The 115,343-nt window shown below is 43.3% G+C and carries 92 protein-coding genes and 6 pseudogenes (1 of these 98 running past the window's edge); 49 read left to right on the top strand and 49 right to left on the bottom strand.

Annotation, left to right across the window (positions count from 1 at the left end; genetic code table 11):
* From F6K57_RS02810 to F6K57_RS02770, 9 genes and pseudogenes are all read left to right on the top strand, one after another.
* On the top strand, positions 1–264 hold the end of the coding sequence (locus F6K57_RS02810; RefSeq protein WP_293064655.1) for a transposase. It extends 885 nt beyond the left edge of the window; the window shows 264 of its 1,149 coding nt (coding positions 886–1,149); the start codon falls outside the window, past its left edge; it ends in the stop codon at positions 262–264.
* Between the two features lie 402 nt (positions 265–666).
* Entirely contained in the window at positions 667–1,422 is a 756-nt protein-coding gene (locus tag F6K57_RS02805) for a phosphoadenylyl-sulfate reductase (protein ID WP_364301176.1), read from the top strand.
* A gap of 178 nt (positions 1,423–1,600) precedes the next feature.
* On the top strand, positions 1,601–1,936 hold the full coding sequence (locus tag F6K57_RS02800; RefSeq protein ID WP_287248102.1) for a hypothetical protein: 336 nt from the start codon (positions 1,601–1,603) through the stop codon (positions 1,934–1,936).
* Between the two features lie 187 nt (positions 1,937–2,123).
* Complete coding sequence (locus tag F6K57_RS02795) at positions 2,124–3,374, top strand: NAD-dependent epimerase/dehydratase family protein (protein WP_293018840.1); 1,251 nt, start codon at positions 2,124–2,126, stop codon at positions 3,372–3,374.
* A gap of 224 nt (positions 3,375–3,598) precedes the next feature.
* On the top strand, positions 3,599–4,438 hold the full coding sequence (locus F6K57_RS02790) for a Uma2 family endonuclease (protein ID WP_293064648.1): 840 nt from the start codon (positions 3,599–3,601) through the stop codon (positions 4,436–4,438).
* Positions 4,439–4,869: 431 nt separating this feature from the next.
* Positions 4,870–6,018, top strand: a complete 1,149-nt coding sequence (locus F6K57_RS02785) for an NAD(P)/FAD-dependent oxidoreductase (protein WP_293064645.1) — start codon at positions 4,870–4,872, stop codon at positions 6,016–6,018.
* A 50-nt stretch (positions 6,019–6,068) separates the two neighbouring features.
* Complete coding sequence (locus F6K57_RS02780) at positions 6,069–7,676, top strand: nucleoside recognition domain-containing protein (protein WP_293064642.1); 1,608 nt, start codon at positions 6,069–6,071, stop codon at positions 7,674–7,676.
* 259 nt (positions 7,677–7,935) lie between these two features.
* Positions 7,936–8,028: pseudogene (locus F6K57_RS02775) on the top strand (IS630 family transposase); the annotation flags it as partial.
* 111 nt (positions 8,029–8,139) lie between these two features.
* A pseudogene (locus F6K57_RS02770) lies at positions 8,140–8,486 on the top strand (DUF6444 domain-containing protein); the annotation flags it as partial.
* A 279-nt stretch (positions 8,487–8,765) separates the two neighbouring features.
* On the opposite strand, the gene F6K57_RS02765 reads toward F6K57_RS02770, so the two are convergent.
* The 5 genes from F6K57_RS02765 to F6K57_RS02745 form a co-directional block, all read right to left on the bottom strand.
* Entirely contained in the window at positions 8,766–9,872 is a 1,107-nt protein-coding gene (locus F6K57_RS02765) for an AI-2E family transporter (RefSeq protein ID WP_293018836.1), read from the bottom strand.
* A gap of 415 nt (positions 9,873–10,287) precedes the next feature.
* On the bottom strand, positions 10,288–11,979 hold the full coding sequence (locus F6K57_RS02760) for a sodium:solute symporter family protein (RefSeq protein ID WP_293064639.1): 1,692 nt from the start codon (positions 11,977–11,979) through the stop codon (positions 10,288–10,290).
* A gap of 442 nt (positions 11,980–12,421) precedes the next feature.
* Positions 12,422–12,670 carry a DUF4212 domain-containing protein gene (locus F6K57_RS02755; protein WP_293018832.1) on the bottom strand — a complete coding sequence of 83 codons (249 nt, stop codon included), beginning with the start codon at positions 12,668–12,670 and terminating at the stop codon, positions 12,422–12,424.
* A gap of 741 nt (positions 12,671–13,411) precedes the next feature.
* A complete protein-coding gene (locus F6K57_RS02750) occupies positions 13,412–14,233 on the bottom strand; it encodes a pentapeptide repeat-containing protein (RefSeq protein ID WP_293064636.1) in 822 nt (273 codons plus the stop codon).
* Positions 14,223–14,360, bottom strand: a complete 138-nt coding sequence (locus F6K57_RS02745) for a hypothetical protein (protein WP_293018830.1) — start codon at positions 14,358–14,360, stop codon at positions 14,223–14,225. The genes F6K57_RS02750 and F6K57_RS02745 overlap by 11 nt, the downstream gene beginning before the upstream one ends.
* A 234-nt stretch (positions 14,361–14,594) precedes the next feature.
* On the opposite strand from F6K57_RS02745, the gene F6K57_RS02740 reads away from it, so the two are divergent.
* The 6 genes from F6K57_RS02740 (at position 14,595) to F6K57_RS02715 (ending at position 24,297) form a co-directional block, all read left to right on the top strand.
* Positions 14,595–15,479: a sulfotransferase domain-containing protein gene (locus tag F6K57_RS02740; protein WP_293064632.1), complete on the top strand. Its 885-nt coding sequence runs from the start codon at positions 14,595–14,597 to the stop codon at positions 15,477–15,479.
* Positions 15,480–15,596: 117 nt separating this feature from the next.
* Positions 15,597–15,878, top strand: a complete 282-nt coding sequence (locus F6K57_RS02735) for a hypothetical protein (protein WP_293064629.1) — start codon at positions 15,597–15,599, stop codon at positions 15,876–15,878.
* A gap of 371 nt (positions 15,879–16,249) precedes the next feature.
* Positions 16,250–17,443: a transposase gene (locus F6K57_RS02730; protein ID WP_293064626.1), complete on the top strand. Its 1,194-nt coding sequence runs from the start codon at positions 16,250–16,252 to the stop codon at positions 17,441–17,443.
* A gap of 581 nt (positions 17,444–18,024) precedes the next feature.
* On the top strand, positions 18,025–19,728 hold the full coding sequence (gene ltrA, locus F6K57_RS02725) for a group II intron reverse transcriptase/maturase (protein WP_364300965.1): 1,704 nt from the start codon (positions 18,025–18,027) through the stop codon (positions 19,726–19,728).
* A gap of 466 nt (positions 19,729–20,194) precedes the next feature.
* Positions 20,195–22,036, top strand: a complete 1,842-nt coding sequence (locus F6K57_RS02720) for a carotenoid oxygenase family protein (RefSeq protein WP_293064624.1) — start codon at positions 20,195–20,197, stop codon at positions 22,034–22,036.
* A gap of 764 nt (positions 22,037–22,800) precedes the next feature.
* The gene (locus F6K57_RS02715) at positions 22,801–24,297 is read left to right on the top strand and encodes a TldD/PmbA family protein (RefSeq protein WP_293064621.1); all 1,497 of its coding nucleotides are present in this window, start codon (positions 22,801–22,803) and stop codon (positions 24,295–24,297) included.
* 174 nt (positions 24,298–24,471) lie between these two features.
* Here the strand turns inward: F6K57_RS02715 and F6K57_RS02710 are convergent, their stop codons facing one another.
* Positions 24,472–24,813 carry a XisI protein gene (locus tag F6K57_RS02710; protein ID WP_293018790.1) on the bottom strand — a complete coding sequence of 114 codons (342 nt, stop codon included), beginning with the start codon at positions 24,811–24,813 and terminating at the stop codon, positions 24,472–24,474.
* Complete coding sequence (locus tag F6K57_RS02705; protein ID WP_293018789.1) at positions 24,801–25,217, bottom strand: XisH family protein; 417 nt, start codon at positions 25,215–25,217, stop codon at positions 24,801–24,803. Before F6K57_RS02705 ends, F6K57_RS02710 begins: the two co-directional genes overlap by 13 nt.
* Positions 25,218–25,550: 333 nt before the next feature.
* Between F6K57_RS02705 and F6K57_RS02700 the strand changes: the two genes are divergently transcribed.
* The gene (locus tag F6K57_RS02700) at positions 25,551–27,296 is read left to right on the top strand and encodes a hypothetical protein (protein WP_293064618.1); all 1,746 of its coding nucleotides are present in this window, start codon (positions 25,551–25,553) and stop codon (positions 27,294–27,296) included.
* A 143-nt stretch (positions 27,297–27,439) separates the two neighbouring features.
* Complete coding sequence (locus tag F6K57_RS02695) at positions 27,440–27,808, top strand: translation initiation factor (RefSeq protein WP_293064616.1); 369 nt, start codon at positions 27,440–27,442, stop codon at positions 27,806–27,808.
* 94 nt (positions 27,809–27,902) lie between these two features.
* Here F6K57_RS02695 and F6K57_RS02690 read toward each other — a convergent pair whose 3' ends face one another.
* The 3 genes from F6K57_RS02690 to F6K57_RS02680 all read right to left on the bottom strand — a co-directional run bounded on the left by F6K57_RS02690 (position 27,903) and on the right by F6K57_RS02680 (position 30,446).
* The gene (locus F6K57_RS02690) at positions 27,903–28,409 is read right to left on the bottom strand and encodes a hypothetical protein (protein WP_075897741.1); all 507 of its coding nucleotides are present in this window, start codon (positions 28,407–28,409) and stop codon (positions 27,903–27,905) included.
* 185 nt (positions 28,410–28,594) lie between these two features.
* Positions 28,595–29,248, bottom strand: a complete 654-nt coding sequence (locus tag F6K57_RS02685; RefSeq protein ID WP_293064613.1) for a nucleotidyltransferase family protein — start codon at positions 29,246–29,248, stop codon at positions 28,595–28,597.
* 40 nt (positions 29,249–29,288) lie between these two features.
* The gene (locus F6K57_RS02680) at positions 29,289–30,446 is read right to left on the bottom strand and encodes an XdhC/CoxI family protein (protein WP_293064610.1); all 1,158 of its coding nucleotides are present in this window, start codon (positions 30,444–30,446) and stop codon (positions 29,289–29,291) included.
* Positions 30,447–30,797: 351 nt separating this feature from the next.
* On the opposite strand from F6K57_RS02680, the gene F6K57_RS02675 reads away from it, so the two are divergent.
* Both F6K57_RS02675 and F6K57_RS02670 read left to right on the top strand, forming a co-directional pair.
* Complete coding sequence (locus F6K57_RS02675) at positions 30,798–31,562, top strand: hypothetical protein (RefSeq protein WP_293064608.1); 765 nt, start codon at positions 30,798–30,800, stop codon at positions 31,560–31,562.
* Between the two features lie 279 nt (positions 31,563–31,841).
* Positions 31,842–32,489: an NAD(P)/FAD-dependent oxidoreductase gene (locus F6K57_RS02670; protein WP_293064605.1), complete on the top strand. Its 648-nt coding sequence runs from the start codon at positions 31,842–31,844 to the stop codon at positions 32,487–32,489.
* A 408-nt stretch (positions 32,490–32,897) separates the two neighbouring features.
* Here F6K57_RS02670 and F6K57_RS02665 read toward each other — a convergent pair.
* From F6K57_RS02665 to F6K57_RS02630, 8 genes and pseudogenes are all read right to left on the bottom strand, one after another.
* Positions 32,898–33,572: pseudogene (locus F6K57_RS02665) on the bottom strand (transaldolase family protein).
* A 284-nt stretch (positions 33,573–33,856) separates the two neighbouring features.
* Positions 33,857–35,041 (bottom strand): nuclear transport factor 2 family protein, encoded by a 1,185-nt coding sequence (locus tag F6K57_RS02660; RefSeq protein WP_293064602.1) that lies wholly within the window; start codon positions 35,039–35,041, stop codon positions 33,857–33,859.
* Between the two features lie 455 nt (positions 35,042–35,496).
* Positions 35,497–37,626 (bottom strand): xanthine dehydrogenase family protein molybdopterin-binding subunit, encoded by a 2,130-nt coding sequence (locus F6K57_RS02655; RefSeq protein ID WP_293018774.1) that lies wholly within the window; start codon positions 37,624–37,626, stop codon positions 35,497–35,499.
* Positions 37,623–38,618, bottom strand: a complete 996-nt coding sequence (locus tag F6K57_RS02650; protein ID WP_293064598.1) for a xanthine dehydrogenase family protein subunit M — start codon at positions 38,616–38,618, stop codon at positions 37,623–37,625. Before F6K57_RS02650 ends, F6K57_RS02655 begins: the two co-directional genes overlap by 4 nt.
* Positions 38,615–39,184 carry a 2Fe-2S iron-sulfur cluster-binding protein gene (locus F6K57_RS02645; RefSeq protein WP_075898750.1) on the bottom strand — a complete coding sequence of 190 codons (570 nt, stop codon included), beginning with the start codon at positions 39,182–39,184 and terminating at the stop codon, positions 38,615–38,617. The genes F6K57_RS02650 and F6K57_RS02645 overlap by 4 nt, the downstream gene beginning before the upstream one ends.
* A 416-nt stretch (positions 39,185–39,600) precedes the next feature.
* Positions 39,601–41,214 carry an NAD(P)H-quinone oxidoreductase subunit 4 gene (locus F6K57_RS02640; protein ID WP_293064595.1) on the bottom strand — a complete coding sequence of 538 codons (1,614 nt, stop codon included), beginning with the start codon at positions 41,212–41,214 and terminating at the stop codon, positions 39,601–39,603.
* Positions 41,215–41,469: 255 nt separating this feature from the next.
* A complete protein-coding gene (gene thrB / locus F6K57_RS02635) occupies positions 41,470–42,456 on the bottom strand; it encodes a homoserine kinase (protein WP_293064593.1) in 987 nt (328 codons plus the stop codon).
* A gap of 761 nt (positions 42,457–43,217) precedes the next feature.
* The gene (locus F6K57_RS02630; protein ID WP_293018759.1) at positions 43,218–45,014 is read right to left on the bottom strand and encodes a serine/threonine-protein kinase; all 1,797 of its coding nucleotides are present in this window, start codon (positions 45,012–45,014) and stop codon (positions 43,218–43,220) included.
* Between the two features lie 192 nt (positions 45,015–45,206).
* On the opposite strand from F6K57_RS02630, the gene F6K57_RS02625 reads away from it, so the two are divergent.
* Positions 45,207–48,389, top strand: coding sequence for a WGR domain-containing protein (locus F6K57_RS02625; RefSeq protein WP_293064588.1), 3,183 nt, complete (start codon positions 45,207–45,209; stop codon positions 48,387–48,389).
* 7 nt (positions 48,390–48,396) lie between these two features.
* On the opposite strand, the gene F6K57_RS02620 is transcribed toward F6K57_RS02625, so the two are convergent.
* Entirely contained in the window at positions 48,397–48,576 is a 180-nt protein-coding gene (locus F6K57_RS02620; protein ID WP_293064585.1) for a hypothetical protein, read from the bottom strand.
* 178 nt (positions 48,577–48,754) lie between these two features.
* Between F6K57_RS02620 and F6K57_RS02615 the strand changes: the two genes are divergently transcribed.
* Together F6K57_RS02615 and F6K57_RS02610 are read left to right on the top strand one after the other, a co-directional pair.
* Positions 48,755–50,395, top strand: coding sequence for an SWIM zinc finger family protein (locus tag F6K57_RS02615; RefSeq protein ID WP_293018755.1), 1,641 nt, complete (start codon positions 48,755–48,757; stop codon positions 50,393–50,395).
* A gap of 443 nt (positions 50,396–50,838) precedes the next feature.
* The gene (locus F6K57_RS02610) at positions 50,839–52,251 is read left to right on the top strand and encodes a reverse transcriptase domain-containing protein (protein ID WP_293064582.1); all 1,413 of its coding nucleotides are present in this window, start codon (positions 50,839–50,841) and stop codon (positions 52,249–52,251) included.
* Between the two features lie 208 nt (positions 52,252–52,459).
* Here the strand turns inward: F6K57_RS02610 and F6K57_RS02605 are convergent, their stop codons facing one another.
* The 4 genes from F6K57_RS02605 to F6K57_RS02590 form a co-directional block, all read right to left on the bottom strand.
* Positions 52,460–53,176: a hypothetical protein gene (locus F6K57_RS02605; protein ID WP_293064579.1), complete on the bottom strand. Its 717-nt coding sequence runs from the start codon at positions 53,174–53,176 to the stop codon at positions 52,460–52,462.
* A 91-nt stretch (positions 53,177–53,267) separates the two neighbouring features.
* Complete coding sequence (locus tag F6K57_RS02600) at positions 53,268–53,597, bottom strand: hypothetical protein (protein WP_293018749.1); 330 nt, start codon at positions 53,595–53,597, stop codon at positions 53,268–53,270.
* Positions 53,598–53,606: 9 nt separating this feature from the next.
* Entirely contained in the window at positions 53,607–54,287 is a 681-nt protein-coding gene (locus F6K57_RS02595; RefSeq protein ID WP_075897757.1) for an actin-binding WH2 domain-containing protein, read from the bottom strand.
* 328 nt (positions 54,288–54,615) lie between these two features.
* Positions 54,616–55,479 carry a methyltransferase domain-containing protein gene (locus F6K57_RS02590; RefSeq protein ID WP_293065028.1) on the bottom strand — a complete coding sequence of 288 codons (864 nt, stop codon included), beginning with the start codon at positions 55,477–55,479 and terminating at the stop codon, positions 54,616–54,618.
* Between the two features lie 180 nt (positions 55,480–55,659).
* On the opposite strand from F6K57_RS02590, the gene F6K57_RS02585 reads away from it, so the two are divergent.
* Both F6K57_RS02585 and F6K57_RS02580 read left to right on the top strand, forming a co-directional pair.
* Entirely contained in the window at positions 55,660–56,994 is a 1,335-nt protein-coding gene (locus F6K57_RS02585) for a TrkH family potassium uptake protein (RefSeq protein ID WP_293064574.1), read from the top strand.
* A 119-nt stretch (positions 56,995–57,113) separates the two neighbouring features.
* The gene (locus F6K57_RS02580) at positions 57,114–57,809 is read left to right on the top strand and encodes a TrkA family potassium uptake protein (RefSeq protein ID WP_293025826.1); all 696 of its coding nucleotides are present in this window, start codon (positions 57,114–57,116) and stop codon (positions 57,807–57,809) included.
* On the opposite strand, the gene F6K57_RS02575 is transcribed toward F6K57_RS02580, so the two are convergent.
* Positions 57,806–59,197: a tetratricopeptide repeat protein gene (locus tag F6K57_RS02575; RefSeq protein WP_293064571.1), complete on the bottom strand. Its 1,392-nt coding sequence runs from the start codon at positions 59,195–59,197 to the stop codon at positions 57,806–57,808. The two genes, F6K57_RS02580 and F6K57_RS02575, sit on opposite strands and share 4 nt — an antisense overlap.
* A 99-nt stretch (positions 59,198–59,296) precedes the next feature.
* Between F6K57_RS02575 and F6K57_RS02570 the strand changes: the two genes are divergently transcribed.
* On the top strand, positions 59,297–60,649 hold the full coding sequence (locus tag F6K57_RS02570) for a TldD/PmbA family protein (RefSeq protein WP_293064568.1): 1,353 nt from the start codon (positions 59,297–59,299) through the stop codon (positions 60,647–60,649).
* 148 nt (positions 60,650–60,797) lie between these two features.
* On the opposite strand, the gene F6K57_RS02565 is transcribed toward F6K57_RS02570, so the two are convergent.
* The 3 genes from F6K57_RS02565 to F6K57_RS02555 all read right to left on the bottom strand — a co-directional run bounded on the left by F6K57_RS02565 (position 60,798) and on the right by F6K57_RS02555 (position 64,248).
* Entirely contained in the window at positions 60,798–62,753 is a 1,956-nt protein-coding gene (locus tag F6K57_RS02565) for an ATP-binding protein (RefSeq protein WP_293064565.1), read from the bottom strand.
* A 53-nt stretch (positions 62,754–62,806) separates the two neighbouring features.
* Positions 62,807–63,745: a phosphate/phosphite/phosphonate ABC transporter substrate-binding protein gene (locus tag F6K57_RS02560; RefSeq protein WP_293025818.1), complete on the bottom strand. Its 939-nt coding sequence runs from the start codon at positions 63,743–63,745 to the stop codon at positions 62,807–62,809.
* A 290-nt stretch (positions 63,746–64,035) separates the two neighbouring features.
* A complete protein-coding gene (locus tag F6K57_RS02555) occupies positions 64,036–64,248 on the bottom strand; it encodes a hypothetical protein (RefSeq protein WP_293025816.1) in 213 nt (70 codons plus the stop codon).
* 978 nt (positions 64,249–65,226) lie between these two features.
* On the opposite strand from F6K57_RS02555, the gene F6K57_RS02550 reads away from it, so the two are divergent.
* Positions 65,227–66,987 (top strand): choice-of-anchor I family protein, encoded by a 1,761-nt coding sequence (locus tag F6K57_RS02550; protein ID WP_293064561.1) that lies wholly within the window; start codon positions 65,227–65,229, stop codon positions 66,985–66,987.
* 449 nt (positions 66,988–67,436) lie between these two features.
* Here the strand turns inward: F6K57_RS02550 and F6K57_RS02545 are convergent, their stop codons facing one another.
* Both F6K57_RS02545 and F6K57_RS02540 read right to left on the bottom strand, forming a co-directional pair.
* Entirely contained in the window at positions 67,437–68,885 is a 1,449-nt protein-coding gene (locus F6K57_RS02545) for a hypothetical protein (RefSeq protein WP_293064558.1), read from the bottom strand.
* Between the two features lie 247 nt (positions 68,886–69,132).
* Entirely contained in the window at positions 69,133–69,573 is a 441-nt protein-coding gene (locus tag F6K57_RS02540) for a secondary thiamine-phosphate synthase enzyme YjbQ (RefSeq protein WP_293064555.1), read from the bottom strand.
* Between the two features lie 61 nt (positions 69,574–69,634).
* On the opposite strand from F6K57_RS02540, the gene F6K57_RS02535 reads away from it, so the two are divergent.
* Positions 69,635–69,877, top strand: a complete 243-nt coding sequence (locus tag F6K57_RS02535) for a hypothetical protein (protein ID WP_071103904.1) — start codon at positions 69,635–69,637, stop codon at positions 69,875–69,877.
* Between the two features lie 103 nt (positions 69,878–69,980).
* Here F6K57_RS02535 and F6K57_RS02530 read toward each other — a convergent pair whose 3' ends face one another.
* Entirely contained in the window at positions 69,981–70,169 is a 189-nt protein-coding gene (locus tag F6K57_RS02530) for a hypothetical protein (RefSeq protein WP_143727507.1), read from the bottom strand.
* A gap of 53 nt (positions 70,170–70,222) precedes the next feature.
* On the opposite strand from F6K57_RS02530, the gene F6K57_RS02525 reads away from it, so the two are divergent.
* From F6K57_RS02525 to F6K57_RS02515, 3 genes are all read left to right on the top strand, one after another.
* The gene (locus F6K57_RS02525) at positions 70,223–71,056 is read left to right on the top strand and encodes a cyclase family protein (protein WP_075897776.1); all 834 of its coding nucleotides are present in this window, start codon (positions 70,223–70,225) and stop codon (positions 71,054–71,056) included.
* Positions 71,057–71,585: 529 nt separating this feature from the next.
* The gene (locus F6K57_RS02520; protein WP_149030860.1) at positions 71,586–72,062 is read left to right on the top strand and encodes a hypothetical protein; all 477 of its coding nucleotides are present in this window, start codon (positions 71,586–71,588) and stop codon (positions 72,060–72,062) included.
* A gap of 272 nt (positions 72,063–72,334) precedes the next feature.
* Positions 72,335–72,727 (top strand): hypothetical protein, encoded by a 393-nt coding sequence (locus tag F6K57_RS02515; RefSeq protein WP_293064550.1) that lies wholly within the window; start codon positions 72,335–72,337, stop codon positions 72,725–72,727.
* Positions 72,728–72,791: 64 nt separating this feature from the next.
* On the opposite strand, the gene F6K57_RS02510 is transcribed toward F6K57_RS02515, so the two are convergent.
* The 4 genes from F6K57_RS02510 to F6K57_RS02495 form a co-directional block, all read right to left on the bottom strand.
* Positions 72,792–76,562, bottom strand: coding sequence for a hydantoinase B/oxoprolinase family protein (locus F6K57_RS02510; protein WP_293064547.1), 3,771 nt, complete (start codon positions 76,560–76,562; stop codon positions 72,792–72,794).
* 392 nt (positions 76,563–76,954) lie between these two features.
* Entirely contained in the window at positions 76,955–77,275 is a 321-nt protein-coding gene (locus F6K57_RS02505; protein WP_293064544.1) for a hypothetical protein, read from the bottom strand.
* A gap of 77 nt (positions 77,276–77,352) precedes the next feature.
* Positions 77,353–77,775, bottom strand: a complete 423-nt coding sequence (locus F6K57_RS02500) for a helix-turn-helix domain-containing protein (protein WP_070391888.1) — start codon at positions 77,773–77,775, stop codon at positions 77,353–77,355.
* On the bottom strand, positions 77,756–78,154 hold the full coding sequence (locus tag F6K57_RS02495) for a type II toxin-antitoxin system HigB family toxin (RefSeq protein ID WP_293064539.1): 399 nt from the start codon (positions 78,152–78,154) through the stop codon (positions 77,756–77,758). The genes F6K57_RS02500 and F6K57_RS02495 overlap by 20 nt, the downstream gene beginning before the upstream one ends.
* A gap of 1,007 nt (positions 78,155–79,161) precedes the next feature.
* On the opposite strand from F6K57_RS02495, the gene F6K57_RS02490 reads away from it, so the two are divergent.
* On the top strand, positions 79,162–80,037 hold the full coding sequence (locus F6K57_RS02490) for an alpha/beta hydrolase (protein ID WP_293025795.1): 876 nt from the start codon (positions 79,162–79,164) through the stop codon (positions 80,035–80,037).
* Positions 80,038–80,279: 242 nt separating this feature from the next.
* The gene (locus tag F6K57_RS02485; RefSeq protein WP_293025791.1) at positions 80,280–80,912 is read left to right on the top strand and encodes a hypothetical protein; all 633 of its coding nucleotides are present in this window, start codon (positions 80,280–80,282) and stop codon (positions 80,910–80,912) included.
* A gap of 56 nt (positions 80,913–80,968) precedes the next feature.
* On the opposite strand, the pseudogene tnpA reads toward F6K57_RS02485, so the two are convergent.
* A pseudogene (gene tnpA, locus F6K57_RS02480) lies at positions 80,969–81,377 on the bottom strand (IS200/IS605 family transposase).
* Positions 81,378–81,435: 58 nt separating this feature from the next.
* Here tnpA and F6K57_RS02475 point away from each other — a divergent pair.
* The 3 genes from F6K57_RS02475 (at position 81,436) to F6K57_RS41840 (ending at position 83,745) form a co-directional block, all read left to right on the top strand.
* Positions 81,436–82,770 (top strand): transposase, encoded by a 1,335-nt coding sequence (locus tag F6K57_RS02475; protein ID WP_293064536.1) that lies wholly within the window; start codon positions 81,436–81,438, stop codon positions 82,768–82,770.
* Between the two features lie 66 nt (positions 82,771–82,836).
* Positions 82,837–83,175 (top strand): hypothetical protein, encoded by a 339-nt coding sequence (locus F6K57_RS41845; protein WP_364300928.1) that lies wholly within the window; start codon positions 82,837–82,839, stop codon positions 83,173–83,175.
* A gap of 36 nt (positions 83,176–83,211) precedes the next feature.
* Complete coding sequence (locus F6K57_RS41840; RefSeq protein ID WP_364300925.1) at positions 83,212–83,745, top strand: transporter substrate-binding domain-containing protein; 534 nt, start codon at positions 83,212–83,214, stop codon at positions 83,743–83,745.
* Between the two features lie 161 nt (positions 83,746–83,906).
* On the opposite strand, the gene F6K57_RS02465 is transcribed toward F6K57_RS41840, so the two are convergent.
* Together F6K57_RS02465 and F6K57_RS02460 are read right to left on the bottom strand one after the other, a co-directional pair.
* Positions 83,907–84,638 (bottom strand): pentapeptide repeat-containing protein, encoded by a 732-nt coding sequence (locus F6K57_RS02465; RefSeq protein ID WP_293028174.1) that lies wholly within the window; start codon positions 84,636–84,638, stop codon positions 83,907–83,909.
* Between the two features lie 91 nt (positions 84,639–84,729).
* Complete coding sequence (locus F6K57_RS02460) at positions 84,730–84,963, bottom strand: hypothetical protein (RefSeq protein WP_293028172.1); 234 nt, start codon at positions 84,961–84,963, stop codon at positions 84,730–84,732.
* Positions 84,964–84,975: 12 nt separating this feature from the next.
* Between F6K57_RS02460 and F6K57_RS02455 the strand changes: the two genes are divergently transcribed.
* The 3 genes from F6K57_RS02455 (at position 84,976) to F6K57_RS02445 (ending at position 88,221) form a co-directional block, all read left to right on the top strand.
* Positions 84,976–85,575: a thermonuclease family protein gene (locus tag F6K57_RS02455; RefSeq protein ID WP_293028170.1), complete on the top strand. Its 600-nt coding sequence runs from the start codon at positions 84,976–84,978 to the stop codon at positions 85,573–85,575.
* Between the two features lie 163 nt (positions 85,576–85,738).
* Positions 85,739–86,386, top strand: a complete 648-nt coding sequence (gene msrA, locus F6K57_RS02450) for a peptide-methionine (S)-S-oxide reductase MsrA (protein ID WP_293028168.1) — start codon at positions 85,739–85,741, stop codon at positions 86,384–86,386.
* 158 nt (positions 86,387–86,544) lie between these two features.
* A complete protein-coding gene (locus tag F6K57_RS02445) occupies positions 86,545–88,221 on the top strand; it encodes a hypothetical protein (protein ID WP_293028166.1) in 1,677 nt (558 codons plus the stop codon).
* 27 nt (positions 88,222–88,248) lie between these two features.
* Here the strand turns inward: F6K57_RS02445 and F6K57_RS02440 are convergent, their stop codons facing one another.
* Positions 88,249–88,740 carry a thioesterase family protein gene (locus F6K57_RS02440; protein WP_293028164.1) on the bottom strand — a complete coding sequence of 164 codons (492 nt, stop codon included), beginning with the start codon at positions 88,738–88,740 and terminating at the stop codon, positions 88,249–88,251.
* 51 nt (positions 88,741–88,791) lie between these two features.
* Here F6K57_RS02440 and F6K57_RS41835 point away from each other — a divergent pair, with 51 nt between their 5' ends.
* Positions 88,792–89,037 carry a ferredoxin-thioredoxin reductase variable chain gene (locus tag F6K57_RS41835; RefSeq protein ID WP_364301172.1) on the top strand — a complete coding sequence of 82 codons (246 nt, stop codon included), beginning with the start codon at positions 88,792–88,794 and terminating at the stop codon, positions 89,035–89,037.
* 413 nt (positions 89,038–89,450) lie between these two features.
* Positions 89,451–89,624, top strand: a pseudogene (locus F6K57_RS02435) (FxLYD domain-containing protein); the annotation flags it as partial.
* Between the two features lie 583 nt (positions 89,625–90,207).
* On the opposite strand, the gene F6K57_RS02430 reads toward F6K57_RS02435, so the two are convergent.
* Positions 90,208–91,527 (bottom strand): FG-GAP-like repeat-containing protein, encoded by a 1,320-nt coding sequence (locus tag F6K57_RS02430; protein WP_293028162.1) that lies wholly within the window; start codon positions 91,525–91,527, stop codon positions 90,208–90,210.
* A gap of 111 nt (positions 91,528–91,638) precedes the next feature.
* On the opposite strand from F6K57_RS02430, the gene F6K57_RS02425 reads away from it, so the two are divergent.
* A complete protein-coding gene (locus F6K57_RS02425) occupies positions 91,639–91,839 on the top strand; it encodes a hypothetical protein (RefSeq protein ID WP_293028160.1) in 201 nt (66 codons plus the stop codon).
* 1,193 nt (positions 91,840–93,032) lie between these two features.
* Here F6K57_RS02425 and F6K57_RS02420 read toward each other — a convergent pair.
* The 3 genes from F6K57_RS02420 to lysS form a co-directional block, all read right to left on the bottom strand.
* Complete coding sequence (locus F6K57_RS02420) at positions 93,033–94,382, bottom strand: hypothetical protein (protein WP_293064529.1); 1,350 nt, start codon at positions 94,380–94,382, stop codon at positions 93,033–93,035.
* Between the two features lie 1,151 nt (positions 94,383–95,533).
* Entirely contained in the window at positions 95,534–97,168 is a 1,635-nt protein-coding gene (locus F6K57_RS02415; protein WP_293064526.1) for an alpha-D-glucose phosphate-specific phosphoglucomutase, read from the bottom strand.
* Between the two features lie 339 nt (positions 97,169–97,507).
* Positions 97,508–99,220, bottom strand: coding sequence for a lysine--tRNA ligase (gene lysS, locus F6K57_RS02410; RefSeq protein ID WP_293064523.1), 1,713 nt, complete (start codon positions 99,218–99,220; stop codon positions 97,508–97,510).
* A 518-nt stretch (positions 99,221–99,738) separates the two neighbouring features.
* Here lysS and F6K57_RS02405 point away from each other — a divergent pair.
* The 5 genes from F6K57_RS02405 (at position 99,739) to atpD (ending at position 105,010) form a co-directional block, all read left to right on the top strand.
* A complete protein-coding gene (locus F6K57_RS02405) occupies positions 99,739–101,061 on the top strand; it encodes a four-carbon acid sugar kinase family protein (protein WP_293064520.1) in 1,323 nt (440 codons plus the stop codon).
* Between the two features lie 64 nt (positions 101,062–101,125).
* Positions 101,126–102,046, top strand: a complete 921-nt coding sequence (gene minC / locus F6K57_RS02400) for a septum site-determining protein MinC (RefSeq protein WP_293023253.1) — start codon at positions 101,126–101,128, stop codon at positions 102,044–102,046.
* Positions 102,043–102,837 carry a septum site-determining protein MinD gene (gene minD / locus F6K57_RS02395; RefSeq protein WP_293043306.1) on the top strand — a complete coding sequence of 265 codons (795 nt, stop codon included), beginning with the start codon at positions 102,043–102,045 and terminating at the stop codon, positions 102,835–102,837. The genes minC and minD overlap by 4 nt, the downstream gene beginning before the upstream one ends.
* Positions 102,838–102,928: 91 nt before the next feature.
* Positions 102,929–103,243, top strand: coding sequence for a cell division topological specificity factor MinE (minE, locus tag F6K57_RS02390; RefSeq protein ID WP_293023248.1), 315 nt, complete (start codon positions 102,929–102,931; stop codon positions 103,241–103,243).
* A gap of 318 nt (positions 103,244–103,561) precedes the next feature.
* Positions 103,562–105,010: a F0F1 ATP synthase subunit beta gene (gene atpD, locus F6K57_RS02385; RefSeq protein WP_293023246.1), complete on the top strand. Its 1,449-nt coding sequence runs from the start codon at positions 103,562–103,564 to the stop codon at positions 105,008–105,010.
* 94 nt (positions 105,011–105,104) lie between these two features.
* Here atpD and F6K57_RS02380 read toward each other — a convergent pair whose 3' ends face one another.
* A complete protein-coding gene (locus F6K57_RS02380; RefSeq protein WP_293023243.1) occupies positions 105,105–105,311 on the bottom strand; it encodes a hypothetical protein in 207 nt (68 codons plus the stop codon).
* Between the two features lie 137 nt (positions 105,312–105,448).
* On the opposite strand from F6K57_RS02380, the gene atpC reads away from it, so the two are divergent.
* Positions 105,449–105,859 (top strand): ATP synthase F1 subunit epsilon, encoded by a 411-nt coding sequence (gene atpC / locus F6K57_RS02375; protein WP_070391911.1) that lies wholly within the window; start codon positions 105,449–105,451, stop codon positions 105,857–105,859.
* A gap of 280 nt (positions 105,860–106,139) precedes the next feature.
* Here the strand turns inward: atpC and F6K57_RS02370 are convergent, their stop codons facing one another.
* Positions 106,140–106,439 (bottom strand): 30S ribosomal protein PSRP-3, encoded by a 300-nt coding sequence (locus F6K57_RS02370; protein ID WP_075897825.1) that lies wholly within the window; start codon positions 106,437–106,439, stop codon positions 106,140–106,142.
* Between the two features lie 174 nt (positions 106,440–106,613).
* On the opposite strand from F6K57_RS02370, the gene F6K57_RS02365 reads away from it, so the two are divergent.
* Positions 106,614–107,432, top strand: a complete 819-nt coding sequence (locus tag F6K57_RS02365; RefSeq protein ID WP_293065025.1) for a TIGR01548 family HAD-type hydrolase — start codon at positions 106,614–106,616, stop codon at positions 107,430–107,432.
* Between the two features lie 241 nt (positions 107,433–107,673).
* Here F6K57_RS02365 and F6K57_RS02360 read toward each other — a convergent pair whose 3' ends face one another.
* From F6K57_RS02360 to F6K57_RS02350, 3 genes are read right to left on the bottom strand one after another with little or no spacing between them, the layout of a single operon-like run.
* Positions 107,674–108,501, bottom strand: coding sequence for a carbohydrate ABC transporter permease (locus F6K57_RS02360; RefSeq protein ID WP_293023236.1), 828 nt, complete (start codon positions 108,499–108,501; stop codon positions 107,674–107,676).
* A 14-nt stretch (positions 108,502–108,515) separates the two neighbouring features.
* Positions 108,516–109,472, bottom strand: a complete 957-nt coding sequence (locus F6K57_RS02355; RefSeq protein WP_293043309.1) for a sugar ABC transporter permease — start codon at positions 109,470–109,472, stop codon at positions 108,516–108,518.
* Between the two features lie 3 nt (positions 109,473–109,475).
* Entirely contained in the window at positions 109,476–110,738 is a 1,263-nt protein-coding gene (locus tag F6K57_RS02350; protein ID WP_293064514.1) for an ABC transporter substrate-binding protein, read from the bottom strand.
* Positions 110,739–112,022: 1,284 nt separating this feature from the next.
* On the opposite strand from F6K57_RS02350, the gene F6K57_RS02345 reads away from it, so the two are divergent.
* Positions 112,023–113,468, top strand: coding sequence for an MFS transporter (locus F6K57_RS02345; protein WP_293023230.1), 1,446 nt, complete (start codon positions 112,023–112,025; stop codon positions 113,466–113,468).
* 333 nt (positions 113,469–113,801) lie between these two features.
* On the opposite strand, the gene F6K57_RS02340 is transcribed toward F6K57_RS02345, so the two are convergent.
* Together F6K57_RS02340 and F6K57_RS02335 are read right to left on the bottom strand one after the other, a co-directional pair.
* Positions 113,802–114,623 carry a tetratricopeptide repeat protein gene (locus F6K57_RS02340; protein ID WP_293023228.1) on the bottom strand — a complete coding sequence of 274 codons (822 nt, stop codon included), beginning with the start codon at positions 114,621–114,623 and terminating at the stop codon, positions 113,802–113,804.
* Between the two features lie 235 nt (positions 114,624–114,858).
* A pseudogene (locus F6K57_RS02335) lies at positions 114,859–115,218 on the bottom strand (transposase); the annotation flags it as partial.
* Positions 115,219–115,343: the final 125 nt, after the last annotated feature.

Below are 115,343 nucleotides of genomic sequence, written 5' to 3'. Positions count from 1 at the left end.
ATTCTACTTCCCACCTTTGAAACATCTCAAATGTCGAAGAAAGGAAACAGAAAAATCCGATATAAAACCGTTCGGAATCTGCTCACCTTTGCTCATTACCGCTTCAAGGAATTCCTGAAGCATAAAGCTCAGGAAACTGGGAAGGTAGTGGTAGATGTCTGCGAGGCTTACACCAGTAAAACTGTTAGTTGGACAGGTGAACTGGTAAGTATAAATGGAAGTAAGACTATTAAGTCAAAGGTTGATGGGCTTTGTCATGGATAGAGACATCAACGGCGCTCGTGGTATATTTCTGCGGGCTTTGGGAGATACCCCCTGGCTGCGAAAGCAGCTTGCATTAGTGAGCCAGAATCCGCCTTTGGTAGATTATGGTAGCTAAAAAGTATCGGCAAGGGGTAAAGGAAGATATTTATTACCCTTTAAGATTTACTGAAACTCTTCCTATTGGCAGCAAACATTTATAGAGGTTTCTAATTAGCGCGGGTTACAAAGCGCGATAAGTTTCTTCACAAGGGATGTACTTCAGCCGTTGAAGTGCTATATACAATTTCTGAACTATGGTCGATTACACGAGCTTAAAACTGAAGGCTGAGGATGGATAAAGGTATCGATACGTCGTATAATCAGCAAGTCCAACCACTTTTGTCATATAGTAAGGAGATGTTCATGTTTGAACTGGATGTTGTTTATTTGGAATCCGAATACGCCCACAAGAGTCCTCAGGAAATCCTGAAACTGGCTCTTGACAAATTTGACAACATCGCGATCTCTTTCAGTGGTGCGGAGGATGTAGTTCTTGTGGATATGGCATCCAAGATTAAGCCAGATGTGAACGTGTTCTCCCTCGACACGGGTCGCTTGCACTCCGAGACTTACCAACTACTTGAGAAGGTAAGACAGCACTATGGAATTCCACTGGAGGTGATTTTCCCGGAAACGGATGCAGTGGAAGCACTGGTTAAACAAAAGGGGTTGTTCAGTTTCTACCAGGATGGTCACAAAGAGTGCTGTGGTATTCGCAAAGTGGCTCCCTTGCGTCGCCAACTGGCTAAGCTAGATGCTTGGATTACGGGTCAGCGAAAGGATCAGAGTCCTAGTACTCGCGCTAATATCCCTGTTGTCCAGGTAGACAAGGCGTTCTCGACCCAAGAACGAACCCTGATTAAATTTAACCCCCTAGCTAACTGGAGTTCTGAACAGGTGTGGAAATACATCCGCACTAATGATGTGCCTTACAATCAATTGCACGCTAAAGGTTTCGTTAGCATTGGCTGCGAACCCTGTACTCGCCCAACTCTCCCCAATCAGCATGAACGGGAAGGTCGCTGGTGGTGGGAAGGGCAGAAAGAAAAAGAGTGTGGCTTACACAACACTACAGAACAGGGAATGACGAAGAAGGAACACCAAACAGTAAGGGTTTGAGCAACCCTCACTGAAATAAACAGACTAGGTAAAAAAATTCAGTTCAGGTACTTAAGCGTTGCGGCACAATCAAGCTTGTTGCGGTTGAAATCCTAATTTTTAGGTAGAAGTGGGGAGTGGGTTGTGATAATTTCTTTATTACGCTTTTGAAAAATAACTCAGTATTAAATAATACAGAATGAAAATCACGTTAGTTAAAAAAATCAACAAGGACGGTAATTTCTGTCGCAAGTGCGTCAATGTGGTAGAAAAACTTGAAAAAAAAGGACTGATGGGTCGAATAGACCAGATTGTGGTTGCTGATGAGCGTCAGCCATCTAGCGAAGGACTAAATTTAGCTGTAAAGCACGGGGTAGAAGCAGCCCCTTTCTTCATTGTTGATCATGAGGACGGATCGACCCAAGTCTATAGCACTTATGTTCGTTTCTTCAAGGAAATCCTGAATCAGAAGACTTCTGAAAGGGAAGAGGTATCGGAGATCATGGATCGATACCCTGAACTAGATTTCATCTAAAAAACTGATTGCTGTAATTGTGACACTGGGGTGATCAGGTGATGTTAGCGTAGCTCGACGAAGTCCGGTGATGGAAATATATCGGTTCTCGATTGGTTCTCGGTTAATTCCCAAAGCGGGATACTATAGTCGCAGCTCGCTGACAATTCAACCAAAAAAGACCATTTAAACAAACAACTAGGAGTTGATGATGAAAAAAGTTGTAGTTTTAGGCGGTGACGGATTTTGTGGTTGGCCCACAGCTCTCCATCTATCTGATAGTGGTCATGACATTGTAATTGTTGATAACTTGTCACGACGCAACATTGATAATGAGTTGGAAGTGAGTTCCTTAACACCTTACCAGCCGATGTCCACTCGTCTGAAGACATGGCGTGAGGTTTCTGGCAAACAAATCCAGTTCTATAACTTCAATGTAGCGAAAGACTATGATCGCTTACTGAATCTATTCCTAACCTATCAACCGGATGTGGTGATTCATTTTGCGGAACAGCGGGCTGCACCTTATTCGATGAAGTCATCTAGCCATAAGCGCTACACGGTAGATAATAACTTGAATGCGACTAATAATCTGCTAGCTGCGATTGTGGAATCGGGTTTGGATATACATGTGGTTCATTTAGGAACCATGGGAGTCTATGGTTATGGTACTGCTGGGATGAAGATTCCGGAAGGGTATTTAGATATCCAGGTGACTACGGATGAGGGGAAAATGGTACAGCAGCAAATCTTGTACCCAGCCAATCCGGGCAGTATCTATCACATGACCAAAACTCAGGATCAGCTGTTTTTCTATTACTACAACAAGAATGATCGGGTGCGGATCACTGACCTGCATCAGGGGATTGTTTGGGGAACTCAGACCAAGCAGACAAAGCTGGATGAACGGTTAATTAATCGCTTTGATTATGATGGAGACTATGGTACAGTTCTAAATCGGTTCCTGATGCAGTCAGCAATTGGTCATCCGTTGACGGTACATGGCACAGGGGGTCAAACCAGGGCATTTATCCATATTCAAGATACGGTGCGGTGTATAGAGTTAGCGATCGCAAATCCTCCGGCTTCTGGGGACAGGGTGAAAATCTTGAATCAGATGACCGAAACCCATCGGGTGCGGGATTTGGCCCAGATTGTGTCTGATATCACTGGAGCGGAAATTGCCTATCTAGAGAACCCTAGAAACGAATCAGCAGAAAATGAACTGGCTGTGGAGAATAAATGTTTCTTGGAAATGGGTCTGAAACCAACCACCTTGGTTAAAGGTCTGATGCAAGAGGTAATCGAGATTGCTGCTAAATATGTCGATCGTTGCGATCGCTCGAAGATTATCTGTACATCACTGTGGCGGCAGAAGGGCAATGGGGTGAGTATGGCTGACGAAACTTCTGCTCAAACCACATCCGACAAAACGGCGGTGGGTGTAGGTGCCAGTTAAAAATTAGGTAGCGCGCAGGTGGGAGCATATTTTACCTTGAGCGGTCAGCTTTTTATGGTCAGTCTGGTTCTGTTGGCCTTGCAACTAATAGCTGATCACAAGGACAGCATGGGCGTAGCACCATTACTGACTGCTCAAAGTATCTGAAACTCTGGCAATCTTAATAAGTTCATCAGTAGTGAAACTTCTTGCTACCCTAAAACTAGTTGATCCGATTGTCTGTTATGTATCAAACTGACCCCCCTCGTCCGGCCAAGGAAACCCTACCGACGATGTATGATCTCCCTAGTGAAGATCCAGAGGAACCAGGTTTGCCAGACGAGTTTCATGATTTTCAACCTCAGCTATTACGGGAGACATTCTCTCCACCGAGTTACCCAAGGGATCAGATCTTTGTGGGGACTGACTTGAATCTGTACTATGATGTTCGTCATCCTCAATGGTACAAACGACCGGACTGGTTTGGGGTAGTTGGGGTGTCTCGGTTTTATGAACAGCGAGACTTACGATTGAGTTATGTGATGTGGCAGGAAGGGGTCAGTCCATTTATCGTAGTGGAGTTGCTCTCTCCAACGACGGAATCAGAAGATTTAGGGCAAACCCTACGGGATATCGATCAACCGCCGACTAAGTGGGAGGTTTATGAACGTATCCTTCGTATTCCTTATTATCTGGTGTTTAGCCGATATACCAATGAGTTAAGAATTTTTGAGTTGAAAGGGTTAAACTATCAACAGGTAAGCTTGGACACCGACAGATTCTGGCTGCCAGAATTAGGGCTGGGCCTAGGAGTATGGTCTGGGTCATACCAAGAGGTGAATGGAGGATGGTTACGCTGGTATGATGAATTAGGGAACTGGATTCCCACAGGCTCTGAACAGGCTCAACAGACTCAGCACCAGTTGCGGCAGACTCAGCACCAGTTGCAGCAGACTCAGCAGCAATTGCAGGAGGCTGAACAAGAAGCTCAACTCGAACGCCAGGAAAAGGAATTGGCTCAACAGCAGGCAGCGAGATTAGCAGAACGTCTGCGACAGCTGGGGATTGACCCAGGAGAGGTGTAAAAGGTGCCGTTGGCAGCAGAATAGAAAAGGCGATGCTCGGTACGATCCGCTACGCGAACGCATATAGCAATACCCGTCTCATACCAAATCCTGTTCCCAAACCCCCCTTATCTGCATAGCCATAGATTCGTGGCATACAAAGATTTGGTCGATTTTTATAAAAGGGTTTTGACAAACGGATTTGATATAAGTCCACTTATACGCTTAGTTCAGTTCTGGAGTATTTAGTTTGATTATTCTAATTATACGTCCAGGGTTGTTTTTTATCCATTTGCTCTCGCAACGCCCTATAGCGACGTAAGGAGTTTAGCGGTGGGAGGATGTCAATCATGGTTTACCACTGCCTCACCAATATTGTTTGTTAGAAAGCTAGCTTTTTTTTATAGAATGATTATAATTGTCATAAAGTATCTATTCGAGATTGTCTGCTGGTGAACAAAACTAACGATCGTTTTGAAGTTGTAATTGTGGGGGCTGGGGCTGCTGGAATTGGCTGTGGAGTAGTCTTAAAAGATTTAGGAATTGAAAACTTTGTCATTTTAGAACGACATCAAGTAGGGGCTTCTTTTAGGCGTTGGCCTGAAGAAATGCGATTCATTACGCCGTCGTTTCCCAGTCATGGTTTTGGATTGCTGGATCTCAACGCAGTAGTTTTAAATACTTCTCCTGCCCTCAGTTTCAGAAAGGAACATCTTTCGGGGAAAGAATATGCCCTATATTTGGAGACTGTAGCAGAGCATTTTCAACTACCTATAAAAACCGAGACAAATGTGAAAACTATTGCAGCTTTACCTCAAGGCAAAGGCTTTGTCTTGGAAACTTCTAAAGGCGAGTTGCGTTCACGCAGTGCCTCAGCTTCGCTGAGATCGCAGTTTGTGATTTGGGCAGCAGGAGAGTTTCAATATCCCAATCTTAATCCGTTTCCAGGAGCAGAATTCTGCATTCATAATTCCCAAATACGTTCTTGGACAGAGCTTAAGGGGAAAGAATTTGTAGTTGTGGGAGGCTATGAAAGCGGTGTAGATGCAGCGTCAAATTTGGCAGCATTAGGGAAAAAAGTAAAGTTAATCGATCGCCAGAGTAGCTGGTCAAACTTAGACTCAGATCCTAGTGTTTCTCTGTCTCCTTATAGTCTAAAACGTTTAGAAAGAGCTTATTCTATGGGTCGGGTCGAACTAATTGGAGAACAGAACATTGAAGCAGTCAAAGCAGTAAAAAAAGGATATGTGGTGGAGAGCGAGTACGAACAGTGGTTTAGTTCCACACCGCCAATTCTCTGTACGGGATTTAACAGCAGTTTAAAACAAATCGCACCTCTATTTGACTGGTCAAATGGCTATGCAGCCCTGACTGAAGAAGATGAGTCTACCCTAACTCCAGGATTATTTGTCGTCGGTCCTTCAGTGCGTCACGGCAATCTAATTTTTTGTTTCATTTATAAATTTCGGCAGCGATTTGCTGTAGTCGGTAATGCGATCGCTCAACGTCTGGGAATCGATACAACGACCTTGGAAGCCTATCGCCGAGAAGGTTTGTTTCTAGATGACCTTTCTTGCTGTAATAACGATTGTGTTTGTTGAAAAGTAAAGTGAATATTTTTACGCCGTCAAAATTAGAGCGCGATTGTATCGTGGTTATTGGTAAAGAGAGTACGGGCAAGTCCCAACTAATTGCGGCTCTTACAGGACAGACTCCCTATAGTGCCAATTTTCGGGGTTCTACAGTGACTTGTGACACTTATCAATCTGAAGCCTATACCTTTATCGATACTCCAGGAATTCTCTATCGTTCCGACAGCGTAACTACTAAGAAAGCTTTAAGAAAGCTAGAAGAAAATGACACCGTGCTACTGATAGTCAAGGCGACCGACGTAGATCGAGATTTAGCCGATATACTGCCTTTAGTAGCAGATAAACGGGGCATTGTGGTGATTACTTTCTGGGATAAGGTATTATCGACGGTTCATACTCAACAAGTGGTTCGGGAATGGAGAGAAACTTCTAACTTGAGCATTGTCACTGTAGATGCTCGCCACCTGACAATAGAACAAAAAGACTATATTTTGGCTTCTCTGCAAGAACCTCATCCTTTTCCCGCGCAATGGATTCCTACAAGGGCTGGCTGGTATATTCAACCCCAACCAACGCTTTTAGAACATCCTCGACTAGGCTGGTTATTGGCGATCGCCCTATTACTTATTCCTGCGATTATTGCTGTCTGGGGTGCTAACTCCTTTGCGACTTTAGCAGATCCTATAGTACAAAGTGCGATCGCTCCTGTTATTAAACCTTTATCCCAACTCCCAATCTGGTTAAGAGAAATACTGATAGGTCAGTATGGACTGATAACTATGAGTCCGTTGCTGTTTATTTGGGCGATGCCCACAGTAATTCTCTATGCCCTATTCTTGGGCGCATATAAAGCTAGTGGGTTAATAGAACGAATTACCATTGCTCTCAATCCTTTACTCCGTCCGTTTGGGTTATCGGGACGGGATTTAGTGCGAGTAATTATGGGTATGGGGTGTAATGTTCCTGCGGTGATTAGCACCCGTGCCTGTTCTAGTTGTTCTAGGGGAACTTGTATTTCCGCGATCGCTTTTGGTTCGGCTTGTTCTTATCAGTTTGGCGCAACTTTAGGGGTCTTTAGTGCTGCTAAGTTACCTTACTTGATAATTCCTTACCTGCTGTATCTAACCGCAACCACCTTGATATATACCTACATCATTTCTTCCCCTACAGCTAAATCGAATCAGAATCCCCTAGTAATCGAAGGAAGAGCATTTTTAGAATTTCCTCATTCGTCAGTAATTTGGCGCGAAGCTAAGTCAACCATTAATCAATTTTTGTTCAATGCAATTCCCATCTTTTTAGTTATTACCGTTATTGCTTCTGTGTTTAATTGGTTAGGAACGATCGCAGCTTTAGCCAATATTATTAACCCTTTGATGGGATGGTTTAATTTACCCCCTGAAGCCTCATTGCCTATTGTTTTAGCTTCTATTCGCAAAGATGGACTGCTATTATTTGCCGAACCAGAAACCTTGGCTATGTTAACTCCATTGCAGGTTTTGACTGGGGTGTATCTAGCAGGAGTATTGCTACCTTGTTTAGTTACTCTGTTAACTATTACGCGAGAACAGTCTCTTCGATTTGCCTTATTGCTGTTAAGTAGACAGGCGATCGCTGCGATCTTTTTTTCTCTATTACTTGCTTGGGGAGGATTATTAATCAAGTAATAAGTAATGGGCGATCGGTAGTTTCGGTACGAAAACGTACGGTAAGACCACTTGAGCTGCTGTAAGAATCCTTTAAACCCTGATTAATACCAAATCCGGATAATATACTCAATACAAAATCAGAATGTCAAATGCCCAAAAAAGCTTATTTAGCTGACCATCTGAGTAATGGTGAACTGAAAAAAAGATACCGATAACAGTCCAACAATTACGAGCACAATTTTCCGATCGCGTAGCGTGGCCTACGGCCTTTGCTCAGATAGAGGTCTGGTTTTTTGATGAACACAGAGTCGGATTAAAGCCAATTATCAGAAAAATCTGGGTTCCTATAGGAGAAAGACCTACAGCAGTAGTACACCATAGTTATGAGTGGAGAGGATGTTTATGGATTTGTTGAACCAAAGTAAGGATTCAGGTAGGGGATTGACTTTGCTTGGGGTGGGGTCGCAAAATTACTAAAAGAATGTGTAGCTTCGGACTTTCCCATAAAATGGCTCAATACGACCAGTTATCATAAGAAGAACTGGTAGAGATTATATTGGAACTTTGGAAGCAGCATCAGCAACAGCAGGCTAAGCGTCAAGAAGCTCACCCTCGAAATCGAACGACTCGTGATCAGCCGAGACCTCGATAGTCAGACTTCATCCAAACCGCCATCAAGTGACTTGCTCAAAAAGTCCGAAAAGAAACCTTCACTCGTCTGCTGAATCCAACACTTCAGCTAAAAGAAAACCTGGAGGACAGCCCGGACACAAAGGAAAGACTCGTAAAGGTTTTGGACGAGTAGACCGCTGTGAAATGCTGCGTCCTTTACAATGCTCTATCTGCGGTGTGGTAAGCATTCAGCCGTCAGCCGTCAGCCGTCAGCCGTCAGCTTATTTTATTCAAAAGCACCTCAAGTAGCGTGGCCATAGGCCAATGGCTGATAGCTCAAAGCTGATAGCTCAAAGCTGATAGCTCAAAGCTGATAGCTCAAAGCTGATAGCTCAAAGCTGATAGCTCAAAGCTAATTGCTGAAAGCTGATTGCTGAAAGCTAATTGCTGAAAGCTAATTGCTAATTGCTGATCTCTCAATGTATAGTGACCATACTATCCGTTGAAAGAAAGAGCATTTGAGGCATCTGGCTCAGAAGCTGCCGAGATAGTAGCAGCATTTTGTTCCGCCTCCAGTTTCGGCTTCAAGTACAAATTTTCTAGTACCAGAGCTGCACCAGCTACCCAAGGCGGAACAATCAAAGCACCAAGAATCCCCAAAACCTTTGCACCACCTAGCACTGCCAACAACTGATATAAAGGGTGAACTCTCACAGAAGACCCCACCAGTAGGGGGTCAAGAATGTAGGTTTCCAGATTCTGAATAATCACAAATAGCAGCAATACCCACAAGAAAGTCCATCCCCCTTGAGCAATTGCCACAATCAATGCTGGAATTGCTCCCAAGACCGGACCAAAGAAGGGAATCAAATTGGTCACCCCAGCAATCACACCCAAACCCAAGGCAAACTCTGATAGTCCCAAAAATTTTAAACCAACAGTAATCGCCATGCCTAAAATTCCTGAAACCACCACTCGCCCCTGAATGTAACCCCCCATCCGTTGGCTGACTGGCTTGACCTGGGCTGCCAATTTTTCATCCCAGGGTTTAGGAAACAAACTTACCCCCCCTTTAATCAATTGTTCAGACCCAGCTAACATATAACCAGACAGCAGTGTTGCCAGAATTACGGTAAACACTCCAGCAATAAGATTCCGTGTCAATCCATAGGACTGCACTAGCAACTGCTGAGAGGAACGAATCACCCAAGAGGTAACGGTGCCAGCATCAAACATTTTACTCAGAGCTAGTTCAGTCATCCCTAGGCGAATCGCTAAAGCATCTAACAAAGAGGTTAAAACCTCCAAATACGTTGGCAGTTTCCGAAATAAACGCTGAATTTGCTGAGCTACTGTTGGTCCAATCACTAAGCCGATCCCTGTCAAACCAGCGATTAAGCCTAAATAAACCAGAATAACCGCTAGCCAGCGGGGAATCCTTAACTTTTCAGCACTATCAATTATTGGTGCTAGAGTAGATGCGAGCACTACTGCAATCATCAGTACTACTAGCAAAGCTCTCAGTTGCCATAGCAGGACGATTGTCAAGCCAGTAGCAACAATAAGCAGTAAGTTAGCTAAGGAGATTTTAAGGCGTAGCATAGACTTCCATTTGCATGTTGAGTGCCTGCAAATAGTCTACAGAGAAAACAGCTGAATTAGTTGAAGGTTGCAGGTACGGTTGAGGGTTAGATGGTTTAAGGTTAGACGGTTGAAGGTTAGACGGTTGAAGGTTAGACGGTTGAGGGTTAGATGGTTGAAGGTTAGACGGTTGAGGGTTAGATGGTTAGATGGTATTGAGTAAGGGCTAGTTTAGTTTCAACTATCGTCCTAAAATCGAGCTATGGAAGACCACCAATAACCAATAACTAACCCTAAACCGGACGCCAAAGGCGAACAACCTTGGCCAATAGGCCACCCTACGCGAACAACCCCATAACCTTCAACCCCATAACCTTCAACCCCATAACCTTCAACCTTCAACCTTCAACCTTCAACCTTCAACCTTCAACCTTGATCAATCCAACTCTTCTTCACCCACATCATCAAGGGCTGGAGGAGCATCACCGGGTGTTCGCAACATTTCCACCATCTCCTGAATTTCTGCTGGAGGTGGGGGTGTCAGGCGAGAAACCACTACAGTCACGATGAAATTAAGCACCATCCCTACGGTACCAATCCCCTCAGGGGAAATACCGAAAAACCAGGGTGTCATACTATAGAACTTCACCCCAATGATGTAAACGGTGGTAAAAATTAACCCTACCACCATGCCAGCAATTGCCCCTTCTCGGTTGGTTCGCTTATCAAATACCCCTAACAGAATCACTGGGAAAAAGCTGGCAGCGGCTAAACCAAAGGCAAAGGCTACTACTTGGGCTACAAATCCAGGGGGATTGATACCAAAGTAACCGGCAATGGCAATGGCAGCAATTACCATAATTCGACCTACCATCAATCGTTGAGACTCTGACGCCCTAGGATTAATGATGCGGTAGTAGACATCGTGGGCGATTGAGCTAGAAATCACTAGCAGTAATCCTGATGCAGTGGATAGAGCGGCGGCTAGTCCTCCTGCTGCTACTAGGGCAATCACCCAGGGAGCAAGTTTGGCTACCTCTGGTGTGGAGAGTACGATGATATCTCGGTCAATCTTTATTTCATTGGTGTCTTTGTCCGGTTTGAGCTCAATCTTGCCATTGCCGTTTTTATCGTCAAACGCCAATAAACCAGTATTTTCCCATTTCGTTGCCCAGTCGAGCTGACGCACTTCCTCAATGGTATGGTTATGGAGGCTATCAATTAGGTTATAGCGGGCAAAGGCAGCAACGGCGGGAGCTGTGGTGTAGAGTATGGCAATGAATAATAGCGCCCAGCCAGCGGAATAACGAGCAGCTCTAGCATTGCGTACGGTGTAAAAGCGTACAATCACATGGGGAAGTCCAGCAGTACCGACCATCAAGGCGATGGTGATAAATAAGACATCCACCATGGACTTGTTGGCAAAGGGTTTAGTGTATTCCTGGAAACCCAGATCTACCTGAATTTGATTGAGTTTGGGGATAATGTCACTGAAGGTGAATCCTAGCTGGGGAATCGGGTTGTCGGTCAGTAGAGTTGCGATCGCAATCGCTGGAATCAGGTAAGCCACAATCAACACGCCATACTGGGTGACTTGAGTCCAGGTAATTCCTTTCATCCCCCCCAGGACGGCAAAAAATGCCACAATTACCATGCCAATCACTACACCCTGAACGATATCCACTTGCAGAAAGCGACTAAATACAATACCTACCCCTCGCATCTGTCCTGCGACATAGGTTAAGGAGACAAAAATAGCAGCAACTACTGCTACCAACCGAGCAATATTCGAGTAATAGCGGTCTCCCACAAAGTCGGGTACTGTGTATTTTCCAAACTTCCGCAGGTAAGGGGCTAACAATAGCGCTAGTAGCACATATCCCCCTGTCCAACCCATTAGGTAAATTGAGCCATCATATCCTAAGAAAGAGATTAGCCCTGCCATAGAGATAAAGGAAGCAGCAGACATCCAATCCGCCGCTGTAGCAGCACCATTAGCAACAGCGGGAACACCTTGATCTGCTACGAAAAACCCTTTACTATCGCGCACCCGAGAGCGCCAACCAATGTAAAGGTAGAGAATAAACGAAATAATGACCAATACACTGGTCCAAGCTTCAACTGTCATAGATATTTCTTTGTCTAAATAATTGCTATAGCGCTGCGCGCAGGGAATCGGGAATCGGGAATCGGGAATCGGGAATCGGGAAAAAATCCTATGTACATCATTACTATGAGAAACCCCATATAGGGATTGTTAGTAATTAAAAAACGGTATTTTTTTTTTATACTATAGAATTACCCTATGACAATTACTGAATTTTCAGTGCTAATTGCTAACTATAAACAACTATAATTGATCTTATACCTTAGAGGATATCTGAAAAGTTTTTTATACTGAATTTTGCCCCCCTAACCCCCCAACTTTGGGGGAAGAGTCAATTTGCTTGTAAAAGTCCCCCAGAATTGGGGGACCCACGGGGGCTTGGATGTAGCAAATGAGACTTCTCAGACAACCTCTTAGTTAAGCAAAGCCATTTATTTCCCAATTTAGTTGCCAATAGTAAACATTACTTTTTGTATTTACGGTCAATTTTATCCATCTGTATAGCGTAGATAAAAATTAGGACGACAAAGGTAAAAATACTACCTTGTTGTGCCATCCAGAAGCCTAGGGGAATATTCCCTACACTGACATTGTTTAGTAATGTTACTAGCAGAATGCTGCATAAAACGGATACGAATGCCCAAACAATTAGGAGATTCCGAATTAATGCAATGTTGGCACGCCAGTATGCCTGACGCTTGTTCTGGTTCATAGTTTTATTAGTAATGCACTAAATGTACGATTTGCGTTTGACTAGTTTCTGGATATAGAGCAACCACCAATAATTGCCCGTCAGCTATCAGCTATCAGCTATCAGCTATCAGCTATCAGCTATCAGCTATCAACTTACACGTTAGTTCCCTCGCCTGAGCGAGGAATTCATAGTCTTTGGCTTTGAGTCCGTTGAAGTCGTCAGCTAGATAGTTTGTTTTAAGCTGACGGCTGACGGCTGACGGCTGTTAGCGCAGCGTGCGCGTAGCCCATATGCTTACAATTGCCTTAACATGGCGTATCGGTATTTCAAAATGTGCTAATATATACAGAAAATTTGCGAGAGCTTAGGGATAGGCTACACCAAAGGTGAACAAAAACCGTCTTTTCGGGGTTTTCTTAATAAAACTAAACAATTATGGGGATTTACTGGTGTCTTTAGGGCATGGCATTGGGCGATAGGCACCAGCATAGGCTAATCACATCTGTGCAATTTGCCACTGCCCCAGACCGCTTTTCCCGTTGTTTAAAGAAATATTAAATGAATTGTGAATATTATTTCGTCAAGAAATGTAAAGCTTAGAGCCAGATTATGTTAAGTTTCGATAAAATAAATCGTAAGTTGATCAGCAAAAGCGATCGCTAAAATTCAACCTCCCCATCTCCCCATCTCCCCATCTCCCCATCTCCCCACCCTCCCTGTAATTATAGGTATTCAACCTGAATTGATATAAGAGTATCCCTATTGATGGATACTACCATCGGGCATGATGGTATTGCTTAAGTTCGCCCCCTTGAGGTTGGCACGGTAAACTTTGTTGGGAGAACCCCAATCAGTAAGCTCCAAGGTATAGTCTAGTTGTGCTCCCTTGAGGCTAGCGTCGGAGAGGTTGGCATCGGAGAGGTCAATTCCCCTCAAGTCAGCCTGTTCAAGATTCGCTCCCATCAAGTTAGCCCCCCTGAGATTGGCACTTATTAAATAGTGATCGATTGGCAATGAAGCACTTGTATTCAGATAAGCCAGATTTGCTTCTTGGAGATTCGCTTTCTCTAGGTTAACTCCACTAAGATTAATCCCGACTAGATTGGCTTTTGATAAATTAGCTTCCCTGAGGTTAGCTCTTTCGAGCTTAATTGTTTTGGCGGAAAGATGTGATAAGTTTGCTTCTTGCAGATTAGCTTGTTCTAAGTTAGCTTCTGTTAGGTTGCTCCAAAAAAGGTCAGCTTTTTTCAGGTTAGCTCTACGGAGATTAGCCCCACTGAGATTAGCTTTTTTCAGGTTAGCATTTTCTAGGTTAGCCCCTTCTAAGTTGACCCCTACCAAATTCGCTTTTTCTAGATTAGCTCCCGCTAAGTTAGCCCCTTCTAAATTAGCCTTTTCCAGATTCGCTCCTTTTAAATCCTCTCTGGAAAGTTCTAGCCCTGCTAAATTACAGTTTTGACAATTTTTTGTTTCCCGTAACTGGTCGAGAGGATTGTCTCGATTCATAATCAGCCAAGTAATTCCCAAAAGGGCAACCAATCCCAAGGAAATTCCCAAGATAAACGATTGTCTAAGTTTCATTGATGTGAGCTATGGTAGTTTTGGCGTTGCTGAATAATGGAATGATTTTAAGGGTTTTGTAGAATGGGCATCTTGCCCGTTCGAGATCTGGTCGGGCGGGCAGGATGCCCACTCTACTCCGATTCATTCAAAAATTCAGCAACGCCGTAGTTTTTGCTATCTCTGTTTTATCAAACTTGCTTTAAACCTTGATTTTTGCTGCTGAAAAGGCCGACTATTGACTATAGTTTAGGACTTACGAAGTTGAGTTAGTTTTGCCCCCCTAACCCCCCCAAAATTGGGGGTAATGATGTCAAAGTACCCCAGAAGTGGGTGATTTAGGGGGCTTTGCGTCAGTCCTGTTGTTGTTTTTGTATAATCCATGGCAGACTATAAGCAAGCACTGGTTAAAGACGGTAAGAATCCAGAAGGTCTAATTGTCTTTCCAGCTTTCATTACCCAGAAGGAAATGGATGCCCTTAAAGACTTTAGAGTGGGGGATCGGGATACCTTTGTTGTCGCCTATCCTAAATCTGGGACAACGTGGATGGAGCAGATTGTTCACTTGCTTGCTAACAATGGAGAGCAAGGGGACAAAGTATTGAGTGAAGCAGTGCCTTGGTTAGAAGGTGCAGCAACTCGTTATGGAGGTTTAGAGAATCTGATTAAAACTCCTAGCGATCGCCGTTACTTTCACACTCATTTACCCTTGTCTTTGATGCCAATGTTTGGGGAAACTAAAGCAAAGTATATTTATGTTGCTCGCAATCCTAAGGATAATGCTGTATCCTATTATTATCATGCATTGAGCAAAATGGGATACGAGGGGAGTTGGAGCGAATTTATTCAGTTATATACTGAAGGCAAGGTCGCCTATGGCTCAATATTTGATCATGTATTCGACTGGTGGAAAGCGAGCCAACATTCAGATAATGTCATGTTTGTTAAGTACGAAGACATGAAAAAGAATTTAGCTCAAGTCGTTACGGATGTTGCTAGCTTTATCGATATTCCTTTAACCTCAGATTTACTCGATACTGTGGTTGCTGCTAGTGACTTTTCGGCAATGGCAATCAATCCCAAAGCTAATCTGGATTGGGTGCCTCAGCGAGAAGGTATCCCCAAACATATGCGAAAAGGAATTGTAGGAGATTGGAAAAACCACTTTTCTTCAGAAGAGAGTAGTATTTTTGATACTCTATATCAATCCAGAATGGCACATTTTGGTCTGGAATTTGAATTTGAATTTGAAGGGAGTAGGGAGTAGGGAGTAGGGAGTAGGGAATATGGCATCAAAAATTGTCACCATTGATTTAGGATTCCTATAGTAGTTTGCCAGCTTAGCTTTGTTAACATCTCCATCAATTGTGAGTGCTGAGTTTGAGTGCTAAGTCTGGTTGACAGTCAACCTTCAACTTTCAACCTTAAACTTTCAACCTTGGCCTTTGGCCACGCTACGCGAACAACCTTGGCCTATTGGCCACGCTACGCGAACAACCTTGGCCTTTGGCCACGCTACGCGAACAACCTTGGCCTTTGGCCACGCTACGCGAACAACCTTGGCCTTTGGCCACGCTACGCGAACAACCTTCCCTACACCAAGCACCAAGGGCGAACAAGTTGTTACTTTCACAATTCAGCTGCCGTCTTCACAATTCAGCTTTAACTGTCCGGCAAAAGAAGTCCCACATCTCTATGCGCAGGATGAGTGCTTAAAGTTACCGTAAGATAGTGGAGCTTTTATGGTTAGTCGGTTATGGGCAAAAGGGTTAAATCTTTTGTAATAAAGCTCCACTATCTAAGGTTTCGTCTCCAGGGATGAATTTTGCACAGGGTCTCTAGGATCAGGGAAGCGAGCTATCAAACTTCTCAGTAATTCGGATGGAGTCATCCCCCTCCTGTCAGCTTCTTGTTTTAGTTGCTGTTTTTCAAAGCTGGTTAACCTGATCACAAATCTTTGATCTTTCATTTTAGTGTTGACACTTGTTACAACATATGCTATCCTAATAATAGGTCGAAAAACATGATATGGCAACAATGATATCAGCTTATCAGTACCGACTAAGATTAACTAAAAAACAGGAAGCAGAAATCGAAAGGTGGTTAGATATGTTGCGCCACCAGTACAACTATTTACTTGCTGAGAGATTTAGTTGGTACGAGCAGAATCGTTGTTCCATTAACTCTTGTCCTTTGGTATGTCATCTACCAGAATTAAAAAATAATCCCGATTACTTTTCACAGCAAAATTCTCTGCCTCAGTTAAAGAAAGACAGACCCTGGTACAAGGTAGTTCAGTCTCAAGTTTTGCAGAACTGTGTCAAGAGAGTCGATCTAGCTTTTAAGCGTTTCCTGAAGGGCGATAGTAACGGTAAAAAAAGCGGGAGACCTAGATTTAAAGGGAAGAACAGATACAAATCTTTTACGTTTCCCTCTCTTGGCAAAAATCCTATAAGTGGCAATATACTGACTCTTCCAAAATTTGGGAAAGTCAAAATGATTTTCCATAGACCTATCCCAAAAGGTTTTCAAATTAAGACAGCCACCATAACTCGAAAGGCTGACGGGTACTATGTTACGTTATCCATTCAAGATGATTCTGTGCCGGATATTATCCCAGTAGATAGCGTCTCTAGTCCTGTTGGGATAGACATGGGTCTCAAGTCTTTCCTGGTCAAGTCTGATGGTTCAGAGGTACCAATCCCTCAATACTATCGGAAAGCTCAAAAGCGACTAAAAAAGATCCAAAAAGCTGTCAGTAGATCCAAAAAAGGAAGCAACAATCGGAAAAAAGCTGTAAACAAACTAGGTAAAGCTCATAAAAAGGTTGCTGACACTCGAAAAGATTTTCATTTTAAAACTGCTAAAAGCTTACTAGACAACCATGACTTAGTTGCTCATGAAAAGTTGAATATAAAAGGTTTGGCTAAAACTAAAATAGCCAAATCTATTCTTGATGCTGGGTGGGGTCAATTTTTGTCTATCTTGTCAAACAAAGCCGTTCGCGTAGCGTGGCCTACGGCCATAAATGCTGGTTTGATTACAGTTGCAGTGAATCCCCGTAATACTAGTCAAAACTGTTCTAATTGCGGAACGAAAGTACCCAAAAAGTTGAAAGATCGCATTCATTATTGTCCTCACTGTGGGTACACGGAAGACCGAGATGTAAATGCGGCGATCAATATATTGAAATTGGCGGTGGGGCATCCCGTCAGAAGTAAAGCTGTGTGATTCGTTGGCTATAAACCTTATCCACAAAGGATTGGGGAGACTAGCCACAAGGGTTAAAACCTTGATAACTTGATAACCATGTTGGTGAAATACCAACCCTCGTGAAATCCGAGTGACAGCCTTACCCCTATCCACTGAGAAATAACAAGCTCTAGGATAAAGCGGGGTCGAACAGCGAAGCACTGTCAGCCTAAAGACGGTGTTAGTAGCAGGCAAAGAGCTCATGAGTACCAAAAGGAAGATATGCCAAACCATCGTAATTCCGACGTAGCGAAATAAAAGGCTGATACGCTACAGACAAATAGTCAACGGAATAAAACAGGATTATAAGGTTAGCTTTCCTTATAATGATTTCCCTAAATTCCCGGTGGAAAGTATCACTCTAAAAGCTCAACAGAATGGTTGTCAGGAACGAAGTAACCCCCATAGGCACTCTTGAAGAGGTCGGTCTTCAAGTAGGTAGTTAGCCGCAAGTCCTATGAGGGAGAGATTGAGTCAGAAGCCAAAGCCTAGAGTAATGTCTAGGATAAGCCAACAGACTCACGTGATAGGAAAAGGTATAGCTATGAGTAGCAATCAATATGTCTAAAGCTAGGGGGTTCGCCCCACAGTCGGAATGGAATCAGGTCAATTGGCGAAAGCTAGAACGAACTGTGTTTAAGTTGCAAAAACGGATATACCAAGCCTCTCAACGTGGTGATGTTCGAGTGGTAAGAAAGCTGCAAAAGACTCTGATGAAGTCCTGGTCAGGAAAAATGCTAGCGGTAAGGAAGGTAACCCAACAAAACAAAGGCAAAAAGACTGCCGGAATAGATGGGAGAAAAGCTTTGAAAAATAAGCAGCGCCTAATCTTAGTAGCCAGCCTTAAAATTTACAAAAAACCTCAACCAACCCGCCGAGTTTGGATTGACAAGCCCGGTCGAAATGAAAAACGTCCGTTGGGAATACCAACTATATACGACCGAGCACTACAAGCCTTAACCAAACAGGTATTAGAGCCTGAATGGGAAGCACGCTTTGAACCAAACTCATACGGATTCAGGCCAGGAAGGTCATGTCATGATGCCATCGAAGCAATATTCACGGGAATCGCACAGAAACCCAAATGGGTATTAGATGCCGATATCTCCAAATGCTTCGACAAAATCAACCATGAAAAACTTCTCACAAAATTAAATACTTATCCTTCCATGAGGCGATTAATCAAAGGATGGTTGAAAGCCGGAGTAATGGATGAGGGAACATTCTCTCCTACTATAGAGGGTACCCCACAAGGTGGAATAATATCTCCACTTTTGGCGAATATAGCCCTTCACGGAATGGAAGAACGAATTAATAAATACGCCGAAATGTTACCCGGTAGAAAAGCGAGAAACAAACAAGCGTTAAACTTCGTCAGATATGCAGATGATTTCATCATTATGCATAAATCCAAAGAAGTGGTAGAAGAATGCCAGAGAATTATAGAAATATGGTTAAATGACATTGGCCTAGAACTAAAACCAAGTAAAACGAAACTGGTTCACACCACAGAAGGATATGACTTCCTTGGTTTCAATATCAGGCAGTATCCGGTAGGTAAGAACCACTCAAAACAAGGTTTTAAGACCCTCATCAAACCATCCAAGAAGAGAGTAAAGGAGCATTGGGAGCAGCTATCAAAAGTCATAGACAAATACAGAGCCGCTCCCCAAGAAGCCCTCATCAGGCGACTCAGACCCATTAGAAAAGGATGGTGTAATTACAACCGCTCTGTGGTCAGTAAAGAAACCTTCAAAGGGTTAGATAACAAGCTCTGGAACAAACTCCAAAGATGGGGATACAGAAGACATCCAAACAAATCAAGAACCTGGGTAAATAAAAAGTACTGGGGGACTAAGGTTGAAAAACCAAAGAATCCATGGGACGCACCAAAGAAAGATAATTGGGTATTCATGACAAAGGAGGATAATTACCTACCTAAATACGCAAAGACAAAAATCGTCCGACACGTAAAAGTCAAAGAAACCCGAAGTCCCTTCGATGGTGACCTAACGTACTGGAACAACCGAATGGCAAAACACCCTGAAATGACTAGCCAGAAGGGAAAACTTCTGAAAAGACAGAAAGGGAAATGCTCACATTGCGGTCTTACCTTCAAGGAAGGAGATTTAATGGAAACGCATCATATAATACCACGCGCACAAGGTGGAAACGACCAACTCAGAAATCTTGAGCTACTCCACCTACATTGCCACGACGAAAAACATAGAATGAAGGTCAATTTAGATGACAACCCATTCTAATGTAGAGGTACCACTGACAAGAGATTCCGTCGCGAGGAGCCGGATGAGGGGAAACTGCGCGACCTGAACTGGTCAAGTAAAGCGGGGAGCCGACTCCCCAGGGTAATTTACACCACCTACCCTCACGTAAAACAACCTTTTAGGTTGGACTCAATACCTTTTGGTAACAAAAGGGAAATATGCTGTCAGCTGGGGGTCTCTTGGTAAATGTTTGAGAACTTGTAGCTCTACATCCATTGCTGTGTCTACCTTGTACAGTTTGATTTTTTTCTTTCTCTATTCATTATACTCGGAAAGTGACAGAAGAGGAATATTTTAGTTTAAAGAGAACTTCGGATTGACCGTAGGTCACGCTACGCGATCGTAAAATTTAATATCACAGAATAGAAATATGTCTTAACATTTACTTCGAATGGTATAATATAGCAAGATATATGCGTATTGGTTATAGACCAAAAAAGTAACCATGACAGCAAAACCGAAAGCAACACCTTCAACTGACTTACCCAATAACCTCCGCGAACACAATACAGCATCCATCGACCTAGAGATGAATGTAATTGAAGGAGAAATTCCTTCTGATTGTGAGGGACATGCTTTTTGGTTAGTTCCAACACCTCAAAATGGAGCTACTCCTTGGTTTAATGGCTATGGACAGTTGTATCGTTTAGATTTTGAAAGCGGAAGAATCCATCTCAAAAGCGAACAATTTCGCACGCCTTCTGTCATCTGTGATCAAAAAATTAATGAACAGCCCTGGTGGACATACTTCACAAATTTGCGAAAATTACTGTTTGGGAGATTATTTAGATTTCGTAATCTGGGAGGTTTGGCTCGTCTAAGCCCCAGATTAGGCGTACAAAACCAATGTAATACAGCGATTCAAGCTTTCCAAGATCCTGAGAATAACTCTTGGCGTATGTTTGCCACCATTGATTCAGGTCGTCCTTTCGAGTTTGACTTAACCACCCTAAAACCAGTTACACCTGTAGGCGATCGCTCCGAATGGATTCCTTTAGAAATAAATGGCATACCAAGTCTTGGGGATATTAAAATACCCTGGATTTTTCCTATGCATATGACTGCAGCCCATACCGCTTACGATCAGAATACGGGAGAAATATTTATTATTAATTGCCTGTTTGAGAATCCAATCAGTATGGGAGCAATTGATCCAGATACTTATATACATATTTGGAATGGTCAAGGTAAGTTCCAGACAACCCAAATAATTGATGAGCGCACCAATAAGCCAGTTGAAATTAAGCAGTCTACGCACCAGATAGCGATTACCAAAAACTACGTGGTAATTATTGACACGGCTTTTCTCATAGAATATTTAAGAATGTTACTTCCTGAAGTAAAAGCTAAAGCTCAATCAGCTTACAATCAAGTCTGGTTAGTGCCGCGAGCAGAACTTCAGGGCGAGAAAGCTATTGCTAAACACATCACAATCCCTCGCGAATGTGTTCATTTTTATGCTGATTATGAAGATAATGATGGAGAAAAGTTGACCTTGCATCTGGTGTTAGCTTCTGGTCATGATGTTAGCGAGTGGCTACAGAAATCGGATAAAAGATGGCCAACTTTATTTGAGTTTGTTCCATCTGCTTTTTATGGCTATCCTCCTGGTGTATATGATCAGCAGGGTTTTGGTAAATGTGTTGTTAATGCGAAGACAGGCGAACTAAAGAGTGAACAACCTTGCTTATTCGAGGATTTTTGGGGAGTTGCACTCCCTACATATCAAGGAATTCAAGGTACGTCTCCCCCACAGTTTCAGAATATTTGGGTAAACTACGCTGGGTATATTAGTGAAATTACCCCTCGCAGATTGGTTGAGTTATACGCTAATCATCCTTTCCGTAAAGTACCAGTAAACGATTTACCTAATTGGAAACCATCAGGTATTTTGCGATGGTCTCCAGTGGATATGGAAGTTAAAGATTCATGGACTATTGAACGAGGGTATGTAGTTAATACCCCTATTTATGTTCCTAAGCAAGGGCAAACTGACGAACTTGAAGGGTATATCGTGGCGACAGTAACTACTCCTAGTGGGTCTGAATTTTGGATTTGGCAAGCAGGAAATCTTGCGGCAGGACCAATTACCAAATTGGGTCACGAGGACGTTAAATTTGCTTTGTCTCTCCATTCAGCTTGGGTTCCTTCCATCGCCCCACGGGATGCCAAGTATAAAGTGGATCTCCGCCAGGATATGGATATCAACAAGCCTGAGTATTTCTTACCTGACTGGATTAAGGAAATTTTTGAAAACGATATTTATCCCGAATTTGAAGATCACTGACATGCTTCCCCGGTAAATTTAATACTATAGCACTACGCATTCAGATGTTTGACATTCCTAAACTCCGAAAGGTAAGTAATAGCTTACTTTTGACTTCTGACTTCTAACTTCTCACGCTAAGCGTAGCGCTATACCGGGGGCTTCCAATTGATAAAAATAAACCTGATGTCCCCTGCCTTGGAGCAGGGCTTTTTCATTGTCGTTTGAGAATGATGAGGAGCTAGGGAAATAGGGAGATGGGGACAATTAGTCGATCAGCTCACTAGATGTAGAATTACTGAAGCTATTTCAGATTAGCCGATAGTTTTGAATAAATATTTTGATATCAACTAAAACCAGAGCAAATGTATTTTAATAAGGTGCATCTTATTAAAGCTGTTTTACTCGGTGGTGCGTTACGGGGCAGACTGTCGCAACCGTGGCTACCGATAAAATCCTCGGCCCCCCCTAACGCACCCTACGCAAACTTTTCTACTAATTGAAAAGCGCTATAGTTTTGATATCAATAATCAAGGAAAACTTAGGGATTTGACCTAGGGGTGCGAGTAGATGATTGATTGTGGACAACCAGAAAGATGCTGATTTATGATTGGTTCTTATTGCTTTTAGCATTAGGCTGAATGCTTACAACCAGGGACCTTGATTTTACTGACGTTTATTAAAATGAGGAGAGGGCTAGGTTAATCATAATCTAGCCAGTGCGATTATAGCAACTTTAATCCATATTAGGCATTGTTCTTAAAAATTATTTACATACTTTACATATGATAAAAGCCTTAGCACCAATTACGACTACTGACTTGGCGAGAGACTTGGCGACACTAGGGATTGATTTAATTCGTAAAGCTGGGTGTGAGTATGGGGATATCCGTATTTGTACCTACCGTAATCAGAACTTAACCGCACGCGATCGCTCCCTTAGCCAACTCTGTGATAATGTTAGTTCTGGCTTTGGGGTAAGAGTGTTACTAAAGGGTGCTTGGGGCTTTGCGGCTAGTCCCTATAAAACTCCAGAGGAAGTGGAACGAATGGTGGCTTTAGCTGTAGAGATTGCTAAAGGTAGCCGCCTTTCTCAGCAAACACAGGTAAGATTAGCCCCAGTAGAAGCCTATCGCGATACCTATATTACTCCAATCGAAATTGACCCGTTTACTATACCGATTACTGAGAAAGCCGATTTACTATTGCGTATCAATGATCAATTGCTTAGCTATAGCGATCGCGGAATTAAGAAGGCTTACTCTTTCCTGCGTTTTACTCGTGAAGACAAGATTTTTGCGTCTACTGTTGATTCCCTAATTGAACAGACTATATACCGTAGCTATCCAGGTCTGGGTTGTACAGCAGTTGCTAATGGGGATGCTCAAAACCGTAGCTATGAACGTCCACCTTTAAATATCGGTTACGAGCATATTCAACCCCCAGACCTTTTGAATCAGGTAGAACGGGTAGCAGAAGAAGCAATAGAGAAGGTTCATGCTCCCAAGGGACCTTCTGGTATTCGCAGCACTCTGATTCTGAAGCCTAGTCATCTCCACCTAACGATTCATGAATCGGTGGGACACCCTACGGAACTGGATCGGGTGTACGGCTATGAGTCGAATTTTGCTGGTACTAGCTTTGCGACTACTGATAAATTGGGCAAGCTGCAATATGCTGCTCCTTGGGTGAATTTTAAATGCGATCGCACTCAATCGGGGGGACGTAGTACTTTAGGCTATGACGATGAGGGGGTACCAGCACAAGATTGGTATGTTGTCAAGGATGGCATTTTAGTAGACTACCTCACTGACCGGGAAACGGCTTATCGACTAGGTAATGCCAGTAGTAACGGTTGCGCTTACGCCGATAGTTGGTCAAGTGTTCCGATGGTGCGGATTCCTAATTTAGGGTTAGAACCGGGAGCAGAGGGAGGAAGTCACTCTGCCACACTATCAGAAATGATTGCTGAGACTGAGGAAGGGATTTTAATTGATGGTAGAGGTAGTTTCTCCATTGACCAGCAGCGACGTAATTTTCAGTTTGGTGGAGATGCTTTCTGGAAGGTGGAGAAAGGTAAAGTAGTGGGCATGCTGAAGGATGTTACCTATCATTCTATGAGTACTGATTTCTGGAATAGTGTTGATGCCATTGGAGTGGCTTCGGAACAGGAGCAGTTTGGTACCCATATGTGTGGTAAAGGGGAACCGATACAAATTGCTCAAATGACCCATGCTTGTGTGCCGGTGCGGGTGCGCAATATTCAGATTGGGGGAGCATGAATCGTTAATGGTTAAGGCTCTCCCGGCTTTGGGGTGATAAGGCAAGCTTATATCACGTAATTCCGCCAGTTCCAGCCACGTTGATTGTCGATTTTGTGCCTTTTGATACGTTTTCAACCACAGATCCGGGAGAGCCTAATAAAGTCGCAAACCTCTAAATAGGGTATCATAGTTTTAACCAACTGCATAACGGGTAAATTGGCGCTTAAAAGCGGAATGAAAACCTAAAACGATATCAGAAGTGGGTACACCCATTTCCACCAACCTCTCAGCAACCGAGTCTTCAGTCCCGTTATATTGAATCCAAATTTTGCCATCAATAATATCAAAGTGCATCACAGGACCAAATATCCGCTTATCTCCTTGCCAACCCACATAAGCCAATTGATAATGGTCGTGTTCCCTATCAAATATTAGCTCGGCTTTGACCGTATCCCTATCAGTAGGGGTTGCTATTTGGGAGTGTTCAGTTAAAATCTGCTTGACAAATTGCCGATATTGCTCTATTTTATCCATTGCCTAATCTCCTCCAATTTCGGATCGTAAATCATCAACTTGACTTGGTAACGTCTCAGAGCGCGTTGGATGAAAGAAAGCTGAAAAAAATCTTGATAAGTTTCATAAGGAATAGCTAAATAAACAATTCGCTCTGGTTCAAGTTCTTCAAGAGCCTGACAATAGTTAAGATATTGCCCTAACGCCGTATGAAATGTGCTGATATCTGAGTCGCCAATAAAGCTTTTAATTTCTACAGCAATTTTTTCGGCATCTCGTTCAGCTGCGATTGCGATTTCTGCCGCTAAATCAATTTGTAATTTGACTGCCTCGCCAATCCGAATCGTGAGAGGATCGTGAGTGATATTCCATCCGTCTTTGATCAAAGCATTTTTAACCTGTTGATGGAAAACGTCTTTTGCCATTTTGGATGTTTTTCATCCCTTATCTAATTTATTTAATTCTATCATCTACGGCCTTGTCATAAGCTGTTGCGCATTTAAATTGGATATTATTCAGTTTCTTGATGCAAAGCGTGAGTGGTTTTGGGCTGGTTGACTGACTTTAGTTGAGGGCCATTTCACGAACCCCTCCAAACATGGGCATGAATATGGCAATTGAAGCTCCTCAATTGCCGGATAGTTGGTCAGGTAATTTTAAATTAAAAATTTATAATTGACAAACAAAACTGATGGTCTAGAGATGAATCAGCAGCTAAGATCGATGAATTAACATTTCAGATGTGATAGGAGATGACAATGTCTGTACCTACCCGTACTCCTTTACCAATTATCCTAATTCGTGGGTTTGGTGGTCTCAATATTCAAGAGGAACAGCGCTTAACCTATCAGGGGTTTAACCAAGGCACTGTCTATGAACACAAAAAGGGAACAAACGAGATTTATGAAGGATTAATCCTGAGTTTCCTCAAGTCAGACTGGCAATACCATGATGCTACTAACGTCGTGACTTTTGGTAGTCGGGAGATTGAAGATGAAGCAACCCTGCCTCGGAAACTAAAGTCTTTGCAGCAAATGCTCCAGGATGGCAAACCCCTGCCATCATCACTGGAGTGGTTAAAGGATAATGGTATTTTCGATAAATTTAAGCGCCTCAAAGAAGAAACCTATACTCTAAACTATCCAGACAAAACAGAAGAAAAAAGATATTTTTCCGGGGATAAAGTGGTCATAAACCCAGAGAGGGCAGAATCCTTTTTGGAGTCTACCAAAGATCCCTGGCGCTCCATTTGGGTATTTCGCTACTATGACCTGAAAGAGCGTAAATTTGAAACCTATGGTAATGCCTTGGTGCGTCTAATCTACTTAATTCGTGAACTAACGGCGAATCAAGCAGCTGTTAAACCTAAGGTTAACATCATTGCCCATTCTATGGGTGGATTAATCGCTCGTGAAGCAGTTCAAGTCACCTATCCCAGCCTTGGTCTTAAGGCTGAAGACTACATCAATAAAATTATCACTTTGGGAACTCCTCACCAAGGCATTACCTTCCAAATCTTAGAAGATTGGCTGGGGTTTGGGGGAGAGCTAGGAGCTCAAGAAGAATTAGAGCGCTTTAATCTCAAAAATCAAAGTAAGCTCAACAACCCCTATTCGTTCCAAAATTTTGAGAAACACTTTCCATTAGAACGACTTTTAACTATTGTTGGTACCAACTATAAGTCTTACAATTTGCGACAAGCCTCCTTTCTCAACCGCGTTTTCTCCCCGAGATATGAGTTTGGTTCTAACTATAACCGTAGTGATGGCTTAGTTAAGCAATTCTCTGCCCAAATTCCTGGGGCACCCCGTACCTTTATCCACAAATCCCACGGTGGTTTCGACTCCGTGATTACTTCCCGGGAAGCATTTGAAGTAGCAACGCGCTTTTTCTTTGGGGATGTGCGATCGCGTTTACGTTTTGTCAACGCCCAAATCACTCGGGGTAAGGATTGGTTTGGCAAAAGTGAGTTCTTTCTGGGAGTATCCATTAAACCCCGTCTGCTGGATTTTGAACTGTTCCACCAGAGTGAGGCTGCGGAAAACTGCTATGGTCCGTTTATTCAAGAGGATTTGACCGACGAAAACCCAGCATTTCCTTGGGCAGATGGCAAAAATCTGATCTGGGAAGGCTACCTGAATACCATATCAATTCTAGAGGATGAGAGTATCCCAGCACAAGAGAAAGACATGGTCTTACGACTGGACTTTTACGTCGGTGAACGGGATTTGTTAGGTCTTGGTTTCTCTGACAATGTCATCTTCCGCAAACAATACTATATTCAGGTTCTGATTGCCAAGACACCTATAGAACTCTACCTCCATACCGATGAAAAATTTGCTCAGCCAGATTTTACCCCCAATCCCGCTGATAAGATGAAAGAAGTGGATGGTGCCTGGGAATTTCAAGTGCAAGACACTGGATTTGAAGGGACCTTCCAGATCGAAATCGATTGTGTTCCTGAACAGGGACATCCAGAACCGTTTCTTTCCGGGATAGGATAATGGGTAATGGGTAATAGGTAATGGGTAATGGGTAATTGGTAGTTGATGATTACCGATTACCCATTATCCTGACCCAAAAATCGAACTACTATTTGGTAAGTGATTAACCGGACTTGTAAATAGATTGATACTAGATTGAACCAATGGCTTCATCAAAATCAAAACGTAATGCTTCTGACGCCAAAACCTCTGGCAATCGAATTGCCTACCAGGAATTTGGCACTAGCAATGACGCTGCAGTTGAACGAGGGATTCAGGAACTTCCCCCAAATCAACAAGATTTGCGGATACAGGCATCACGGAAAGGACGTAAGGGAAAAACCGTTACAGTAATTAGTGGATTTCAATCATCACCAGAAACCTTAACCAAGTTACTTAAACAGCTGAAAGGCCAATGTGGTAGTGGTGGTACAGTTAAAGATAATACTATTGAAATTCAAGGGAATCATACTGATAAACTAGTGCAAATAATGATTAAACTGGGCTACAAAGCTAAAGTTAGTGGGGGGTAATGGTAAACTAGATAAACCTGGATGTTTAAACACGGATAAACGGATAACCTAAGATTAGTTTATCCGTTTTAATTACTAATTTAAATTACTAGATTTAAATGACTAGTTTGGTAATCCTCAAAACATCGTGATCGGAACGAAGGTAGGGAACTGAGGTACTTCTGAATCCAGTAACAAAGGGTCGATGATACAACTTCCAATAAATGGGACTCAGGTCATGAGCGATCGCTTTTAGGGCTTTGAGTTCTTCTGCTAGTTCCGCTGCCAGTTCATTAATCCGTTCAGCGTGGTCATAAGCTTGTTGTGTGGCTTGTTCTATTTGGTCTTCTAGGGTTAGGGGTTGACTGATAGTAAGTGCTGGCTGTAACTGCTGCTGTTTTTGTTGCAACTGGGCTTCTAAGGCTGCGATCGCATTATCGATTCCTAGTATCTCTACCGATCGTTGGGCGTTTTCACTGGCTTGACGACGGTAGGCTTGAGCGATCGCTTCTGGGGACTGGTCTTCTAGGATGATTTCCTGGCGGGTTAGGGTATCACGTTCAGCACGTAGTGCGGCAATGCTCTGGCGAATTGCGTCAATTTCTGAGTGTATTTGCTCCATTTTTGCCTTTAGCTATGAGTTTTATACTCTTTTTATATTGAACAGTCAACAGCCTCATCCACAAGGGGATCGGGCTTGTAACTAACAGGACTTACGCCATAACTATACCAGTAAGGTGCGTTATTAACGCACTCTACTATAGGGTTTGTATTTGAGATGTAAACCTAGGAGGTCTTGTTTTTTTGTCAAATAAAACTCCGGAGCTCTTGCCCCTCTTGGTTTTTCTCTAACTTCTGGTAATCTCTTGGTGTATCAATGTCAATTACACCTAATGGAAAAGAAATACTAAATACTTCGTTGTAGTATTTGTTAATTATTTTTTTTGCCCCCACGGTCTCATCTAAGGTTGCTAGTTCAGAGAAAAATCTATGTTTAAACAAAACAGGTACACCTAATGTATCTGCATATTGGCAAGCAACGATGGGTTTTCCCGTAGCATGATAGGCTGCAACTAGATGATTAATAATTTCAGGAGAAATAAACGGCTGGTCACAAACAGTAATTACTGCTGCGTCTATGGTTTCATAACAACTTCCAAGGGATAGAATTCCGCTACGAATTGAGGAACCCATTCCCAAATTCCAATCTGGGTTTTCAACTACCGTTACAGAAGGTTGGTTAACTTCAGAATATATCTGTTGGGCATTTGCTCCTAAAACCACCACTACAGGCTTGCAGACTGAAGCCATTGCCTTCTCTATGGTATGGCGAAGTAAGCTGCATCCCTGATAGGGTAAGAGTTGTTTAGGTTTACCCATGCGGGTTGATGCACCTGCTGCTAGGATAATAATAGCAATATTTGATTCAGTTGGTTTTAGCTGTGAATGGGTTATTTTCATTTCATAATTCAAAGAATCAAGAGTCAAACTTCCACAAATTTTATAGTTTATCAATTGGGATTTCCTTGACTTGAGTTCGTTCGTGAATTGGTTCCATGCGGTGTTTTAAAAAGCCACCACCACGGTTTGCTAACACGGCTTGAATCTCAGCAATGATGGATAATGCGATCGCTTCTGGTGAATCTGCACCAATATCAATACCAACAGGAGTATATAACTTTTCTAGCTGTATGGGTGTACATGCTACTCCTGCTGCACGTAAATCTTGCAGTAACTTGGCAGTGCGTTGCTTTGAACCCAAACAACCCAGATAGCTGATTGCAGCAGGGATTAGCACTTTCAAAATTTCTAAATCATCGAGGTAGTTATGAGTCATTACCACAGCAATGGTGTCATCATCAATAGATATTTGCTTGTCTAAAATTTCCCTGCGGGTGAGAATCACCTGATCAGCCATGACAAAACGCTCTTGAGTTACCTCACTCCCTCGACAATCAACAATAGTGACTCGCCAACCTAAGGCTTTAGCAAACTCTGCTACAGGTAGACTATCACGACCTGCACCAAAAATTATTAGGTGTGGCGGGGGTTTAATAAACTCGATAAAAATATCTACTTTACCGACTGCTAATTGGTATTGATGGAAACTTGAATGTTGATTTTCCAGAGCAGCTTGAGCATCTTTGAGCAAAGCAGCAGTCAAATATTCGTCTTTAATATCAGTATTTACACGATTATTTGATTGCAGGATTAAACGCGCCCCAACCTGAACATTAACCTTACCTTCTACAGCAATAACAGTGGCAATAATACCTGGTTGCTGGTTGTGGAAACATTGATTAATAAAAGCTAAGGGATTAAGGGGATTACTTTGATTTAGAAGCTCAATCAAGACGTTTACCACACCGTTACAACCCAGGCCAAATCCCCAGATAATGTCTTCATCAGCAGTGGTATCATAAGTGACGACTATGGGTTTTCCGTCTGGCATTGAGACGCGAGTATGCTCAAATACATCATTTTCCAAGCAACCACCGCTAATGGTTCCTACCATTTTACCAGTTGATGTGATCAGCATCCGCGCACCAGGTTGGCGATAGGTAGAGCCTTGAACATTGACAACAGTAGCAAGAAATACTTGTTGATCGTTGTGTTGACTGTCTCCGAATGCTGCTAGAATAGAATTTAGATCTTTCATCTTGGCTGCTGGACACTCCTGTTATAGCCAAGCTTAACAATTTGGGCTCAATGATGTAAAGTAAAAATTTTTGTGGCTTTTGTGGAGATATTTGATGACGAGAATATTGTATTATCACCAGCAATCCAACTTTTCTATGAAAATTCGCATATTGTTAGCTGAAAAAAAATGTTATTCCGTACTTGTTATGCTAAATAAACACTTTGGCAAAGGGAGCAGGGAGCAGAGAGCAGGGGAAAGAATTCGTCTTCAGAAAATTTTGCTAGTTAAATAGCCTAATTTACCTTGTACCGTAAGCTTTATGAGTTTTTTAACTGTCGGTTTAGTATAAAATGTACTGAAGAACCATTAGTGACTGAAAAACCATTAGTGATAATTATGAGTATCAACGAATCAGTAAATAATTTAATTCCAGTTGTTAAATCGGCAATTACTATTAAAAATTTTATTGAGGGAGGAGAAGTAAAAAAAATGCTAAAGGTCTTTGGTGATATTCATACCGATGCAGCTTTGTATCAATTACAAAACATTAGTAAAATGAAACCTGAAGATAGAACCATTGTTGTGAAAATGGCTTTAAATGATTTAACTAAAGCACATTTAGCATATTATAGAGGACGATTCAAAATAAACGAACCTCTTAGCTGGTTCCAATATATTGTCTTTTTTAATTGTATTAATGATCAATACAAAGATTTTAGGGTTTGCTGTTTGATAGCAATTTTTCATGCTTACTTAAATGATGATATTACAATAGTACACCGAGCATTAGTTTGGGCGGCTTGTGCTATGAAAGATATTACTATTGAAGAAAATGGTCTTGGTAATTCGTATCTTATAGCTTCAAGATTACAACGAATTAGTTCAGTATTTGCCGGGTTAATTGGTAGACTATTTGGTTTTGTTATTATGATAAACCCTTTCTTTTATAGATATCTATTATTTGAGGCAAAAGAATTGGAAAAATCTGGAATAGTAGTGATGAGTGAAAATGATTTTTTAGAATTTAGTGAAAATTTAGGGTTTTCTAAGTCTTCTATGGAAGAACTGTTATTAAATTTAAAAAAAGAAATTTCCAGGGTTGCAGCTCTATTCCCCTGGGATTATACAGAATAAGCTAAAACCAAGACTCTCTCAGCGATCTAGCCATTATATCTCGTTGATAATACTTTCGTTTATTATGATTTAGTCTCATTAAGTCAAATACTAATTTATCCTTGATCGCTTCATTTATGTAAAAATATAATCAATTTTTATATTTTAAATTAAAATAAAAATTTAGAGCTGAGGGGGTGACAATGAACCTGAAAACGCTTTATTGTAAGCTATTAATCTATAAATTCTGCCATTAGAGAAGCTTTAATTGGAGACGGCAAACCCCGCTATTTAGTAAGTATGTCTTGGCGTACTGTTATCAAATGTAACCAAGAATTACTGAATCCCGGTGAACTCGGGTTTGTGAAAGGTAATCAAGAATTTATGTACCTCCTAAATGTCGGTGATGGGCATATTTCCTGGCTATATCGTCAGTTATCACCGGATTATACCCTTTCCCAAGATGCGGCTGAGGTCAAATCTCGGCTTCTCAATCAATTAGCAGACTGGGGAGAATCATTGCGATCGCTTGTGGAAGCAACACCAGCAGAGCGAATTTTGGACGGACCAATTTGCGATCGCTTACCCCTCAAATCTTGGAGTCAAGGTAGAGTTACTTTGTTGGGTGATGCCGCTCACCCTATGGCTCCTGCTTTGGCACAGGGAGCAAATAGTACGTTTGAAGACGCATATGAACTAGCGTTGTGCTGTTCCCAAGCATCCAGCATTGAAGAAGCTCTGGCTCGCTACGAACAGCGTCGTATACCCCGTAGCCAACTGATGCAAACCCGTAGTGCTTTGGGTGAAATGCGTTACTACACAACGGACAGGGAGGCTGCTAATCAGCAAATGCAGGAGCAGTCACAGATGACTAGCGAAGAATATCAAAATTGGGTTTTTAACTATAAGCCTGAGGTTAAATTCGATTATAATTATTCTAGTCTCTAAAAACAGGAACTTTTATGATTATCAAAAATCCATTAAAACAAACACAATATAACTCCAGACTAGGATTGGAAGTCCTTCCAGGATGTAACTTGCTTAATCTGACAGATTCACAAAGACATCAATTAAAACAATCTCTATGGGAACATGGTGTTATTGTTGTCAAAAATTTTAAAATAATCTGAGTTTTGGTTAAGCCGATTAAAGTAAAAACCAGTCCAGATGAAGACTGGGCTTCTTTGATGGGTGACAATATGTAATCAATAAACATAATATATTTACAGCGGTTTGCAATTGGAACAGGTACAAATTATTTTGTTTTAGGTACTTCATAACTGCGATCAACTCTATATGTATGTTTATGTATGGTCTCTATATCTGCCTATTTTATTATCCAAAACTCAGGTCACATTAAGTTTCAAAAGCTAATTTATCACCAAAGACTTGTTGCCAATCAGTATTAAATTGTTCAACGGCCAAAGGTATAGCCGGATGTAAAACCATTTGTCCCACTATACCTACAGGCAAAGTAATCGCACCAACCCCTGCTTGTAATACCTCTAAAACTTGACGCGGATTTTTAAAACTAGCAGGTAATAAACAACAACTTAGCTGTTGTTGTTGGATAAGTTGTTGAAGTTGCTCCACAACTGTGACACCATTTCCCCCAAAAACATCAATTCGATTTACATAAGGAGCTAAATAATCTGCACCTGCTAATGCAGCTAAAAAACCTTGTTGAACTGTATAAATTGCCGTAGCTAATAGAGGTATCTGCTTCTGATGTAACTGTTTTATTGCCACCAGACCTATTTCCGTGGCGGGAATTTTAACCACAATATCATAGGGTAAAGCTGTTATTTTATCAGCTTCAACGATAATTTAATCTACAGATTGACTAATAACTTGAATGTGGAAACGTGCCTCATTCCCTAGTATAGTATTTACTTCTTTAAGTAGTTGATTAACACCTATGTTGGCTTGAGCCAGAATACTGGGGTTAGTTGTTATTCCTTTAATTGGTAAGCAAGAGTGAAAACGTGCTATTTGTTCAACATCGGCACTGTCTAAATATAGTTCTAACATTATTAATTCCTCTTTACTGAATAAAAATGCTCCGCAGCACAGTCATCTGAGCGTTAGGGTAAACTTTTTGATATTTAACACCAGATGATGCCAAAACTACATATAGCGTTTATTGCATTTATGAGGTACACTTTTCAACCTCAAAGTCCCCCTTTTTAAGGGGGATTTAGGGGGATCCCTTTGTACCTCATGGGAAAGAGAATTGCTATAGTTATGATTTGATAATAAAAGTGATTTGGGGCAGCAAATTGCGTCCGCTCTTGCTGAGCCAACCTCCAAGCAAATCATATAATTAGCCATAGCGCAAGTCCCCAGAAAGGAATAAATCGAAACCAGCCAATTCTGCTGTTAACTGCACCCAAAAGTAAAGCCTGAAAAAGGGAAAAAAGTACTAAATCTACACAGAAAGCTAATGTAAGTCGGTTCGTCATCAATTGCTCGCCAAAATAGTTCATTCTCTCGACCAAATCTCCAAACTCTGGTCGTCCCATCACCCCCCAAACTAAGGCAATTATCCCCACTATCATTCCTGTCCAACCAAATACACGAGCTAATATTCCCTTGTTCGTTTCCTCCTTTACTGGAGGAATTGGTGTATTATAGCGCAGTGCCATATAAGGGGTAAGAACAGCATTGGTTCCGAACATCGCCAGACTCCAAATCAGAATCTTGGGGAGATGAGTTGTCCTTCTATCGACGAGGAGTAGAGGTAAAAACATGAAAATCCAAGCTTCGGCAAAGTTGAAGAGTGCTTCTAAGGTAGGATGAACCACTGGTGCTTCTAAATAATTAATGCCTACTCGGTTAAAAAGGGGTAAAATAAAGAAAAAATTCAGAGATTCATTTACTATTTCCTCTATAGTTTCTGGTTGAATAGCCCAAGCGGGTTCCCCTGGAATAAGTTGCCCTGGTGGAGATAGCAACAGAATGTAAATATAGGCGATCGCTATTAACCCAAATACTAGAGGAAGAAAGCGTTGACTTTTTGGAATCCCTTGGCCTAAGGGAGAGATTTCCATGGTACTTTTATCTTGCCGATCTTTCAGCAGTATCCGTATCAGCGGAGATACTAGTCGGATGATAAAGAATGCCGCCTTCCCTGGTTTTATGGGGGGTTCAACCAGATCACGGGCTAAAACTAACTTGCCAGTTACCTCAGAACAACGATAAAAGCTAACACCTCGTCCGTTGGGAAAGGGAATGCCGTCTAACTCAACGTGCCATAGTATTCCTACTGCCAGGGGATCGCCTGTGGTGATATCATCAATTACGAATTTTAACTCATCCGGGATACCTTGACAGGATTCTTCCAGAAGTTGTCTGACAGCTTCCTTTCCTTTGAATGGTTGGGAAAAGTTGAGATCCTCGTAAATACACTGGTCGTCTATCCACTCCATCGCAGCGTTAACATCCCTACGATTGATGGCTTCATAGATGGACTGGATGACATTATGGGCAGGTGTGGTCATGAGATTTGAAATTTTAGATTTTAGGTAAGGATTTAGTGGAAAACCTGCATGGCAGGGATTAACATAAGCACCTTTCCAATAATTAAGTGATCAGCAATTCTATGATCGCTCTCCGAAGACATACAAAGCATTGCCCTAGTTGTCGGCAATCTCTAGTGTTGATAGATAAATTCTAAAGATTATTGTCTAAATTTTACCGCAGTCTTGGCAATATTAGTCTTGTTACTAATACTAATTAATCTGAATATAAGACTAGTTTTGGTACCAGCTATGTTGGGAATATTGAGTTTAATTTTCTCCTATAAACTAGGCTGAATTCGGTAAAGATTTATCAGCAGCATTCCCAAAAAAGGTTTACCCGTGGTTGACTTATATGAAAATTAACATCATCACAACATAAACATCATCACATAACAGAAGAGGCGTTGAATGGAACGCCTCTTCTGTTATGTGTGTCACAACAACTTATCCGGTGTAATTGGTAAATCACGGATACGTTTACCTGTAGCATGGTAAATAGCATTAGCGATCGCAGCCGATACTCCTGTAATCCCAATTTCACCCAAACCCCGCACCCCTGCGGGATTAAAGTTATAGTCGGGTTCCCCTACAAATGTCACCTGAATCCGGGGAATATCTGCATGACTGGGATAATGATAGGTGGCCAGGTCGTAAACCACAGGATAGCCAATATTGGGGTCAAAATCACAGGCTTCCATCAAGGCGTGCCCAATACCCATAATTACACCACCCCGTATCTGAGACGCTGCAGTTTTGGCATTCATTACTCGCCCAATATTCATCACAGACACCCAACGGTTGACGCGCAAGCGGGCAATGTCTTCATCTACGCTGACTTCACAAAAATGTGCCCCCCAGGATTGGAATGCCCATTTCTTCCCCTCTTCACCGGCTGCAGAAGAGGCTGTCGCTTCAAACGCAGCTTGTCCCGACTGATGCAGGGTGGCAAAGGCTTCTTGGGCTGTTGCGGCATGAGCCGTCTTGAGAACTGCCTCACAAGCCGCCATCACTGCTGGTACAAGGGTTGCTGTCATTTGGGAACCACCCGCCATCCCACCATTTGGCAGTAAGGAGTCTCCCATCTCCACCCGTACCTGTTCGACGGCTAGCCCCAATACCTCGGCTGCTGTACCTGCAACAATGGTATATGCACCAGTACCCATGTCATTAGCACTAGTGAGGATATGGGCAGTACCATCGGCTAACAACCGTACTGTGACTGTGGCTGAACTCCGTAAAGCGGGGAAGGTTGATGCCGCCATGCCCCAACCAATTAGCTTACCATCACGGGTGAGGGAGCGCACCTGTTTTGGTCGATCTTGCCACCCAAATTGTTGCGCACCCAGCCGCAAACATTCTGCGAAATCCTTGGCAGAGAACGGTAAACCCTGGCGCTGGTGTTCCTTAGTTTCATTTTTTAACCGCAGTTCCACTGGGTCGATTTTTAACTCCCACGCCAATTCATCCATTGCTGATTCTAGTGCCCATAACCCCGGATTTTCCCCTGGGGCACGCATGAATGCGGGTGTCCCAACGTTCATGACCGCCAATTCCTGACGGGTTCGCAGATTGGGTGCAGCGTACATAACTGGTGTGATGCCTGTACAAGGTTCAGTAAAAATCTCAACTGGTGAGGTACAGGATTTAACCCCATGGTCTATGGCCATCAAGCTACCATCAGCATTTGCCCCTAAACGAATCGTTTGTTCCGTTTCAGACCGGTGTCCGGTGTTGGCGGTCATTTGCCGACGGCTGAGAACAACTTTCAGGGGACGTTGCAGTTGACGGGCTGCTGCTGCACCAAGAATGGCATGGGGCCAAGGGAAGGCTTTAGAACCAAAGGCTCCACCAATAAAAGGTGTGATAATACGGACTTTTTCTGGGGCAAGTCCAAACAGGTCTGCATAAGTACGCTGACTACCGATTACCCACTGGGATGGTTCGTAGACAGTCAGGGTGTCTGCATCTTGCCAGTGAGCAATGATAGCATGGGGTTCCATCGCTGCGTGTAGTTCAGTGGAAGTTGTGTATGTTGCTGTAATCTCGGCTCCTACACCTGCCATGGCACTGGCAAAGTACCCAGCAGCAACATTCCCCTTCTCAAAGGTCATCTGTTGCCCAAGCATGGGTGGAGCTTCGTTAAAGGTAGCTTTGCTGGTTTCTACAATTGGTTCTTGGGTGACGTATTCTACCTTAACTAAATGGGCAGCGTGACGTGCCCGTTCAAAGGTATCTGCGACTACCAAACCAATAATTTGCCCTGCGTAGTAAATTTGGTCATCTGATAAGGGTAGTCGTGCCTCGTAGATTTTCGAGGTTAAAAAATCGTTAGCTGGTTTAGATACAGTCGGCGGGTTTTTATGGGTGAAAACTGCAATTACCCCTGGTGCTGTTGCTGCTGCTTGGGTATCAATACTTTTAATCTGCCCATGAGCAATATTAGCAGTCACCAGATAACCATGAACTAAACCGGGAATTTGATGTTCAGCAGCGTAGGTTGCTGTCCCTGTAACCTTTGCTCGTCCATCCTTGCGGTTAATACTAGTACTAGTTACTTGATTCATGCTACTCCTCCTCCTTGAGCAGAAACCATGAGGGCGCGACGAATCGCCCGCTTTGCCAGTTTGACTTTATAACCGTTGTCAGTTAAAGGTTTCGCTAAGTCCAAGGCAATTTCTGCCGCCTCGGTAAATGTTGCTACATCCGCCGACTTACCAATCAAAAACTCTTCTGCTGCTGTTGCTCGCCAAGGCTTGTGTGCTACCCCACCCATTGCCAAGCGTGCAGCTTGGATTTGCTCCCCTTGCAAGTTTACCGCCGCCGCCACAGAAATTAAAGCAAAGGAATAGGAAGCGCGATCGCGTATTTTCAAATAAACCCCAGATTTCCCAAAGGATAAGGTCGGCAGAATCACAGCGGTAATTAACTCCCCTGGTTCTAAATTAGTGTCTTGCTCGGGTCTATTTCCCGGTAGACGGTGGAAATCTGTAAACGGTATCTGCCTTTGCCCTTGGGCACTTGCTACTTCCACCACCGCATCCAATGCAGCTAGGGCAACACACATATCTGACGGGTGTACTGCTACACACTGCTCGCTGGCACCAAGGATGGCATGAGTACGGTTAATTCCCGTGATTGCGGGGCAGCCTGTCCCTGGTTGCCGTTTATTACAAGGAAAGGCGGTATCGTAATAATAGGGACAACGGGTACGTTGCAGCAGGTTTCCCCCCACTGTAGCCATGTTGCGAATTTGCTGAGATGCGCCAGATATAATTGCCCTAGCTAACATGGGATAGTTGCGGCGAATATCACTATTGTCTGCCACTGCGGTATTACTAACTAGCGCTCCCAGACGCAGACTACCATCAGCCATCGGTTCAATGTTATGCATCTGTAACCGAGAGATATCAATCAGTTGCGATGGCTGATCTAAGAATACTTTCAGACGGTCAACTAAATTCGTTCCACCAGCAATAAACATGGAGTGTTGGTCAGCAACTGCCTGGTTCACGGCATCTGACAAGGAAGTGGCACGGGTATAGGTGAAGTTATTCATGATCCTTTGTTATTTCCATATTCACTGACCATCACCGCTGCCACAGGAGAAGGTGGTTTTTGTCCAATTACCTGCTGTACGGCTGCCACAATACCATTGTAAGCACTGCATCGGCAGAGATTCCCACTCAGTCGTTCCTTAATTTCCGCCTCGGAGAGTTCAGCTAGTTGTGGAGGACTATGCAAATCTGGTGTCACCGCGCTAACACAACCCCGTTTAACTTCCTCCACAAGAGCCACAGAAGCGCAAATTTGCCCTGGGGTACAATAGCCGCATTGGAAGCCATCATTGTCAATAAATGCCTCCTGCACCGGATGGAGAGTATCCCCTGTTGCCAAACCTTCAACGGTAACAATTTCCTTACCTTCTTGCATGACTGCCAAAGTGAGACAGGAATAAACTCGCTGACCATCAATTAAAACAGTACAGGCTCCACATTGTCCATGATCGCACCCCTTTTTACTCCCGACTAATCCCAAATATTCACGCAGAGCATCTAGGAGTGTTACACGGGGTTCAATGGTGAGGGTGTGCTGTTTACCATTTACGGTAAGAGTCACATTCATTTTGGCTTGGCTTCCTTGTACAGTAGTCTGACAGAGTCCCTACAGGAACGCAATTATATTATCATTACTTCCCCAATCTTGGATAAAAATCCCATAGCGGGACTTAAACAGAAATCAAGATATAAATCCAGTCTAATATCGCTACCTTTGGGCATTTTGGCGCGAATTTATTCATAATTTCGAAAGGGATACAGCAATAGAACAGGGGGTTTTCTCCCCTCGCGCTTTTCATAAAAACAGTGAGATGCACCCGGTTTGTTGGGAGCATCTCATTTTGGCAAATATATCGTTTTATTTCGGCGGTAGAATCACCATGATACAGCTATTTGGGGTATGTTTCTTCCAAAGTGGGATGCACCCGCTTTGTTTGGGGCGTTCTTTTTGTTTAACTCCCGCTAATCAGTAACAGGAAGTACTCAGTAATTGGTAACCCCAAGAATAGGTTGAGGATTTGTATTAGGTAACTGTGGCGGTGTGAAGGTACCAGAGTATAGAGGTGATTCCTCTTGAACAATCACTGGTAAGGATTGGCGCATTTGAGCAGCAACCGCTACAGTTTTCACATCATAGGTTTGAGTGACTAGCTTCGGATAAAGACCGATGCCAATAATAGGGATTAACAGACAAGCGGTAACGAAAATTTCGCGAGGCTTGGCATCCCCTAGGTATTTCTCAATAATTATTCCAGAGTTATATTTACCGAAAAATACCTGTCTGAGCAGTGAAAGCAGATAAATCGGAGTTAGGATTAATCCCACTGCGGCTAATAGAACGATGACGACTTTGAAAGATGAGCTGTAAACACTGCTAGTGGTGACTCCAAGAAAGACTGACAACTCACCAACAAAACCACTCATTCCTGGTAAGGCTAGGGATGCCATGGAACCAGCAGTGAAAAGGGCAAATACTTTGGGCATGTCTTGTGCCATTCCTCCCATTTTCGCCATCGCTAGCGTATGAGTACGTTCGTAGGTGACACCAGATAGGAAGAATAAGGCAGCAGCGATTAACCCATGGGAAAGCATCTGTAAGATAGCTCCATTCATTCCTAATTCAGTGAACGAAGCAATGCCAATCAACACAAAACCCATGTGGGAAATTGATGAGTAAGCTAGTCGTCGTTTGAGATTGTCTTGGCTAAAAGCAAGCAAAGCACCGTAGATAATATTGACCACACCTAATACTGCTAGCACTGGTGCGAAGTAAGTATGGGCATGAGGAAGCATTTCTAGATTCATGCGCATCAGTCCATACCCACCCATTTTCAATAAGACCCCAGCTAATATCATCGAGACTGGAGCAGAAGCTTGGCTGTGTGCATCTGGTAACCAAGTATGTAGCGGAAAAATCGGCAACTTGACACCATAGGCAATTAAGAAACCCGCATAAGCTACTAGTTCCAAAGCTATCGGGTAATTCCGATTCCCTAGGGTTTGCATGTCAAAGGTGACTGTATCTCCAGCAAACGCCATCATTAGCGCGGCGACCAGGATAAAAACTGAACCTGCTGCTGTGTAAAGAATAAATTTGGTTGCGGCGTAGAAGCGTTGTTTTCCTCCCCATATAGAAATGAGCAAGTACACTGGCAGCAACTCTAATTCCCACATTAGGAAAAACAACACTAAATCTTGAGCTGCAAACACCCCGATCTGGGCGCTATACATGAACAGCATCAAGCAGTAAAACAAACGCGGTTTATGGTTAATCTTCCAAGCCGCAACAATAGCTAAGGTAGTGACTAAGCCACTTAACACAATCAGAGGCATCGATAAGCCATCGACTGCTACAGACCAACTAATGCCAAGCTGGGGTATCCACGTATAACTTTCCCTGAGCTGAAAATCGGAGTTTCGGAAATCGTAATGATGCCAAAACCCATAGATCATTAGGACAAAATCCAGAAGGGCTACACCTAGGGCATACCAACGAATCATCCTCAGCCACTTGCTGGGAATGATCGGAATCAGCAGAGATGCCACTAGGGGCAGCAGAATAATCGTCGTTATCCAAGGAAAATTTACGGAGACCATAGCTAAGAATAAATACCTATTGCCACATGATTTCAGTATATTAAGTAAAGTAAAGATTTGCAAAGGGTATTTACCAAAAAAACACAAAAAAAATTTTTCAGTAGCCATTGCTACCAAAAAATTAAAGAATTGTTAAAAATTTAGGTTAAGGTGGGTCACCCCCAGAACCCTTCTGCTAAGGGGTAAGAGATTTTGGGTAATCAGCTAGCAATTACCAACTATAACCAGCAGGGGGTCATACCATCGGATGTGGTATTAGCTAATTAATTCCAGAGCAATCTTGGTGCCGTGGGAATCTAGAGAAAGCGATCGCACTTGAGCCTCAATCCCGGCATCGGTCCAAGCTACCGCCATTGCCTCCTGAACCGCTGGTGCTTGGGACTCACTCACCAAGGCCAACAAAGTAGGACCAGCCCCACTAATCACCATGCCATAGGCTCCAGCATCCAAAGCTGCCGCCTCCACAGCGTCATAACCAGGAATCAGCTTTTGGCGATAAGGCTGATGTATCCTGTCTTGCAAACCGACCCGTATCCAATCCCCCTTACCAGACTCCAAACCCCGCAACAACAACCCCAAACTGGCCACATTCAACACTGCATCAGCACGGCTGTAGCTATCAGGCAACACCTGCCGTGCCTCCTGTGTTGAAAGCTCGAAATCTGGAATTGCCACCACCGGAACCAGATCAGAAGACCAAGCAACATCACAAACTACCCAATCCTGTTCTTTTGCTTCGGGTCTTTGGGGTCTTTGGGGTTTCATCGCCAAACCTCGACCGGTCAAACGACATCCCCCCAAAAGCGCTGGAACCACATTATCAGGATGCCCCTCAATTGCGATCGCTAACTCCATTACCTCCTGATGAGAAAGAGGTTTACCCGCTAACTGATTTGCAGCAATCAATCCTCCAACAATCGCTGTGGCCGAACTCCCCAATCCTCGTGCCAAAGGCACCCCCAAATCAATCTCTAGGTGTACCGGAGGCGGAGTTTTTCCCAGACGCTCATATAAGGTCACAAACGCTCGATAGACAAGATTACTCTCATCTCTACTCACCTTGTTGGCTTCCACACCAGTAACATCAATCTTAAGCTTGACTGATCCAGAATTTACCGACTCCAGGCGAGTGACTTTAAACTGGTTATACACAGTTAGCGCTGCGCCTATGCAATCGAAACCTGGTCCTAGATTAGCGGTAGTACCGGGCACAATAACCCTGACCGTAGAAACAACAGACATTTGACAATATTCTGAACTAAATAATCTTGCCCTAAAAATTGCTCTCCTGTCTACCGGGTTTAGTATATTTATTTACAGTTGGTTGCACGTAAGTGATTTTCAATTGAATAAACGACACCCAGACAGAAGTGAGAACGATTAATTATCTATGGTAATCATGAATCAGTGTATTCTCAGCCTGTGAAAAATTCGATAAGTCCTGACTGCAGAGCGTGCTGATACAGCATGTTTGAAATCATCAAAGGCCGATCAGCTGCTAGGGGAGTTCTACATTAATAAAACCTGTTACTCCAAAGCCAAACTATTAAACACCTATAAAATTACAAAATTTTATAAGATACCAAGTTTTGTTAATCACGAACTCAATATAGCGCTTTTCAATTGGGTGAGGTGCATTTGTTTAGGGAGCAGGGAGCAGGGAGCAGGGAGCAGGGAGCAGGGAACAGGGAACAGGGAACAGGGAACAGGGAACAGGGAACAGGGAATAGGCAAAAAATAATGTGTTCCTCATTAGTATGGAAAACGCTATATAGCTGAGCGCTTTTTGATAATGGGTAATAGGGAATAATAAATTACCTAATTAAATATCAAAAAATATAATAGCGGCTTGGGTGGTTAACTATTAATTGTTAAACATTGTTAAACGTTGTAGGTAAACCATAGACCCACAAATAAAAGGGAGTCGAGATCTATTATTTTGTTGCGGTCACAAAAAACTGAGTGCAGGCAGTAGCGCGATCGCTCGTCCAAATAAATACCTTCTAAGGCTTGATCAAATTTCTCTCTAATTTCCGATAGGTTTTGACTTGCCGCAGACGCTCTAATGGCGGATAGAGAATCATCACACCTAAGGGAACTGCTGTCACTAAAATGGCGATCAGTACCAACACATTTAAAAATCCCAGCTTTAAACCGATACCTAAACTAATGCCCAAGGCTACCGATAACACAGGCACTCCCAGGGCTAAGATTTTACTAAACCCACGCTTTCGGCAGCTTTGAGCGACTCCTTCCCCTTCAAAGGCTGCCATAAACACTACCGCATCCACTGCTGCAAAGGTAGCAATCGCGCTATCGGTAGCGCGAAACTTGGCACCAAATCCAGCTACCAACAGGGCTGCTACTCCAGCAAAAAACACTGCTGCTACGGTATCCATAGCCTTTAACGGAATACTAAACCTGGCTCTGAGTCTTGCGACCAGTTTCGAAATCACCCCAGATGTCACAGCCGCAGTCAATCCCAGCATTGCCACCAAGACTGAAACAAAAGTAGCGATCGCAATCCCGATTGTCCCACTGTTACTCACAATTCCCTCCCAAGCCGTAGTTTCAACCCACGTAGCTGTAGTAGCTAAGCCAATCAATAGCGCTAGGGATAGATAGGGAAGTTTTTTCGTGGCAATTGGTACCGGAGCAGTATGGATTTTCAGGGGTAAAACCTGAGTTGACTGTTCAGCATTAGTGTGAATTAATACCTCTCGCTCATAGGTTTGGTCTGCCATCAGCTTACTGGTATCTATAGTAATTTGGCACAACCCTTGATTACCATTAACATCAGCTGTGTCCAATCGAATCCAGTCATGGAAGTAGGGAGTGTGGGGTGGGTCACTCACATGGGGAGCAATTTGCCAGCGGCTTTCTAAGGCTGTGTCTGGAACTGTATTACAAATGGTGATAGTTTTTGTCAGTTTTTCCCCTAATTTTTTAGCCCTCAATTCTAGATACGATTGGGATAGTTTTGCCTCTGGAATCCGGATAACGTAGATTGGCTTAAGAGCTTCTAAAGCCGTTTCAGCATCAGGAAAACGGTCCTTAGGTTTGAGTTCTACCATCCTTTGCAGCCACTGCAGCCAACCCAAACTTACTTGAGGTAGACGATGCTGAAAATTGAGACAATAGTCTTCATCAATTAAGGTATTAATAGTAGTCGATCGAGTACCAGTCAGTAAACAAATCAAGGTCGCTCCTAACCCATATAAGTCTGACGCTTTACTTAGGGCTTTATCAAATAACTGTTCCGGAGCCATAAACCCGATAGTGCCTTTGGCTACAGTACTCACCGCTAGTTCACTATCACCAATCCGAGCCAACCCGAAGTCTACCAAAAAAACATTGATCGTCTCATCTACTAAGATATTTTCTGGTTTGATATCTCGATGAATGATCGGAGGAATCCGATGTTGTAGGTAAACCAGAATGTTGAGTAACCCAACCGCGATTTGCTTAATCTCCTCCGGGTCAAAACTACGAAGTACAGCCAGGGAAGGAGCATGTTTGTATTCCTGTACCAAACAACAGCCCCTAGTGGTTTGAAATGACCCTAAGTAACGGGGAATACCGGGATGATTCAGTCCCCTCAACACTTGAATTTCCCCTTCTATGGTCTCATAGTCTGACCAGTTACTGTTGCGTTGAGCAAACTGAAACTGCTTGATCACTACCAATTGGTGATTGACCTGGTTTCGGGCTAGGTAGGTCACTCTCCCACCAGCGCGATTATGACCCAATTCCCTGATCACTTTGAAATGGTGACTGGATAAGTCTGGAAAATTGCTCATTAATCTATCGGGTACATCAGAATCAAGCTACGCAGCAATGGGCAAGTCTTAATCCTTTCGGTTAGGCTGGGCTTACCGTGCTTCTATTTACGATAGCTTTAGGATTGGGGAACGAGAGCGACTAGATAATTTTTTTAATATCGTGGTAATGACAGGCGTTTCTACTTCTAACTGGGTTTTCCCTGATGTCTTATGAAACTGATCAAACGCACTACGCTCCATTATCAAGCTGATAACTCAGATAAAATCTACGAAGTCGATCTGTGTGATCTCGGTAACGATCAGTATATCGTTAACTTCCGCTATGGACGCCGTGGCAAGACCTTGAAAGAAAGTTCAAAAACTGCTCAGCCGGTAGCTTTGGCTAAAGCACAACAAGTGTTTGATCAGTTAGTGGGCTCAAAACTCAAGAAAGGCTATCAAGATGTAACTGAGCCATCAAATAGTGAGACTCAAGAAGAGGTTAATGACTTAAATAGCAGTAACGTAGTTAGCAACGACCCACGCCATCAAGCCATTCTCAACGCAATTGCAAATCCAGATAATAGTAAAGGCTCTAGTAAATGGTCCCAAACCCGAGCGATCTGGCGGGCTGGAGAACTTAAAATTCCTGAAGCTACGCCCTTAATTATCCCTCTGATTGGGACTGATCAACCCTTAAAAGACTACTGCATTGCTTGGGCTTTGGGATGGTGTGGTGATGAGCATGTAATTCCTCACCTCCAACGCTTGTATGAAACCCCTTCAACTCCAGACTTTGTCAAGGGGATTGCTTGGGAAGCCTGGATGAAACTCTGTGATCAATCAACTCAAGAACGGTTGCGCTCTCAACAGATAGAGCAATTGCCTGCCGAATTGCAATCCCATATCGAAACCGATAATCCTGCTGACTTCTCTAATGCCCTAGTTACCTATCTAGACAGTAACGACTATACTCGTTTTGGTGTCCTCGATACCCTATATCAAATTAATAATGCTCAAGTGCGTCCAGCACTACTAAACATCTTACGCACTGCTCCCCTACGCCCCAACTACTTCAAAGCCATTCGCCACATATTCAAGATTGCCGAATATCGGCAAGATGCGGAAGTATTTGGCATTATCGCCTACCGCCTAGACACCGAGCCACCAATGTTTCGTCAGTCTTATTGGCATCGATATTACTGGGACAGAAATAGTCGCAAATATATTCCCCGTGCCAATTACCTCGGTAGTCCTGATGCTAAACGCGCTTACAGCAACGTAACTCGTGACTATCTACGGCGGCGGGTATGGCGGACTCTCAGGAAATTGGGTGAAGAATGCGATTGCCTTTGGCACGGCAAAGCCGAACGCAATTACATAAATCTAGCCCTAGAGATATTACTCCAATATTCTGATTCTGATGGGGTGCCCGCCAGAACATCAACCTTCTATCGCTGGAACTACTCGAACTGGAGTCGCACCAGCTACACTCGCAACTGGGACAGCTATGCTGGTTACTTAACCTTTAACCATATTCTCTATACCAATAGTCCCCGTTACCAATTAATGCCCAACAGCCAGGCATGGCGTTGTCGAGACAACTACAAACCCGGTGATCCAGAACCAGATGTGCGAGAAGAAGCCTTTCCTAAACTTTGGGAGCAACATCCAGAGGCACTGCTACAGTTACTATTAGAAAGCCATTGTCATCAAGTTCATGAGTTTGCCGCCAAAGCCTTAAGGGTATGTCAGTCATTCTGTAATCAAATCGATACAGAGACTGTAATCAGACTAGTTAACAAACCCTACCAAGTAACCGCTCAACTCGGCTTTGAACTAGCAACACAAAAATATAATTCCGATAATCCCGACAATCCTAACCTAGACTTATTACTTGCCTTAGCCAACTGCCAGTTTCCACCAGCTCGTACTCAAGCCCATCAGTGGATACAAGCAATACCAACTCACTTGATTACCGGCAGCCAGCTGATCATCCCTTTAGTGATCAGTCAACACTCCGATACCCGTACCTTTGCCCGTCAGTTACTGACTCAATCAATAGTAAGTGAAGCAACAGCTAAAGTATTAATCGGGCGAATTATTGCAACAGTACTCGCACTAGAAGCAACTCAAACCGATATCGCCAAAGACACTGCTCAAACCCTGCTTCTAGGTTTTACCCCCCAACTCAGGACATTGGGTATGGGAGTAGTACTAGATCTGCTCCAACACCCCATGCCAGAAATCCAGGAATTGGGAGCAAGAATCCTATTCAATCACGAAACTCCTGCCGCTGACTTACCACCCAAATTAATTGAATCACTCCTCAACGCTCCCCATCAGTCAGTGCAAGGGATTGGGGTTCAGATTTTCGGTCAACTTCCCGATCAACGGTTGCTACAAGACTACGACTTAGTATTAGCGATCGCAACCAATCAACAAGCACACTTGCGTCAAGCTATTCGTCCAGTAATTCAGCGCTTAGGACAATTATATCCAGAATTTGTAACTCAGCTAGCAACAGAAATCATTACCCTATTGCAGCTACCAGAAAGACATCAAGGTGTTCACCAAGATTTAGTCCAACTGCTACGAGAAGACTTACCCAGCTGGATGACTAGGATTACCAAAGACAACGCGATGGAACTTCTCCAAGCCAAATCATCAGCCGCTCAAGAATTAGCAGGATTAGTACTCCAAGCTAACTATACCACTTGGGTATTAGAATTAGAAACTCCTGACATTGTCAAACTAGCCAATCATGAAATCCTATCCGTCCGTCAAGCCGCTTGGACAATGATTGAGCAAATCATCAACCGTATCCGTAGCAATTCTCAAGACATGTTAGCGGCAGTGCGATTACTAGAAGCAAAATGGCAGGATTCCCGAGAATTTGCTACACAACTGTTTAGCCAACAAATTACCGAACAAGACTGGACACCTGAAGTCATGGTCAGTATTTGTGACAGTACTCGGGATGATGTTCGTCAATTTGGGCGGGATTTAGTCCTACGTACCTTTCAGCAGAGTTATGGTCAAGATTATCTCCTCAAATTTAGTGAACATCCCAGTCAAGACATGCAGCTATTTGCCACTAACTATCTAGAACAGTATGCCCTAGATAATCCCGACCGTTTGCAAGACTTAATTCCATACTTTATCAGTATTTTGTCTCGGGTTAATCGCGGACGAATTGCTAAACAGCGCGTGTTTGCATTTCTAGAAGCTGAAGCCCAAAAAAGCCAAGCAGCTGCTAAAATAGTAGCAGAAATATTAACACGACAATCCATCACAATGGCTATTGGTGATAAAGCCCGTTCAATTCAGATTATGCTTAAAATTCACCAAAACTATCCTACTATTCCTCTTCCTATTAACGTTAAACCAGTCTCCGAAGTAAGAGGAGTGTAGGGATTTATCAATTGTGGATTGTCGGGAATAGGGAGTAGGGAGTAGGGAGTAGGGAGTAGGGAGTAGGGAGTAGGGAGTAGGGAGTAGGGAGTAGGGAGTAGGGAGTAGGGAGTAGGGAGTAGGGAGTAGGGAGTAGCGATAGTACGAGAAACCCTATACCATTTTCAAATATATCCTGATAGCTCATGAAACAAAATACTGATTCAGTATAACACCAAAAACTATTATTATCTATTTCCATTATCTATTTCATAATTTTCCCGATTCCCGATTCCCAATTCCCGATTCCCGATTCCCGATTCCCGATTCCCGATTACTAATTCCATTATTAACAATTAAAAAAATACTTCAATTCCCTAAAAACCATGGAATTTAACTACGCCTATAAAAATAATACAGCAGTTAGCGATCGCGGCAGCAGCACCCAAATGTCCTTCTCCCCAGACACCAAGCGTCCTCCCACCTACTTCATTGGTGAATTAGGGAAAAATGTAGCCTTTCGAGAAGCCATCAGCGCCCTACATGACGTAGTAGTTTCCGATTTACGCTTCAAACCCAAAGACAGAACTGAGTATAAACAATGGCGTGCCAACCAAGACCAACAAGACTGGCAAATCATAGCCGCACAACGCCAAGACCTCGCCAATAAAATTCAACCCTTACAAGCAGAACTAACTCAATTAAATCAGAACCGATATCAACGATTATCCACCTTTTATAAAGCCAGACAGCAGTACTACAATTACCTTTATGAGAAAGACCGTGATGCCTGGTTTGTCCTCGATCCAGTAATTACCGTTCATCCCGATGAAGTCTTCTTTGAATGTTTCAGCCAAGATGAATCCAGTTATGGCCGACTAGGAGCCAGCTACGAAGTCTTTAAAACTATCAGCGAATTCGCCTGCGGTACAACAAACATAGACTACTCCGCCGCCCTATACAACGAATTTCAAAAAATCCGCAGTTACAAGACAACCCAATTTGAAATTGACCCCTCCGGTTTTGAAGTAAAAACCACCCATGAAGCAGCATTTAAAGAAGTCAAAATTGACCTACCAGACAGTTGGGTAAGAGGATTTCTACAAGTCAGTTCCGCCATGGCCTTACCCGCCACCACCTTTGACTTGCAGCCCATGGATATTCACAATATCTGTTTTGTGTTGCGTCGCCACAAAGAAAAAACTGGCCCACGGGGAATGCGTTACCATCTCAAACCAGGAGAACCCGTGCGAATAGTATTTGAGCCTTGGAACATCGAAGTAGTCTGTTCGCGATCGCCCTATCAAGGTTCATCAGAACAGATCATCCGAGTGTGGGGACGCCGCCGCCTCCACATCCTAGAACGTCTGATTCCCATTGCCAACAAATTTACCATTCACCTACTCGGAACCGGCATGCCATCCTTTTATGTAGCTGACCTAGGGGATATGTCCTTTACCCTCGGTTTATCAGGATGGACAGCTAACGATTGGTCCCAAGCTGGGAACTTTGACTTAATGGCACCCCGTGCAGATGTAGATCAGTGGACTCAACAACTCATTTTTGACGCACTCAGAGAAAACTGGGTAGAAAGTCCCGATAGTCTCGCCCAGCGGTTAGACCTAAGTCCTACTGCTGTCCTAGGTGCCTTAGGAGCTTACACCCAAGCCGGACGAGCCATTTACGACTTAAACAAGCAAGTATATCGAGTCCGGGAACTCTCCCGAGAGCCCTTACCCATGGAACGGTTACGGTTTGCCAATCAGCGAGAAGAAACAGCAACCCGCTTCTTAAGTAACAATGCCGTACAAGTAACCTCAGTAAAAGACGCTGGAGGTACACTCCAGCTACAGGGAAATGTCACAGATAAAAGCAAAACCTATAATCCCGTTTTGACAATTGATCGTGATGAACGTATAATAGCAGCAGAGTGTACCTGTAATTGGTATCAGCAAAATAAGCTGTACAAAGGTCCTTGTGAACACATTCTGGCGTTGCGGATGCAGCACGCTCGTCAGTATCAATAAATCACGTCCATTCCACCAGTTGGTAAACAGCCTTGCAATCTGGGCGGTGGATCGCCGTCCCTGCGATAAGTTCAACCACGCATCACTAGCCTGCTCGTGACTGTGCGGGCTGTCGGGTGCTATCGCTATTACGGTTTCGTTTTCTTAAAACTAATTAGCGATAGCACCCGAGCCCGCTTGAGTTGAGCAGTCTAGTCCGAGGGAGTTTACGAAGGGGTAACCAACGGAGTAGGCGTGATTTTTTTGTATAGAGCTAATCATTAATGGTATCACAAATAACCTTCAACTAACCTTAAAAACTATAGCCTTTTTCCTAGCTATGAGGTACACAGGATTTTTTCCATCTTCCGACTTCCCTCTTCTTTCTTACCTACTCCCTGCTCCCTGCTCCCTAAAACCCAAGAATTTGTACCTTACCCAATTGCAAACTGCTATAAAAACCCATGTCAGACCAACCCCGTACCCGTCAGGAACTCTACGATCGCATCCGCCAAATTGGAAAAGAAGAATTCGTCCTCGAAGAAATGATTCGCTACGGATTTTGGCCAGCACAAGGTGAGATGCCAGAAGATCCAGCTGATGAAATTCGACGGCGGGGAGAACTCCAGCGAGAACTAGCCCAACTGCGTCAAGAAAGTAAGAAACTACAAAACGAACAAGCACTGCGTAAGCGCTTGCTAAAAGAACGGTTAGCAGAGTCCAGGCGTAAGCGTCAGGAAACCAAAGAAAGACGGGAACAACAACGGCTCGAACGTGCCCAAGCGTGGGCTATACGCCAGCAACAGGAAATACTCTATCTCGGTGAGCAAGTATCCCCAGGTCTAAACCATACCGAAAGCGATCGCATACGATTAGAAACCTATAAATTACCCCTGCTTAGCACAGCCCAAGACATTGCTCAAGCCATGGGGATTACCCTAGGACAGCTACGCTTTCTCGCATTTAATCGCAAAACCGCCACCATATCTCACTACATTCGTTTCAAGATTCCCAAAAAAACCGGTGGAGAGCGATTAATTTCCGCACCCAAACCAAAACTAAAACAAGCACAACACTGGATTCTCAGCAACATACTAGAAAAACTAGAACTAGACAATGCAGCTCACGGCTTTCGACGCGATCGCTCCATAGTAACCAACGCCCAGCCTCATGTTGGTGCTGATGTCATTATCAACATTGACCTCAAAAACTTCTTCCCATCCATTTCCTACCCACGAGTCAAAGGACTTTTCCGGTCATTCGGTTATTCAGAAGCAGCAGCAACACTATTTGGATTACTATGTACAGAAGCCGACATCGAAGAAGTCGAACTAGATAGCAAAACCTACTACGTAGCCACAAGCGATCGCCACCTCCCCCAAGGCTCCCCTGCTTCACCAGCCATTACCAACATATTGTGCCGTCGTTTAGACCACCGACTAACCAACCTAGCCACAGACTTAGGCTTTATTTACACCCGCTATGCCGATGACCTCACCTTCTCCGCCTCCGGTGATAGCCTCCGCTTTATCGGTAAACTCCTAAAACGCACCAGCTCCGTAGTAGCTAACGAAGGGTTTACTATCAATCAACAAAAGACCCGAATCCTACGCAAATCCCAACAGCAAGAAGTAACAGGAATTGTAGTCAACCACCATCTCAATATTTCCAGAAAACAATTAAAACGCTTCCGTGCTACCCTCTATCAAATCGAAAAAGACGGTCCAGACAGCAAACACTGGGGAAACTCCAGTAATGTAATCGCAGCCATTCAAGGCTACGCCAACTTCATCGCCATGGTCAATCCCGAAAAAGCAGCCCCGTTTCAAGCACAAATCCAACGCATCAAAGAGAAATGGTTATCTAATCAGCATTAGGTCTCAGCTTACTTATTTTTGAATTAAGAATTAAGAATTAAGAATTAAGAATTAAGAATTAAGAATTAAGAATTAAGAATTAAGAATTAAGAATTAAGAATTAAGAATTAAGAATTAAGAATTAAGAATTGTGCATTCTACATTCTACATTCTACATTCTTCATTCTGATAGACAACTTTGGCCAAAAGGCCACGCTACCCGAACAACTTACCGCTTACCTCGTAAATTTATCACCTCCTTATGTACACTCATACCAATCTGAAGAGACTGATTCAGTAAGCGACCATACTCACCAGTTTCCTCACTCAGATCAAAAGCCATCAAAGTAGCCAAATTATCATCAAGATTGCTTAACAATGCCTGACGACCTTCAATTAAATTATTATGACTTCTGATTAAATTTTCCACTTGTAAAGCATTAACTAAACTTTTTTTAGTAATAGCGAGAGATTTAATTACTTTTCTCCGGCTTTCAGAGTGCTTGAACTCAGTAATTGAGCCCTCAATTGCCTCTATTCGTTCAGCTAAATCAATCGCTTTAATCACACCATTATAGTTATCAACCTGATCCATTAACCTAACCAAAGACTTAATTCGCTTTCCTTGTTTATAAAGATATACATTACCAATCACTATCCCTGAAACAAACAATCCCACCAGTATAGTAAATAGCCCAGTTATCCCAGCCTGGTCTTCAGGCAAATTGCCTGAATTTTTCATAAAAATCAGGATTGGAGGCAAAAATAAAATTAAACTCAGACCCAATATAAATATCTCAGTTAACAGAATCGATAACATATTCTTAGGCTTCTTAAATATAAACCCCCGACAAAAATCAATAGCCACCAGCTTAGCAAAATTCAGATCTACCAGGTTTCTGATATCCTCTGACGTAATCTCTAAATTACCTAAATTTGATGACATATCATCTCGCTCCTGTTAACCATTTTATGATATCTTGTACCAATCCCAATCACTTGCGTAGGGTGCGTTAGGGGCGGACTTGCCCTTATTTTCAGCCTCGTAGCCAGGGTTGGCATAGTCCGCCCCGTAACGCACCACCCTTGGGCGAGCCCTCATTTTCCCCCTCTTCGAGCCTTGTTCGGAAAGCTCGTCCGGAAATGAAACGGGCAAGATGCCCATTCCACCAAGATGCCCATTCCACCAAGATGCCCGTTCCACCCACCGTGTCAAATAGCTTTAATGAGATGCACCCAAACCACACTGCGAAGAAATCAAGTCCTCTTACTTGCACCCAAGCAATCCCATCCGTTATCGATATAAGAAATAGCGCTGCGCGCAGCGCTATACCTGCCACAAGTGTGGCTTCAAAATAGCAAATCAATAGTAAGCCTTAACCCCAACCCAGCATTCTACCAATTAACTGCAACACATGCATATAAAAATTACTCTCTAGCTCGCGAAATAGGGCAAAAGGTTCCCCAGGAGCTCCGAAGAATGGTCTGAGGGTCCATCCCAATTGGCTACCAACAAATCCATAGAGCACTAACCAAGCTTTAAGAATCCTAGTGCGATATTTGTTTTCTTCAGCTTCTTGCTCAGTGATCAATCCCATGCATTGGTAAAACACATTGACACCAATTAACCCAGTGATGCCAAATATTACTATATTTAAGAGCTGAAAAAATGTATAATCATCAATCGAGAGACGGAAAAAGAGAGTGATAGGAGCAAAGCCAAATAGCATCACACTAATCACAGATGTCGCCGCCAAAAGCAAAGCTAGGTACTGCCCAAAACTACGTTTAGAGCCTGAGCTAATCTCAAAAAAATATAAAGTCGGTAAACAAATCAACAGCGTTAAAAGGTATAGCGCCGGTAATTTGATAGCTGAAGAGATAATCTGGAGGGGGCCACTAAACGAGCCGATAATTGCACCATAAATCCCAAAAAATGCCGAGCTGGCAATTAATAAAGAGATAATCTTGATATCAATCCTAATCCCTTGGTCAACCTCCTTCAGGAATCTTTGGCGATCGCGCAAAAACTCCATAAGCACAGTAAAGTGGTTCATGACCTACTCCTAATTAAAATTTAAAGCTACAAGATACAGCCACCTAACACGTTCAGCCACCTAGGATAAAATCTAGTAATATAGCACTAATTTTTACTAGCATTAGTGCTTACCACAATAATCGATTGATTTACCATTGCCCATGCCAAATTGCCATTGGCAACTAACTCACTGTTATATATATAATTACTTCACGGGATTTGACCTCCTTTCCGTAAAATAAACTGCTAATTAACATGGGATGACCCCATAGGAATCATCAGATTTGGGTCATATACAACTGATTTTGATAACTCAAGGTATCAGCAAATGATTTCCGTTACAATCCTCACTTGCTGCCATACAACAACCCATAACGAATCAACCCCCGGCGATACCCTCGACTCATCAACCCCATCGACAGTGCCGCTTCCACAATTTTCCAATTACTTTTAAGCAACCCTAAAATCGCTTTCGGCTCAAAAGCAGAATCAATCACAATATCCCAAAACGGTTCAACCGCATCTGACCAATCCGCCGTCCGAATAGTTTGGAAATTCAAATTGCCAGCAATTTCCTCATACTCCTGCAACGAAATCACATAAGGCAAACAATAAACCCGATAAATCTCAGCCAAATGCTGCTGTTCATCTGTTGTCAATTGTCCCGTCGCCAAGGTTATCGGACGGTGACACCAAGTTGCCATTAAAAACCTTCCCCCAGGTTTCAGCACCCGATAACATTCTTGAAGAAACTGTTGCTTGTCCGGCATATGTTCTCCACTCTCCATCGACCAGACAAAATCAAACGTTTCATCAGCAAAAGGCATATCCAAAGCATTAGCAACCTGAAACTGAACCCGTGTCGCCAACCCAGCCACTTGCCCTCGTTCAGTCCCTCGTGATGCTTGAACTGGACTTAACGTAATGCCAGTAACATTTGCTTCAAACTGTTGCGCTAAATAAAGTGAACTGCCACCAATCCCACAACCGACATCCAAAATAGTACTAGCTTGCTCCACTTCAGCCCAACAGAGCAATTCATCAATCAAGTCAATTTGTGCCTGATATCGGTTTTTCCTCTCAGTACCCGCCCAGCCATAATAGCCATGGTGCATATGTTCACCCCAAACTGCTTCCCACAAGCCAGAAGAGGCATCATAAAATTCCTGAATCTGTTTTTCAAGACTCAATTTTTCAAGACTTAATGTCATATCTTGTCCACAAGCATCGTTCCGTATCACCAACTATAGCGGTTCTCACTTCCATAAACCATACCCAATTCGACGGGGGCACGCGGTGGGCCGCTACTAAGGAAAAAGGGTCTTGACAGATGGTAAATCACAAATGAACAATGACAAAGACAAAGGACAAAGACAAATCACAAATGACCAATGACTATTCCCCGAACCATTTGCCTTGGATTCCTTTCCGTAATTGCCATCGGAACTGTTTTGCTAATGATGCCATTTGCTGCTAGTGATGGCACATGGACTAACCCCATGGTGGCACTATTCACCTCAACCTCTGCTGTCTGTGTTACTGGTCTAGTGGTTGTCGATACTGGCTCCTATTTTTCCTTCTGGGGACAGTTGATTGTGCTTGCCCTCTTCCAAATTGGCGGTTTGGGCTATATGACCACCACCACATTTCTCATTTTAATACTGGGGCGCAAGTTCAAATTGAAGCAGAAAATCGCCATTCAACAAGCCTTAGATCGACAAGGTTTACAAGACAGTGCAGCATTAATTCGTTCCATCATTGCCACAGCAATAATTTTTGAAATCACAGGGATTTTTCTACTTTTACTAGTGTTTATTCCCGATTATGGATTATACCAGGGACTCTGGTTAGCCATTTTTCATAGCATCAGTGCTTGGAATAATGCTGGATTTAGTCTTTTTCCAGACAGTTTAACAAGTTATCAGTCATCTCTTCTACTGAACCTAGTGATCACAGCTCTAATTATCTGCGGTGGCATTGGTCAACAGGTAATTTTTGAGTTTTATCTTTGGTTGCGCGATCGCATGCTCCGACGACGTCAGTCTCTGGAATTTTCCCTGAATTTTAAAGTAGTCACTAGCACCACTATCTTTTTGTTGATAGTGGGAGCAATCGCATTTTTATTCATCGAATTTAATAATTATAACACTCTAGGACCTTCAACATTATCAGACAAATTTATCAAAGCCTGGTTTCAGTCAGTGACCACCAGAACCGCAGGCTTTAACACCATTGATCTTGGTAAAATGACCACAGCCGGGTTATTTATTACCATTGCAATGATGTTTTTTGGAGCCAGTCCAGGGGGAACAGGTGGTGGCATCAAGACTACAACAGTAAGAATTTTAGTTAGTTCTACCAAAGCAATTTTACAAGGCAAAGAAGAGGTTTATCTATATAAGCGCCAGGTGCCAATTGAGCTAATTCTAAAAGCCATTGGAGTCTTAGTCGGATCATTCGCTACAGTAATTCTCTCAACACTTTTAATTTCCCTAGCTGAGCCAAATATGGATTTTATTGAGATTTTATTTGAAGTTGTCTCAGCCTTTGCTACTGTCGGTCTTTCCACAGGGATTACCCCAGACGTTTCTACCTTGGCAAAGCTAGTGTTAATTGGAACAATGTACATTGGCAGGGTTGGAGTTTTGTTGCTGATGGCATCCCTACTAGGAGAACCCCGTCCCAGTTCAGTTCACTATCCAGAAGAAAACTTACTTGTGGGATAATCCTAGGTAAAAGGTATACTGGCTTGGTAATGGCAAATTGCCAATGGCAATTAACACTTAAAAATCAACAAGGAACAAGTAATAAAAACTTACTATAGCAGTTATCAAAGGAGGCCGAAGTGAATCTATCATTTTTAACGTTTTTGCGTAACCTACCCAAAGAAAATAAACAGTTTGCCGTTATTGGACTAGGGCGTTTTGGTCGAGCTGTCTGTTCCACACTATACCAACTTGGCTATGAGGTTCTGGGTACTGATATTGATGAAAAACTAGTTTGCCAAGTGTTAACCGAAAAAATAGCTTCCCATGCTGTGCAGCTCGATTCAAAAGAACCATTAGCATTGAAAGAAGCCGGGATTTTAGAATTTGACACAGTAATTATTGCCATCGGTAACTATTTACAAGAAAGCATTATCACCACCCTCAACTTAAAAGAAGCAGGAGTTCCTTACGTCATTGCTAAAGCTTCCTCAGAAGTTCATGGCAAGCTGTTAAAACGGGTAGGAGCCGATCATGTAGTTTTTCCTGAGAATGACGCAGGTTGTGCTTTAGCACGCTCCCTCACCAAACCATCCATTTTGGAATGGTTTGACCTAGACTCTAAGCACAGTATTGTCGAGGTCAGAGTGCCAGAAAAATTTGATGGCAAAACCATTTTGGAACTGGAATTGCGCAAGCGCTATGGCTTGACTGTCCTGGCTATTAAGGGAGATGCTGAATTTGAGATTAACCCTGACCCTAATCAACCTCTGTACAAAGATATGCTTATGGTTATTATTGGCTCCAACCCTGATATTGACCGCTTACCCATTTAAAGCTTAGGAATCCCTCTGTCTGGTTCAGACTTTTCCGGTTCCATCTGTTCAGTTTCAGTGGACTCTACCTTAGGAGTTTCTTGGGATTCTACCTCCAGAATTTCAGGAGACTTCATCTGTGGAATTTTAGGAGAGTCTACCTCAGGAGTTTCTTGAGTATCAACCAACTTGTCTTGTGCTTCTAGCTGCTTGATGTACTCATCAACCTCTGTCACCTTCTCCTCATTACCAGCAAAGGCGAATAACTCTCTAGCTTTGACCAAAGAAGAGAGAGCTTCCTCTCGCTGTTGAGACTTTTCTAAAACTACACCCAAGTTGTAATGACCTTCTGCTAATGCCGGAGACAGGCTAAGAGCTTGCTGATATTCAGCCATGGCTTCCTCATACTGTTCTTGCTGTTGTAGAGCAACACCGAGGTTGTAGTGGGTCAAGGCGTGGTAAGGATCGAGTTGCACAGCTAATTTGAGTGTGGTAACTGCTTCGGCGTACTCACCATTCGCTGTCAGTGCTGCCCCTAGCTGTCGGTAAGCATCCACATTTTCCGGTTCCAGTTCCGTCACCAAGCGAAACCGAGTAATCGCTTCCGCCAACTCCCCTTTCTCAAACAAAATTACCGCTAATTGATACTGAGCCGGGGCCAAGTTCGGGTCAACCTTAACTGCTTCCCTAAAGGATTCCTCTGCCGCTGACTTTTCCCCTTGCTCCACCAGTAATAGTCCCAACTGGTAGTGTGCTTTTACCAATTTAGGTTGAGTGCGAACTGCTTGTCTGAGTGCAGTAGTTGCTGGTCCAATCTGGTCTTGCTCGACTAAAATCAGTCCCATGTTATAGTAGGCTTTGCCATAATCTGGGTCTAGGCGAATGGTGGCTTGGTAGTGTTCGATCGCCTGTTCTTGATTACCCTGAGATTCCAGAGCTAACCCTAAGTTATAATAAATATCGGCTGATTCAGGATTGAAAGACAACGCCTGTCGATAAGCAGCGATCGCACTATCGGGTGCCCCTTCCTTGTAAAAAGCAATGCCTAAGTTGTAATAAGCTTGTGACAAGGTTGGGTCAAGGGCAATAGCAATTTGGTATTGTTCCAATGCCAGCTGGTTCTTACCCTGCTGCAAAAACGTATTCGCCAACAAGTAACGTCCCATGGCCATATAGGGGTCAAACTCAAGGGCTTTACGAAAAGCGCGCTCTGCCCCAGGAAAGTCCCGACGTCCGTACAGTTTCACGCCAACTTGAAAGTATGAAGCCGCATCCAGGTTATTGGAGTATGGACCTTCCATCAACTGCTTGGTTCCTTTATACTCAGGAATCTCTTTACCTTGAGCTTGACCAACACTTGTCAAACCAAAACTGATGATAGTGGCAGCTAGCAGCGGTATCGTTCTCATTCACCCTTTTCCTATATGCTGAGACATTTTTGGTATACTACAGGATAATATTTTTTTACTAGAATAATTCGCCGCTTATCAAGCCCATCCCCACAGGAAATGACCCTAGCTGCTGCTCCGATATGCGATCGCAAAGATCAAGCCCTATCCTTAGTCGATTCAGTCATTGCCCAATCCCAGGCAGAAGGGGTATTCGTCAGTCTCAGCCTTGGTGACGAATTTCTTAGCCGCTTCTCGGAAAATCAGATTACCCAGAATATCAGCCGCCAACGCTGCCAACTTACCATTACCAGTTATTTCGGTAAGCGTTGTGCCTCTGCTACCACAACAGAACTAGACCCAGAGGCAATAGCCCAAACTATCCAACGTTCAGAACAACTGGCTCGCATTGCCCCAGAAGATCCTGAATGGGTACCCCTACTGGAAGCCCAGGATTATGAGCAACGCACCCCAGCCTTCGATCAAGCCACTGCTACCCTTTCCCCCTTGGAACGGGGAGAAATGGTCAAGGGAGTATGTACCTTAACTGCTAAGGCAGGAGTCGAAGGGTCTGGTAAGCTTAGTACTCAAGCCTTTTTACGAGTTGTGGGCAACTCCCAAGGGTTACGAGCGTTAGACCAAGGTACAGAGGCAGATTGTAGCGTTACAGCCCGTATAGACGATGGTTCGAGTTGGAGTCAAAGCACTGCCTTTGCCGTAGAGCAGTTACCGATTTTAGAGAAGTCATCGATAACAGCTCTAATTGAACGAGCTAAAGCCTCACGTCACCCCCGTAAGGTGAATCCAGGTACCTACCCAGTTATATTTGATGGTGCTGCCTTTGCGGAATTGCTGTCTTGGGTAATCTGGAATATGGATGCTCGGGCAGCCGATGAAGGACGCTCCTTTATGTCCCATAGTGATCAAACCGGTAAGCCTACTGGTAACCGCTTGGGTCAGCCAATGTTTAGCCCGATAGTGCAGGTACAACGCCACCCTGCTCATCCCCTACTTCAATTAGGCACTTGCTTTCGGGATGGATTGAGTAATCGCTATACCGAGGTGATTAAGGACGGTATTCCCCAAATCCTTTACTATAGCCGCTATTGGGCAGCTCAGAAAGGCAAAGATCCCACCGGACTATTGTTTCCCATTGTCATGTCCGGTTCTAGCCAAAGTCTAGCTGACCTGATTGCCCAGACAGAGCGAGGTATTTTGGTAAATCGTGCTTGGTATGTGCGCTATGTTAATCCCAAAACCCTAGAAGTCACAGGTATGACCCGTGACGGCACATTCTGGATTGAAGACGGTCAGATTGCCTACCCGATTAAAAACCTGCGCTTTAACCAAAGCCTGCCTCAAATGTTAAAAGAAATCGATGCCCTAAGCCAAGTACAGCGCTACGGTAACATCGTAGTTCCAGGAGTTCGGGTCAAGGCATTTAACTTTGATAGTATCACTGACAGCATTTGAGGCAAATCATGAATGATGAAATATGAAGAATTAAATAAGAAAGCTGTCATGTGAAATGTGAAAGCTCAAATGTGAAAGCTCAAATGTGAAAGCTCAAATGTGAAAACTTTACCTTTTACCTTTTGCCTTCACTTAACCCATTACCCATTTAGCCCTTAGGTGTTTCTGCTTTGGGGTCATTTACTACAGCAGGACAACGGATGGTAAAGCTGGAGCCAACACCAATCTCGCTTTCCACCATAATTTGACAACCCATCATGTCGCAGAAGCGTTGGCTGATGGAAAGACCTAAACCCGTTCCACCATACTTTTTGGTGGTTGAATTATCTGCCTGGGTAAATGGTTGAAATACTTTGTTTAGCTGTTCTGGAGTCATACCAATGCCAGTATCAGCTACTGAGAAGATCAACCAATCATCAGATTCGAGATTCGCTAAGGTATTGGAGGAGGTAGGAATATCGATTGTGGTGTAGGAAGCACTTGAGGATCTCGAATAAGGTTGGGATAACTCCAAGATGAGTTCGTTCTTGCCATTCCTATGGTTACTTCCTTCACGCTTAATGCTAAAAGTAATCGTGCCTGTCTCAGTGAATTTGGCAGCATTACTTAGCAAGTTTAACAGAACCTGCTTGAGCTTAGTCCGGTCAGCCACCATTGTCCCGAGAGAGTCAGCACTGCTGATCTTTAGACTATTGTTCTTTTTCTGCATCAGTGGCTTAGCAAGGCTTTCCAATTCCACTATCAGGGTGGTAACATCAAAGCTCTCTAAGTAGAGGTTCATCTTGCCTGCTTCAATCTTTGAAATGTCTAGAACATCACTGATCAGTGTGAGCAGGTGCGTACCAGAGTTCCAAATCTCCTTTAAGTCAGAGACGAACTCGTCATAGCCTAACTCCTCGGCATCTTCCCAAAGCAACTGACTTAAGCCCAGAATACCGTTCAGGGGTGTCCGTAGCTCATGGCTCATACTAGCCATAAACGCACTCTTGGCATGGTTGGCTTCTTCAGCCGCTTCTTTTGCCTGTTGCAACTCAATCTGAGCCAACTTGTTATCCGTAATATCCCGGACAATGGTCAGCACTTCTTTATCTCCACTGACCACAATCCGTGCTTCAAAATGGCGGCGTTGGCCATTAATAAACCTCTCATGTTCAAAGATTTGGATCTCCCCAGTTTCCAAAGCTTGCTGAACATTGCTGATATAAAGTTGAGCTATCCCTTGTGGTAATACATTATACACCGTTTTACCCAAGACTTGATCTCCAAACCCAAAAGAGCTATGATTCCTTGCCGCTTTATAATCTAGAAATGTACCATCGTGACTAAAGTGCAACATTAAATCCGGGATAGCATTGAGCAAGGCTCGATTTTTCCCTTCACTTTGGCGCAGAGCTTCAGCTCGCTGTTCCAAATTTTCAATGACTTTTCGCAGCCGGGAAGTCATCCGGTTGAAGGAATCTGCCAACATCGCTAGCTCATCCTTGGTGTGAACAGTAATCTTCTGGTTCAAGTCCCCAGCAGCCAAACGCTTGGTTGCAGCAGTCATCTGTTGCAATGGTTCAGTGATTGACCGACTCAGCAGCAGTGCCAACAGGGTACCGGCAGCCGCTGCGGTTACTGCCACCACTAGACCTTGATTACGTACCGCAGCAATTTTATTATTCAGGGGAGCTGTAGACAGTCCGACACTAATCGCTCCCACTGTCTGATTCCCGAGAATCACTGCTTTCCCAACAGTAAGTTGGTCAGCATCCCACTCAACATATATCTTATCAGGTTTTAGCCTTAGCAGCTCCTGGCCAACAGAGTTACTCTCGAGACTATACACCTGACCGTCTACCGAATCGGCTTTGGCTACGATCCGTCCATCTTTTTGGTATATGAAACCCTCCTCCACTAACCCCTGATCCCCCAGCTGCTCCATGACCTGCTCCAAAGCATCAGCATCTGCAAGGTAGAGCGCATCAGCAGTCACTAAGATCAGAGTATTAAGCAATAGATTCGCCTGTTGCTTGAGTTCTTTACGAAAGGTTTGTTGCTCACGGTGCAGAGATAGCATGGTGACACTAGCCACTGCCACAATGACCAAGCTAGTCATAGTCATTGTCAGTTTAGTGGCTAATGGCCATTGTCTCCAGCTAAATCTGCCCATGCAATTTACCGATTCTCAACAATGTTGTATAATTGTTGCATCCTTTCCAACCCCTGTAGAGTTAGGAATTCATCAAACTTAGCAGTCTTCTGGAACTTAGTCAGCACTTCTTTGCCCTTGGGGTCGTTATGCATGGTAGTCAGAATACTCTTGAGCTGAGCCATTAACTCAGGATCCATATTGCCTGGAACCATCACGACTTGCCTAGGCACCTTGTCCGTCTCAGCCAAAATAGTCATGGCGTCCCGGACATCCTCCGGGACTTGCTCGAAAGTCTGGTTATCCACTGCACCAGCGTCTGCCTTTGAGCTAATCACCCATTGGATAGTATTTTCATCATCATCACTGAAGATATACCCCACCTCATTAGCTGCAACTACATCACTGGCTGATCCCTTTTCATTAGGCTTCAAACCTGCTTCAATCAGATAAGCCATAGGTAACATATAGCCAGAGGTCGATTGTCTATCATCAAACGCGACCTTCTTACCCTTTAGATCAGCTAGGGATTTAATCCCTCGGTCTTTCATAGTAAAGATAATCGTGTGGTACTCAGCATCACCCCGTTTCCAACGGCGCAAAATTGGTTGAGCACCAGACTCTTGATTAATCCTCATCGCTGGGTAGAGACTATCGAAGTATAGGTGTACCTCCCCTTCTTTGAGCCAGCTGATCATGGTAGGAAAATCGGAGGCAATTTTTACTTCGCCAGTGTTAATATCGAACTCACTCAACTTCTCAGCCAGGTAATTTGCCAGGGGCTGGAAGCGGCGGATCTTTTTGGCTGGATTCTTTGAAATATCACCTAATACAATCACCTTAGTGTCTTCAGAAATTGTCGATGGCTCTAAGCTAGGGTTTGATTGTTCGGCTGGTTGACTACAGCTCACTAAGGAAGTGAGCATACCAACGAGCAGAACTTTTCCTAACAGCTTGGTTAACATAGTGTCCTACTCTCAATTACAGTTAGAACCGATGTCTTCACAGGTAGATACTAGGATTAGCCATGTCAGGATGGCTACCTTAGCAAACTTAGCAAAGTTTTCAGTGAATCTACCTCAGAATAGCGATTTCCTGCAGGACAATCTACCTCAACACAAAAGCCCATAGGTAAATTCACTGATTCGGTTATCCCCTTGAACTGTAGATGCCTTACTAATTCCTTGGGTTAGGTGAAGATCAATACAGGAAAACTTAATCCTAGAACACCCTAGTGCAGTTGGGCTAGAGCGAGTTACATGCTTACAGGGAATGACACGCTCGCCTGATGGACAAAGGTAAAAGGTATTCCTATTACCCCAAGCCCTTTTCCTTGTCCTTTTGGTGAAGCCTCCGAAAAATCATCTCTTTGAGAGTACCTTAGTTTCACCAGTTTCACCTCCCCATAGACACCCTGTCCTAAAGCAGAACTTGCATAGCTCGAAGCTCCGGTTTCTTGAGAAGTCATAGATTACCTCCCGGTTAGACAATGACTCTTGAGCATCGGAGTAGATGCATTTAGTGTGGTAGAACCTAGGAGCTATTTTATATGGTATCACTTTATGTCGTGACCTAACATTATCTACTTACTAGCAATTGGTTATATATCTTAATATTTATGGGCTCTGAAGGTACACCTTATAGTAGAGTATATCGAATTGCATTATTGTATTTTTTTAGAGTTTATAATTGTTTTTTTTGTTGCTTTAGTTTTAAAAAAAATCTAAGGAATCTATTACCATTAACAATAGGAAGCTAAATATCAAATAATAACGACATAATAAACTTAATATTAAATTGTTTAATATTAAGTTTATTTTTATTCGTTCCAGTATTAAGTTTAAATTGAATAATTCTACTTGGTAGTATAACTAGATCGACGCTATAAATTTGGCGTAACAAGGTTAACTACCCTAACTACTATTGATAATGGCGGCATTTCACACTCTGCTATACATTAATAAGATTTAATATATTGTTTAAAAAAAAATAAACAATAGCTAGTTGGTTATATATAAAACTATAAAAAAAACTAGTAATTATGATTAATATTCAGAGTTATAATAATTTTTTTATATAAAAACTTAATCAGATATCCAAAACTATGGTATGATTTGTTAATCATATTCTGCAAATTCCCGCCAAAATGGCGTGAAACAAAGTTGGATTAGGTTTTAAATTAAAGTGATCCCATCAGGCTTTGGTGATTCCTTATTTAAAGATTGATTAAATACTTTGTGAAGTTTCAGTAAAGATTTGGTGAAGTTTCAGTGAAAATTACTAGAACTACACGAAATTGAGCACTGATTTAAAAAATTTCTCATAATTGCATCATAAATTACATGATAACCATTTCATTTAAAGTATTAGCTAGGTATTCCTATACCTAGACGGGGCAAGGAACACCATGGTAAAAGATCAGAGTCCATCTATTTCTCATAGAAAAATGCCTAATATCATACAAGCAACCATTAACTCAACATTGCTGTTGGGTATACTTACATCACCTGCCGCCGCCTTCTCCCTAAACATCACACCGATTTCTACCTTTTCCACGGGAATCTTCGATGATGGGGCGGCGGAGATATCGACTTTCGATCCACTCAGCCAAAGGTTATTCGTTACCAATGCTAGTAGCAATCAAGTGGATGTCCTGGACTTTGTCGCAGGCAACCTCTCGTTATCCACCACCATTCCCCTGGAATCGTTTGGGGCAACACCAACGAGTATTGCCTCTACCAATGGCTTACTAGCGGTTTCCGTAGCCAATGAAGTGCGAACTGATCCAGGAACAGTGGCTTTCTTTGACACCAACGGTAACTTCAAAACATCGGTCACGGTTGGTGCCTTGCCTGACGCGGTAACCTTTACCCCAGATGGCACAAAGTTACTGGTTGCCAATGAAGGAGAGCCAGCCTTCTCAGAGACTTTAGGTCAGATCGTTAATCCAAAGGGGTCGGTTAGTATTATCGACCTTCTTGACTCGAAGCATCCTACTGTCAGGACTGCAGACTTTAGTTCGTTCTCAAAGCAGTATCTCCAAAACCAGGGAGTTAACCTCTTTGTCGATGCATTGGAAGAACTTGAGGCTTCATCCCAGGAGGAATTCGGTATTGAGGATTTATTCCAGTCCCCGATTACCCCTGATCGGGATCTCCAACCGGAAAACATCACTGTCTCAGACGATGGTAAAACTGCCTGGGTAGCACTCCAGGAAAACAATGCTATTGGTGTTCTCAATCTAGAAACTAATGAGTTCACTAACGTTGTGGGTCTCGGTGTCAAAGATCACAGTCAGCCTAATAATGGCTTAGATACCAGCGATAGAGACGATGCTATCAATATCCAAAACAGGCCAGTGTTTGGGTTATTCCAGCCAGACCAACTTGATGTCTATACCGTTGACGGCATAACTTACTTGGTGACTGCTAACGAAGGCGATTTCCTCCGCATTGAGGGTGACTTAGACGGTGAAGAAGTAAGGTTTTTCCAGGAAGATGATCGGATAGATGACTTAGTCTTAGACCCAACTGCCTTCCCTGATGCGATCGCTCTACAAGAAGATGATGTTCTTGGACGTTTGCAAGTGTCAACGATCAATGGTGACCCTGATGGAGACGGTGACTTTGACGAACTGTTTGCCTTTGGAGGACGCTCCTTCTCAATTTGGAAGGTAATAGAGGATGACTTAGAGCTAGTTTTTGACAGTGGTGATGCTTTTGAACAAATAACTGCTGACCTATTTCCAGATTTCTTCAACGCTGAAGCTGAGGAAAACAACTTTGATACCCGCAGCGACAATAGAGGTCCGGAACCCCAGGGGATAACAGTGGTTGAGTTATTCGGTCGCTCCTTTGCCTTCATCGGTTTTGAGCAGATTGGTGGCTTCATAGTCTATGACGTTAGCGATCCTGAAAATCCATTCTTTGTGAATTACATCAACAACCGCGACTTTCTAGGGGATCCTGAGGCTGGTACAGCAGGGGATCTTGGTCTTGAAGGATTGCTGTTCATATCAGCAGAGGATAGTCCCAACCAAACACCGATGCTAGTTGTTAACAATGAGGTCAGTGGCACAACTACTGTCTACTCAATCGAACAAGTACCAGAACCAAGTTCGATATTGGGTCTGTTTAACGTTATTGCTTTAGGGTGTATGGCTTGGAAGGGAAAGCTTTCAACAACATGTAAAGAGACTAGCCTTTAAAGGGAAGGGAGACTGGGGGAATAATATCTCCTCCAGTTTAATCACTTGCTATGCAGGTAAATCTTTAATTGTTAATTGTTAATTGTTAATTGTTTATGTAATTATTTAGGTGTAGGGGTTGACAAACTCTGTAACGTGTGAATTTGGCAGCAAAAATCAGCAAATTTGGATTGTTTAATACAGTTTGAGTCAGGCCGCTGGCAAAATGCACAAAATAGCTTCACAAACAACCCCAAAACCTGAATAATTACATTTTCAATTTTCAATTTTCAATACACATCACACCCTTTAATCTAATAAATTTAATCTAAATTTAATCTAAATTTAATCTAATCAATGTATTCAAACTGTTTTATTTGGTATTATTCCATCATCCCATCACCCCATCACCCGCTACAAGAATTGTCGATTGAGGGGGCAAAAAGTCATGAATTGGGTTATGAATTAGGTCAAGGCCAAGGAATCTGGGGATTAGCGGCCAACTCGCTAGCCACTGCTGCTGCGCCATATTGATTCAGATGACTGGGATCAGCAAAATACTGATTTTGGTTTAGCCACTGCCTGCCCATATCGATAAAGATAAATCCTTCACCAGTTTGTTTGAGCATCCACTGCTGCAATTTCTGTTCACGATTCAGACGCACTGGATCTAAATAGTCTTTGGTAAGGGGTAAGTTAACCACCACTAAGGGAATATTTTGTTGCCGCAAAAAGCTTTTAATAGCATTGACAGCAGTAGTCTGTTTACCGGCAAAACTGAAGGGCTGATAATCGGCATCATATCTCCCTGACACTCGTGGATGGCTCCGATAGTAAATTTTGGGGTTAAAGGTTCCATTCATAGGGATAAAACCATTAGCATTGATGGCAAAAGTACTATAGCCAGTGTTGGCGGTAGTTGACTGTTTGGAAACCAGTTGCAGGTTGCAGGTTGCAGGGTCTAGGTTGCAGGGTCTAGGTTGCCGATTTGAAGTTAAGGTCGCTGTTGCCCAAAGTCTAGTTTCCGGTGCCCATTTTTGATAAATTTTAGTAGTAACACTGGAAATAGTAGACTCAGAAATAGCTTGGCAAGTATTGGCAGATTCCTTTTGACTTTTAGGAAGTGTGGGGCGATCGCCTGCCAGCAAACGTTTATATCCCTCAGAGGCGACAAGGGATTGATAGGTGCGGTCTACTCGTCCACTATTGAAGGCACGCACCCCATCAGCCCAGATCACTAACCGTGGCAATTGTTCTGGAGTCAGGAGCTGACGGAGTTGGAAGTCAACAAATTGAGCTGTGGCACCATTTACCCCAAAATTGAACACCTTTAGCTCTCCTTTGCCTAATATCCCTAAGGATTTTTGGAGTTGCTGAGGATCAAGCCCTTGCAATGCCCGCGAACTACCTACAATTAGAATGTCAGGCGTACCAACGGCAGCAATATAGGATAGATAAAGCCGCAGCTGCTGATCAAATATTTCGTTATCAAAACTAGAGAAGGGCAAGGATGAAGTGGTTGCTACTGCTTCAAGGTAAGCTAACTCTAGGTTCTTGATATATTCAGCAATTTTTTTTTGAGCAAAAATCCGTTTAGGACTGTCTGCTGGGATAGTTTGCAAATCCTCAATGGCTTGAATCCACTCATTGATCACAAAATCCCAATCTTCTGTTGATCGAGCCAATTGTGCCATAGCAGTTGCTCTTCGTTCTTTTTTCATACCCTTGGTAATCGGATCAATAGAAGAGCAGGCTGGGGGAGAACCCTGAGCGACTACTTGATTCCCAGGGGATACTGCTACTGAGGGGAGTAGTGTGTTTGCTGCATGGTAGAGTGGCGTAGTCTTCCAAAAGCCAGCGGCAAGTAGAAGTGATGCTATGGTAGCGCTACTGTAGAGTCTAAACCAGAATTTCGGCATGGTTGTGATGGGGTACGCTCAACTTACTTCAATCAGTTCAAAGTCGAACTATGTTGACACTCTACCCTTCTTAGAAGGAAGAGGATTCTTAGTGAGAGCGAGTCCAATATTATCTATCTTAGCACAACTTTGATACCAATGTATTAACGGAGTTTGCTCAGCTCATTCTATCTATAATTATCTATAATTAGGATAAGGGTGTTTACTTAAACCGTTCTGCTTCAGCCAATTCCTAGTAAGCTAGTTTTTAGGTTTCACCACATAGTTGAATTAAAACAGTTCTGTCTCTAGGACCATCTAATTCAAGGAATAAAACAGATTGCCAGGTGCCCAAAGCCAATTTGCCATCAATAATAGGAATATATTCGCTGTTGTTTAGCATCATGGCCATTAGGTGAGAGTGGGCATTGATCGGCTCATCAGGAGGTACAATCCTTAAGTGCAGGTCATTATGGAGATATTTACCATCTTTAGGGGCTAGCTTGTCTAGATGGACTTTAATATCTTCGAGTAATCGTTCTTCGTATTCATTAATGGCTAACGCAGTAGTTGTATGTCTGGAAAAAACTAAAGCATGACCGTTTTTAAGCCCAGTAACCTCTAGTAATTTGCTGATGTAATCGGTGATATTGTAGATAGCGATAGGTTCGTGGGTTTTAAGTTCGATTATTTCACTCTTGACCAGCATGACTGCACACCAATAAACTAATAACGTTGACAATTAAACTAAAATACCAGAAATTTTGAAGATGAAAGAGCAATTGCTCCGTTGGCTTAACCAAATTTTAATGCTCGATGTTTTTCTAGTCTTATTGAGCTTTTTTTGGTTTGCGATCGCATTGGTTGGTCGTTCGGTTGGTATTCCCTTGGGACTGGAACTATGGTACAGCCTTTGGGAACCAGTATTTACTCCCGCCATTGGTGTGCTGATGGCTGGGGCTATTGTGAGTGGGCTAATTAACCAGATTTCTAAGCGTTTGACGTCGAATTGAGTAAATAAGTGCGTAAGTGTGTAAATGCGTAAGTGCTTAAAAATCACCAATAACTATATAAATATGGATAGAAGATGGACACTGATTGGTAAGCATTCAGCCGTCAGCCGTCAGCCGTCAGCCGTTGGCCATAGGCCACGCTACGGGAACAGCTTATTTTATTCAAAAGCACTTCAAGTAGCGTGCGCGTAGCCCATAAGCTGAAAGCTGACAGCTGATAGCTGATAGCTGATAGCTGACGGCTGATAGCTGAATACTTACACTGATTCATCCTTAATCCTTGATGCTTCATGGTTTATCCTTAATCCTTGATACTTCATTCGATAATTTTTCTAGGGAAGAGCCATGTTGCTTAAAGCTTTGTTGGTCTTAACCATGATTGTCATAGTCGGTTTGGCGAACCCAAGCACTGCCCAAGCCGCTGACTACCCCAGTCTTTGGGATAAATTAGCAGAACTAAAGTCCCATGAGTTTGTGGATTTAACCCATACCTTTCATCCCCAGATTCCCCACTGGCCAGGCTTTGATCCTGAAACACGCACCACAACCTACTACTACGATGAAATGGTTGGCACCAAGGGGTCTGGATTTTGGGCACAGCGCTATAATATTCCAGGTCAATGGGGTACCCACGTTGATCCGCCAGCTCATTTCGTCAGGGGCAAACGGTTTCAGGATGAAATCCCGGTCACTGAAATGGTGCTACCTCTTGTGGTAATTGATGTCAGCGACAAGGTCAGTCACAACCCCGACTATCAAATTACCCTGGAAGATGTACAAGCTTGGGAACAGAAATACGGTTTAGTGCCAGAAGGGGCATTTGTAGCAATGCGTACGGATTGGTCTAAGGCTTGGCCTAGTATGACCAAAATGCGTAATGCTGACGCTAATGGTATTGCCCATTATCCTGGCTGGAGCGCTGAAGTACTCAAATATCTTTACGAAGAACGCTACATTACTGCTTCCGGTCATGAAACAACTGATACTGACCCTGGAATTGCCACTAGCCAAGGGGACTATTCCCTAGAAAACTATATTCTCAGCCAAGACAAGTATCAGATAGAGTTGCTGACTAACTTGGATCAGGTGCCGGAGTATGGTGCGATCGCAATAGTAACTTTTCCTAAGCCCCTGAAGGGTTCTGGTTTCCCAGCAAGGGTGTTCGCAATTATTCCCTAGTAAGGCAAGAGGCAAGAGGCAAGAGGCAAGAGGCAAGAAATTATATAGGAATTTTTGGTGGCGATGCAGCGCGGTCTTGAGGAACTGCCCTGGTTTCCCCCACTCGCGCTTTGCATCAAGACAAGGTCAAAAACTCTAAGCCCTATATATATTTAGGAAGCTTTGGTAGATTCATGTTCTTGATGCAGCGCGGTAAAATAATTCTATGGGAAGAGATTATTGGTGACAATTTAAGTTTGTTTGCTATTTGTAAATCATGTTGTTACAAAGTATTAGTAAATCTCAAAGCGAAGGACACACTAGCCTGAGCTTGGTTTATATTTAGCCTAACAGCGAGACAGTCGGACTATTGAGTGAACCCAAAATAGCCATACCGAAGAAATCAGCTTGGTGCTGCCCCTATTGAGACGCAGCAGCCAAGTTATTGAACAGTTCAAATATTATCTAGAGCGGAAAACAGAAATTAATCGGAGAAAACATGAATATATTTTCCAACCCCTTAAAGTTAAAGTTCATAGGGGTATCTTTGTTGGTAAATCAATTACTGTTGATGGTGTCGTCTATAGCACTAGCTTACGATAATAATGTAGACTCAGACAAATTGCAGGTTATCAAATTAGAACCAGGTATGCAAGTTACCATAAACTATAAACTTGGAATGCCTGGGGGGAATAAGCTAGAAGAGCAAGCTTTTTCAGTTTATAAGCTTTCATCATCTGATAAGTCTGATGGTGATGATGCAGTTCGTCTTTGGCGTAGGAGTGATGAGATGAATTACATTCCATTCTACTATTCTAATGACGAGGATAAACCAAACTATTTAGCCATTGCCTATCATGCTTGGTCACCAAGTGGTTCAAGGTGGTTTAATTTAGCTGCGACAAACAAAAAATTAGTTGGACAAGAAGGGAATAAAAAAACTATCCATATTAGCTATCCCAAAGGTGGAGCAGCGAATCCTTCCCTCACGATAACCCTCGAAAGGGATCCACTCAAGATATATTAATGGGGCTGAGAGGGTTGAACTCTCAGCAATCCGAATGCACTCAAATTGGCTGCGGGCAAACTATATGCTTTTAGGTTCTTGCCGACGAGTTGGCAAGTCCTTTGCCTGTCTGAGTACGGGTAATAACTTTTTGAATACCCTTAAAGAACAACTCAGCCAAAAAAGTCAAGAATATTTTTCCTTAACTTGTCACCAATGGAAGAGGTTATCTACCGAGAGGCAGATCTAACCTAAGAGCAGTAGATCGATTTCTGAATTTAGAGGACACAAAGATGAAAGGAATTTTCGGTGCTCTACTACCAGGACTGATCACAACCGGTTTTGTAGGCGCAACACTACTACCCGCTGCACCGGCAGCTGCTGATGATTTATTAAGAGATATCGGTATTGGTGCTGCTGCTGGTGCGGTAGTTGGAGAATTAAGTGACAACGGCTCACTGATAGGTAATAGTGCCAATGGCGCTGCCGCTGGTGCTGCTGTCAATGCTACTAAGCGCAATAGAACTAGAGCTCGGCGTAACAGTGCTGGGAGTCTAGTTCAAGATGCAGGGTTTGGTGCTGCTGCTAGTGTTGTCACTGGCGTGATCATTGACAATGGTTCAGTGGTAGATAATGCGGTTAAAGGTGCTGCTACTGGTCTAACCATTAACCTTCTAGACCGTTAAGAATTTTCACCCAAAGGAAAAACCAATGGGATGGGCTCTGCCGATCGCATTCGCCTCCTACCGATTAGGATTGACTATCACCACTATCCAAACCAAATCCCCCACCCCCAGGGGTCTCAATCACAAACACATCACCTGCATTCATTTCCACTACCCCAGTACTACCCAACTCTTCAACAGTTCCATCCTTCCGTTCCACATAATTTTTTCCCAAAGCACCCGCTTCACCACCATTTAACCCAAAAGGCTTGACCACTCGACGTCCAGATAGAATTCCTGCAGTCATAGGTTCTAGGAAACGAATCTGGCGAATTACGCCATTACCCCCACAATGAACGCCCTTACCCCCACTATCGGGGCGAATCCCAAACCTTTCCAAAAGTACTGGAAATCGCCATTCCAACACTTCTGGGTCAGTTAAGCGAGAATTGGTCATGTGAGTATGTACCGCATCTGTGCCATCAAAATCAATCCCTGCCCCAGAGCCTCCACAAATGGTTTCATAGTATTGATAGCGCTCATTGCCAAAGGTAAAATTATTCATAGTACTCTGAGATGCCGCCATCACTCCTAAAGCACCATAGAGCGCATCGGTTATTGCTTGGGATGTTTCCACATTTCCTGCTACCACTGCTGCTGGATAACGGGGATTGAGCATAGAACCTTCCGGAATAATCACCTCCAAAGGCTTCAGACAACCGGCATTGAGGGGAATATCATCATCGACTAGGGTGCGGAAGACGTATAGCACTGCTGCTTTGCATACCGCTGACGGTGCATTAAAATTACTGTCTAACTGACCCGAGGTACCGGTAAAATCAATCTTGGCACTACGGTTGTTCCGGTCAATAGTAATCGTGACCTGAATCTTAGCACCCCCATCTAACTCATAGCTGAAACTGCCATCTGTGAGCACATCAATCACCCGGCGCACTGACTCCTCAGCATTATCTTGGACATAACCCATATAGGCTTGCACTGTCTCTAATCCATAGTGGGCTACCATCTGCTGTAACTCTTGTACACCCTTCTCATTGGCAGCAATCTGTGCTTGTAAATCAGCTATATTCTGAGTCAGATTCCGGACTGGGTATTTACCCCCTAACAGGAGTTGGGTTATTTCATTGTCTCGGAATTTACCATTCTCAACCAGCAGGAAATTGTCAATTAATACCCCTTCTTCCTTGACACTGGTACTATTAGGAGGCATGGAACCGGGAGTGATACCACCGATGTCAGCATGGTGTCCTCGGGAAGCGACAAAGAATAAAGGGGAGAGGGGAGAAGGTTCCTTTAGCCCTAGGGAAGAGTTGAGGAAAACTGGAGTAACAAGGGTGACATCTGGGAGATGAGTGCCACCGTTGTAGGGATTGTTGAGAATATAGACATCCCCAGGTTTGAGACTATCACCATGGGCATCAATCAAGCTGCGGACACTTTCACTCATTGACCCCAAATGCACTGGAATATGGGGGGCATTCGCTACCAATTGCCCTTGTTGGTCAAAAATCGCACAGGAAAAGTCTAGCCGTTCCTTGATATTGACTGAATAACTGGTATTTTCGAGAGTTGTCCCCATTTGCTCTGCTATGGAACGGAATAGATTGTTAAAGATTTCGAGCATGACCGGGTCAGGATGGGGTGAAGCTTGGACGGTATTTGGTGGCAGCTGATCTATAGTGCTATTTGTCAAGCTTTCCAGATTGTCTTGCTGCTCCGCCAAACCAGATTTAACTAAAATCAAATGATTCCGTTCAGTCACCTCTGCCTTCCAACCAGGCTCAATCACATTAGTTCCAGTTGCCTCAATAATTAAAGCCGGACCAAACACCGAATCCCCTGGTTGCCAATCCTCTCGCCTAAACACAGGGGTATCCCACCACCGATTAGCGGTATACATTTGCACTGTGGCAACGGGAGCACACATTTCCCCACTGTGACGAGACCGTATCGGTTCTGTTGGGATAGCCATCCGCTTTACTAACTCTACCGAAACCGCTTCGACCATTAACGTTTTCCCTGGCACGATAAATCCATAGCGTTGTTGATGCAATCCCTCAAACTCTTCCGTGATCTGATCAATCCCACCAAACCCAACAACCAAGGCTGAATCGGTGCCCTCATAGCGCAAATGGACTCGCCGAATCACTTCAACCTCGTTACTATTCCGATCCTGGGTATGGTTGTGTTTCAACTCTTCTATGCCCTGAGCCACCAACTTGGCCAAAATTCCCTCTAACTCCAACCCCTCTACTAACTCAGCTTCAACTGACTGTTCTTTCAATACCCTGATATCGGCTAAACCCATGCCATAAGCGGACAATACTCCAGCAAAGGGATGAATGAACACTCGCTTAATCCCTAAGGCTTCGGCAATTAAACACCCATGCTGGCCACCAGCACCCCCAAAGCAACATAGGGTATACTCGGAAACGTCATAGCCCCGTTGTAGAGAAATCTGTTTAATGGCATTGGCCATCTTCTCGACTGCGATCGCTAAAAATCCTGCTGCTACTTCCTCTGGTTTTCGGTTATCCCCAATCTGTTCGACCAATCCTTCAAACCTCTGCCTTACCACCTCAGCATCCAACGGCAAGTTACCATCCGCTCCAAACACCTTGGGAAAAAACCCTGGCTGCAACTTCCCGACCATCACATTGCAATCGGTCACCGTCAACGGACCCCCCTTACCGTAGGAAGCAGGACCTGGATTTGCCCCAGCTGACTCTGGTCCTACCCGATAACGGGCACCATCAAACTGGACAATGGAGCCACCACCAGCAGCTACTGTATTAATTGCCATCATTGGCGTGCGCAGCCGCACCCCAGCAATCTCAGTTTCAAAGGTACGCTCGTATTCCCCGTTATAATGGGCTACATCTGTAGAGGTGCCACCCATATCAAAGGTAATGATCGTCTCAAAACCAGCAATTCGACTAGTCTGTACTGCTCCGACAATACCCCCAGCCGGTCCTGATAAAATACTATCCTTCCCTTGAAACTGTTGCGCGTCCGCCAGTCCTCCGTTTGACTGCATGAACATCAATAGTCCAGAGGTTTTGCCCTGTAAGCCTTCAGGCTGAGTAGGTTCAAGGTTATTTTCCAAAGCTTCACCGCTCAACCCACCAAGCTGCAACTGTTGTTCTACCTGATCTACATAGCGACGTAGAATCGGTGATAAATAAGCATCAACCACTGTGGTATCCCCCCGACTGACTAATTTCATCAAAGGAGTGACTTGATGAGATACTGAAATTTGGGTAAAACCAATCTCTGATGCGATAGTGGCTATCTCCTGTTCATGAGTGGGATAGCGATAGCCGTGCATTAAGACAATGGCGCAGCTACGAATACCGTCATCATAAGCAGCTTGCAAGGATTGGCGGGTTTCAACCAGATTGATGGGGATTAGCTCTTCACCCTGGGCGCTGTACCGTTCTTCTATCTCAATCACCCGTTCATAGAGCATTTCAGGGAGCACAATTTCACGGGCAAAGATATTGGGGCGATTTTGATAACCGATGCGCAAGGCATCTTGGAAGCCCTTAGTAATCACTAGGACAGTGCGATCGCCCTTCCGTTCCAATAAGGCATTGGTGGCTACTGTCGTTCCCATCTTGATCGCTTCAATGGCATCACTGGGTATCGACTTACCAACAGGGATGTCTAAAATCTCTCGAATTCCCTGTACTCCAGCATCTTGGTACCGTTCAGGATTTTCTGAAAGCAACTTATGAATTATCAACTGCCCATCCGGGCGTTTTGCCACAATGTCAGTAAAGGTACCACCTCGATCAATCCAGAATTGCCAGCGTCCAGTGGAAGTAGTAGTCATATTTGCCCGATTTTTAAGACAACACTAAAGAGATGGGGAAGATGGCGGATAATTTTCCAATAGTTTTCATTGTCGCTCTCGCCCCGTAGGGCATCCATTACCTCCATCCCGTAGGGTGTGTTAGGGGTGGGCTAACCCTAATTTTCCGCCTCTGAGCGCCTAGTTGAAATAGCCCACCCCGTAACGCACCACTTTTTTAATTAATTTCAATAATATACAGTTTAAATGCACAACAGCTTAGAGGTTGTCTGAGAAGTCTAATTTGCTACATCCAAGCCCCCTAAATCCCCCAATTTTGGGGGACTTTCAGAAGCCAATTGACTCTTGTTCCCCCCAAAGTTGGGGGGCTAGGGGGGCAAAATGCAGTATCAAAAAACTTTTCAGATATCCTCTTATAACGGATAAAATGCCATAGGTGAAATCAACAAACGTTTAGACAGCTTTTGGATTTGTCCAATTGTCAATTCTTGTTGACCACTAACAATTAAATTACAGGTTGCTTCGGAACCGAAAATCTCTATTATTTCTTGAGATTGAAGATAATGCTCCTTCAGAATTACTCGCAATAAATCGGTTCCATAAATGTCAGGTATTAACTGATCACTATTGTTGCGGTTGTGTTGAAAAAACCTTTTCAGTCCCTCTTTGGCAATATAACCCAAAAACATAAACCCTAGACGTTTAACAGCTTCAATCAACAATTCATTCCACATAATTTTTATCTCCTGTATAGGGAATAGATAGTAACCAGGAGAAGAACTCTAATTCCTTCTCTTGGTTACACTTAGATTTATCTTGGGAAGAAGGCAGATGGCGAACATTTGAAATAATCTGCCAGTTTCTGGATATGTTCCACGGTTAGATTTCTTTTGCCACTTAATATCATTGAAACAATTGATTTCGTCTTAAAAATGCTAACTAGGTCTTGCTGACGCAATCCATGTTCCTTGATGAGTAACTTGAGTAAGTCAATCCCGTGAATATCTGGAATTAATGGTTTCTTCCTCTGATAGTCGTGCAATAGTACAGTCAAAGTAGCAAGGTAACTATCTTGTTCTTCAGTTAACTCGACCGATGCCTCTAGATCTAGAAGCAAGTTAATGAGATTTTTGGCCGCCTCTTCCTCCGCCTCAGACATAATGGGAAGAAGTGGGTGTTCTTTTACCAAATCAAGATAGCTTTTTGGAATGGTTTCATAGGTTCTGTCTATCATAATCCGCGTTCGCAATAATATTGCGAACAACTATATGCTTGTATTTGAAGTTGATACGAGCTTTAAGGGTATAACGACCGCATCCAATCGTAAATAAAGCGTTACTTTCTTTACCTTCAAGATAGGGAAAAGATTGACCCATTTGCTCAAAGCTAGACCACTGTCCTGTTTCTACAAGCTTGAACCAGGCAGCTATATATTCCTTTGATTCCGGGTGGTTGTGCCAAAACTTAGCGATGTCGAAAGTAATTACAGTATGCATGTCAATATCTCCAATTAAGGATTGAGAGATCCTTGCAGGGAGCATTAAGACACTCATAACATTACAAGCAAGGGCATCACCAGTTGTCGCAGACCACTCGTAATGCCCAATATACAAAGAATTTGAGTATAAGTTTCCATAAACTGACTTCCAATTGACATCCAGTTATGGAAATTTAATACTAAAATCTTTGCTTTCTTGAACATTACGAGTAGTCTCAATGCAGTCCTGTTCATAGATACCTCTCTAGAACTAAATTGAGTAAGTCGTTAAGCAGGTGCAGAAAATTAATTGCACATTTTACAAAACTCAAAGCCCTACAATGTAAGGCTTACAGATTTGTTTACCTGCTTATGTTCGTCAATCTACTTTATACCTCTCTAGAACTAAATTGAGTAAGTCGTTAAGCAGGTGCAGAAAATTAATTGCACATTTTACAAAACTCAAAGCCCTACAATGTAAGGGTTATAGAGATTGAGACTAGGTAATTAATTCTGCGCTCGGTGCTTATGTAAACTAAGTTAGCAAATTGCGAACTTGTTGTCAACCACCCCTTCAAATCCTTGCCCGACTCAAGCAATATCGAGGGTAAGCGACGCGCTACGATAAGCGAGCCTGGGAACTTTAGCGCTCAGCAATTTATCTGGCTGCTGCCCTAATCTGGCTTAATTGATCACATGTCCTAGGAGTAGGATGCTCACTGCTAGCAGAACATCTAGGAAAATCAAATCAGAAAGACAAGCCCAGTTGAAAGCCAATTGAAAAGTTAATTATAATTGCACAATGCTATTATGATCAGGAATATCAAGACCAAATTATGTAAGCATTCAGCGATCAGCGGTCAGTGGTCAGTAGTCAGCGGTCAGCTTATTTTATTCAAAAGCACATCAAGTAGCGTGTGTATAGCGCATAAACTGATGACTAATAGCTGTTCGCGTAGCGTGCGCGTAGCGCATTAGCTGATAACTGATAGCTGAATGCTGATAGCTGAATGCTTACCAAATTATTCACTTACCGATGACTTGAATTAATTAATTCTTATAACTAGAAGTCTCAACAATACATTGCTCTTCGTTTGTATTATAATCCTCCTCATCAAGCCTAAGACTGAGAAGACTAGACTCGTGAAAGCAAAAGCCAAACCCAAGAAACTACTAGGTTTTTTATATACTTGCTTATTCCTTGGTTTAGGAATACTCCCCACAGTAGTCAAACCAAAGCCAGCCAAGAGTGCAGAATACATTTACTTTAACTATGGTCCGTTAAAATTGTCCCTTTCCCGGGAATCCCTGGAGATTTTCGCCAATGAGGGCAGAATTACTAAGGAATTTGAGTTCTACGCCCAAATGCTGAACCCAGAAGCCTTGGAACAGTTGCGGATGCTACTCCAAAAGCGGATTAAAATCAGTCCTGTTGCCATATCTCGCTTAGGTAAATCCCCCATGGGAGAAGCCTTTCTGGAAGGTTTGGGAAAGATGATTAAAACGCACCCTGGTCGCAATGGTTTACATAGTCTTAGGGGAGCGCTGGTTTTGGCAGCAGCTGACTCCGAAGGTCTAACTCTAATGAATATAGTGCGTCAGTTTCCCACCGAGGGGATGTTGATTGATACCGACTATATCTTTAATGTCCAAAAAGAGCTAGCTACCCTATTTCGATATCGAGATGCAGCCGTGAATGCGATCGCAAACCAAGCCACCCGAGAAGCCGCTGCTGAGAATACCATTGATGTCTCCCAGTTAACAGACTTACAACAACCTGGTCCTTATCAATTCACAGACCAAGTCATCACCCTTTCCGGTCGCCGCCGTCAATCCCCTCTAGGGTTATCCGGAGAAACCAAGTTTGAGGTTGCTCTGTACTTACCCAAAGGCAATCCCAAACCAGCCCCCTTAGTAGTCATGTCCCATGGCTTTGCCTCAGATCGCAACCATTTCACCTATTTAGCTTCAACCGCGAGAAGCCTCACAACGAACATGCGTAGCATAAGTGTGAGATGAATCGCGGACAGAGTTTTTTTACCAAGCAGGGAACTCAAAATCGTTTATATCGTCTATAATGAAAGTAGTAGGGTAAATCAAATTAAGAGCTAACCGCCACCTACGTGCCTAAAATAGAACTCATTATATTGTTCCGGTGCGGAGGGGCATCCCGTATCGTTAATAAAGCTTACCGAGTATCCGAACCGTTGGGTGGAGTTGGTAAGAAGCCCACACTATAATCTTTGATTCAGTGTGGGAGTATGTCACATATTCGATATGTGCTCGATGAGCTCGAAGACCTCTCTAAATCTGACCCTAATTTTGCTAATCAGCTGAATCTGGAACAGGTTGGTGTGATTGGTCATTCCTTCGGGGGTTACACAGCGTTAGCCGTAGCAGGTGCAGAAATTAATGATTTAAGACTGCGCCAAGTGTGTCCTGATCAAGACCCAACCTTCAATCTCTCTGTACTGCTCCAATGCCTTGCCAATCGCTTACCCCCGTTTAATTATGACTTGCAGGATCCACGGGTCAAAGCTGTAATCGCTGTTAATCCTATTACCAGCACAGCCCTTGGTCCAGCTAGCTTGGCTAAAATTCAAGTGCCAGTCATGATTATGGCAGGTAGCCACGACATCGTAGCACCCACTGTCCCAGAACAGATTCACCCCTTCATCTGGCTCAATACCCCAGAAAAATATCTGGCAATGATTGTTGATGGCAACCACTTTTCCACTAGTGGTGCATCGGGCGACGATTTTGCCCTGTTTCCTAGAGAATTACTTGGTTCCAATCCTCAGGTCGGACTTGCTTACCTAAAAGCCTTAAGCTTAGCTTTTGTTAATACTCATATTCGGGATTTACCAAACAGAGAATTAACAAGCGAGAGTTAGCTACCTAATTTATTAGGTAGGCGTGGAGCGTACCGGGATTTATCCCGGCTCTCGTGTTATTTGCCCTTCTGGTTTTCAATATACCTTTTCACTGTTTCTGTGTTTGCGTTTCCGGTAGTTGAACAGAAATAACTAGGAGACCAAAGAGTTGGGAGCTTTAGTAATTCAGGGAATTCTCTTCTGAGATGATGAGAAGCTCTTCCTTTTACCCTTTTTATTATTACCGATGGAGCATAAGTAGGGTCAACCTCCAAGAACATGTGGACGTGATCTGGCATTATCTCGCTTTGCGATAAGTCTCCAATTATTATCTTTGCAGAGTTCAAAAATAATTTCTTGCAATCTCATTTTTATGCTTCCGGTTAGTACTGATTTTCTCCTTTTTGGACACCAGACAAAGTGGTAATTTAGTAATGTCAACGAGTGAGGGGTTGTCCTGAAAATATATTGATTTTTACTGGTCATATCCGTTGACAGTAGCTGTATATTAAATATATAATATAAACAATGAGGTGACAATAAGATGTATGGATGCCAGCAGCACTTAATAACTACGACGGTTGAAAATCAGGCAGTTATAGAGTTCATCTGTTCGGAAGCTAATAAGCTAACAAATTGTGGCTTGTATTATTGCCGTCAAATGTTGTTCAAAAACGGCAAATACCTTAAAAACGCGGAACTGGACAAAATAATGAAAACCAACGTCCACTTTAAAGCGATGAGGTCTGCCTGCGCCCAACAGACGTTACACGGAGTTATTGAATCTTTCAAGTCTTACAAAGCCCTCAAGAAACTGTACGACAAAGGGCAGTTAACAAATAAGCCTAGAGTCCCAAAGTATCGCAAAAAGGGAGGTCTAGCTGTAGTTAGCTATCCTGCTCGATGGGTAAAACGCTGTCTAGGTCAACTAAAATTCACCTTAGGGAAACAAATCAAAATCTGGTTCGGGATTGACCATTTTCTGCTACCCATGCCATCCAATATTGACTTCCAATTAATCAAAGAGTATCGATTTGTCCCAAGAAATGGCTGTTTTTATCTGGAATTTGTATATGAAAGACCAAGCCCCGATCCGGTGTTGTCAACCGACAATGTCTTAGGTGTTGATCCAGGTCTCAATAACTGGTTGACTTGCGTTTCCAATATAGGGAAGTCATTCATTGTAGATGGCAGGAAAGTTAAGTCACAAAACCAGTGGTACAACAAGCGTGTAGCTGCGATCAAAAAAGGGAAACCTCAGGGCTATTGGGATGATCGGTTGGCCTCATTGACTGAAAAGCGCAACAGGCAAATGCGCGATAATGTAAATAAAGTCGCTAGATTCATTGTGAACTGGTGCAAAAGAAACCAAGTCAGCACAATCGTGTTTGGCTGGAACAAGCGTAATAAAGATCGTATTAATATTGGCAAAAAGAACAATCAGCAGTTCGTTCAAATCCCTACTGCTAAATTAAAAAATAGGATAGAACAACTGTGCATTGAGTACGGTATTAAATTTGTTGAGACCGAGGAAAGTTACACCAGCAAAGCTAGTTTTTTAGATCGTGACTTCCTACCTGTGCTCGGCGCGAAACCTGTTCGCGTAGCGTGCGCCAAAGCGCAGGGGTGGGCAGCAAGCGGAAAAAGAGTAAAGCGTGGACAATATCTGTCAAGTAAAGGTAATTTGATTAACGCCGATTGCAATGGGGCTGGTAACATCCTCAGAAAAGTAGAGACACAGCTAGGGTTTCCCCTAGCCGAGGTCTGTAGAGCAGTTTTGAACCTGCCACAACGATACAGATTAGACTCTTTATCTAAATCGTATCGTGAAGCAACTTCACGGAGCGCGGTTTTAACCCGCGAAGTGAAATCAGCTTAGAATCCCTGTGTTTTCAAACCAGGGAGAGTTCAATATCGACCTTACCTTAGTGTTACCTATGCCAAATTGCTCTCTGAGAATTCTCTAGAGTTACATTTAGTCAAATCTTTAACTCCAGAACAACTAGAGGAATCCTTTGGCAGTGAAGCTCCCGAAAGTATCATACCACAACTTGCCATTGAGCCAATACCGAAGCGTTCAGAAACGGTTTTAGACCAAATTAAACGAACTGGCACCATAAAAGTTGGTATTAGAAAAGATGCTGCTCCTTTCGGCTACATTGATGCCAACGGAGAGTGGAAAGGGTATTGCTTTGACCTACTCAATTCCTTAAAAGACAAAGTTGCACAACAACTCAATAAACCCATAGAACTAGACGTTGTTGCCATTCAATCAACCTTATAAAATCGCTTTGCTATTGTCCGAGATGAAGCTGTACATTTGGAGTGTGGCCCTAATACGATTAGGAGTGAGATTGATGGAATAAAATTTTCAACACCATTTTTTATTACTGGCACACACTTTTTAGTCGATTCTAAACAACCGAGAGTCTTCAATCGTTACGAAAGCCTTGACAGTTTAAAAATTGGAGTACTTCCTAGTAGCCTCACAGAAAGATTTATTGACCAAACCTATCCTAATGCTCAAAAAATAGTTTTTCCTGGAGACATAGGTAGGTCTCAAGGAGTCAAAGCATTAGTCAATAGGGATATTGATGCCTTTGCCAGCGATGGCATTTTATTAATTGGAGAAGTAGCCAGACAAGGACTCTCCTCATCCCAGTACACCTTATCTCCAGCTCAGCCACTGACCTGTGATTTCTATGGCATGATTCTCCCTAAGCATGATCCGCAATGGCAACGTATTGTCAACTCCTTGATTGAAGGGGAAAAAGCTAAAGAAATTTGGGGGGGATGGTTTACAAATTTGTTTCCCTATGTTTTATTAAATCTAGAGTATTGTATTGATAAGTAAAATGTAAGCCATTAGCTAAGCATTCAGTCGTCAGCGGTCAGCGGTCAGCCTTCGCGTAGCGTGGCCAAATATCTTTGCCTGATAGCACCTCAAGTAGCGTGAGCTTTTAGCTGACGGCACCTCAAGTAGCACCTCAAGTAGCGCATATGCTTACGACTAAATTACAGACAACCTTGCTGAGATACTGTACCATCTGGCATAGTCGCATTACACAAATTAGCCCCAGTCAAATTAGCCCCAGTTAAATTAGCCCCCGTTAAGTTAGCCTCTGTTAAATTAGCCTCTGTTAAATTAGCCCCACTTAGATTAGCATTTTGTAAGTCAGCATAGCTTAATTTGGTTCTATACAAATAGCTATTACTTAAATCAGAGCTAGCCAGGCTCGCACCGGTTAAATCCCCTAAACTTAATGTGGCTCCTTTTAAATTAGCCTCATATAAGAGAACCACAGGAGCAAAAACCTTATCTAATTTAGCATTTTCCAATGTAGCCGATGTTAAGTCAGCATCAAATAAACGAGCAGCTACTAAATTAGCATTTGTCAGGATGGCTCGTTGTAAATTAGCGAGAGTTAAATCTGCTCCCTGGAGATTCGCATTGGTCAGATCAGAACTTACTTCTTCGGTCGCCCGTCGTTGGTAAGATTGAAGTTTAGGGTTCAGTAGAATACTATTTAGATAAGCCCCTGATAAATTAGCCCCTCTTAAATTAATACTTCTCCAATTACAGTTACTAAAATTACCAAAGCTCAAATCACGACCACTTAAGTCATTGCCTAGAACGCAATTGGAAAAAGTGTTCGATTGGGCTTGAACTGGCAACCCTAGACAACCGAGAAATAACAGAGAATAAACTAGAGTTGAAGACACTAGAGTTATCGTTTTAAGCACCATAATCATATTGAGTAGTTAGGGTTGAATCTTGATAACATCAATTAATACAGAGTCAAATCTATAGCCATCCCTGTCGGAGTTGTGAGAGTAGTCAGTTGGAGCAACGGATGGTTAACGGATGTAACCAATGGAAGTATGGAAAAATAGAGAAGTCTCGCAAGATGGCGAAGAGGTTATCCAGAGTAACACGGATTTCTCTGAGGTTTGACTTCGGATTGATATAATAGTATACAGTAATTTCGATGTGACAGTAGTATTGATCGGAACGTCGCACCAGGGAATAGGACACAAGTAGAGTTTTTGAGCTAAATTGTACACTCGTCAACAGTAATTGACCATGAATCCAACTCGCCAACTAATCCAAAACATTTTCAAATGGATAGTAGCCTCTGTCCTAATCCTGAGTCTCTTCGGATGTGCCGCCCTTCTAGACCAGTTAGGAATCGGGAATTACACTGTCAAACGGGTATCTGACGGGGATACCATTCTCGTCGCTGACAGGTTTGGCAAGGATGTCAAAGTTCGGTTTGCCTGTATCGACGCTCCAGAAATTGCCCATTCCAAAAAAGAGAAGCAAAGCCGCAAATTGGTAGACAAAAGTCAATTCAAATGGGGAAATAAAGCCAAGGAGCGACTTCAGGAACTGGTTAAACAAAGCGATAATCAGGTGGTTTTGACCGTTACTGATACTGACCGCTATGGGCGCAGCGTCAGTGAAGTACGCTTAACCGATGGCACCTTTGTCCAGGAAGTCCTAGTTAAAGAAGGACTAGCACAGGTATATCGCCCCTATCTGAAAGATTGCCCCAGTGCGGAAATGGTCGATAGTGCTGAAGCCAATGCCAAACGATATCGGCGAGGGTTGTGGCGAGACCCTAAGTTTGTTCCAGCTTGGGAATATCGTAGTTTAGCAAAAACTAAATCCTCCTCCTCCTGAGTCGGAGAGTTTTTAGTCCTGTGAGTCTTTAGTTCTTAGTAGCTAGCCAATAGCTGTTTAACAGTCTATTGGTAGTTACCACTAACGAAGGAGTAATTTGGTCATAAATGTTGCAAAATGTTAAGTAAGTCCAGACATTGATCAAAACTAAAATTTAAAACTAATGGTACTCTTCGGATTTAAGAAAAAGCTGACTGTGCCTACTGCTGAGGAAGCCTTACCGGGACGCTCAGAACTCATGCCAGTACCCGAGCGTCACTACGTCAACGGCAATCCTCTCAAACCCCCTTACCCTGATGGATTGGAAATGGCGATGTTTGGCATGGGATGTTTTTGGGGAGCAGAACGCCGATTCTGGCAACAGGAGGGAGTGTTCACTACCGCAGTAGGTTACGCTGCTGGAATTACCCCTAACCCTACTTATCAAGAGGTCTGTACAGGCATGACCGGCCACAATGAAGTGGTGCTGGTGGTATTTGACCCAAACGTAATCAGTTACGAAGCACTCTTGAAAGTCTTCTGGGAAAGCCACAATCCCACCCAAGGCATGCGCCAAGGCAATGATACTGGTACTCAGTACCGTTCAGGAATTTATACCTATTCTGAAGACCAAAAGAAGCTAGCCGAAGCCTCACAAAACGCTTTTCAGCAAGCCCTGAAGGTCGCCGGTTATGGTAATATTACCACAGAAATTATAGATGCTCCTGAGTTTTATTACGCAGAGGGCTATCACCAGCAGTACCTGGCTAAAAATCCTAATGGGTATTGTGGTTTAGGTGGCACAAATGTGAATTGCCCTGCAATTTCATAAGTCATCACTGCTGTGGTTAACAGTAATTAGTCATTGGTCATTTGTAAGTACCAAGAGACTTTGGTGGGTGACAAATGACTAATGACTAAATGCAGCAATTTAGTTTTCTGAGGCTAACTGATGCAACAGGGATGGGGGACTGTATGAGGAACAACAAAATGAATCATAAGCTAAAAACGTTGACTATAGGTTTTATAGTCGGTTTAGGATTAATCATTATTCCTAATTTACTATCCCCTTTCCTGTTTAATCCTCCAGTTTCAGCGTCATCTGCCCAGGAAAAGATTGAACGAGTAGAACTAATAGATAATCTTGGGAATTATCATTACCCTATTTCCACTACCTCAGACTTAGCTCAAAAGTATTTTGATCAAGGTTTAATTCTTGCCTACGCTTTTAATCATGCTGAAGCTGCTCGTGCTTTTAAAGAAGCAAGTAGGCTAGATCCTAATTGTGCCATGTGCTACTGGGGATTAGCTTATGTTCAAGGACCAAATATCAATGCACCAATGGCAGATGAACAAGTATCAGAGGCTTGGCAAGCAATTCAACAAGCGATCGCACTAAGTAACAAGGCATCTCCAAAGGAACAGGCTTATATTAAAGCTTTAGCACAGCGTTATTCGGAACAACCAATGGCAGATCGTTCCTCCCTTGATCTAGCTTATGCTCAGGCAATGAAGCAGGTTGTTCAAGATTATCCTGATGATTTAGATGTCGCAACTCTATACGCAGAATCCCTAATGGATACCATGCCTTGGGACTATTGGCAAGATAATGGGGAACTCAAACCAGAAGCCAAGCCAATTTTAGCAACATTAGAATCAGTTTTAGAAAGAAATCCTAAGCATCCGGGAGCTACTCACTTCTATATCCATGCCACTGAGAAAGAACAACCCAAATTAGCCATAGAAGCTGCTGATAATCTCCGCAATCTCGTTCCCGCTTCAGGACATTTAGTCCATATGCCCTCTCACATCTATATTCGAGTCGGACGTTACCAAGATGCTGTTATTGCTAATCAAAAAGCAGTTATGGCGGATCGTAACTATCTGGCATCCCCCCATCCTCAAAGTATTTATACTATTGGTTATGTTCCTCATAACTACCATTTCCTCTGGTTTGCAGCGGTAATGAGTGGACAAAGTGAAATAGCAATGGAAGCAGCACAACAAACAGCAGCAGTTGATTCAAGTCTGATTGGTAATCCAAGTTTATCTGGTATAATACAACATTTTTATGTTGTTCCACTTTATACAGAAGTGCGCTTTGGAAAATGGGATAAAATCCTAGAAACACCTGCACCAACAACTGATATGAAATATGCTACGGGTGTTTGGCATTATGCTAGAGGTATGGCTTTCACGTCTCAAGGTAAGAAAGAAGAAGCTAATCAAGAATTAGCTAAATTACAAGCTTTAATGGCTGATCCTGATTTAGAAGAATTGAAAATCTGGAGTTTTAATTCTACTGCTAGTGTTCTTAAAATTGCCGTTGAAGTCTTAACCGGTTCAATTGCTACTCTTGAGCAAGATTACACGACAGCAACTAGTCACTTAAAAAATGCTATTGCTCTAGAAGATAAGCTGGTTTATACTGAACCACCAGATTGGTATTCTCCTACCCGTAATTTGCTAGGCACAATCCTGCTACAAGGCAATCAGCCAGAGCAAGCAGAACAAGCTTTTCGTGATGATTTAGATATTTATCCCGAAAATGGTTGGTCATTACATGGTTTAGCAAAAAGTTTGCAAGCACAAGGAAAAACAGCAGAAGCAGAAACTATACAACAGCAATATCAACAAGCGTGGCAATATGCTGATATTGCTAAATAACCATAAAATAACCTCAGTTCCATTGCCTCAACTAGAAAGCTTCTCTAATAAATCCTTTAGCACTGGTGGTAACTTGCGCATAATCTTACCCTGCTCTCGGTCAACGGCTACTAGAATCACACGACCGGTTACGTAAAGTTCTTTGCCATCATGGGATTGAATTTTATAATTCCAGTTCATACGGACACCTTTCATTTCGGCGATGCCTGTCTTGACAACTACTGCTGTGCCCATTGGCATTGCCCGGTGATACCGTAAAGAAAGTTCTACTACTGGTAAATCGCATCCTAGCCTGACGAGATCACTATAATCCATACCCATCGAGCGTAAGTACTCCACCCTCGCTTCTTCCATCCAGCGAATGTAGGTACCATGCCAGACTATACCAGCATAGTCAGTGTGGTGGGGATGGACTCGCACTGGATAGTCAAACCATTTTGCCGTGGTGGCGGTTAGCTCATGGCTTTCCATGGTACTACCCAGCTCTATTTGAGCTGAGGTTTGGGGTGTTTCTGACATGGATCAATTTAATCGTTACTGGTATTTCACTAACTTTATAACCATAGCCAGATCAAAGTAGGCGATCGCGTCCGTGTCAAAGAGTCAATCAGTGTTTACCATCATCCTACTGATTGTAATCAGACCCTATCCTTATATCATGTCGGGATAATTACCCTTAAGAAAAATCTCCCTATCTCCCTATCTCCCAATCTCCCCACATTCCCCTCCTGGGAGGGGTTAGGGGTGGGTCCCACCCTCTCCTTAATTATGGGTATTCAACCTGACATGATATTAACCCTGTGTTGGGAGGGTTAGGAGTAACCTGGTCAGGATTTGCTAACCAAGCTGATCACCTGCTGAAAGCGATCGCACTCGGTCCCATTCAGGGTATCTGCTCATTGGTCGCCATGGTTTCTTCTGATGCTACGAGTAGGGTGCATTACTGACGCACCCTACGTTTTAGGCACTTTTCCGGCTTTTTATGCCAAGTCTGACCAGAGCTTTTTTTTTAGTTTTGTAAAGATTAGACAATCCACTGCGTAAAACTTGGATGGGCTTCAGAAATGTAAGTAGAGGTTGAATTCGAGTCAGCCAATGACCGAAACACCTCAGTATTAACATTACAAACTTCAAGGTTCAAACCAGGAGACTGATCATGTTTCGTAGTAAAGTAGCGATCTCGTCTGTAGTTCTATCTTTGGGTGTAATCAGTCACTGTCTACTCGACCCGAGTAAATTATGAAATTCTGGATGATGACGGCAGTGTAATTGGCACCAGCTCCATGTACACCAATCCCCCTAACCTCAGTGCTGGAGAAAGTGCTACTTTCGAGACGGAAATGTGGGGTGGTCGGGAATTAAAAACCACATCCGTTGACTGGGATCGTAAACCGACTCCATGATTTCGATATCAATTCACGCTTTTGAGGCACAAATTGCTGAGCAACTGAACCTAAGTATTTGGTCTTTAACTGAATTATTACCACTGAAACCCACATAATAATGTTATCAATAAATTGAAAATTGAAAGTTTTAAATTAATAACTAACAATTAACTATAGCGGTTTGCATAACTATCAGGTACACAGGATTGTTTTCCCTGTTCCCTGCTCCCTGTTCCCTGCTCCAGAAAAACCCATAACTATGTACTTAAAAAATCGCAAACCGCTATAAAAATTAACTAACAATTAACTAACAATTAACGATTTACCTGACTACGAAGTGATTAACAGTCGGAGATATTATACTCAGATTTGAGTGAACAATCAACCCACCCCTTGAGCGTAAGCAGAAGGGGTGGGTTTTTCTTGACTTTAATTACAATAGTAAGAGAGTAGCCAAAAAATAAAATACCAGTTTTTAGCTTGTAGGGTGGGCAACAACAGCTTGTTTCTTTTGATTATTCTAAATTATATTACTTTGCCCACCCTACTTTAATTGGTATTTTTTTTACACGCAAGTTCCATTAGCTAGCTGCTGACTATCCTAGACGTAGTAGGAGAAGTTGAGATCTGGAACCGTATCGATAACGACAATCTGACCAAGTGAGTCATTCTCGATCGTCCACAGGCCATTTTGTCCAGTGACAGAATTACGGAAGAAGAAATCATCAATACCATCTCGGTTAGCGTCATAGGCACCACGGAATTCCCAAGGACCGTCTGCTGGTCGGGCATCGATCAGCACTGGCTCCTGGAAAACAGTACCATCAAGCTCCCAGTAGGCAAACTGTTGGGTATTCATATTTTGCCAGATAGCATCTGCGTCACCATCGTCATCCATGTCTCCAGCCGCAACTAACTGCCAGGGATCATTAGGTGATATTATTATCTTGTTAAGATTGGTATCCGTAATAAAGGTAGCATTCTGAAATCCGTTTTGATCTATCTCCCAAACAGCAATTTCTCCGCTGGATGTGTTGTACCAGAAAATTTCTTCTGCACCATCACGGTTAACATCTCCGGTGCCACGGATTTCCCAGTTGAGGTCTGATCCTGGTTGACCTGCTGGTGCCTGAGTAATTATTGCATCCTGGAACTCGGAGCGTTCCATGTTCCAAACCCCAACAGCGCCAGTCATCTTATTACGCCACAGAGGATTCCTGATACCATCCCCTAAATCTATAACACCACGGGCTTCAAATCCAGCGTTCTCTGGTACCAACACCTCCTGACCACTTTGATCTGTAATGAACGCTGTCGTCTCAACGCTAGTGCCCTGGCCATTTAGAGTCCACAAAGCAACTTGTGCATTGACAGGATTATGCCAGAACAGATCCACACTGGGGGCTCGGGTAATTTCAATGGCATCAACTCGCCCTCGCTCGAAATTCAATTCAGGATTATTGCTATCTGCCAGTACCGAGATTTGTATTTCATCCCCTGGAGCAAGGTCTATGTTTTGAAAAAGGGGTTTATTTGGATTATCCTCAGCACTTAGGGTGCCGCTTGAATTGCCACCCCTCAGAGGGACATAATTCCTTGGCTCAGCTGTTGGATCAGGTGTATTTGCAGGTATGTTTAGATTAAAAACATATGTACCAACTTCCTGTCCATTAACACTAAATGTCAGTGGAGATTCCCCATCCTCTTCGTCAAAGTAGGCAATACGAATATCATACTTACCAGCCGGTCCATCCTGTGCTGTCCATGTAAATGTCAGCACACCGGGTTCTCCTTGCGGGTTATCAAAGTTTGAGATCTCGACGGCTCGACCCCCTGAAGCAACGAGATCAATATTGTTGAAACCGGTTATGCCGTAGTTTTGTCGCGTAACGCGAGTGCCTTCTGCTTCAATCAGAACCATAAGATAGTTTTTTCCCAAAAGTTAGTTATCTGTGTTTACACTGGTTGGCTTTTCTTTTCAGTCCTGATGCACCAAAAAATTTTTAATTACTCCATCCCAACTAACTAAGTTATGGGATGTGTCACTTACAAAAGCGATGCAGAGGTGCGACCCGTGGCGAATTTAATTACGGGTCAAACGCACCATTACGGTCTTGGGGAGGCAGTGCGGTCTTGGGGGTCTCCCCCACTCGCGGTCTGCCGTGGTTTCCCCCATGAGCGACTGCATCAAGACACTGGAATTACTCAACGTCCCTGCCATGAGATGAGATAAGAGTCTGTGCACTTTATATGTGAACTTTTGGGGAAAAATTTAATCATGCTTATCGATGTATCTAGGGTACAGTAACTTTCTAGATACATGTTTTTAGATACCTATTTCTAGATATATCGATAAGGGTAAAACACCCCCTTTAATAGTTCAAAGATGCCCTGCTCAAATTTATCCAGTGAAACTGGATAAATTTTTTGAAGCCTTTTCTAGATTTTGACTGGCTAACGATACCCTGATAAAATTCCAACCCTAAGAGATGACCTAGTCAAAAAATTAGTTTTGTTCCAGGCTTCATATTTTTTTTTTGGCGTTTTGACTGAAAAAAAATCCTACCACTAGTATAAATGCCATAAAATTCCGTAATTGTCACTATGGAATTAGATATTTTAATTAAAATTTAATAAATATTTATTAAATTTTTACTGAGTTGGTACTAAGCAAAAACTAATTATTATATAACATCAGTGAGCTAAGAATTATGAATGAGTAATTTTCCCCTGCCTCAGAGCAGTTAGGGGTTATACCAAATCCGGGTTAAAGAATTACCTTTTTCATTCAGTCCCTCTTTCATTCAGTCATTGAGGTGTGCACACAAGTTTTTGCCCCAATCAATTTACTGTGGTGCAAAATTTGAGATTAGTAATAAAATTAACTAATTTACCTGGGGGGGTGACATGCAAGCTGAAATCCTTACTGGGTAATAATTTCAGCCCATAAGTTACTTAGCGATGCAGAGGTGCGACCCGTGGCGAATTAAATTCGCCACGGGTCGCACCTAAAAGATACATTCTGTTTTGGGCGCGACCTTGGACTATGTTATAAGGGTTTGAGCTTGCCATTAAATGAAAGGAGGGTTAATTTGGGACTGTATCTTCCCTGAGCTCATTGGCATCAAAGCCTTATATACTAAGCTTTTTAGGGCTCATGTCACCCCCTCAGCTAATTTACAATAAATAATGTTCAAATGTAGCCAGCTAGGTCTTGACTTGACGAAATCTCCAAAAAGCATCTATGGAAATCAGCTCAATCAAAGAATCATCAAAATTTTTCTGACGATTAGATGCGTTTGCCCTAAAACTCGGAGATATTAGACTCAGATTGAAGTGAACAAACAGCCCACCCCTTCTGCTTACGCTCAAGGGGTGGGTTTTTCTTGACTTTAATTACAACAGTAAAGCTAGCTGCTGACTATCCTAAACGTAGAAGGAGAAGTTAGTATCTTCGACCGGAGTGATCCCGACAATATTATCATCACTCACTGAGTTATTCTCGATCATCCAGATGCCATTGTCTCCAGTCATGGAATTACGGAAGAAGAAATCATCAATACCATCGTTGTTAGCGTCATAGGCACCACGGAATTCCCAATCACCGTCTGCTGGTCGGGAATTGATCAGCACTGACTCCTGGTAAACAGTACCATCAAGACCATCAAGCTCCCAGTAGGCAAACTGTTTGGTAGTCATATTTTGCCAGATAGCATCTGCGTCACCATCGCCATCCATGTCTCCAGCCGCAACTAACTGCCAGGGATCATTAGGTGATATGGTCATATGCTGATTATTGCTATCCGTAATAAACCTAGCATTCTGAAACCCGGTTTCATCTATCTCCGAAACAGCAATTTCTCCAGTAGATGTGTTGTACCAGAAGATTTCTTCTCCACCACCACCGTTAACATCTCCCGTGCCACGGATTTCCCACTCAAGGTTTGATCCTGGGCCATCTGCTGGTGGGTCAATAGTTATTGCCTCCTGCAACTCGGAGCCTTCCATCTTCCAAATAGCAAAACCGCCGCTCACCGTATCACGCCACAGAGGACTCCTGTTACCATCGCCTAAATCCACAACACCACGGGCTTCAAATCCAGTGTTCTCTGGTACCAACAACTCTTGACCACTTTGATCGGTAATGAACGCTGCGGTCTCGACGCTAGTGCCCTGTTGATTTAGAGTCCACACACCAACTTGTCCACTGACAGGATTATGCCAGAACAGATCCAAACTGGGGATAATCTCTTCAGCTGGGGTAATTTCAGCTGGGGTAATTTCAGCTGGGGTAATTTCAATGGCATCAAGTCGCCCTAGCTCGAAATTCATTTCAGGATTATTGCTATCTGCCAGTACCGAGATTTCTATTTCATCCCCTGGAACAAGGTCTACGCCCTTAAAAATGGCATTTGGATTAGCCTGAGCAGTTAGTGTGCCACTGGAATTGGCACCGCTTAAAGGGACATAATTCCTTGGCTCAGCTGTAATCCCAGGTAAGTTTAGATTATAAACATAGGTACCAACTTCCTGTCCGTTGACGCTAAATGTTAGTGGAGAGTTACCATCCACTTCGTCAAAGTAGGCAATACTAATATCGTACTTACCAGCCGGTCCATCCTGTGCTGTCCATTCAAATCTAAGTATACCGGGTTCTCCAACCGGGTCATTAAAGTTTGATATCTGGACAGCTTGACCGCCTGAAGCAACGTTCTTAATAATTGTCTGGTAGTTTATTAGCGTTACGCGATCGCTTTCAGCTTCAATCAGAACCATAAGATAGTTTTCTCCCAAAAGTTATCTGTGTTTACAGTGGTTGGCTTTTATTTTCCGTCGTAATGCACCAAAAAATTTTTAATTATTCCATCCCAACTTAGTAAGTCACGGGATGTGTAACTAAACTGGCATTACTCAATGTCCCTAGGATGAGATGAGATAAGAGTCTGTGCACTTTATCTGTGAACTTTTGGGGCAAATTTAATCATGCTTATCGATGTATCTAGACTACAGTACCTTTCTAGATACATGTTTCTAGATATATGGATAAGGGGAAAACACCCCCTTTAATAGTTCAAAGATGCCCTGCTCAAATTTATCCAGTTCCAGTGGATAAATTTTTTGAAGCCTTTTCTAGAGTTTGACTGGCTAACCATTCCCTGATCAAATCTCATCCCTAAAAGATGACCTAGTCAAAAAAGTAGTTTGGTTCTAGGCTTCAGATTTTTTTTTGCGTTTTGACTTAAAAAAAATCCTACCATTAGTATAAATGGCATAAAAATCCGTAAATGTCACTATCAAAATAGGGATTTTCATGGAAATTTCATAAAAATTTATAAAATTTTTACTTACTTGGTACTGATCAAAAACTAATTATTATATAACATCAATCAGCTAATAATTATGAATGAGGAATTTTACCGTGCCTCAGAGCAGTTAGTGGGTAAGCTATCAGCTATCAGCTAATGGGCTACCTCCCAGCGTCGAAGCCTGTGCCACGCACGCTACTTGAGGTGTTTTTGAATAAAAGAGGTAAGCATTCGAATAATGCTGAGTTACGGAAAGCTGAAAAGGTTAACATAAGGGTATTTAATATCAGTTTAAAAATTCACTAATGTACAATAAATAATGTTCAAAAGTAAATCTCAAAACCTAGCCAGCTAGGTCTTTATTGGACGAAATCTCCAAAAACCATCTGTGGAAATGAGCTAAATGAAACAATGATGAAAATTTTTATAGGAATAAAAATCTGTTGCTCTTGAAATCTAGGCTATCCACTATTACCGAGACAGTTACTCATTGGTAACGGCTAATGGGTAATAGGTAACTGGTCGGGGTTTGACCTATTACCTATTACCTATTACCTATTACCTATTACCTATTACCTATTACCTATTACCTTACCTATTACCCGTGTTCCTTTCTTTACCTCAGGTAATTACAGTGGGAACCTCCCGTTCTGTAAACTTCCGAATCTGGGCAATCTCATGAGCAAGGGAAATCAGTGGTTCCAATGCTTGTTGAGTATCCACGTCATGCTTAGTGGAATCTGGCTCATAGCTCTCTAAATAGAGCCGTAGGGTTGCCCCTTTTGTGCCAGTGCCAGATAGGCGGAATACAATCCGAGAGCCATCAGTAAAGCCAATCCGAATCCCCTGCTTTTGGCTGACACTCCCATCTACTGGGTCTGTGTAACTAAAGTCATCACCATACTCTACCTGGTAAGAACCAAATTGCTGTCCTTTCAGGTCTGGGACACTTGAACGCAGACGCTCCATCAGTTCCTGAGCTCGTGCCCCATCTACCTCTTCATAGTCATGGCGGGAATAGAAATTACGACCATAGGTTTGCCAGTGGCTACGGACAATCTGCTCCACTGATTCACCCCGCACTGCCAGGATATTGAGCCAGAATAGCACTGCCCACAGCCCATCTTTTTCCCGTACATGGTTAGAACCAGTGCCAAAACTTTCTTCACCGCACAAAGTGGCTTTACCTGCATCCAATAAATTGCCAAAAAACTTCCAACCTGTTGGGGTTTCATAGCAATCAATACCCAACTGAGCCGCCACTCGGTCTACAGCAGCACTGGTGGGCATGGAACGGGCTACCCCTGCTAAACCTTGACTATAACCAGGTACGAGATGGGCATTGGCGGTTAACACGGCTATGCTATCACTGGGGGTAACGAAGAACGAGCTTCCTAGGATCATATTGCGATCGCCATCCCCATCGGAAGCAGCCCCAAAGTCCGGGGCATTATCACCATAGAGAATATCCACCAAGTCCTTAGCATAGACTAAATTAGGGTCAGGATGACCACCGCCAAAATCTTCTAACGGTATACCATTAAGTACTGTACCTTCTGGTGCCCCTAGGCGTTGTTCAAAAATAGCATGGGCATAGGGACCAGTTACCGCATGTAATGAATCCATACACATCCGGAATTTCCCAGAGGTTAGTAGCTGGTGAATGCGGTCAAAGTCAAATAGGGACTCCATCAATTGAGTATAAGGCTCAACTGGGTCAATCACTTCAACGCTCAAGGTTCCCAGAGTAAATGCACCTGGTCGGTCTAGATTGACATCCGCAGCGTCCAGGATTTTGTAACTATCGATGACTTTACTCCGAGCATAGATAGCTTCCGTCACCTTTTCCGGTGCTGGTCCACCATTATTGGTGTTATATTTGACACCGAAGTCACCCTTTGGACCCCCAGGATTGTGGCTGGCCGAGAGGATAATGCCACCTAATGCCTTATGCTTGCGAATAACACAAGATGCTGCTGGGGTAGACAGAATACCACCACAACCGACTAACAACCGACCTAACCCATTGGCGGCTGCCATTTTGAGAATGGTCTGAATTGCTTGCCGATTGTAGTAGCGACCATCACCCCCTACAACTAGGGTTTGACCTTCACAGCCTTCTAGGGAGTCAAAGATAGACTGGATAAAGTTTTCTAGGTAATGGGGCTCCTGAAAAACGGTGACCGACTTACGAAGTCCGGAAGTACCGGGTTTTTGGTCTGTAAAGGGCTTAGTAGAGACAGTGCGTATGTTCATTACAAGCTAGCTACAGGTTTTACTGCTAATTCTTTATTGTTAACTGTTACCTGTTCATTGTTAATGAAAAATTCAAAAGTCTTTGATAAATGACTCGTGAATTTAGTGATCCCTGGTCTAGCAAAGCACGAACGCACTATCAATCCTTACCTACGCACATTTTTGTTTATTTGTCAATGCTTTACTTTAATCTATCTAACCTACAAGCGATTAGCTTTGCACAAGGTTAGCTAATCGCTGATTAAGAACTAAATTTTCATCTGACCGCTAAACTTATAATCCAACAGCAAGTCACTAGGTTATAGCTAATGAGCCTTGGGCTGAATCCTGACACTAAATTTATCGGTCGAAGCCATATTTTTCGCGGATATGGGTATTAAAATACTGACCGATAGAAGGATTATCTTTCAAACCATTGTAGATCTCCTCTGGTACATCTCGATACTTGTAGATACTACCATTATTAAATTCAAGCCGAAGAATTTTTTTGTCTACATCGTAGTCGAAGGATTTAATCACAGCACTGGTACTTTTCAGCAATGGGAAAGCAATCACATCCCGAATACTCGGTGAATTAGTCAGTAGCATCACTAAACGGTCAATACCAATACCTAAACCACCAGTGGGAGGCATACCATACTCCAGGGCAGCCAGAAAGTCTTCATCAACATCTTGAGCTTCCAAATCTCCTGCTGCTTTCTTGGCTGCTTGTGCTTCTAGTCGTTGCCGTTGATCTATAGGATCAGTTAACTCAGAATAACTGTTTGCTGTTTCTCTTCCCACTATAAACAATTCAAACCGTTCCACTAAACCTGATTTTGAGCGATGGGGTTTAGTGAGGGGAGAGATTTCCACAGGATAATCCAGAACAAAAGTCGGTTGGATTAACGTTTCTTCTACCTTTTGCTCAAAGGCTTCATTGAGCAATTTGCCAATAGAATAGCAATCATTGGGAACCTCCACACCAGCATCTTTGGCTGCTGCTTTTGCCTGCTCAATGTTGGTAAACTTATCAAAATCTAAACCAGTTTGGTCTTTGACTAACTCGTGCATCGTTACTTTACGCCAAGGGGGAGTTAGATCAATTACTTCACCTTGGTAGTTAATGCTTAGTGTACCTAACACTTCCTTAGCAGCATTACTGATCAGATTTTCCGTCAACACCATCATCTGATTATAATCGGCGTAAGCCTGATAGATTTCAATCATGGTGAATTCCGGATTGTGACGAGTGGAAATTCCTTCATTGCGGAAGACACGCCCCAACTCATACACCTTTTCAAAACCACCAACAATTAGTCGCTTCAGATGCAACTCCGTAGCAATACGCAGATACAAGTCCATTTGTAAGGTGTTGTGGTAGGTAATAAAAGGACGGGCATCTGCACCACCAGCCTCACTCTGAAGTACCGGAGTTTCAATTTCAATAAAATCCTGTTGGTTTAAATAGTGCCGAATAGAAGCAGTGATTTTGGCACGACGACGAAAGGTTTCCCGCACATCGGGATTAACAATTAGGTCAACATAACGTTGACGATAGCGCTTTTCTGTATCCGTTAAACCATGCCACTTATCTGGTAAAGGTAACAGAGATTTGGTCAGGATATCATACTCCTTGACATAGATCGAGAGTTCCCCTTTCTCCGTGCGCTTGATGGTTCCTTTTGCCCCAATAATATCGCCAGTATCAGTGAGTTTTTTGAGAATATTGAAAGCATTAGGAAGGTCTGCCATTTTAGCAGTGATTCTCTTTTTATCCAGGTAAAGCTGAATTGTACCGGTCTCATCCTGAATGTTGAAGAAAGCTAATTTACCAAAGACACGACGAGCTATAATCCGACCAGCAACAGCAACTTCGACATCTACTTCTTCGCTATTGCCTAGGTCAGCATAGTTTTGCTGCAATTCGGCAGCCTGAGCTGTAGATTCCCAATTATAGGCATAGGGGATTAATCCTTCTGCTTTGAGTTGTTCAACTTTTTCAAGCCGTGTGGTGCGAATTTCTTCTAGAGTTGAAGTGCTTTGTGGTTCTGGACGGGATTGGTCTGACATAATTTATAGCGACAATCTAGCTAGTGGACAAATAGTGGATAAACTGTAAGTTAGTGCTGCCTGGTGACCCCTTATTATATAGCAATTTATAAGTTAAACGTTAACATCCTCGTTAACATAGGTAACGGGGAACATAAGGGAAGTATAACTAGTTATCAATAAGTTATCAATAATCAGTTAGCACTGCTCTATAACTATAATTATAGCTGATTTTTTAAACCGGATCAAATATAACTATTTTTATAGATAATTTTAATAATTAGTAGTTTATAATCATAATTAATCTGTCAGTTATCATAACGATGATTCCATTAATGCTTCCGATTACATGCTCTAAAATTTACTGACTTGATTGGGGATATTATTGTTATAGATTATCTGCTATCAAGCTCCCTATCAATTTACTTTTATGTTATAATAATTATGAGCATTGCTATAACAATCACCAATTACCCATTCCCGATTACCCATTCCCGATTACTATGGTAAATAACTGACTTTAATGACAAGCTTGGGAAATGACCAAAAAACCAAAAATTATTGTCCTCGATGATGACCCGACTGGCTCCCAGACTGTTCACAGCTGCTTGTTGCTGATGCACTGGGATGTGGATACATTGCGGCTGGGACTAAGGGATAACTCCCCAATCTTTTTTATTCTTACTAATACCAGAGCTCTTAACCCAGAGCAAGCAGCAACTGTGACTCGGGAAGTTTGCCATAACCTCAAAATTGCCATAGACGCTGAAGGAATTAAAGATTTTATGGTAGTCAGTCGCTCTGACTCCACCTTGCGGGGGCATTATCCTGTGGAAACTGATGTAATCGCCCAGGAAGTCGGACCATTTGATGCCCATTTCTTAGTCCCCGCATTCTTTGAGGGCGGACGAGTCACTATCGATAGTGTCCATTACCTAATCATTGATGGTATTAGAACCCCAGTGCATGAGACCGAGTTTGCCCATGATTCGGTATTTGGATATCGCCATAGTTATTTACCCGACTATGTCCAAGAAAAGACCAAAGGTCAGATCAAGGCTGATGCGGTCGAGCGGTTTTTACTAGCAGATATTCGTAACGGTAGCTTGGAGCGCCTTCTCAAACTTACCAATAACCAGTGTGGCGTTGTGGATGGGGAAACCCAAGGGGATTTAGATCAATTTGCGGCAGATGTCCTGAAGGCTGCTGCCCAAGGGAAACGCTTTCTGTTTCGCTCTGCTGCTAGTATTTTAACCTCCCTTGCTAGTCTTGGCCCCCAACCCGTGGCCGCTATGGATATGGCTCAGTATGTCCGAGAGGGGAAACCAGGAGTTGTGATTGTGGGTTCCCACGTTAAAAAGACTACCCAGCAGCTGGAGCAGCTATTGGGAGCATCTGGGATTGGGGGGATTGAGGTAAATGTTGCCAATTTACTAGATGAATCCGAACAGCAACGGGCAAAACTTTTGGCAAGTATTCTCGAGCGGGTTCAGGAAATTCACAGTGCTGGTAAGACACCGGTGGTTTATACCTCTCGTCAGGAATTGGTTTTTGAGGATGTGCAGAAACGGCTGGCCTTTGGAGCAGTAGTTTCAGGCTTATTGATGGATATCGTGAGGGGATTACCTAAAGATATTGGGTTTTTAATCAGTAAAGGGGGTATTACCTCCAATGATGTCTTAAGTACTGGTCTGGCTTTGAGGTCAGCACGACTATTGGGTCAGATCCTTCCTGGATGCTCAATGGTGCGAACCTCTGCTGACCATCCCCAGTTTCCTAATTTACCTGTAGTGCTATTTCCTGGCAATGTGGGAGATGTGAATGGCTTGGTCACGGTTTACCGTCGATTGAGTGGAGAGTAATAATGCTTGACAGGATATCGAGTGTGGGTCTGGGGTGACAGAGCAATAGCACTATTTAAGTATCTTGCCCTTTTGCCCTACACCACCATTAGCTAAAATTCTCAACAGTTATCCAGCAGAACTTGCTGAAGAAGGTATGATCACGGAAGAATCTATCTTCGGTGCGTTAACTAATCTAGCTCCTTGTTGCATGACTTCTGATTCTGCCCAACCATCACCAGTTTCAACGGTTTCCGACGACCGCAACTCGGTAGTTAACTGCCAAGGGCAAGTTCGCTTAAAAAGTGAGGGGAAACGGCTGTTGTTGATCTTGCCACCAGCCACTAAAAACCCTAGTACTGCCAATTGGTCGGACCTATGGGAACAATTCAAGCATCGCCTCAATGCTGGAGAGCGCTTTTGGCAGCCTGAATCCAGTGTCCATATGATGGCTGGGGATCAATTGCTGGATGGGATGAAGCTACAAGCGATCGCTGATGCCCTTGGGGAAGTCCAGTTAAGGCTAAAGCGAGTCTACACCACGCGCCGACAAACTGCTGTGGCTGCTGCAGCTGCTGGGTACTCAGTAGAACAAGAAACCCCTAAGTACTCTTTGAATCAAAAGATTGATCAACCTACTGAATTACTCGCAGAACCTCTGTACTTACAAATGACCGTGCGTTCTGGTATAGAGATTCGTCACCCTGGCACTATTGTTATAATAGGAGACTTGAACCCTGGTGGTGCATTGATTGCAGCTGGGGATATCTTAGTTTGGGGGCATCTACGAGGCATTGCCCACGCCGGTGCGAATGGTAATCGAAAATGTCGGATTATGGCATTAAAAATGGAACCCACCCAGTTGCGGATTGCTGATGCTGTAGCTAGGGCACCGGAGACACCGCCACTTCAGTACTATCCTGAAGTAGCTTACGTGACTTCCCTTGGAATTCGTATTGCTAGAGCTGCTGATGTTGCTAAAACCCACTTGTCGTTGAATTCATGAGTCGAATTATTGTTGTCACCTCTGGCAAAGGAGGGGTGGGTAAAACTACCATTACCGCCAATCTAGGTTTAGCCCTAGCTCGTTTGGGTCGTCGAGTTGCCTTAGTGGATGCAGATTTTGGTTTGAGAAACTTAGACCTGCTGTTGGGACTAGAAAATCGCGTAGTCTACACGGCTATTGAAGTCTTAACAGGTCAGTGCCGCTTAGACCAAGCTTTGGTCAAAGACAAACGGCAGGAAGGACTAGTCCTGTTACCTGCAGCCCAAAGTCGTAACAAAGAAGCCGTTAACCCCAACCAAATGAAAAAGTTGTTGGGGGTGTTAGCCAAGAATTACGAGTACATCTTGGTGGACTGTCCAGCAGGAATCGAAAGTGGGTTTAAAAATGCGGTTACGGCAGCTACTGAAGCCCTAATCGTTGCTACACCAGAGATTACCTCAGTGCGGGATGCTGACCGAGTGATTGGCTTACTGGAAGCGGAAGGAATTAAAAATACCCGCCTAATTGTCAACCGCCTGAAAGCCACAATGGTAAAAGCGGATCAGATGATGTCAGTTCAAGACGTCCAAGAAATTCTTGCTATTCCCCTAATTGGTGTTATCCCCGAAGACGAACGGGTGATTGTCTCCAGTAATCAGGGTGAACCTTTAATCCTATCAGAAAAGAAAACCCTGCCTGGAATTGCCATTGAAAACATTGCTGCACGCTTAGAAGGTGCAAATATTTCCTTCCTCGACCTGATGGCAGAACACGACAACCTAATCAGCCGCTTACGCCGCCTGTTCAGATAAGGTTTTACATTGTGAATTGCCAACAACTAGTTTTGCCAAAGAGCCTCTTCCTTCTCCCCCTGTGTGATTATTCACTACTCCAAAAAGCCCCATGATTATCGAAATTCTAGAACAACTTTTTTCCTGGAGGAGTGCTCAAAGCAGCCGTGAGGAGGCTAAGCGCCGCCTCCAACTGGTAATTGCCCACGATCGCTCTGACCTGAGTCCTAAAATGGTGGAGTCGATGCGGCAAGACATCCTGGAGGTGGTCTCTCGCTACGTTGAGATTGATCCCGATGGGTCAGAGTTTTCCTTAGAAAGCAACCAACGGGCAACAGCACTAATTGCTAATCTACCCATCCGACGAGTTAAGGAAAAACTACTAAAGGAAGAATACCAACGCTTCACTCAAGACGAAGAAGAGTAAGTCTCTAGTAGCTGAAGGGGTGACAAGCTACTTCAAAAGTAGGCCGGTTGTGGGGTAAACCGGTTTGGGGTGTCTAGCTAAATTGAGGCTATTACTTGGCTGAACAATTATCGGATCACCTTTGAAGGTGATTATGAACCAAGGTCTCCTCCTATGGTCACCCCTAAGGGATGGAAGCTAGAGTCGTGTTTATATTTAATTTGGGATCAACTTCCGATACGGTTGAACCCTAACAATGGTAATCTTGAGAGTGGCATTACTAAATGTTAAGACTGTTTTCCAAAATCTGTAACAATAGCTTGACTAAATAAGCGCAATATGGTAGGCACCGCAGAACAAACAAACACGGGCGCTATTGCCCAAATTATCGGTCCGGTTGTTGACGTAGAGTTTCCCAGCGGCAAAATGCCGCAGATTTACAATGCCTTGAGAATTGAAGGCAAAAATGAAGCTGGACAAGATGTTGCTGTGACCTGCGAAGTGCAGCAGCTTCTCGGGGATAACCAAGTGCGCTCTGTTGCCATGAGTGGTACAGACGGTCTGGTGCGGGGTATGGAAGTTATTGATACTGGTGCCCCCATTAGTGTACCCGTCGGCAAGGCTACCTTAGGACGGATTTTCAATGTCTTGGGTGAACCAGTAGATAACAGAGGACCGGCAGAATCTGAGGAGCGCTTCCCAATTCACCGCCCTGCTCCCAAGTTAACCGAGCTGGAAACCAAGCCCTCAGTATTCGAAACGGGTATTAAAGTAATCGACCTGCTGACTCCCTATCGACGCGGTGGTAAGATTGGTCTTTTTGGCGGCGCTGGAGTCGGCAAAACTGTGATCATGATGGAGTTGATCAACAACATCGCCACGAAACACGGTGGAGTATCAGTATTTGGCGGTGTAGGAGAGCGTACCCGTGAAGGGAACGACCTCTACAACGAAATGATGGAATCCAAGGTAATCAACCCGGATGATCTAAACGAGTCGAAAATTGCCCTAGTTTATGGTCAGATGAACGAACCCCCCGGTGCGAGAATGCGGGTGGGTCTGTCAGCTTTGACCATGGCTGAGTACTTCCGGGATGTGAACAAGCAGGACGTGTTGCTGTTTATCGATAACATCTTCCGATTTGTACAAGCCGGTTCGGAAGTGTCTGCTCTTTTGGGAAGAATGCCTTCTGCTGTAGGATATCAACCAACTTTGGGAACAGACGTAGGTGCTCTGCAAGAACGGATTACCTCCACTAACGAGGGTTCAATTACCTCGATTCAGGCAGTATATGTGCCAGCTGACGACTTGACCGACCCAGCCCCAGCAACTACATTTGCTCACTTAGATGGTACAACAGTGTTGTCCCGTGGCCTAGCATCTAAGGGAATTTACCCGGCTGTGGACCCCCTCGATTCTAATTCAACTATGCTGCAACCGAGCATTGTGGGAGAAGACCACTACGGAACAGCTCGTTCTGTGCAGGCAACTCTACAGCGTTACAAGGAACTCCAAGACATTATCGCGATTTTGGGCTTGGATGAATTGTCCGAGGATGACAGACTAACGGTGGCTCGCGCCCGCAAGATTGAGCGCTTCTTGTCTCAACCGTTTTTTGTAGCTGAGGTCTTCACTGGTTCTCCTGGTCAGTATGTTAGCTTGGACGATACTATCAAAGGCTTCCAAATGATTCTGAAGGGCGAATTGGATGACCTTCCCGAGCAAGCCTTCTACATGGTGGGCAGTATTGATCAAGCGATCGCTAAAGCTGAAAAACTAAAGAGTTAAGTCAGGTTTGATGCTAATAAGGTTATCAAGGTTGAAGGTTGAAGGTTATCAAGGTTGAAGGTTGAAGGTTATCAAGGTTGAAGGTTGAAGGTTATCAAGGTTGAAGGTTGAAGGTTATCAAGGTTGAAGGTTGAAGGTTATCAAGGTTGTTCGCGTAGCGTGGCCGAAAGGCCAAGGTTATCAAGGTTGTTCGCGTAGCGTGGCCGAAAGGCCAAGGTTTGGTATTTAAACAGCAACCTAGTAACCAGTAACCAGTAACCAGTAACCAGTAACCAGTAACCAGCAACCTAGTAACCTTCAACCAGTTAACCTGTAACCTGTAACAATTAACCTGTAACAATTAACCTGTAACAATTAACCTTCAACCAGTTAACCTGTAACCTGTAACTTTCAACCTGCTAAACTGCCAAAGTCCAACAAACACAATTGATTCTGCTGATGGCTTTAACTGTTCGTATTATTGCTCCCGACAAAACCGTCTGGGATGACCAAGCACAGGAAATAATTTTACCCAGCACTACCGGTCAGCTTGGGATATTGAGTGATCATGCTCCTCTGTTATCAGCGCTGGATACTGGTGTGATGCGAATTCGTTCAGACAAAGAGTGGATACCAATTGCTCTTATGGGTGGATTTGTGGAAGTTGAAGATAATGAAGTGACGATTCTTGTCAATGGTGCTGAGTCCAAAGATGAAATTGACAAGGATGCTGCAGGTGTTGAGTTCAACGAAGCAAAAGCTCGTCTAGAAGAACTTCAAAACGAGGAGAATACCCAAGAAAAAATCCAAGCAACTCAAGCCTATAAGAAAGCCCGTGCTCGCTTTCAAGCTGCTGGTGGCATGGTGTAGTAACACAAGGGTAAATTCTAACCCCGTAAACGAAGTAAGGAAGGCATGTAAACCTTATAAGCTCCGCGCTCTCCACACCCCCCGAAACAGGGGGGTAGGGGAGCGTCTGGAGTTGGTCAAGGTCAGTCTTTTGCTTGGATTAAGGTAATTGGATTAAGGTAATTGGATTAAGGACGTTGTTCAACTAAGGAATCATCTCAACGATGGTCGGATGAGTGGTCAGTTACCAATTCCCAATTCCCAATTCCCCTCAATCATTAGATTAATCAGCAAGGCTGGATTAAGCACTACCAGTAAAAACGACTTCCGGGAACTTAGCCTGAGCCTCAGACATAGGTCTACGCCTACCTTCCTCTTGCCAGTAGTTAATAACTTCAGTGGCTTTGTTGAGGATTTCAATGCGATCAGCTTCAGTAATCCAGTGTTTGGCTTCCATCTCATCCTTGAGCTGTTCCCAGGCATCGTTCCGGGGCCAGAAAAAGTAACAAGTTAATGGGCTGGTGCCTTTGCCGACAATTTGATCAACTGCCAGGGCTACATTCTCATCTAGCCAGAGAACTTTTAATAGAAATTTTGACAATCAGGCCTCCCTCAGATATCCCAGGTTATCTTTAACTATAATCTATTGTACAATTGATGATTTTAGCGCAAGAAGACTGTTCTTGATCAAGATTCAGGGATAGGTTTGTAGTTAAATAGTTGGTAGTATTGGTGCTGATCAGCAATATTGGCTCAACTAGCCCAAGCGTGCATGATGCCTAGTTCAGAAACATTTATTCCTAACTTTAATGCCATAGTGGTGTTCGACATTGACGGCGTGGTGCGTGACGTTAGTGGTTCTTACCGTAGAGCGATCGCAGATACGGTAGACCATTACACTGGTGGTGCCTATCGACCCACGATGGTAGAGATTGACCAACTCAAATCAGAAGGGCTATGGAATAACGACTGGGATGCATCGCGAGAATTAGTTTATCGCTACTTTGAGGCTCAAGGAAAAACGAGATCCCATTTTTCTCTCGACTATGAAGCCCTTGTTGATTTTTTCAATTCTCGCTATCGAGGAACAGATCCCAACCATTGGACTGGGTACATTTGTGACGAACCGTTATTGTTACAACCCAGTTATTTACAGAGTTTGACAACAGCAGGGATTCCTTGGGGTTTTTTCAGTGGGGCAACACGACAGGAAGCGAACTATGCCCTAGAAGGACGACTTGGTCTCGAACGGCCTGTTTTAATTGCGATGGAAGATGCTCCTGGTAAGCCTGACCCTACAGGACTGTTTGCCGTAGTTCTACAACTAGAACAGAACCACCAAGTTAAGGTGAAATTGCCAGTTATCTACGTTGGTGACACAGTTGCTGACATGTACACTGTTGAAAAAGCCAGAGACTCTCATCCAGAACGAGTTTGGGTTGGGGTAGGGATTTTACCCCCTCATGTGCAGGAGATACCAGAACACCGGGAGGCTTATGGAGAGAGGCTAAAAGCTGCTGGTGCAACAGCGGTTTTTAATAATGTTGAGCAGCTGACTCCTGAACAGATTCAGAAAATAGTACATCAGGGTTAATGGTTGTTAATAGTTGAACGCGCACCCGTGGCCAAAAGGCCAAGGTTGAGAGTCCTTGAGGTTAAAAGTCAAAGTCAATAGTCAATCTTCCAAAAATTCACAGGTTGACGAAAACAAAAGCGAGGTCTTGGGGTTACCCCCAAGACCTCGCTGCATTAAAAGCGGGAAGCTCTTGACCTTGCCATTGGCATATCCGTTTCTCTGTGTGTAGTGGGACTTGACCCTTTACCCTTTCACCAGCTCATCCTTTAGAGCCAGTAAATGTTACCCCAGAGATAAAGTAACGATTGAAGAAGGCGTAAATCCCCAAAGCCGGTATAGTAAAGACCATTGAGGCTGCCATAATGTAGTTCCAATAACTAATGTATTGCCCCTTAAAGGTATTTAAACCTAAGGGAAGCGTAAACATTCCTGGGTCAGAGGTAATCATTAGGGGCATTAAGAAATTATTCCAAGACCCCATAAAAATAAAGATCGCTTGTGCTGCCAAAGCTGGCTTGGCTAAAGGCAGGACAACCTGCCAAAAGGTTTCCCAGCGACTTAATCCATCCAAGGCAGCAGCCTCTTCAAGTTCCTTAGGAAAATTGATAAAGAACTGCCGCATCATAAAAATAAAGGTGGCATTCACTGCACTCGGTACAATCAATCCTTGGTAGGTATTCAGCCATCCCAAAGACTTTAAGATTAAATAACCAGGAATTAGGGTGACTTGTCCAGGAATCATCAAAACTGCCAAGATTATTCCCAACAATAATGAATTACCTGGAAACTTAACTCTGGCTAAGGCATAACCTGCCATTGAGTTAAATATAATATTCAAGCCTGTTACACAAACACCAACCAAGACACTGTTTAAAAACCAGCGCCCAAACAAAGGGGATTCAATGAAAATATTGCGGTAGTTATCGAAGGTAAAATCATGGGGTATAAAATTCAACCCGCCAGCGATAATTTCCTCAAGGGGTTTAAAGGAGGCTGATAAAGCCCAAGCAAAAGGTAAAAACGTAATAATGGCATAGAGGATAAGAATGCCATAAAATATCCCTCTGATCCAACGAAAATTATTCACTCTTCTTTGATCTCCTAATTCGCTTTTTCTTCTCTAAAGAAGCCGCGTTGAATCAGTGTTGTCACTAGAATTACACCAGCTAACATTAATGCCAGTGCAGCGGCGTAACCCATATCCAGACTTCTAAACGCATACTGGTAGATCAGAAGCACAACCGTCAGGGTTGAGTTGTTTGGACCACCGGTGCCACCCGAGAAGATGTAAGACTGGTCGAATAACTGAAACGTGCCAATGATACCCATAACCATAACGAAAAATGTAACTGGTTTGAGTAAAGGCACGGTAATATTTATGAACTGATCGAACTCATTGGCCCCATCAAGTTTTGCCGCTTCATAAACGGACCTAGGTATATCTTGCAGCGCTGCCAGGTAAATCACCATGAAAAACGGTGCTGTAGACCAAATATTCATTATCATAATGGATTTGAGAGCCACACTTGGGTCTCCTAGCCAGTTATAGGTCGGTAAACCAAAGAAGTCTAGTAATCCATTAAGTAGACCATTAGAATTATAAATCCAGATAAATATCAGGGTTAAAACCGCTGATGAAGTGACAGTCGGGAGAAAGAAAATAATCCTGAACCATTTTTTTCCTTTAATTTCTTTATTGAGGACTAGAGCTAAAACCAGAGCAAGGATTGTTTGACAAGGAACAACAATAATGACATACTCAATTGTATTTTTTAGCGCAATCCAAACTCGCTCATCCTCAAAGGTACGGAGGAAATTTTTTAACTCGACAAATCGGTAACTCAGGCCTCCTAAAATCTCAACTTTATGGAAGGAAAGGAAGATTGCATAGATAATTGGTGCAATCAAAAAGGTTCCTAAAACTAGAATAGTAGGAGCCATGAAGAGGTAGCCAGATATAGCTTCCCTAACTTTGGCTTTCTGCCAAAATCTCTTCAATATGACATCCCTCGATTTGACGTTTTGGTCAACTCCAAGTTTAGCTTTAGCTAGTGACATTTGTTAGTAGTTACTCGCTTGAATTTCTTTGTTAGCAGTTTGTTGTGCTTTTTTCATGGCTGACTTCAAGGATTGCTCACCCAGTAAAGCACTAAGAAACTGATTGTCGAAATGGGTCATAAATATTGGCAATTTTTCATCCTCTTGCCAAATCGTGGCGTAGTCAGCACCAGCAATAAAGGGGGTGTAAAGAGGATTTTGTTCATAGCCAAGTTCTGATATGACTGATTTCCGAGCCGGGATTGCCAATCCTCCGTTCGCCCAAGCTTTCATTCCTTCCTTGCCAGTCAAATAAGAAATCAGTTCCCAGGCAGCCTCTTTATTTTTGGCTTGCTTATTCATGACATAAGCAACGGTATAAACCATACTTCCTTTGTGGTTACCAATACTGGGAACTTCCGCAGTGGCAAACTCAATTTTGGGAAATGTCTGTTGTAGGTAAGGAATCGCATAGCTACCTTCAATAACCATTGCTGCCTTCCCTTGGCCAAACATTTCGCTCCCAGAACTAGCTCCAACGTCTGACGGTATGGCAGCAGAATGGTTTTCTCGATACATATCCATCAAAGGTGTTAGACCTGATAGACTTTGCCGAGTCGCGAAGACAGCCTCGCCTTTTTGGTCAACTAACTCACCGCCAAAGGCTTTGATCATGAAGTAGTGACGAGAGAGTTCTGGCGTGATCCCTAATCCATATATGTCAACCCTGCCATTGTGAGTTGTATCCCTGGTCAATTTTTTGGCATAGTCCTCTAACTCTTCCCAGGTTTGGGGAGGGTTGCTTATACTGAGTTGATCGAAATATTTTTGATTGTAGAAAAGGGCAAGGGTTGTAAAATCCTTAGGCAATCCGTAGGTTTTGCCTAAGGATTGGAAGGCTTCCGAGAGATGGGGAGCAAAGTCATCTAAATCTAGGTCCTGGTCCTCAGTGATGTAATCATCAAGAGGCTCCAAAACGCCATGATTCATGAGTAAGGGAGCATCTAGGGCGTCTACATAGAAGACATCAGGAGCAGCATCACCAATCAACCGAGTCTTAATGACATCCATATATTGGTCAGTGATCACTTCAAACTTGACTTTTATGCCAGGATGTGATGCTTCAAACTCCCTCAGTACCTGCTCAAGGAGCTGTTTTTCCTTCGGGCTGCTCTGCCAGCCGCTGAGGGTCACAGTAGAAATGTCACTGGCGATACTGCGGCTACAGCCAGTTAGGAACAGAATTAGAGATAGTAAAATTAGACATCTCGAAAGGATTTGCTTCATGATAAGTAAGGACGGCAAGGGCACCTCCCCTGGAAAACTTATTTCCCGTCTGAGGAGGTGGCTATATACCTAGAAATAATTAGTAAATACAGATGAAGATATGGTTCTTGAGATAACTCGACATCCAAGATGGCTTTCTACAGCTTATTTCTTAAGGTGTCCAAGATGGCTTTCTACAGCTTATTTCTTAAGGTGTCCTTATTTCTTAAGGTGTAAAGCTGTTACTAGCCATATTTATTGGGGTAAAGCTAGCTGTTAGTAGCCAACTTTATTATTGCTTATCCTTATTATACCACCACTTATCTTTAGCTTTAATTATGATTAACCATGATCCCCATCAGGGCTACACTCTTGACTGACTCAACTACGCAAACCGGAGATCAAGACTATGAAGGCGATCCCGCCTTTTTTTTGTCCGTAGCAAGGTAGTGGGAGCTCTTGCGCACGATCTGTCAGATGAAAGATTTCCGTCAATATACTTAATTGTATTTTTGTTGCAATATTTTAATTTTTTTGAGATATTATGTATAAGGTACCCTGTTGCCCCAGGGATAAAAAAGGCAACAGCTGTACCTCGGTCAGTATTGATATGTAGATATTGATATGTAGATATTGATATGTAGATATCGATTCTGGCTACATCGGGATTCCTAAACAAGGGAATAAGGCATTGGCGTGATTTTTCCTCATGATCCATGTCTAGCCCCCTTGCTCCCCCGTTAATTGAATAGCGTAGCCTCCGCTGCTATACCCCGTCATGACCATAGCTCTCCCCGTAGGGCATAGCCCTTAGGAAGTAACCCTTAGGGATGCTCGAAGAGTAATACTTTTCGTATTTCTAAGGGGTTGGGTGAAGGCTAGAGAATAAGTGTTATTGAAAGGTAGCCCTTCTCGAAAAGTAAGGGTTACCGGAGTGTATAGCAGATGTCGCAGGAGCTAGACCTTGCCGGACTCTACCAAGAGTACGGAAGGCTATGGTAGGTCTTCTGCGAGAGTAAGCAAGTCTTACTTCCCTCGTGATTTAAATGGCATAGACTCCTCTTTTAAAACCCCTTTTAGCCGAAGGGGGTTTTAAAAGAGGGTATAGGGGGGATTTAAGAGCAAGCCAAGAGGGTTACGCTATGGGCACGCTACGCCCATCAAGAAGGGGGATGCTGTAGGGAGGATATGGCATAGGAGTTTCGACCTGCCTGCCGATCCAGTACAGGTGCTACCTGAACCAATACGATTTACTCGTCTCCATTTCGCCATTTAAGTCCTCTCTATCTAGCTACCTGAACCGCTATGCTCAGACTCATATCCGATGTCGCCCCAGAAGCTCCGTCTTTGCCGCGATTGCCAGATTTGCTCAAGTCCCTAAACAAGGAAGCACGACCGCCGCTTAGCCCTACTGAAAAAATTCCCAAGGGAGAGATTCGCTCTAGCTTAAGGGCTGCCAACATTGACGGTGTGTTTTCCACCTTCTTTGGCTGTGTCACGGCTGAGGTTTTGCTGACTAACTTCTTGCTGCAACTGGGGGCTAGCAACTTTGAAATCGGTATTCTCACAGGAATACCTCTACTCGCGAATTTTCTACAGCCTATTGGTGCTTATTTATCTGATCGATCCTACAGTCGCCACTGGTTTATCCTGAAAACCTTCGTTCCTTCACGACTACTGTGGTTATTTGTCCTAGCAGGAATTGGGATGTTCTGCACTGGTCTGGCTCCAGCTCATCATCTGGTGTTGTGTACACTGGCGATTAACCTGATCACTCACATTTTTGGAGCTTTGGGTAGTCCCTCTTGGGCTAGCTGGATGGCGGTGTTAGTTCCTGTTCGCCTGCGAGGGCGATATTTTGCACTGCGCAATAGCTTTAATCATTTAACCAACCTACTGTGTGTTCCCCTACTCGGATATATTGTTTCTACCTGGGGAGGTGGCCAAGTTCAAGGCTACGGCGTAATCTTGATTTTGGCTATCATAGCTGGAATACTCAGTTTACTTTTTCAGTTCTTCATGGTAGATGTCACTCCTCAGATACCTTCAAAAAAGACTGCGAAGACTGATGAGACTACTGGTGAAACCTTAGAGTCTGAGGATCAACCCACACCTTCTGATTATGTTGCCTTATTGAAAGATACAAACTTCCTAATCTTTGTACTCTTCTTTGGATTGTGGGTTTTTTCCTTCACCCTCAGCAATCCGTTTTTCAATGTTTATCTGCTCGACAATTTGGGCTTAGATGTTGGTTGGGTAACCCTCTATACGAGTCTGATGGCTGGAGCAAGTTTATTGACACTGATGTACTGGGGTAAGTTGTCTGACCTGATCGGGAATCGCCCAGTACTAATGATTGTTGTGATCATGCTATCTGTGATTCCCTTACTTTGGCTTGGCATCAGCAGCCCAACAACTCTCGCTCTTTGGGTTTGGCTACCCCTTTTATTCTTCGCGACAGGTTCATCTGTGGCAGCCATTGACCTGTGTGCCAATAACATCCAAGTGGAGATCTCACCAGTCCACAAACCCTCCACATATTTTGCGGCGGCTGCAGCATCAGCTGGATTAGGTGGTGCTATAGGTAGTACATTTGGTGGCTTTTTAGCCGAGTTACCTCACTTCGGTGGTTTGCCAACATTATTTGCCCTCTCAGCAGCCCTGCGATTGGCTACCCTTTTACCTTTGGTATTTGTCCAGGAGCCACGGGGTCGGAACCTCAAACAACTGCTTGTTGGTAAGCGTGCTTGAGAATCAATAGTTTAGTCAAGAGTTATGAGTTTAGGGTGCGAACGCACCCTAAACGTAGGTTAAGACTTAACGTTATTGGGTAACTCCTAAAGTATTGACTCTTGAGAAAAGCTAAGGTTGATCAGGTTAATTTCACTTAAGTTAATTTGTAAGCATTCAGCTATCAGTTATCAGTTATCAGCTTTTTAATAAAATAGGTAAAAATTGGTTTAATCTCTGTTACGTCAGCACCTCAAGTAGCGAATGACTGACGGCTGGCGGCACCTCAAGTAGCGTGAGCTTTTAGCTGACGGCTGACGGCTGACGGCTGACGGCTGAATCCTTACGTTAATTTCACTTAAGGTTTAAGAAATTTGCTAACGCCTCAACCATCATTGGTGGCCAACGGCGGACATGCTCTACCCAGTCCAAGTCTTGGTAGCGCTTGTCGAGACCAACGGCTGCCACCCAGTTACTCTCAGCTTCCCCCCGTTTTCCGTTAGCCCACAAAACGGCTGTTAAAGCAGCTCGCAGATCGGCAAATTGGGAGTATTTTCGGATGGTATTGCGCATGATGCCCATGGCTTCTTTGGTTTCACCAATTTGATATAGGGCCAGAGCATAGTTAGCATAGGCAAAGGCAAACTTGGGCGCTAACTCGATGGATTTTTGGTAATTTGCGATCGCTTCTGTCCATTGGCCTAGTCCTGCCTTGGCATTCCCTAAGTTGTTGTAAGCCATGGCATCATTGGGATCAAGTTTTAGCAATCGCTCATAGTCAGCAATGGCATCTTGCCATCGCCCTTGTCCTTCATAGGCAGCACCGCGATTTAGATAAGGGTCAGTGGCTTCTGGTGCTAACTCAATGGCGTGAGTAAAGTCTGCGATCGCATCTTCTAATTTATTCTGGCTGACTCTAAGGTTACCCCGATTACTCCAACCCACGGGATTATCTGGCAACAGCTCAATTAGCTGAGTCCAGTAATTTTCAGCAGTGGGGAATTTCCCCTGATTCGTAGCAGCAAATGCCTTTTTCCTTAACTGGTTAATTTGTTTGATCTGAGCCTTAGTCAATTCTGGGAATTGGGTTTGCGCCATTGCTGGGGGTGTGATGATCGTAGGAGCCGATACAACGACAAGCAGTAAAATCAGTAAAATTCGAATCAAGCGTTTCATATATTATTTCAACTCACACCGCAATCTTGATATTCCTTGCTACTGACTATTAACTAGTGACAGCTCCTACACTGACCTTACAGGTTCAGTGTAGGCTTCCCAGCCAATCCGGGCATCCCTTAGGAGGCGCTGGGCTTTAAGAACGGACTGCCGAGAGACGAAACCTTAGATAGTGGAGCCTTTATTGTTAGTCGGCTATGCATAAAAGGGTTAAAACTTTTTGATTAAGGCTCCACTATCTTACGGTAACTTCAAACCCTGCCGCTCTATTTCGTATATTGATAGCTGCATTATGATCGCGGTCAAGACTGCATCCACAATGGGGACAATCATGCCACCGGACATGCAACTTCTTGGGGACTTTATTGCCACAATTGGAGCAATTCTGTGAAGTATTTTTGGGGCTTACTGGAACCGTTAACAAGCCAGCATTCAAGGCCGTAGGCCACGCTACGCGAACGGCTTTGCTTGCTAGGATTGTCAAGAAGCTTGACCATCCCGCATCCAACACAGATTTAGCCAATCGGGACTTAGCCAGTCCTTTAACATTTAGTTTTTCATGAGCGATTACATCATACTTTGATAGTAGGTGGTTTGTTAGAGTCGATGTCCCCTATTAAGGGGAGCACCTCTCCTTCAGAACCGTGCATGAAGCTTTAACCTCACACGGCTCCTAGATATCCTTTCCTTTCGGAGTGCTCCAATGTATCTGTTGGTGGC

The sequence above is a fragment of the Moorena sp. SIO4A5 genome (genome assembly GCF_010672005.1).
Taxonomy (GTDB): Bacteria; Cyanobacteriota; Cyanobacteriia; order Cyanobacteriales; family Coleofasciculaceae; genus Moorena.
The sequence above is the reverse complement of the archived record's forward strand: the minus strand, read 5'-3'. Positions and strand labels throughout refer to the sequence as shown.

Excerpts from the sequence above, each read along its gene's own strand:
- F6K57_RS02625 (WP_293064588.1), top strand. The coding sequence starts at position 45,207 with ATGAAACTGATCAAACGCACTACGCTCCATTATCAAGCTGATAACTCA.
- F6K57_RS02615 (WP_293018755.1), top strand. The coding sequence starts at position 48,755 with ATGGAATTTAACTACGCCTATAAAAATAATACAGCAGTTAGCGATCGC.
- F6K57_RS02630 (WP_293018759.1), bottom strand. The coding sequence starts at position 45,014 with ATGAGCAATTTTCCAGACTTATCCAGTCACCATTTCAAAGTGATCAGG.
- F6K57_RS02455 (WP_293028170.1), top strand. The coding sequence starts at position 84,976 with ATGAATCCAACTCGCCAACTAATCCAAAACATTTTCAAATGGATAGTA.
- F6K57_RS02685 (WP_293064613.1), bottom strand. The coding sequence starts at position 29,248 with ATGAAAATAACCCATTCACAGCTAAAACCAACTGAATCAAATATTGCT.
- F6K57_RS02695 (WP_293064616.1), top strand. The coding sequence starts at position 27,440 with ATGGCTTCATCAAAATCAAAACGTAATGCTTCTGACGCCAAAACCTCT.
- F6K57_RS02510 (WP_293064547.1), bottom strand. The coding sequence starts at position 76,562 with ATGACTACTACTTCCACTGGACGCTGGCAATTCTGGATTGATCGAGGT.
- F6K57_RS02500 (WP_070391888.1), bottom strand. The coding sequence starts at position 77,775 with ATGATAGACAGAACCTATGAAACCATTCCAAAAAGCTATCTTGATTTG.
- atpC (WP_070391911.1), top strand. The coding sequence starts at position 105,449 with ATGGCTTTAACTGTTCGTATTATTGCTCCCGACAAAACCGTCTGGGAT.
- F6K57_RS02690 (WP_075897741.1), bottom strand. The coding sequence starts at position 28,409 with ATGGAGCAAATACACTCAGAAATTGACGCAATTCGCCAGAGCATTGCC.
- F6K57_RS02565 (WP_293064565.1), bottom strand. The coding sequence starts at position 62,753 with ATGACTATGACTAGCTTGGTCATTGTGGCAGTGGCTAGTGTCACCATG.
- F6K57_RS02790 (WP_293064648.1), top strand. The coding sequence starts at position 3,599 with ATGTATCAAACTGACCCCCCTCGTCCGGCCAAGGAAACCCTACCGACG.
- ltrA (WP_364300965.1), top strand. The coding sequence starts at position 18,025 with ATGTCTAAAGCTAGGGGGTTCGCCCCACAGTCGGAATGGAATCAGGTC.
- F6K57_RS02530 (WP_143727507.1), bottom strand. The coding sequence starts at position 70,169 with ATGAAGCATCAAGGATTAAGGATGAATCAGTGTAAGTATTCAGCTATC.
- F6K57_RS02680 (WP_293064610.1), bottom strand. The coding sequence starts at position 30,446 with ATGAAAGATCTAAATTCTATTCTAGCAGCATTCGGAGACAGTCAACAC.
- F6K57_RS02485 (WP_293025791.1), top strand. The coding sequence starts at position 80,280 with ATGTCACATATTCGATATGTGCTCGATGAGCTCGAAGACCTCTCTAAA.
- F6K57_RS02425 (WP_293028160.1), top strand. The coding sequence starts at position 91,639 with ATGGGATGTGTCACTTACAAAAGCGATGCAGAGGTGCGACCCGTGGCG.
- F6K57_RS02610 (WP_293064582.1), top strand. The coding sequence starts at position 50,839 with ATGTCAGACCAACCCCGTACCCGTCAGGAACTCTACGATCGCATCCGC.
- F6K57_RS02340 (WP_293023228.1), bottom strand. The coding sequence starts at position 114,623 with ATGAAACGCTTGATTCGAATTTTACTGATTTTACTGCTTGTCGTTGTA.
- F6K57_RS02445 (WP_293028166.1), top strand. The coding sequence starts at position 86,545 with ATGAATCATAAGCTAAAAACGTTGACTATAGGTTTTATAGTCGGTTTA.
- F6K57_RS02700 (WP_293064618.1), top strand. The coding sequence starts at position 25,551 with ATGTCTGTACCTACCCGTACTCCTTTACCAATTATCCTAATTCGTGGG.
- atpD (WP_293023246.1), top strand. The coding sequence starts at position 103,562 with ATGGTAGGCACCGCAGAACAAACAAACACGGGCGCTATTGCCCAAATT.
- F6K57_RS02805 (WP_364301176.1), top strand. The coding sequence starts at position 667 with ATGTTTGAACTGGATGTTGTTTATTTGGAATCCGAATACGCCCACAAG.
- F6K57_RS02405 (WP_293064520.1), top strand. The coding sequence starts at position 99,739 with ATGACCAAAAAACCAAAAATTATTGTCCTCGATGATGACCCGACTGGC.
- F6K57_RS02515 (WP_293064550.1), top strand. The coding sequence starts at position 72,335 with ATGAAAGGAATTTTCGGTGCTCTACTACCAGGACTGATCACAACCGGT.
- F6K57_RS02705 (WP_293018789.1), bottom strand. The coding sequence starts at position 25,217 with ATGGCAAAAGACGTTTTCCATCAACAGGTTAAAAATGCTTTGATCAAA.
- F6K57_RS02750 (WP_293064636.1), bottom strand. The coding sequence starts at position 14,233 with ATGAAACTTAGACAATCGTTTATCTTGGGAATTTCCTTGGGATTGGTT.
- F6K57_RS02535 (WP_071103904.1), top strand. The coding sequence starts at position 69,635 with ATGAAAGAGCAATTGCTCCGTTGGCTTAACCAAATTTTAATGCTCGAT.
- F6K57_RS02640 (WP_293064595.1), bottom strand. The coding sequence starts at position 41,214 with ATGGTCTCCGTAAATTTTCCTTGGATAACGACGATTATTCTGCTGCCC.
- F6K57_RS02730 (WP_293064626.1), top strand. The coding sequence starts at position 16,250 with ATGATATCAGCTTATCAGTACCGACTAAGATTAACTAAAAAACAGGAA.
- F6K57_RS02570 (WP_293064568.1), top strand. The coding sequence starts at position 59,297 with ATGACCCTAGCTGCTGCTCCGATATGCGATCGCAAAGATCAAGCCCTA.
- F6K57_RS02645 (WP_075898750.1), bottom strand. The coding sequence starts at position 39,184 with ATGAATGTGACTCTTACCGTAAATGGTAAACAGCACACCCTCACCATT.
- F6K57_RS02650 (WP_293064598.1), bottom strand. The coding sequence starts at position 38,618 with ATGAATAACTTCACCTATACCCGTGCCACTTCCTTGTCAGATGCCGTG.
- F6K57_RS02755 (WP_293018832.1), bottom strand. The coding sequence starts at position 12,670 with ATGAACCAGAACAAGCGTCAGGCATACTGGCGTGCCAACATTGCATTA.
- minD (WP_293043306.1), top strand. The coding sequence starts at position 102,043 with ATGAGTCGAATTATTGTTGTCACCTCTGGCAAAGGAGGGGTGGGTAAA.
- F6K57_RS02590 (WP_293065028.1), bottom strand. The coding sequence starts at position 55,479 with ATGACATTAAGTCTTGAAAAATTGAGTCTTGAAAAACAGATTCAGGAA.
- F6K57_RS02740 (WP_293064632.1), top strand. The coding sequence starts at position 14,595 with ATGGCAGACTATAAGCAAGCACTGGTTAAAGACGGTAAGAATCCAGAA.
- F6K57_RS02720 (WP_293064624.1), top strand. The coding sequence starts at position 20,195 with ATGACAGCAAAACCGAAAGCAACACCTTCAACTGACTTACCCAATAAC.
- F6K57_RS02550 (WP_293064561.1), top strand. The coding sequence starts at position 65,227 with ATGCCTAATATCATACAAGCAACCATTAACTCAACATTGCTGTTGGGT.
- F6K57_RS02575 (WP_293064571.1), bottom strand. The coding sequence starts at position 59,197 with ATGAGAACGATACCGCTGCTAGCTGCCACTATCATCAGTTTTGGTTTG.
- F6K57_RS02540 (WP_293064555.1), bottom strand. The coding sequence starts at position 69,573 with ATGCTGGTCAAGAGTGAAATAATCGAACTTAAAACCCACGAACCTATC.
- F6K57_RS02595 (WP_075897757.1), bottom strand. The coding sequence starts at position 54,287 with ATGAACCACTTTACTGTGCTTATGGAGTTTTTGCGCGATCGCCAAAGA.
- F6K57_RS02555 (WP_293025816.1), bottom strand. The coding sequence starts at position 64,248 with ATGACTTCTCAAGAAACCGGAGCTTCGAGCTATGCAAGTTCTGCTTTA.
- F6K57_RS02760 (WP_293064639.1), bottom strand. The coding sequence starts at position 11,979 with ATGACAGTTGAAGCTTGGACCAGTGTATTGGTCATTATTTCGTTTATT.
- F6K57_RS02475 (WP_293064536.1), top strand. The coding sequence starts at position 81,436 with ATGTATGGATGCCAGCAGCACTTAATAACTACGACGGTTGAAAATCAG.
- F6K57_RS02800 (WP_287248102.1), top strand. The coding sequence starts at position 1,601 with ATGAAAATCACGTTAGTTAAAAAAATCAACAAGGACGGTAATTTCTGT.
- lysS (WP_293064523.1), bottom strand. The coding sequence starts at position 99,220 with ATGTCAGACCAATCCCGTCCAGAACCACAAAGCACTTCAACTCTAGAA.
- F6K57_RS02525 (WP_075897776.1), top strand. The coding sequence starts at position 70,223 with ATGTTGCTTAAAGCTTTGTTGGTCTTAACCATGATTGTCATAGTCGGT.
- F6K57_RS02585 (WP_293064574.1), top strand. The coding sequence starts at position 55,660 with ATGACTATTCCCCGAACCATTTGCCTTGGATTCCTTTCCGTAATTGCC.
- thrB (WP_293064593.1), bottom strand. The coding sequence starts at position 42,456 with ATGTCTGTTGTTTCTACGGTCAGGGTTATTGTGCCCGGTACTACCGCT.
- F6K57_RS02795 (WP_293018840.1), top strand. The coding sequence starts at position 2,124 with ATGATGAAAAAAGTTGTAGTTTTAGGCGGTGACGGATTTTGTGGTTGG.
- F6K57_RS02465 (WP_293028174.1), bottom strand. The coding sequence starts at position 84,638 with ATGGTGCTTAAAACGATAACTCTAGTGTCTTCAACTCTAGTTTATTCT.
- F6K57_RS02420 (WP_293064529.1), bottom strand. The coding sequence starts at position 94,382 with ATGGTTCTGATTGAAGCTGAAAGCGATCGCGTAACGCTAATAAACTAC.
- msrA (WP_293028168.1), top strand. The coding sequence starts at position 85,739 with ATGGTACTCTTCGGATTTAAGAAAAAGCTGACTGTGCCTACTGCTGAG.
- F6K57_RS02560 (WP_293025818.1), bottom strand. The coding sequence starts at position 63,745 with ATGTTAACCAAGCTGTTAGGAAAAGTTCTGCTCGTTGGTATGCTCACT.
- F6K57_RS02505 (WP_293064544.1), bottom strand. The coding sequence starts at position 77,275 with ATGTGGAATGAATTGTTGATTGAAGCTGTTAAACGTCTAGGGTTTATG.
- F6K57_RS02355 (WP_293043309.1), bottom strand. The coding sequence starts at position 109,472 with ATGTCACTAGCTAAAGCTAAACTTGGAGTTGACCAAAACGTCAAATCG.
- F6K57_RS02620 (WP_293064585.1), bottom strand. The coding sequence starts at position 48,576 with ATGAGCTATCAGGATATATTTGAAAATGGTATAGGGTTTCTCGTACTA.
- F6K57_RS02605 (WP_293064579.1), bottom strand. The coding sequence starts at position 53,176 with ATGTCATCAAATTTAGGTAATTTAGAGATTACGTCAGAGGATATCAGA.
- F6K57_RS02715 (WP_293064621.1), top strand. The coding sequence starts at position 22,801 with ATGATAAAAGCCTTAGCACCAATTACGACTACTGACTTGGCGAGAGAC.
- F6K57_RS02350 (WP_293064514.1), bottom strand. The coding sequence starts at position 110,738 with ATGAAGCAAATCCTTTCGAGATGTCTAATTTTACTATCTCTAATTCTG.
- F6K57_RS02430 (WP_293028162.1), bottom strand. The coding sequence starts at position 91,527 with ATGGTTCTGATTGAAGCAGAAGGCACTCGCGTTACGCGACAAAACTAC.
- F6K57_RS02655 (WP_293018774.1), bottom strand. The coding sequence starts at position 37,626 with ATGAATCAAGTAACTAGTACTAGTATTAACCGCAAGGATGGACGAGCA.
- minE (WP_293023248.1), top strand. The coding sequence starts at position 102,929 with ATGATTATCGAAATTCTAGAACAACTTTTTTCCTGGAGGAGTGCTCAA.
- F6K57_RS02415 (WP_293064526.1), bottom strand. The coding sequence starts at position 97,168 with ATGAACATACGCACTGTCTCTACTAAGCCCTTTACAGACCAAAAACCC.
- F6K57_RS02365 (WP_293065025.1), top strand. The coding sequence starts at position 106,614 with ATGCCTAGTTCAGAAACATTTATTCCTAACTTTAATGCCATAGTGGTG.
- F6K57_RS02345 (WP_293023230.1), top strand. The coding sequence starts at position 112,023 with ATGCTCAGACTCATATCCGATGTCGCCCCAGAAGCTCCGTCTTTGCCG.
- F6K57_RS02660 (WP_293064602.1), bottom strand. The coding sequence starts at position 35,041 with ATGACCACACCTGCCCATAATGTCATCCAGTCCATCTATGAAGCCATC.
- F6K57_RS02545 (WP_293064558.1), bottom strand. The coding sequence starts at position 68,885 with ATGCCGAAATTCTGGTTTAGACTCTACAGTAGCGCTACCATAGCATCA.
- F6K57_RS02745 (WP_293018830.1), bottom strand. The coding sequence starts at position 14,360 with ATGAATCGGAGTAGAGTGGGCATCCTGCCCGCCCGACCAGATCTCGAA.
- F6K57_RS02765 (WP_293018836.1), bottom strand. The coding sequence starts at position 9,872 with ATGCTACGCCTTAAAATCTCCTTAGCTAACTTACTGCTTATTGTTGCT.
- F6K57_RS02670 (WP_293064605.1), top strand. The coding sequence starts at position 31,842 with ATGTCTTGGCGTACTGTTATCAAATGTAACCAAGAATTACTGAATCCC.
- F6K57_RS02710 (WP_293018790.1), bottom strand. The coding sequence starts at position 24,813 with ATGGATAAAATAGAGCAATATCGGCAATTTGTCAAGCAGATTTTAACT.
- F6K57_RS02440 (WP_293028164.1), bottom strand. The coding sequence starts at position 88,740 with ATGTCAGAAACACCCCAAACCTCAGCTCAAATAGAGCTGGGTAGTACC.